This is a genomic window from Serratia sp. C2(1), from assembly GCF_036352655.1.
Lineage (GTDB): Bacteria > Pseudomonadota > Gammaproteobacteria > Enterobacterales > Enterobacteriaceae > Serratia > Serratia inhibens.
This window is the reverse complement of sequence record NZ_JAZFBA010000004.1, coordinates 172,536-287,878: the sequence shown is the minus strand read 5'-3', so window position 1 is coordinate 287,878 and position 115,343 is coordinate 172,536. Positions and strand designations below refer to the sequence as shown.

The 115,343-nt window shown below is 55.8% G+C and carries 95 protein-coding genes, 4 tRNA genes and 4 pseudogenes (2 of these 103 cut by a window edge); 39 read left to right on the top strand and 64 right to left on the bottom strand.

All coding sequences use genetic code 11. The features are described 5' to 3' along the window. The 3 genes from glnD to V2S86_RS21070 form a co-directional block, all read left to right on the top strand. On the top strand, window positions 1-844 hold the 3' end of the coding sequence (gene glnD, locus V2S86_RS21080) for a bifunctional uridylyltransferase/uridylyl-removing protein GlnD (protein WP_330764005.1). It extends 1,835 nt beyond the left edge of the window; 844 of the gene's 2,679 nt are visible here — the last part of the coding sequence; its start codon lies off the left edge, out of view; it ends in the stop codon at window positions 842-844. Window positions 845-890: 46 nt separating this feature from the next. Next, window positions 891-1,715, top strand: a complete 825-nt coding sequence (gene dapD / locus V2S86_RS21075) for a 2,3,4,5-tetrahydropyridine-2,6-dicarboxylate N-succinyltransferase (protein WP_004952232.1) — start codon at window positions 891-893, stop codon at window positions 1,713-1,715. A 128-nt stretch (window positions 1,716-1,843) separates the two neighbouring features. Next, the gene (locus tag V2S86_RS21070; RefSeq protein WP_006318690.1) at window positions 1,844-2,233 is read left to right on the top strand and encodes a DUF3461 family protein; all 390 of its coding nucleotides are present in this window, start codon (window positions 1,844-1,846) and stop codon (window positions 2,231-2,233) included. A gap of 101 nt (window positions 2,234-2,334) precedes the next feature. Here V2S86_RS21070 and V2S86_RS21065 read toward each other — a convergent pair whose 3' ends face one another. From V2S86_RS21065 to V2S86_RS21055, 3 genes are read right to left on the bottom strand one after another with little or no spacing between them, the layout of a single operon-like run. Continuing rightward, entirely contained in the window at window positions 2,335-2,784 is a 450-nt protein-coding gene (locus V2S86_RS21065) for a flavodoxin (protein ID WP_330764004.1), read from the bottom strand. A 30-nt stretch (window positions 2,785-2,814) separates the two neighbouring features. Then, the gene (gene truC / locus V2S86_RS21060; protein WP_330764003.1) at window positions 2,815-3,588 is read right to left on the bottom strand and encodes a tRNA pseudouridine(65) synthase TruC; all 774 of its coding nucleotides are present in this window, start codon (window positions 3,586-3,588) and stop codon (window positions 2,815-2,817) included. Next, entirely contained in the window at window positions 3,588-3,917 is a 330-nt protein-coding gene (locus V2S86_RS21055) for a YqcC family protein (protein ID WP_164713346.1), read from the bottom strand. Before V2S86_RS21055 ends, truC begins: the two co-directional genes overlap by 1 nt. A gap of 183 nt (window positions 3,918-4,100) precedes the next feature. Here V2S86_RS21055 and V2S86_RS21050 point away from each other — a divergent pair, with 183 nt between their 5' ends. Next, window positions 4,101-5,339 carry an MFS transporter gene (locus V2S86_RS21050; RefSeq protein ID WP_330764002.1) on the top strand — a complete coding sequence of 413 codons (1,239 nt, stop codon included), beginning with the start codon at window positions 4,101-4,103 and terminating at the stop codon, window positions 5,337-5,339. A 618-nt stretch (window positions 5,340-5,957) separates the two neighbouring features. Here the strand turns inward: V2S86_RS21050 and syd are convergent. Then, a complete protein-coding gene (syd, locus tag V2S86_RS21045) occupies window positions 5,958-6,509 on the bottom strand; it encodes a SecY-interacting protein (protein ID WP_330764001.1) in 552 nt (183 codons plus the stop codon). 63 nt (window positions 6,510-6,572) lie between these two features. Here syd and queF point away from each other — a divergent pair, with 63 nt between their 5' ends. The 3 genes from queF (at window position 6,573) to xni (ending at window position 9,944) form a co-directional block, all read left to right on the top strand. After that, on the top strand, window positions 6,573-7,418 hold the full coding sequence (queF, locus tag V2S86_RS21040; RefSeq protein WP_330764000.1) for an NADPH-dependent 7-cyano-7-deazaguanine reductase QueF: 846 nt from the start codon (window positions 6,573-6,575) through the stop codon (window positions 7,416-7,418). Between the two features lie 180 nt (window positions 7,419-7,598). After that, window positions 7,599-8,963 carry a nucleotide 5'-monophosphate nucleosidase PpnN gene (gene ppnN / locus V2S86_RS21035; RefSeq protein ID WP_126528656.1) on the top strand — a complete coding sequence of 455 codons (1,365 nt, stop codon included), beginning with the start codon at window positions 7,599-7,601 and terminating at the stop codon, window positions 8,961-8,963. A 222-nt stretch (window positions 8,964-9,185) separates the two neighbouring features. After that, a complete protein-coding gene (xni, locus tag V2S86_RS21030) occupies window positions 9,186-9,944 on the top strand; it encodes a flap endonuclease Xni (protein ID WP_330763999.1) in 759 nt (252 codons plus the stop codon). A 26-nt stretch (window positions 9,945-9,970) separates the two neighbouring features. Here xni and rlmM read toward each other — a convergent pair whose 3' ends face one another. From rlmM to V2S86_RS21010, 4 genes are all read right to left on the bottom strand, one after another. Continuing rightward, on the bottom strand, window positions 9,971-11,074 hold the full coding sequence (rlmM, locus tag V2S86_RS21025) for a 23S rRNA (cytidine(2498)-2'-O)-methyltransferase RlmM (protein ID WP_013814279.1): 1,104 nt from the start codon (window positions 11,072-11,074) through the stop codon (window positions 9,971-9,973). Continuing rightward, window positions 11,067-11,462 carry a DUF423 domain-containing protein gene (locus V2S86_RS21020; protein ID WP_212557528.1) on the bottom strand — a complete coding sequence of 132 codons (396 nt, stop codon included), beginning with the start codon at window positions 11,460-11,462 and terminating at the stop codon, window positions 11,067-11,069. Before V2S86_RS21020 ends, rlmM begins: the two co-directional genes overlap by 8 nt. Window positions 11,463-11,513: 51 nt before the next feature. Next, on the bottom strand, window positions 11,514-12,431 hold the full coding sequence (locus V2S86_RS21015) for a transcriptional regulator GcvA (protein ID WP_212557527.1): 918 nt from the start codon (window positions 12,429-12,431) through the stop codon (window positions 11,514-11,516). 392 nt (window positions 12,432-12,823) lie between these two features. Continuing rightward, complete coding sequence (locus tag V2S86_RS21010) at window positions 12,824-13,048, bottom strand: YgdI/YgdR family lipoprotein (protein WP_004952250.1); 225 nt, start codon at window positions 13,046-13,048, stop codon at window positions 12,824-12,826. 194 nt (window positions 13,049-13,242) lie between these two features. Here V2S86_RS21010 and csdA point away from each other — a divergent pair, with 194 nt between their 5' ends. Next, complete coding sequence (gene csdA / locus V2S86_RS21005) at window positions 13,243-14,448, top strand: cysteine desulfurase CsdA (protein ID WP_330763998.1); 1,206 nt, start codon at window positions 13,243-13,245, stop codon at window positions 14,446-14,448. Between the two features lie 18 nt (window positions 14,449-14,466). Further along, window positions 14,467-14,901 (top strand): cysteine desulfurase sulfur acceptor subunit CsdE, encoded by a 435-nt coding sequence (csdE, locus tag V2S86_RS21000; RefSeq protein WP_330763997.1) that lies wholly within the window; start codon window positions 14,467-14,469, stop codon window positions 14,899-14,901. Here csdE and tcdA read toward each other — a convergent pair. Further along, window positions 14,892-15,698, bottom strand: coding sequence for a tRNA cyclic N6-threonylcarbamoyladenosine(37) synthase TcdA (gene tcdA, locus V2S86_RS20995; protein ID WP_330763996.1), 807 nt, complete (start codon window positions 15,696-15,698; stop codon window positions 14,892-14,894). The genes csdE and tcdA overlap by 10 nt on opposite strands. 92 nt (window positions 15,699-15,790) lie before the next feature. Then, the gene (gene mltA, locus V2S86_RS20990) at window positions 15,791-16,933 is read right to left on the bottom strand and encodes a murein transglycosylase A (protein WP_330763995.1); all 1,143 of its coding nucleotides are present in this window, start codon (window positions 16,931-16,933) and stop codon (window positions 15,791-15,793) included. Between the two features lie 214 nt (window positions 16,934-17,147). Here mltA and V2S86_RS20985 point away from each other — a divergent pair. The 3 genes from V2S86_RS20985 to V2S86_RS20975 all read left to right on the top strand — a co-directional run bounded on the left by V2S86_RS20985 (window position 17,148) and on the right by V2S86_RS20975 (window position 17,505). After that, window positions 17,148-17,224 (top strand) — tRNA-Met (locus V2S86_RS20985). A gap of 63 nt (window positions 17,225-17,287) precedes the next feature. Continuing rightward, window positions 17,288-17,364: transfer RNA gene (locus V2S86_RS20980), tRNA-Met, on the top strand. A 64-nt stretch (window positions 17,365-17,428) separates the two neighbouring features. Further along, window positions 17,429-17,505, top strand: a tRNA-Met gene (locus V2S86_RS20975). A gap of 100 nt (window positions 17,506-17,605) precedes the next feature. Here V2S86_RS20975 and amiC read toward each other — a convergent pair. After that, window positions 17,606-18,856 (bottom strand): N-acetylmuramoyl-L-alanine amidase AmiC, encoded by a 1,251-nt coding sequence (amiC, locus tag V2S86_RS20970; RefSeq protein WP_006318964.1) that lies wholly within the window; start codon window positions 18,854-18,856, stop codon window positions 17,606-17,608. A 239-nt stretch (window positions 18,857-19,095) separates the two neighbouring features. Here amiC and argA point away from each other — a divergent pair, with 239 nt between their 5' ends. Beyond that, window positions 19,096-20,421 carry an amino-acid N-acetyltransferase gene (gene argA, locus V2S86_RS20965; protein ID WP_330763994.1) on the top strand — a complete coding sequence of 442 codons (1,326 nt, stop codon included), beginning with the start codon at window positions 19,096-19,098 and terminating at the stop codon, window positions 20,419-20,421. 95 nt (window positions 20,422-20,516) lie between these two features. Here argA and recD read toward each other — a convergent pair whose 3' ends face one another. The 12 genes from recD to rppH form a co-directional block, all read right to left on the bottom strand. Then, window positions 20,517-22,367, bottom strand: a complete 1,851-nt coding sequence (gene recD, locus V2S86_RS20960; RefSeq protein WP_330763993.1) for an exodeoxyribonuclease V subunit alpha — start codon at window positions 22,365-22,367, stop codon at window positions 20,517-20,519. Then, a complete protein-coding gene (gene recB, locus V2S86_RS20955) occupies window positions 22,364-25,915 on the bottom strand; it encodes an exodeoxyribonuclease V subunit beta (RefSeq protein ID WP_330763992.1) in 3,552 nt (1,183 codons plus the stop codon). The genes recD and recB overlap by 4 nt, the downstream gene beginning before the upstream one ends. Next, window positions 25,912-28,800 (bottom strand): pitrilysin, encoded by a 2,889-nt coding sequence (gene ptrA / locus V2S86_RS20950; RefSeq protein ID WP_330763991.1) that lies wholly within the window; start codon window positions 28,798-28,800, stop codon window positions 25,912-25,914. Before ptrA ends, recB begins: the two co-directional genes overlap by 4 nt. Before the next feature lie 206 nt (window positions 28,801-29,006). Beyond that, window positions 29,007-32,378, bottom strand: a complete 3,372-nt coding sequence (gene recC / locus V2S86_RS20945; RefSeq protein ID WP_330763990.1) for an exodeoxyribonuclease V subunit gamma — start codon at window positions 32,376-32,378, stop codon at window positions 29,007-29,009. A 10-nt stretch (window positions 32,379-32,388) separates the two neighbouring features. Further along, complete coding sequence (locus tag V2S86_RS20940; RefSeq protein WP_330763989.1) at window positions 32,389-32,784, bottom strand: prepilin-type N-terminal cleavage/methylation domain-containing protein; 396 nt, start codon at window positions 32,782-32,784, stop codon at window positions 32,389-32,391. Next, window positions 32,774-33,220, bottom strand: coding sequence for a YgdB family protein (locus V2S86_RS20935; protein WP_330763988.1), 447 nt, complete (start codon window positions 33,218-33,220; stop codon window positions 32,774-32,776). Before V2S86_RS20935 ends, V2S86_RS20940 begins: the two co-directional genes overlap by 11 nt. Further along, complete coding sequence (locus V2S86_RS20930; protein ID WP_330763987.1) at window positions 33,217-33,795, bottom strand: prepilin peptidase-dependent protein; 579 nt, start codon at window positions 33,793-33,795, stop codon at window positions 33,217-33,219. The genes V2S86_RS20935 and V2S86_RS20930 overlap by 4 nt, the downstream gene beginning before the upstream one ends. Further along, entirely contained in the window at window positions 33,783-34,289 is a 507-nt protein-coding gene (locus tag V2S86_RS20925) for a prepilin peptidase-dependent protein (protein ID WP_330763986.1), read from the bottom strand. The genes V2S86_RS20930 and V2S86_RS20925 overlap by 13 nt, the downstream gene beginning before the upstream one ends. 195 nt (window positions 34,290-34,484) lie before the next feature. Then, the gene (gene thyA, locus V2S86_RS20920; RefSeq protein ID WP_330763985.1) at window positions 34,485-35,279 is read right to left on the bottom strand and encodes a thymidylate synthase; all 795 of its coding nucleotides are present in this window, start codon (window positions 35,277-35,279) and stop codon (window positions 34,485-34,487) included. Window positions 35,280-35,286: 7 nt separating this feature from the next. Continuing rightward, window positions 35,287-36,159, bottom strand: coding sequence for a prolipoprotein diacylglyceryl transferase (lgt, locus tag V2S86_RS20915; RefSeq protein WP_004952282.1), 873 nt, complete (start codon window positions 36,157-36,159; stop codon window positions 35,287-35,289). A 181-nt stretch (window positions 36,160-36,340) separates the two neighbouring features. Continuing rightward, window positions 36,341-38,587 carry a phosphoenolpyruvate--protein phosphotransferase gene (gene ptsP / locus V2S86_RS20910; protein ID WP_330763984.1) on the bottom strand — a complete coding sequence of 749 codons (2,247 nt, stop codon included), beginning with the start codon at window positions 38,585-38,587 and terminating at the stop codon, window positions 36,341-36,343. 12 nt (window positions 38,588-38,599) lie between these two features. Then, window positions 38,600-39,130 carry an RNA pyrophosphohydrolase gene (gene rppH, locus V2S86_RS20905; RefSeq protein WP_006318949.1) on the bottom strand — a complete coding sequence of 177 codons (531 nt, stop codon included), beginning with the start codon at window positions 39,128-39,130 and terminating at the stop codon, window positions 38,600-38,602. A 696-nt stretch (window positions 39,131-39,826) separates the two neighbouring features. Here rppH and mutH point away from each other — a divergent pair. The 4 genes from mutH to V2S86_RS20885 all read left to right on the top strand — a co-directional run bounded on the left by mutH (window position 39,827) and on the right by V2S86_RS20885 (window position 43,168). Next, window positions 39,827-40,513 (top strand): DNA mismatch repair endonuclease MutH, encoded by a 687-nt coding sequence (gene mutH / locus V2S86_RS20900; protein WP_330763983.1) that lies wholly within the window; start codon window positions 39,827-39,829, stop codon window positions 40,511-40,513. Between the two features lie 95 nt (window positions 40,514-40,608). Next, window positions 40,609-41,325 carry a TerC family protein gene (locus V2S86_RS20895; protein WP_330763982.1) on the top strand — a complete coding sequence of 239 codons (717 nt, stop codon included), beginning with the start codon at window positions 40,609-40,611 and terminating at the stop codon, window positions 41,323-41,325. Between the two features lie 171 nt (window positions 41,326-41,496). Beyond that, entirely contained in the window at window positions 41,497-41,715 is a 219-nt protein-coding gene (locus V2S86_RS20890; RefSeq protein WP_004952287.1) for a YgdI/YgdR family lipoprotein, read from the top strand. A gap of 412 nt (window positions 41,716-42,127) precedes the next feature. Further along, on the top strand, window positions 42,128-43,168 hold the full coding sequence (locus tag V2S86_RS20885; RefSeq protein WP_330763981.1) for an NADP(H)-dependent aldo-keto reductase: 1,041 nt from the start codon (window positions 42,128-42,130) through the stop codon (window positions 43,166-43,168). 45 nt (window positions 43,169-43,213) lie between these two features. Here the strand turns inward: V2S86_RS20885 and lplT are convergent, their stop codons facing one another. From lplT to V2S86_RS20870, 3 genes are all read right to left on the bottom strand, one after another. Then, window positions 43,214-44,410, bottom strand: a complete 1,197-nt coding sequence (gene lplT, locus V2S86_RS20880; RefSeq protein ID WP_330763980.1) for a lysophospholipid transporter LplT — start codon at window positions 44,408-44,410, stop codon at window positions 43,214-43,216. Beyond that, window positions 44,407-46,563, bottom strand: a complete 2,157-nt coding sequence (aas, locus tag V2S86_RS20875; protein WP_330763979.1) for a bifunctional acyl-ACP--phospholipid O-acyltransferase/long-chain-fatty-acid--ACP ligase — start codon at window positions 46,561-46,563, stop codon at window positions 44,407-44,409. Before aas ends, lplT begins: the two co-directional genes overlap by 4 nt. A 643-nt stretch (window positions 46,564-47,206) precedes the next feature. Next, entirely contained in the window at window positions 47,207-49,465 is a 2,259-nt protein-coding gene (locus V2S86_RS20870) for a molybdopterin guanine dinucleotide-containing S/N-oxide reductase (RefSeq protein ID WP_330763978.1), read from the bottom strand. A 220-nt stretch (window positions 49,466-49,685) separates the two neighbouring features. Here V2S86_RS20870 and galR point away from each other — a divergent pair, with 220 nt between their 5' ends. Further along, window positions 49,686-50,705 (top strand): HTH-type transcriptional regulator GalR, encoded by a 1,020-nt coding sequence (gene galR, locus V2S86_RS20865; protein WP_006318942.1) that lies wholly within the window; start codon window positions 49,686-49,688, stop codon window positions 50,703-50,705. On the opposite strand, the gene V2S86_RS20860 is transcribed toward galR, so the two are convergent. Then, on the bottom strand, window positions 50,702-51,157 hold the full coding sequence (locus V2S86_RS20860; RefSeq protein ID WP_330763977.1) for a GNAT family N-acetyltransferase: 456 nt from the start codon (window positions 51,155-51,157) through the stop codon (window positions 50,702-50,704). The two genes, galR and V2S86_RS20860, sit on opposite strands and share 4 nt — an antisense overlap. Before the next feature lie 151 nt (window positions 51,158-51,308). On the opposite strand from V2S86_RS20860, the gene V2S86_RS20855 reads away from it, so the two are divergent. Beyond that, complete coding sequence (locus V2S86_RS20855) at window positions 51,309-52,319, top strand: LacI family DNA-binding transcriptional regulator (protein ID WP_330763976.1); 1,011 nt, start codon at window positions 51,309-51,311, stop codon at window positions 52,317-52,319. Window positions 52,320-52,374: 55 nt separating this feature from the next. Next, a complete protein-coding gene (locus V2S86_RS20850) occupies window positions 52,375-52,677 on the top strand; it encodes a helix-turn-helix domain-containing protein (RefSeq protein WP_330763975.1) in 303 nt (100 codons plus the stop codon). A 30-nt stretch (window positions 52,678-52,707) separates the two neighbouring features. Here V2S86_RS20850 and lysA read toward each other — a convergent pair whose 3' ends face one another. Then, window positions 52,708-53,970: a diaminopimelate decarboxylase gene (lysA, locus tag V2S86_RS20845; RefSeq protein WP_330763974.1), complete on the bottom strand. Its 1,263-nt coding sequence runs from the start codon at window positions 53,968-53,970 to the stop codon at window positions 52,708-52,710. Window positions 53,971-54,106: 136 nt separating this feature from the next. Here lysA and V2S86_RS20840 point away from each other — a divergent pair, with 136 nt between their 5' ends. After that, window positions 54,107-55,030: a LysR family transcriptional regulator gene (locus tag V2S86_RS20840; RefSeq protein WP_330763973.1), complete on the top strand. Its 924-nt coding sequence runs from the start codon at window positions 54,107-54,109 to the stop codon at window positions 55,028-55,030. Here the strand turns inward: V2S86_RS20840 and V2S86_RS20835 are convergent. Both V2S86_RS20835 and V2S86_RS20830 read right to left on the bottom strand, forming a co-directional pair. Continuing rightward, window positions 55,020-56,174, bottom strand: coding sequence for an MFS transporter (locus V2S86_RS20835; protein ID WP_330763972.1), 1,155 nt, complete (start codon window positions 56,172-56,174; stop codon window positions 55,020-55,022). The two genes, V2S86_RS20840 and V2S86_RS20835, sit on opposite strands and share 11 nt — an antisense overlap. Window positions 56,175-56,490: 316 nt before the next feature. Then, entirely contained in the window at window positions 56,491-57,399 is a 909-nt protein-coding gene (locus tag V2S86_RS20830) for a LysR family transcriptional regulator (protein WP_330763971.1), read from the bottom strand. A gap of 107 nt (window positions 57,400-57,506) precedes the next feature. On the opposite strand from V2S86_RS20830, the gene V2S86_RS20825 reads away from it, so the two are divergent. Together V2S86_RS20825 and V2S86_RS20820 are read left to right on the top strand one after the other, a co-directional pair. Continuing rightward, a complete protein-coding gene (locus tag V2S86_RS20825) occupies window positions 57,507-58,391 on the top strand; it encodes an MBL fold metallo-hydrolase (RefSeq protein WP_330763970.1) in 885 nt (294 codons plus the stop codon). Between the two features lie 84 nt (window positions 58,392-58,475). Further along, window positions 58,476-59,126: a DsbA family protein gene (locus V2S86_RS20820; protein WP_330763969.1), complete on the top strand. Its 651-nt coding sequence runs from the start codon at window positions 58,476-58,478 to the stop codon at window positions 59,124-59,126. A 30-nt stretch (window positions 59,127-59,156) separates the two neighbouring features. Here the strand turns inward: V2S86_RS20820 and V2S86_RS20815 are convergent, their stop codons facing one another. Continuing rightward, the gene (locus tag V2S86_RS20815; RefSeq protein WP_330763968.1) at window positions 59,157-59,864 is read right to left on the bottom strand and encodes a tetratricopeptide repeat protein; all 708 of its coding nucleotides are present in this window, start codon (window positions 59,862-59,864) and stop codon (window positions 59,157-59,159) included. A gap of 192 nt (window positions 59,865-60,056) precedes the next feature. On the opposite strand from V2S86_RS20815, the gene V2S86_RS20810 reads away from it, so the two are divergent. Both V2S86_RS20810 and V2S86_RS20805 read left to right on the top strand, forming a co-directional pair. Then, window positions 60,057-61,793, top strand: a complete 1,737-nt coding sequence (locus V2S86_RS20810; protein ID WP_330763967.1) for an ABC transporter ATP-binding protein/permease — start codon at window positions 60,057-60,059, stop codon at window positions 61,791-61,793. Window positions 61,794-62,013: 220 nt separating this feature from the next. After that, window positions 62,014-63,234 (top strand): annotated as a pseudogene (locus V2S86_RS20805) (CynX/NimT family MFS transporter). Here the strand turns inward: V2S86_RS20805 and V2S86_RS20800 are convergent. Further along, complete coding sequence (locus tag V2S86_RS20800) at window positions 63,224-63,397, bottom strand: hypothetical protein (RefSeq protein ID WP_330763966.1); 174 nt, start codon at window positions 63,395-63,397, stop codon at window positions 63,224-63,226. The pseudogene V2S86_RS20805 and the gene V2S86_RS20800 sit on opposite strands and share 11 nt — an antisense overlap. Before the next feature lie 526 nt (window positions 63,398-63,923). Beyond that, window positions 63,924-65,576, bottom strand: coding sequence for a multidrug ABC transporter permease/ATP-binding protein (locus tag V2S86_RS20795; protein ID WP_330763965.1), 1,653 nt, complete (start codon window positions 65,574-65,576; stop codon window positions 63,924-63,926). A gap of 399 nt (window positions 65,577-65,975) precedes the next feature. Between V2S86_RS20795 and V2S86_RS20790 the strand changes: the two genes are divergently transcribed. Beyond that, on the top strand, window positions 65,976-66,527 hold the full coding sequence (locus tag V2S86_RS20790; RefSeq protein WP_330763964.1) for a tyrosine-type DNA invertase: 552 nt from the start codon (window positions 65,976-65,978) through the stop codon (window positions 66,525-66,527). A 172-nt stretch (window positions 66,528-66,699) separates the two neighbouring features. Here the strand turns inward: V2S86_RS20790 and V2S86_RS20785 are convergent, their stop codons facing one another. From V2S86_RS20785 to V2S86_RS20705, 17 genes and pseudogenes are all read right to left on the bottom strand, one after another. Further along, on the bottom strand, window positions 66,700-67,389 hold the full coding sequence (locus tag V2S86_RS20785; protein WP_330763963.1) for a response regulator transcription factor: 690 nt from the start codon (window positions 67,387-67,389) through the stop codon (window positions 66,700-66,702). A 57-nt stretch (window positions 67,390-67,446) separates the two neighbouring features. Beyond that, window positions 67,447-68,151, bottom strand: a complete 705-nt coding sequence (locus V2S86_RS20780) for a response regulator transcription factor (protein WP_330763962.1) — start codon at window positions 68,149-68,151, stop codon at window positions 67,447-67,449. 122 nt (window positions 68,152-68,273) lie between these two features. Continuing rightward, complete coding sequence (locus tag V2S86_RS20775) at window positions 68,274-68,795, bottom strand: fimbrial protein (protein WP_330763961.1); 522 nt, start codon at window positions 68,793-68,795, stop codon at window positions 68,274-68,276. Between the two features lie 51 nt (window positions 68,796-68,846). Beyond that, a complete protein-coding gene (locus V2S86_RS20770) occupies window positions 68,847-69,899 on the bottom strand; it encodes a fimbrial protein (protein ID WP_330763960.1) in 1,053 nt (350 codons plus the stop codon). A gap of 10 nt (window positions 69,900-69,909) precedes the next feature. Then, a pseudogene (locus tag V2S86_RS20765) lies at window positions 69,910-72,448 on the bottom strand (fimbria/pilus outer membrane usher protein). A gap of 106 nt (window positions 72,449-72,554) precedes the next feature. Beyond that, window positions 72,555-73,232, bottom strand: a complete 678-nt coding sequence (locus V2S86_RS20760) for a fimbrial biogenesis chaperone (protein ID WP_330763959.1) — start codon at window positions 73,230-73,232, stop codon at window positions 72,555-72,557. 91 nt (window positions 73,233-73,323) lie between these two features. Further along, the gene (locus V2S86_RS20755) at window positions 73,324-73,845 is read right to left on the bottom strand and encodes a fimbrial protein (RefSeq protein WP_330763958.1); all 522 of its coding nucleotides are present in this window, start codon (window positions 73,843-73,845) and stop codon (window positions 73,324-73,326) included. Window positions 73,846-74,330: 485 nt separating this feature from the next. Beyond that, window positions 74,331-74,879: a tyrosine-type DNA invertase gene (locus tag V2S86_RS20750; protein WP_212557480.1), complete on the bottom strand. Its 549-nt coding sequence runs from the start codon at window positions 74,877-74,879 to the stop codon at window positions 74,331-74,333. Window positions 74,880-75,489: 610 nt separating this feature from the next. Then, on the bottom strand, window positions 75,490-75,732 hold the full coding sequence (locus V2S86_RS20745) for an acyl carrier protein (protein WP_330763957.1): 243 nt from the start codon (window positions 75,730-75,732) through the stop codon (window positions 75,490-75,492). Between the two features lie 2 nt (window positions 75,733-75,734). Further along, window positions 75,735-77,009, bottom strand: a complete 1,275-nt coding sequence (locus V2S86_RS20740) for a beta-ketoacyl-[acyl-carrier-protein] synthase family protein (protein WP_330763955.1) — start codon at window positions 77,007-77,009, stop codon at window positions 75,735-75,737. Further along, on the bottom strand, window positions 77,002-78,396 hold the full coding sequence (locus V2S86_RS20735) for an efflux transporter outer membrane subunit (RefSeq protein WP_330763954.1): 1,395 nt from the start codon (window positions 78,394-78,396) through the stop codon (window positions 77,002-77,004). Before V2S86_RS20735 ends, V2S86_RS20740 begins: the two co-directional genes overlap by 8 nt. Continuing rightward, window positions 78,393-80,348, bottom strand: a complete 1,956-nt coding sequence (locus V2S86_RS20730) for an ABC transporter permease (RefSeq protein ID WP_330763953.1) — start codon at window positions 80,346-80,348, stop codon at window positions 78,393-78,395. Before V2S86_RS20730 ends, V2S86_RS20735 begins: the two co-directional genes overlap by 4 nt. Further along, window positions 80,338-81,519 carry an efflux RND transporter periplasmic adaptor subunit gene (locus V2S86_RS20725; RefSeq protein WP_330763952.1) on the bottom strand — a complete coding sequence of 394 codons (1,182 nt, stop codon included), beginning with the start codon at window positions 81,517-81,519 and terminating at the stop codon, window positions 80,338-80,340. Before V2S86_RS20725 ends, V2S86_RS20730 begins: the two co-directional genes overlap by 11 nt. Next, complete coding sequence (locus V2S86_RS20720; RefSeq protein ID WP_330763951.1) at window positions 81,503-83,629, bottom strand: peptidase domain-containing ABC transporter; 2,127 nt, start codon at window positions 83,627-83,629, stop codon at window positions 81,503-81,505. The genes V2S86_RS20725 and V2S86_RS20720 overlap by 17 nt, the downstream gene beginning before the upstream one ends. 20 nt (window positions 83,630-83,649) lie before the next feature. Then, on the bottom strand, window positions 83,650-84,600 hold the full coding sequence (locus V2S86_RS20715) for an ABC transporter (protein WP_330763950.1): 951 nt from the start codon (window positions 84,598-84,600) through the stop codon (window positions 83,650-83,652). Further along, on the bottom strand, window positions 84,600-85,292 hold the full coding sequence (locus V2S86_RS20710) for a DsbA family protein (RefSeq protein ID WP_442996145.1): 693 nt from the start codon (window positions 85,290-85,292) through the stop codon (window positions 84,600-84,602). Before V2S86_RS20710 ends, V2S86_RS20715 begins: the two co-directional genes overlap by 1 nt. Window positions 85,293-85,449: 157 nt before the next feature. Continuing rightward, window positions 85,450-85,653 (bottom strand): DUF4762 family protein, encoded by a 204-nt coding sequence (locus tag V2S86_RS20705; RefSeq protein WP_330763949.1) that lies wholly within the window; start codon window positions 85,651-85,653, stop codon window positions 85,450-85,452. A 427-nt stretch (window positions 85,654-86,080) separates the two neighbouring features. On the opposite strand from V2S86_RS20705, the pseudogene V2S86_RS20700 reads away from it, so the two are divergent. Together V2S86_RS20700 and lldD are read left to right on the top strand one after the other, a co-directional pair. Next, a pseudogene (locus V2S86_RS20700) lies at window positions 86,081-86,990 on the top strand (LysR family transcriptional regulator). A 332-nt stretch (window positions 86,991-87,322) separates the two neighbouring features. Next, window positions 87,323-88,462, top strand: a complete 1,140-nt coding sequence (gene lldD / locus V2S86_RS20695) for an FMN-dependent L-lactate dehydrogenase LldD (RefSeq protein ID WP_330763948.1) — start codon at window positions 87,323-87,325, stop codon at window positions 88,460-88,462. Between the two features lie 70 nt (window positions 88,463-88,532). Here the strand turns inward: lldD and V2S86_RS20690 are convergent, their stop codons facing one another. After that, complete coding sequence (locus tag V2S86_RS20690; RefSeq protein ID WP_330763947.1) at window positions 88,533-90,077, bottom strand: BCCT family transporter; 1,545 nt, start codon at window positions 90,075-90,077, stop codon at window positions 88,533-88,535. 158 nt (window positions 90,078-90,235) lie between these two features. On the opposite strand from V2S86_RS20690, the gene betI reads away from it, so the two are divergent. Next, complete coding sequence (gene betI / locus V2S86_RS20685) at window positions 90,236-90,859, top strand: transcriptional regulator BetI (protein WP_330763946.1); 624 nt, start codon at window positions 90,236-90,238, stop codon at window positions 90,857-90,859. Here betI and V2S86_RS20680 read toward each other — a convergent pair. Further along, on the bottom strand, window positions 90,817-91,761 hold the full coding sequence (locus V2S86_RS20680; RefSeq protein WP_330763945.1) for a LysR family transcriptional regulator: 945 nt from the start codon (window positions 91,759-91,761) through the stop codon (window positions 90,817-90,819). The two genes, betI and V2S86_RS20680, sit on opposite strands and share 43 nt — an antisense overlap. Before the next feature lie 149 nt (window positions 91,762-91,910). Here V2S86_RS20680 and V2S86_RS20675 point away from each other — a divergent pair, with 149 nt between their 5' ends. After that, a complete protein-coding gene (locus tag V2S86_RS20675; RefSeq protein ID WP_330763944.1) occupies window positions 91,911-92,300 on the top strand; it encodes a tautomerase family protein in 390 nt (129 codons plus the stop codon). 50 nt (window positions 92,301-92,350) lie between these two features. Here V2S86_RS20675 and V2S86_RS20670 read toward each other — a convergent pair whose 3' ends face one another. Then, the gene (locus V2S86_RS20670) at window positions 92,351-94,111 is read right to left on the bottom strand and encodes an ABCB family ABC transporter ATP-binding protein/permease (RefSeq protein ID WP_330763943.1); all 1,761 of its coding nucleotides are present in this window, start codon (window positions 94,109-94,111) and stop codon (window positions 92,351-92,353) included. A gap of 368 nt (window positions 94,112-94,479) precedes the next feature. On the opposite strand from V2S86_RS20670, the gene V2S86_RS20665 reads away from it, so the two are divergent. The 3 genes from V2S86_RS20665 to V2S86_RS20655 are packed head-to-tail and all read left to right on the top strand — an operon-like array spanning window position 94,480 to window position 98,094. After that, window positions 94,480-95,043, top strand: a complete 564-nt coding sequence (locus V2S86_RS20665) for a sorbitol dehydrogenase family protein (protein WP_004952352.1) — start codon at window positions 94,480-94,482, stop codon at window positions 95,041-95,043. Between the two features lie 10 nt (window positions 95,044-95,053). Then, window positions 95,054-96,709 (top strand): GMC family oxidoreductase, encoded by a 1,656-nt coding sequence (locus V2S86_RS20660; protein ID WP_330763942.1) that lies wholly within the window; start codon window positions 95,054-95,056, stop codon window positions 96,707-96,709. Further along, a complete protein-coding gene (locus tag V2S86_RS20655) occupies window positions 96,706-98,094 on the top strand; it encodes a c-type cytochrome (RefSeq protein WP_330763941.1) in 1,389 nt (462 codons plus the stop codon). Before V2S86_RS20660 ends, V2S86_RS20655 begins: the two co-directional genes overlap by 4 nt. A 49-nt stretch (window positions 98,095-98,143) precedes the next feature. On the opposite strand, the gene actS is transcribed toward V2S86_RS20655, so the two are convergent. Next, window positions 98,144-98,899: an amidase activator ActS gene (actS, locus tag V2S86_RS20650; RefSeq protein WP_330763940.1), complete on the bottom strand. Its 756-nt coding sequence runs from the start codon at window positions 98,897-98,899 to the stop codon at window positions 98,144-98,146. 146 nt (window positions 98,900-99,045) lie between these two features. Here actS and V2S86_RS20645 point away from each other — a divergent pair, with 146 nt between their 5' ends. The 5 genes from V2S86_RS20645 (at window position 99,046) to V2S86_RS20625 (ending at window position 104,932) form a co-directional block, all read left to right on the top strand. Beyond that, window positions 99,046-99,615: an HdeD family acid-resistance protein gene (locus V2S86_RS20645; protein WP_330763939.1), complete on the top strand. Its 570-nt coding sequence runs from the start codon at window positions 99,046-99,048 to the stop codon at window positions 99,613-99,615. Window positions 99,616-99,746: 131 nt separating this feature from the next. Continuing rightward, window positions 99,747-100,673: a curved DNA-binding protein gene (gene cbpA / locus V2S86_RS20640; RefSeq protein WP_330763938.1), complete on the top strand. Its 927-nt coding sequence runs from the start codon at window positions 99,747-99,749 to the stop codon at window positions 100,671-100,673. Next, window positions 100,666-100,971 carry a chaperone modulator CbpM gene (cbpM, locus tag V2S86_RS20635; protein WP_330763937.1) on the top strand — a complete coding sequence of 102 codons (306 nt, stop codon included), beginning with the start codon at window positions 100,666-100,668 and terminating at the stop codon, window positions 100,969-100,971. The genes cbpA and cbpM overlap by 8 nt, the downstream gene beginning before the upstream one ends. A 1,220-nt stretch (window positions 100,972-102,191) precedes the next feature. Further along, complete coding sequence (gene cspE / locus V2S86_RS20630) at window positions 102,192-102,404, top strand: transcription antiterminator/RNA stability regulator CspE (protein WP_004952373.1); 213 nt, start codon at window positions 102,192-102,194, stop codon at window positions 102,402-102,404. A 728-nt stretch (window positions 102,405-103,132) separates the two neighbouring features. Continuing rightward, a complete protein-coding gene (locus V2S86_RS20625) occupies window positions 103,133-104,932 on the top strand; it encodes a glycoside hydrolase family 13 protein (protein ID WP_330763936.1) in 1,800 nt (599 codons plus the stop codon). A 73-nt stretch (window positions 104,933-105,005) separates the two neighbouring features. On the opposite strand, the pseudogene V2S86_RS20620 reads toward V2S86_RS20625, so the two are convergent. The 7 genes and pseudogenes from V2S86_RS20620 to xerD form a co-directional block, all read right to left on the bottom strand. Then, window positions 105,006-105,137 (bottom strand): annotated as a pseudogene (locus tag V2S86_RS20620) (IS3 family transposase); the annotation flags it as partial. 184 nt (window positions 105,138-105,321) lie between these two features. Continuing rightward, window positions 105,322-105,395: transfer RNA gene (locus V2S86_RS20615), tRNA-Gly, on the bottom strand. 169 nt (window positions 105,396-105,564) lie between these two features. Continuing rightward, a complete protein-coding gene (gene lysS / locus V2S86_RS20610) occupies window positions 105,565-107,082 on the bottom strand; it encodes a lysine--tRNA ligase (protein ID WP_330763934.1) in 1,518 nt (505 codons plus the stop codon). 9 nt (window positions 107,083-107,091) lie between these two features. Then, a protein-coding gene (gene prfB, locus V2S86_RS20605; protein WP_013814375.1) for a peptide chain release factor 2 occupies window positions 107,092-108,190 on the bottom strand; the annotation gives its coding sequence in 2 pieces (ribosomal slippage) (window positions 107,092-108,114 and window positions 108,116-108,190; 1,098 coding nt in all). Window positions 108,191-108,356: 166 nt separating this feature from the next. After that, on the bottom strand, window positions 108,357-110,090 hold the full coding sequence (gene recJ / locus V2S86_RS20600; protein WP_330763933.1) for a single-stranded-DNA-specific exonuclease RecJ: 1,734 nt from the start codon (window positions 110,088-110,090) through the stop codon (window positions 108,357-108,359). Window positions 110,091-110,096: 6 nt separating this feature from the next. Beyond that, window positions 110,097-110,813 carry a bifunctional protein-disulfide isomerase/oxidoreductase DsbC gene (gene dsbC, locus V2S86_RS20595; protein ID WP_330763932.1) on the bottom strand — a complete coding sequence of 239 codons (717 nt, stop codon included), beginning with the start codon at window positions 110,811-110,813 and terminating at the stop codon, window positions 110,097-110,099. 27 nt (window positions 110,814-110,840) lie between these two features. Next, window positions 110,841-111,740 carry a site-specific tyrosine recombinase XerD gene (gene xerD / locus V2S86_RS20590; protein ID WP_330763931.1) on the bottom strand — a complete coding sequence of 300 codons (900 nt, stop codon included), beginning with the start codon at window positions 111,738-111,740 and terminating at the stop codon, window positions 110,841-110,843. A gap of 106 nt (window positions 111,741-111,846) precedes the next feature. Here xerD and fldB point away from each other — a divergent pair, with 106 nt between their 5' ends. Continuing rightward, window positions 111,847-112,365 (top strand): flavodoxin FldB, encoded by a 519-nt coding sequence (gene fldB, locus V2S86_RS20585; RefSeq protein ID WP_330763930.1) that lies wholly within the window; start codon window positions 111,847-111,849, stop codon window positions 112,363-112,365. A gap of 37 nt (window positions 112,366-112,402) precedes the next feature. Here the strand turns inward: fldB and creD are convergent, their stop codons facing one another. The 3 genes from creD to creB all read right to left on the bottom strand — a co-directional run. Next, complete coding sequence (creD, locus tag V2S86_RS20580; protein WP_330763929.1) at window positions 112,403-113,767, bottom strand: cell envelope integrity protein CreD; 1,365 nt, start codon at window positions 113,765-113,767, stop codon at window positions 112,403-112,405. Window positions 113,768-113,851: 84 nt separating this feature from the next. Then, window positions 113,852-115,270 carry a two-component system sensor histidine kinase CreC gene (creC, locus tag V2S86_RS20575; RefSeq protein ID WP_330763928.1) on the bottom strand — a complete coding sequence of 473 codons (1,419 nt, stop codon included), beginning with the start codon at window positions 115,268-115,270 and terminating at the stop codon, window positions 113,852-113,854. After that, on the bottom strand, window positions 115,267-115,343 hold the end of the coding sequence (gene creB, locus V2S86_RS20570; protein WP_006319417.1) for a two-component system response regulator CreB. The gene runs 619 nt beyond the window's last position; 77 of the gene's 696 nt are visible here — the last part of the coding sequence; the start codon falls outside the window, past its right edge; it ends in the stop codon at window positions 115,267-115,269. The genes creC and creB overlap by 4 nt, the downstream gene beginning before the upstream one ends.

The window sequence follows — 115,343 nt, the reverse complement described above, 5'->3', positions numbered from 1 at the left end:
ACAGAGCCTGTTGCGTGAGCTGTACTTCGCAACGGAAAAGCAGTTGCGTCGCGGCATGCAAAACAGCCCCGACTTGCGCGAACGCGTACGCCACCACCGCCTGCAGGCGCTGGCGTTGCTGCGCATGGATAATATCGATGAAGAGGCGCTGCACCGCATCTGGAGCCGATGCCGGGCCGATTATTTCCTGCGCCACTCGCCCAATCAACTGGCCTGGCACGCCCGCCATCTGCTGGCCCATGACTCCACCAAACCGCTGGTCCTGGTCAGCCGTCAGGCGACGCGCGGCGGCACCGAAATCTTCATCTGGAGCCCGGACCGCCCTTACCTTTTTGCCGCCGTGGCCGGTGAGATGGATCGCCGTAACCTGAGCGTGCATGACGCGCAGATTTTCACTAACCGCGACGGCATGGCGATGGATACCTTCATCGTGCTCGAACCGGACGGCAGCCCGCTGGCTCAGGACCGCCACGCGGCGATCCGCCACGCGCTGGTTCAGACCATCACCCAGCGGGAATATCAGCCGCCGCGCGTGCGCCGGCCGTCCTCCAAGTTACGCCATTTCAGCGTGCCGACCGAAGTCAACTTCCTGCCGACGCATACCGATCGCCGCAGCTATCTGGAACTGACCGCACTTGACCAGCCCGGCCTGCTGGCGCGGGTGGGCGAAGTGTTCGCCGATCTCGGCCTGTCGCTGCACGGCGCGCGCATTTCCACCATTGGCGAGCGAGTTGAGGACTTATTTATTCTGGCCGACAGCGATCGGCGCGCCCTTAATCCGGAAACGCGCAGAAAGTTGGAACAACGGTTGACAGAGGCCCTCAATCCAAACGATAAAATGTGATACAAGTAACCTTTTCGTAGACAACAACATCAGGACAGAGAACAGCATGCAGCAATTACAAAACGTTATTGAAAGCGCCTTCGAACGCCGCGCGGATATCACCCCGGCGAACGTAGACACCGTAACGCGCGAAGCGGTAAACCAGGTGATCGGCCTGCTGGACAGCGGCGCCCTGCGCGTTGCCGAGAAGATTGACGGTCAGTGGGTAACGCATCAGTGGCTGAAAAAGGCCGTGCTGCTTTCTTTCCGCATCAACGACAACAAAGTGATGGACGGTGCCGAAACCCGTTATTACGACAAAGTGCCGATGAAGTTTGCTGATTACGACGAAGCGCGGTTCCAGAAAGAAGGTTTCCGCGTGGTGCCGCCGGCGACCGTTCGCCAGGGCGCATTCATCGCACGCAACACCGTATTGATGCCGTCCTACGTGAATATCGGCGCTTACGTTGACGAAGGCAGCATGGTCGATACCTGGGCTACAGTGGGTTCCTGCGCGCAGATCGGCAAAAACGTTCACCTGTCCGGCGGCGTCGGCATCGGTGGCGTACTGGAGCCGCTGCAGGCCAACCCGACCATCATTGAAGACAACTGCTTCATCGGCGCGCGTTCAGAAGTGGTTGAAGGCGTTATCGTCGAAGAAGGCTCCGTGATTTCCATGGGCGTTTACCTCGGCCAAAGCACTCGCATTTATGACCGTGAAACCGGCGAAGTGCATTACGGCCGCGTTCCAGCCGGCTCGGTAGTGGTTTCAGGCAACCTGCCGTCCAAAGACGGTTCTTACAGCCTGTACTGCGCGGTCATCGTCAAGAAAGTCGACGCCAAGACCCGCAGTAAAGTCGGCATTAATGAGTTATTGCGCACCATCGACTAAATTAAAATAGCGGGTGATTAACCCGCTATTTTTTTGTCTTCAGTACGCGAGCAGTCACAGTCTCTGGCACGGTTTTTCGCCATAATCCCAGACCGTGGAATAAAGTCTATTTATAAGGTGGCGCTATTATGTATGACAACCTGAAAAGCTTGGGAATCAATCAACCGGAAGATGTCGATCGCTATAGCCTGCGTCAGGAGGCCAATAACGACATTCTTAAGATTTACTTCCGCAAGGATAAGGGCGAATTCTTTGCCAAGAGCGTGAAGTTCAAATACCCGCGCCAACGCAAAACCGTAGTGGCGGATAACGCCGGCCAGGGTTACAAAGAAATTCACGAGATCAACCCGAACCTGCGTTACGTCATTGATGAACTGGATCAGCTATGCCAGCGCGATCAGGTTGAAGTGGATCTGAAACGCAAAATTCTTGATGACCTGCGTCATCTGGAAGGTGTGGTCTCCCACAAAATTGCCGAGATCGAATCCGATCTGGAAAAACTGACCCGCGGAAAATAAGCTCAGGGCCGGTTCACCCGGCCCACAAGCGTGACTCTTTTTTACCCGATGAATTTCAAGTTGCAACCAACAACGCTGCAGCTTGAAAGGCGACGGGGAAATTATTTCAGCAACGAGCCCCATTGCTCAACCCACGGGCAGGAAACCACTTCCGGCTCGGGCTGTTCCATCGCATCGATCTCCAACACCTCACCCACGCGGGTTGCCCCCTGCTCTTGCAACAGTGCGTCAAAAGCACGCCCGGCACCGCAGAAATTGTCGTAGCTGCTGTCACCGAGTGAAATCAACCCATAGCGCAGTTCCGGCTGGTAGCCGATTTGATCGCGGATGGCATGAAACAGAGGCGCAATGCTGTCCGGCAAATCGCCTTGGCCGGTGGTGGAGGTGACCACCAACACATGGTGCTGGCGGTAGAATTGCCAGGCCTCAAGCGTCCCCTCCTCAAACACTTTGACTTCATGTCCCTGCTCACTAAGGATATTTTCCGCCTCTTCCGCCACCAGCAATGAATTGCCGTAGACCGTTCCCACGAAGATTCCAACCTGAGCCATTGCCCCTACTCCCTCAATTACCTTTAAAAATTACCCGTTATCCTGACCGTTAGCCGCACTAAACTCAACCCCGGCGAGCTCGGAGAAACGCCCTGCCCAGCCAAACTGCGACATGACGCCCTGCCAGGGTTCGTCCCAGCGTGCAAAAAGAGATAATGGCTCACCGGTCACAGGGTGGTTCAACAGCAGGTGGCTGGCGTGCAGCATCAAGCGCGGGCAGCCGAAGTGCTGGGCCATGCCGCGGTTCTGGCGCAGGTCGCCGTGCTTACTGTCACCAATGATCGGATGACGAAGATGCACCATATGGCGACGCAACTGATGCTTACGGCCGTTTTCCGGCTTCAGCTCCAGCAGGCTGTAGCGCGCGCTGTCATAACGGCCAATGGCCACCGGCATCTCCACCTGTGCCAGCGGCCGGTAATGGGTGACCGCCGGCTGCGGGCCTTTATCGACGGCGGCATGCTTATCGGCGATTTTGTCCAGTTCTTCCGTCAACGGATAGTCGAGAGTTGCCCCTTCCTGCACGTAGCCACGCACCACCGCATGATAGGTTTTCTGCACTTGGTGTTGCTCGAACTGCTGCGACAGCAGGCGCGCCACTTCGCTGGACAGCGCCATCAACAGCACGCCGGAGGTCGGACGGTCGAGGCGATGCACGGTAAATACGTGCTGGCCTATCTGGTCACGCACCGTCTGCATCATAAACCGGGTTTCATGACGGTCCAGCCAACTGCGATGCACCAGCCAGCCCGACGGCTTGTTCACCGCCACCAAGTGCTCATCCTGGTAAAGGATCTCAATCATTATTGCGGTTCTTTATTCAACATAAGATCCAAACGTTCCAGCAGCACCAGCAGCGGCATGCAGTTCGGATCCTTATCTTTCAGCGCCTCTTCAAAGTAAGGCGTAATGGCGAAACGCGTCGGCAGTGGCGCATGGGCATCCAGTAGCGCGTACATCCGCGGCAGAAATACCCATTGCAGCCACTCTTCGGCCAGCATGCTGTCTACGCAGAAGGGTTCGGTGCTGGCGAAGGCTTCAGGCTCAGGCGGTGTGGCTTGCCACAGCGCCAGCTCTCGCATTGACTGTTCAATCGCCTGCAAACTAAGGCGAACCTGATTTTGTATACTCATCTGCATTCCCGATCTGTTTAAACCATGATATTCAGCGGCGCGGCTGAAAGGCGGCAAAGCATAGCATTTTACCCTTTATAGCCCAAATTCGGCTGGGTTGGTGATATCGACCGATTTGTTCTGGTGACGCCCGCCGCCACACGGCACAATGAGCTCACCGAATAAACCGCAAAGATTAGACACATGCCCGCAATCACACCAATAAGAAATCATGCTACGCCCGGCAAAGCCATGCTGGCTTCGGTCACCGGCTACGCGATGGACGGCTTTGATCTGCTGATCCTCGGCTTTATGCTGCCAGCCATCAGCATCGAACTGGGTCTAAGCTCTTCCGCAGCCGGCTCGCTGGTTACCTGGACGCTGATCGGCGCCGTATTGGGTGGCGTGATTTTCGGCCACCTCAGCGATCGCTTTGGTCGCATCCGGGTCCTGACCATCACCATCCTGATGTTCTCCCTGTTTACCGGCCTGTGCGCTCTGGCGCAGGGCTACTGGGATTTACTCGCCTATCGCACGCTGGCGGGGATCGGGTTGGGGGGTGAGTTCGGTATCGGCATGGCGCTGATTGCCGAAGCCTGGCCGGCGGAAAAACGCAACCGCGCCTCTGCTTATGTTGGCATGGGCTGGCAGCTTGGCGTACTGGCGGCAGCTTTCCTCACGCCACTGTTGTTGACGCATATCGGCTGGCGCGGCATGTTTCTGGTTGGGTTGCTGCCGGCAATGGCGTCATTCCTGATCCGCCGCACGCTGGGCGAACCGGAAGAGTTCGTGCGCCAGCAAAATAGTGGCCAGCAGCTCTCCTTTACCCAGCGTGTAAAGCTGCTGTTTAAAGACCGGGCCACCAGCAAAGCCAGCATCGGCATTTTTATTCTGTGCTCAGTACAGAACTTCGGCTATTACGGGCTGATGATTTGGATGCCGACCTATCTGGCAAAAAATTTCGGTTTTTCACTGACCAAGTCTGGCTTGTGGACCGCGGTAACGGTGCTCGGCATGACACTGGGCATCTGGCTGTTTGGCGTCTTGGCCGATCGCTTCGCCCGCTGGAAGATATTCGTTGTCTATCAGATCGGCGCAGTGGTAATGGTCGTGGTCTATGCGCAACTTAGCGACCCTATGTTGATGTTGTTCGCCGGCGCGCTAATGGGGTTATTCGTCAATGGCATGATTGGCGGCTACGGCGCGTTGATCTCCGATACTTATCCGGTCCAGGCACGCGCTACCGCACAAAATATTCTGTTTAATCTCGGGCGCGGCGTAGGCGGGCTGGGGCCATTGGTGATTGGGGCATTGGTTACGCAGGTTTCCTTCACTGCGGCAATCAGCCTGCTGGCGGCGATATATCTATTGGATATTTACGCCACGCTGTTCCTGCTGCCGAAAAAGCAGAGCAATGGCGATACGCTGGGAGCTATTGGTTAACAATGCCGAAGAGTTCGAGATGGGTTAAGTATCCTTGATACTTAAGGGACAAACTGCCATAAAAAGTTGGGGGCACTGTGTTAACAGTGCCCCCGGTTCGTTTTATAGCTGTCCCGCTACACAGTGTGCTCCCTGCTCAATCCTTGAAAACTTTTCCTGCGGCCATCCTGACCCAACCATCCTTGCTCTATCCTGCAGCATCATCCTGACGCGGTTCCTTAGTCTTCATGACCCGCCAACCATCCTGTGCCGGCTCTCAATCTCCATCCTGGAGGTGTCCCTGGTTTCAATCCTGAAACATCCTAGGCATCTCCTGACGCCGTCCTTCGCTCTTCACTGAGCGCGTCCATTTCTTCGTCCTGAAGCTGCATCATCCTGACGCTTTCCTGCTCCACCGTATCCGTTCCGGTAACCATAAGATCGCTTAATTATCCCGGCTTCACAAGGGTTGGCACAGGGATGACGGGAAATTAACGCTAAGAGTTATCCTAAAGCAAATCTAACCAATTGATCTGGATAACAATAAACCCAACTGAAGCCGTCAGCCGGGAAAAATTAAAAGCGATCTCTCACAGCCTGTGTGAGAGATCTCGCACACGGACAATGCCCGGTACGGCGTCAAACACTCAGCAGCGGGCGCAATGCATCGAGGAAATTCCCCAGCGAAGCCGCCAGCAAGGTGCGTTTATCGCTGCCGAATTGTTCCAGTACGACATTGCCGCTGACGTTGCACAGCGAGACCATAGTCATCTCTGATTCAGTAGTTGCCAGGAATAGCGTCGGCGACAGCTTAAGGCGTTTTTGCGTCACCAGATGGCCGATCAAATTCTCTTGCAAGCGAATAAAATCGTCTGCGCTCCACACCTGCAACAAGGTTATATCATGCTCACCAAATTGCGCTCTCATATCCCCCGCATACTGCTGGGTATAAAACAGGCCAATATCTGGCTGCAACCGCAACTCGAGCGCGGCTTCCACCTTTTCCAGCGTCGCCGCCGGGGTGAACGGCTGCGGCAACCACAACACTTCATCATCGCGGTTTTCTACAATGCAAGGTGAGGGTACAGCGTACAAATCCTGGCTCGCCGGCGCATGACCGCGCTCCTGCTGCCAAAGCTCGACATAGCGCTGGGTGAATTCACGCAGGGCGTGCGGTACATCATGGTCCATATTTCTTCTCGCATACGGTAAACTGGAGGCTATTGTACCTATCTATCACCGAGGTGACAGCAGATGTCCTCCTATCAAGACCATCACGCCCTGTCGGCACTGACGCTGGGAAAACCTACCGCGTACCGCGATCGCTACGACGCTCAGCTGCTGCAGGCGGTGCCGCGCAGCATGAACCGTGAACCGCTGGGTTTGTATCCGGACAGCCTGCCGTTCCACGGTGCCGATATCTGGACGCTGTATGAGCTTTCCTGGTTGAACGGCAACGGCTTGCCGCAGGTCGCGGTGGGCGAGATTAGCCTCAACGCCAACAGCATCAACCTGATTGAATCCAAAAGTTTCAAGCTTTACCTCAACAGCTTTAACCAGACCCCATTTACGGATTGGGAGACCGTGCGCAGCACGCTGCAACGCGATCTTTCCGCCTGTGCGCAGGGCGACGTCAGCGTCGCCTTGTTCAGCCTCGATCAGGTGGAAGGCAGCCCGATCGCCCGGTTGGACGGAGAGTGCATCGATCATCAAAACATCCGTATCGATAACTACGAGTTCAACGCCGATTACCTGCTGAACGCCACCGGCACCCGTCAGGTTGAAGAGCAGCTGGTCAGCCATCTGCTGAAGTCAAACTGCCTGATCACCAACCAACCCGACTGGGGATCGGTGCAAATCCAGTATCGTGGCGCGCAAATCGATCGTGAAGCGCTGCTGCGCTATCTGGTGTCCTTCCGTCATCACAATGAATTTCACGAACAGTGCGTCGAGCGCATCTTCAACGATCTGATGCGCTATTGCCGGCCAGAAAGCCTGTCGGTGTATGCCCGCTACACCCGTCGCGGCGGGCTGGACATCAATCCCTGGCGCAGTAACCTTGACTTTGTTCCGTCGCATGGCCGTCTGGCGCGCCAATAGTGCGAAGCATTGCTCAACAACTAAGCTAACGAGCGGTTTGTATTGGTAAAAATCAGGGGACGGCGGTAAGGTTAAGAAAGGCTGCGGCCAGTCATTGACCGCAGTGCGCTAACAATAACGAGATGCTGTTCTGCTGCGTATGGATTACTACTGCCCCGTTTCGGGTGCAAAGGAGTTACCTTGATTACACACATCAGCCCGCTTGGCTCTATGGATTTGCTGTCGCAGCTGGAAGTAGACATGCTGAAGCGCACCGCCAGCAGCGATCTGTACCGTTTGTTCCGCAACTGTTCGCTGGCCGTGTTGAATTCCGGCAGCCAAACCGACAACAGCAAGCAGCTGCTTTCGCGCTATGAAACCTTTGACATCAATGTCCTGCGCCGTGAGCGCGGGGTCAAACTCGAGTTGGTTAATCCGCCGGAAGACGCCTTTGTCGACGGCAGAATTATCCGCTCTCTGCAGGCCAACCTGTTTGCCGTGCTGCGCGATATCCTGTTCGTTCACGGCCAGATCGACAGCGCCGGTCGTTTCCAGCATCTGAACCTGGAAAATTCGGCGCACATCACCAACCTGGTATTCTCCATCCTGCGCAACGCCCGTGCACTGCATCTCGATGAAGATCCGAATTTGGTGGTGTGCTGGGGCGGCCACTCCATCAATGAAAACGAATACCTGTATGCCCGTAAGGTCGGCAGCCAGCTTGGCCTGCGCGAGCTGAATATCTGCACCGGCTGTGGGCCGGGAGCGATGGAAGCGCCGATGAAAGGCGCCGCTGTGGGCCATGCGCAACAGCGCTACCGCAACAGCCGTTTTATCGGCATGACCGAACCGTCGATCATCGCCGCCGAGCCGCCTAACCCGCTGGTCAATGAGCTGGTGATCATGCCGGACATCGAAAAACGTCTGGAAGCCTTTGTACGTATCGCCCATGGTATCATCATTTTCCCGGGTGGCGTCGGCACGGCTGAAGAGCTGCTGTACTTGCTGGGTATTTTGATGAATCCGGAAAACAGCGAACAGGTATTGCCGCTGATCCTCACCGGGCCGAAAGAGAGCGCAGATTACTTCCGCGTGCTGGACGAGTTCATTATGAATACCTTGGGTGATGAAGCGCGTCGTCATTACACCATCATCATCGACGATCCGGCCGAAGTGGCACGACAGATGAAAAAAGCCATGCCGCTGGTGAAAGAGAATCGTCGCAACACCGGTGATGCTTACAGTTTTAACTGGTCGATCCGCATCGCACCCGATCTGCAACTGCCGTTTGAGCCGAGTCACGAAAACATGGCGAATCTCAATCTGTATCCGAACCAGCCGGCCGAACAGCTGGCCGCTGCGCTGCGCCGCGCGTTCTCCGGCATTGTGGCCGGCAACGTGAAGGAAAATGGCATTCATGCCATCGAGCAATTCGGCCCGTACAAGCTGCACGGCGAACCGCAGATGATGAAACAAATGGACAGCCTGTTGCAGGGCTTTGTCGCTCAGCACCGCATGAAGCTACCGGGCAGCGCCTATGTTCCCTGCTATGAAATCGTAGCCTGATATCTCCGGGCGGCTAAAAGCCGCCCTTCTTTTATCTATCTGACTTTACTCCGCCTCTCCTCTCTGGATTTCAAGTTGCAGCCAGGCGGCAAACGTACTCAGGTGTTGCAGGGGCACTATATGCAGTGCCCGTATTGGTCGGGGCGAATATATTCGCCCCCTGCAGAAACTGAGGTGGATACGTGAAGTCAACAACGCTGCGGCTTGAAAGACGACGAATAAATGCCTATACACCTACTGATTGTTGACGCCCTGAACTTAATTCGCCGCATCCACGCCGTGCAGGGTTCTCCCTGCGTGAATGCCTGCCAGCATGCGCTGCAACAGTTGATCCAGCACAGCCGGCCAACCCACGCGGTGGCGGTGTTCGACGAAGATGACCGCAGTGAAAGCTGGCGTCACCAAATTCTGCCCGACTACAAAGCCGGACGCTCGCCGATGCCGGAAAACTTACAGCAGGAAATGCCACAGCTGCGGCAGGCATTCGAAGCGCTCGGCGTCGCCTGTTGGCATTCGCCAAGCAATGAGGCGGACGATCTGGCGGCAACGCTGACGGCCAAGGTCGCCGGCGGCGGCCATCAGGTGACGATAGTGTCTACCGACAAAGGCTATTGCCAACTGTTGGCGCCCAGCGTACAGATCCGCGATTACTTCCAGAAACGCTGGCTGGACATGCCCTTTGTGCAGCAGGAGTTCGGGGTAGCACCGCAGCAATTGGCGGATTACTGGGGGCTGGCAGGAATAAGCAGCAGTAAAATCCCTGGCGTGGCCGGTATCGGGCCGAAAACGGCGGTATTGTTGTTACAACAGGCAGGTACGTTGGATGGGCTGTATCAGGATCTGGAACAGGTGGCGGAAAAATGGCGCGGCAAGTTGCAACAACACCGCGACATGGCTTACGTCAGTAAAAAGGTCGCCACGCTGCGCACCGATTTGACGTTAACCGGTAACCTGCAGCAGCTGCGGTTACCGGTTAGCTAAAGGCACTGCAAGCAGCGCCCGGTCAATTATTCGCGCTCGTCGCGACGCCCCGGCACCGCCGACCACATACGGCGCACATGTACCGTGACTTCTTCACGATCGTGATACAGCTGTTTGGCATGAATTTCTGAACTGATGCCAACCGCGTCCAACGCTTCCTTGATGGTCTGCAGATTCTGCGAAACCTCTTCGTAACGTTTTTTCATCGGCAGCTTCAGGTTGAAAATCGCCTCACGGCACCAACCTTTGACCAACCACTGGATCATCAGGCTGGTCACCTTGGCCGGTTTCTCCACCATGTCGCACACCAGCCAGTAAATCTTGCTGCTGCTCGGTTCGTATTTGAAACCGTCGGCGCGGTGATGCGTAACCTGCCCGGTATCCATCAGGCTCTGCGCCATCAGCCCGTTATCCACCGCATGCACCATCATGCTGCGTTGCACCAGTTGATAGGTCCAACCGCCCGGACAAGCCCCCAGATCGACCGCATGCATACCACTGCTCAAACGTTCGTCCCACTCATCGGCAGGAATGAACACGTGGAACGCCTCTTCCAGTTTCAGCGTAGAGCGGCTCGGCGCGTCAGATGGGAACTTGAGGCGCGGAATACCCATATAGAACGGCGAATTGTTGTTGCTGAAGGAGTAGCCGACATAGCAGCAACCCGGTGCGATAAAGAACACGTGAACCACCGGACGGGTCGCGTTCTCGCGCGCCATCAGCACCTTTTGCTCACGCATTGCGGCACGCAGCGGCACGGTCAGTTTACGGCAGAACTTCATCAGCTCTTTGCTTTCGTTGGTGTCCGGCACTTCCACTCGCAGCTCGCCGCCGCGATCGACCACGCCAATCAGCATGCCGACAATCGGTGACACACGATCTTCCGGCGGGAGGTCGCGCAGCAGCTCGCCAACCACCAGCATCTGACGGGCAAAAATCAGTTCACGGAACGGGATTTCCCGCGCCAGGCGGTCGGCGTCATCCGGCTGATAGCACTCGAACAGCACGTAGCCGCTGTTATCTTTTACCCGGGCAAAACCAAAGACTTCCAGCTCGGCAGCCTTGGCGGTAATTTCCGCCGCACACTCTTTTTCAAAACCAGGACGGCAATACAACGCAAGCTTATTCATGGCGCTCGGCCTTTTTCCTCAGACGCAAAGCGCCAATCAACATCAATGCCCAACCGATCAGGAAGCACACGCCGCCAACCGGCGTGATATAGACCCAAACCTTCAGGTGCGACAGCGCCAGACAGTACAGACTGCCGCTGAACAGTACGGTGCCGAGCGCCAACAGCGCCCCGCTCCAATAAAACCACAGGCTGACGCGGCGTTGCATCGCCACCGCCAGCACCAGGATCGCCAGGGTATGGAACCCTTGATAATCCAGCCCGGTGCGGATCCAGGCCATCTCGTTAGCGCCCAGCGTGCCGCTTAATACATGTGCGCCAAACGCACCCAGGGCAACAAATACAAAGCCGCTGATAGCAGCAAAAATCAGCATTGAGCGACTGCTCATCGTTATTTACCTTATTGAAGAAAACCGGCTGCGGCAGAGCGGCGGCCAGCCTTATTGTTCATAGCGAAAGCGGAATTTCTCCTGCTCGCTGGCTGCCCGAGCCAGGATCCACTGACGAAAGGCGGCTATTTTACCCAGTTCTGCCTGGCTGTCATGGCATACCAGATAAAAAGCGTTTTTACTGACCAGCACATCGTTAAACGGGCAAACCAGCCGCCCGGCTTCGATTTCGGTCTGCGCCATAACGTTGTTCACCAGTGCGACTCCCTGACCATGAACCGCAGCCTGAACCACCATTGCGCTGTGGCTGAAAATCGGCCCCTGTTGCACATTAATGTGCTGCAATCCCAACTGACGCGTATAGGCCAGCCAATCGCGGCGTGAAGTATCGTGCAGTAGCGTGTGATAAGCCAGATCGTCCGTCACTTTTAACGCATGTTCCCCGGTCAGCAGGCTGGGTGAACACACCGGCAACAGATATTCCGCATATAAACGCTCGGCGCGCACGCCTGGCCAGTTGCCGCGGCCATAGAAAATCGCCACATCGACATCATCCGCCAGCTTATCTTCCTCGCGGTCCACAGCCTGGATACGCACGTCGATCCCCGGATAAGCTGAGTTAAAGCCAGAGAGCCGCGGCACCAACCACTGAATGGCGAAACTCGGGGGCAAACTGACGGTCAATGCCCCCTTGGCACTCCGCGCCTGCAACTTGCGGGTAGCCTCGGTGATCGAAGAGAAGATTTCCTTGATATCCAGGTAATAACTTTGCCCTTCTTCCGTCAACAGCAGCGAACGATTGCGCCGCCGAAACAGTTTCAGGCCGAGGAAGTCCTCCAGAGACTTGATCTGGTGGCTCACGGCGGCCTGGGTAACGAACAACTCTTCTGCCGCTTTGGTGAAACTCAGGTGGCGGGCAGCCGCGTCGAAGACCCGCAGCGCATTGAGAGGTGGTAAGCGTTTAGACATTTATTAGCTACTTTTGTGTAACAATATTCCGAATGATTCGGCATAAAAAATCAGGCGGCGTTGTGTACCAACTTACAGGTCCACGACAGCAAACCGCTATCATTAGTTTTTTTAATCCGAGCCATTATAAATTGTCCGTTGAGCATGCGCCAGCAAATACCTATAGTGGCGGCACTTCCCGGGCCGGAACGAAAAGGGAGTGGGTGTCGAGGACGCCGATGAACTTTTGGCTTGTGGTTGTGATGTTGTGTTTGCAAATTGTCTGGCAATCCAGACATGGTAGCTAAGCTACTGTTTTTTCACTTCCTGTACATTTACCCTGTCTGTCCATAGTGATTTTATGCAGCACCGCAATATTTGCGGTGCTTTTTTTTGCCCGTTTTTTGACGAGGTTACTGGTTGCTTTCAACCATCTCTTTCACGTCTGAACGGTTGATCTGCTGTTCAACGCCGTTGGCGTCTTTATAGCTGATCATGCCTGTGTCGTTATCCACCTTTGGTTTTCCGTCAGCGACAATGGTGCGTCCATCATTGGTATGCATTACGTAATTGCTGGAACATGCGGCCAGGGTAAACGTTAGCATCAGAGCAGAAATAACTGCGGCTGTTTTCTTCATTGCGGACTCCTTGTAGATAAAAATGCTGTAAAAAACCTTTTATGTTATTTAACGCCATTACTTGGTAGGCACTTAATAGCATAACAAACTTATGAGAGATTTCCAGGCGATAAGTCCGAATGGACGGGAGAACTTGTCTCCGACGAAAAAATAGGACAGGATCACCCATTGACTCAGCCAGTGACAATCAGGGTATGACACCTTTTAATCCCACCGATTTTCGTAATCAGTTTCCGGCCCTGCAGCAGGCGGGAAGTTATCTCGACAGCGCCGCCACCGCGTTGAAACCGCTGGCGGTTATCGCGGCGACGCAGCAGTTTTACCGTGACGACGCCGCCACTGTGCATCGCAGCCAACACCGCGCGGCGCAGGATTTGACCGCCCGCTTCGAACAGGCGCGCCGGCAGGTCGCTACGCTGATCAATGCCCCCACGGCCGATGACATTATTTGGGTACGCGGCACCACCGAGGCAATCAATCTGGTGGCGCAAAGCTATGCCCGCCCCCGGCTGCAACCGGGTGACGAAATTCTGGTGAGCGAAGCCGAACACCACGCCAACCTGATCCCCTGGTTGATGGTGGCGGAACAAACTGGCGCGCGGGTGGTTAAATTGCCGCTTGGTGCCGATCGCCTGCCGGACCTGGCACAGCTACCCAGGCTGCTCAACGATAAAACCCGGCTGTTGGCGCTGGGGCAAATGTCCAACGTCACCGGCGGTTGCCCGGATCTGGCACAAGCCATCACTCTGGCCCACGGCGTCGGCGCGCGCGTGATGATCGACGGAGCGCAGGGCATAGTGCACTGCCCGGCCGACGTTCAGCGGCTTGATATCGATTTTTACGCCTTCTCCGGTCACAAACTCTATGGCCCGACCGGCATCGGCGCGCTGTACGGGAAAAGCGAATTACTGGCACAGATGGTGCCGTGGCAAGGTGGCGGTAAAATGGTGACCCAGGCGTCATTCGAGGGCTTTACACCACAAAAACCGCCGCACTGCTTTGAGGCCGGCACACCCAATATCGCCGGCGTACTGGGGCTGGCCGCGGCACTGGAATGGCTTGGCACTCAGGATAGAGCAGGCGCCGAGCGCTACAGCCGCGATTTGGCCGATCTGGCCGAGCAACGGCTGGCGCAGTTACCGGGCTTTCGCAGCTTCCGCTGTTCAGGTTCCAGCCTGCTGGCGTTTGATATTGTCGGCATTCATCACAGCGATATCGTCACCCTATTGGCAGAGCAAGGTATCGCGCTGCGCGCCGGCCAGCACTGTGCCCAGCCGCTGATGGCGGCGTTGGGAGTCAGCGGTACACTGCGCGCGTCATTTGCGCCTTACAACAGTACGGAAGATGTTGAAACCCTGGTGACAGCGCTGATCAACGCCATCGATCTGCTGGCCGACTAAATTAATTTCGGAGACGCTATGCTTGCCCCACATCCCTTTGGCAACGAAATTACCGCCGAAGCGCTGATCGTAAAATTTACCGCGCTGAAGCAGTGGGAAGATCGCTATCGCCAACTGATTATGCTGGCGAAACAACTGCCGCCGCTGCCAGAGTCGTTACGCACGGCAGAAATGGAACTCAGTGGCTGTGAAAATCGCGTCTGGCTGGGGCATCAATTGTTGGCTGACGGCACGCTGCATTTTTATGGCGACAGCGAAGGCCGCATAGTACGCGGTCTGCTGGCGATAGTGCTGACGGCAGTGGAAGGTAAAACGCCGCAGCAAATAGCGGCAATGGATCCGCTGGCGCTGTTTGAGCAACTGGCGCTGCGTGCCCAGCTTAGCGCCACTCGCGCCAGCGGGTTGGAAGCGCTGGCCACCGGGGTGAAAACAATCGCTGCCCGTTATGCCTGACGCGCGGCTTTCGCTACCATTTTCTTCAAAGCGTGGGACACGGCAACAAAGCCGAAGGTAGCGGTAACCATGGTCGCCGCGCCAAATCCCGCGCTGCAATCCATTCTTTTCGGTCCTTCTGCGGTGCTGCGTGATGCGCAAACCGTACCGTCCGGTTGCGGGTACACCAGCGGTTCACTGGAAAACACGCAATCGATGCCAAGCTTGCCCTTACTGTTCTTCACCACGTTGAAATCATTCTTCAACCGCTCGCGCAGCTTGGCGGCCAGCGGATCCTGAATGGTCTTCGCCAAATCGGCCACCGCAATCTGCGTCGGATCTATTTGCCCGCCCGCGCCGCCGGTAGTGACCACCGGGATCTTGTAACGGCGGCAATAAGCCAGCAGCGCGGCCTTCGGTCGTACGCTGTCAATCGCGTCGATCACATAGCTGAAATTGTTGTTCAGCAGCTCAGCCACATTGTCCGCAGTAATAAAGTCGTCGACGCAGGTCACCCGGCATTCAGGGTTGATCGCCAGAATGCGCTCCGCCATCACCTCTGTCTTTGACTGGCCAACATGCTGACGCAATGCATGGATCTGGCGGTTGGTATTGGTGACGCAGACATCATCCATATCGATCAGCGTAATGGCGCCGATACCGGTGCGGGCCAGGGCCTCTGCCGCCCAGGAACCCACGCCGCCGATGCCAATCACGCACACATGCGCCTGGGCAAACAGCGCCAGCGCCTGCTGACCGTACAAACGTGCCGTGCCGCCAAAACGCTGCAGATAGGCTTCAGAATAGGCTGTGCTCATAACGCTTTACTTACCTTAACAATGCAAATGATAAGGGCCGGAAGATCCGGCCCTTGCGGGTCATTATCGGCGTACCCTATGACTTATTGTCGTCAGCGGGTGACCAACAACGAACCGCCGTTAGCGGAAGAGGTCTGGCTGGTGAACAATGGCGTGCCGGTGTTACCGCCTTTCAGCACCCAAACTCGGCCGTAATGGTTGTAATACCCCGCCGAGTGGCCGGCGTCCGGCCCGATGCCCTGGTACATATCGAAGTGCTGGCCTTTGATAGCGCCGCCCACGTCCAGAGCCACCATCAGGCGCATCTCATATTTTCCCGTGAATTTACCCTTGTTGTCCAGCAGAGGCACTTCTGCCAGCAGCGTGGTCCCTGCCGGGATCAGTGAACGGTCGGAAGCTACCGAGGCTTTGGCAATCAAAGGTACCGCACTGGCACCGCGCACCGGCGCAAAAGCCTCCGGACGGAAGAACACAAAGGAAGGGTTCTGCTCCAGCAGCTCACGCACTTCTGCAGCGCTGTGGGTATCGGCCCATTGGCGAATCGCCTGCATAGACATATCCGCTTTGGCCACTTCGCCGCGATCGATCAGCACTTTACCGATGCTACGGTAAGCGTGGCCGTTCTTGCCGCCGTAGCCGAAGAACACCAGCGGCTGGCCATTGCCGTAATCCACATACCCGCTGCCCTGGACTTCCATCATAAAGTTGTCCATCAGCGAGTTGGTGTAAGCGACGATATAACGGTCATCCAGCGCGCCCGAGTATATGCCCGCGCGATCCGGCAGGCGGCCTTTGCCTTTTGGCGGCATGCGGTACAACGGGTAGCGGAACTCCCCCTGCTGGGTATAACGCGCCTGCACGACCGGCGTATAGTAGCCGGTGAACTGCACGTTACCGTAGTTGTCCACGCCTTCCATTTGATAGGCGCTGAGACCGTATTGGTTCAGTTGACGGGTATCGGCACCCGCGGCCATCCAGCTTTGCACTGCCTGAAAGGTGGTGTTATTGCGATTAAACAGTGAAGGAGAAGCGTATTGAATCTCCATCAGCTGATTCGAGTAATCCTTGGCGTTCACCGGTACGCCTTTGGCATTGGGTTGATTCACCAACTCCAGCGACTGCTCCAGACGGCCATCTTTATACTGCTGTCCCCGGTCGGTCGGCTTTGACGAACAGCCAGCCAATACCGCTACCATCAACCCGCCCAGCAGGTATTTGCCCCAACGTCCTTTCATCGCGCACACTCTCAAACAGATATGATCTACCGGCGAACGATAACAAACACCCATAGATAAGGGAATCGCCGCAAATAAAAAAACCCGCACGGCTGATAATGATGAAAAAGAACGCAAATTGCGGACTAATTCAGCATAAAGATGGCTTTAACTCAATTAATTGCAAAAAGGGTTGCAACAAAATGCACGGAGAGTATAGTGCGCTTCCATCGGACGCGGGGTGGAGCAGCCTGGTAGCTCGTCGGGCTCATAACCCGAAGGTCGTCGGTTCAAATCCGGCCTCCGCAACCAACCGATACTGCATCAGCAGTATCACGTAAAGGTTGGGATTCGATGAAAAAAGTATTATACGGACGCGGGGTGGAGCAGCCTGGTAGCTCGTCGGGCTCATAACCCGAAGGTCGTCGGTTCAAATCCGGCCCCCGCAACCAACCGATACTGTACCAGCGGTATCACATGAATGTTGGGTTTCGATAATACAAGCATTAAGACGGACGCGGGGTGGAGCAGCCTGGTAGCTCGTCGGGCTCATAACCCGAAGGTCGTCGGTTCAAATCCGGCCTCCGCAACCAATCTTGATGACTACAAATAAGCACCTTAACGGGTGTTTTTTTGTATCTGAAATCTGCCAAAACCCGGCCGGGTGCCCGCCCAGCCGTCTCTGCGTAAACCTTATCCGCGTGCCGCCGCGCCGCCGTTGGCGAAATACGCCTTGATACCCGCCAGAATGGATTCCGCCACCTGCTGCTGGAAATGGCTGGTACGCAGCTTGCGCTCTTCTTCTATATTGCTGATAAACGCCGTCTCAACCAGGATCGAAGGAATGTCCGGCGCCTTTAACACTGCAAAACCGGCCTGATCGACACGATTCTTGTGCAAACGGTTAATTTTGCCCATCCGGTTCAGCACTTCCTTGCCGAATTTCAGGCTATCGTTAATGGTTGCGGTCTGTATCAGATCAAACATGGTGTGATCCAGATAGCGATCGCCACTTTTGCTTACGCCGCCGATTTGGTCCGATTCGTTCTGAGTTTGCGCCAGGAATTTCGCCGCCGAACTGGTGGCGCCCTTGGTCGACAGCGCAAAGACCGAAGATCCGCGTGCGGCCTGGCTGGTAAAGGCATCGGCATGGATAGAAACGAACAGATCGGCACGCTGCTTGCGCGCCTTCGCCACCCTCACCTTCAGCGGAATGAACACATCTTCATTGCGCGTCATAAACACTTTCATGTTCGGTTCGCGCTTGATTAACGCGCTCAGTTTGCGGGCAATCTGTAATACGATGTCCTTCTCGCGCGTTTTGAATTTGCCAATCGCCCCCGGATCCTCGCCGCCATGGCCGGGATCCAGCATGATGACAATAGGCCGATCGCGCCCCGCCTTGCCGGCCTGCGGCGCCTCCGCCGGCAAAGTGCGCTCGAGATCGCCCTTGTTGTAATCTTCCAGTAATGCCAAGAGCGGATCATAGTCTTCGCCGGTGCCGCCCTTGCTGGGATACAGATCCATCACCAGACGGTTGCGATATTCCGGTACCGGCGCCAGAGTAAACATATGGGGACTGACGCTCTGCTTAAGTTCCAGCACCAGCCGAACGGTGTTTTGATCAAACTGACCGACTCGCGCCTGTTTCAAATAGGGATCGTCAGCGCGAACCTGGCCGACAATGCCCTTCAATACGCTATTGAGATGGACCCCTTCGATATCCACCACCACGCGATCGGGATTGGTCAGCGCAAACTGTTTGTATTTCAGTTCGGTGTTTGATTCGAGCGTCACGCGGGTATAAGTAGAAGAAGGCCAAACGCGCACGGCAATCACATGCGATGATGCGGCGAAGCCTACGCGACTCACACTCAGCAACCAACTGGCGGCAACCCCCTGCAATATACGACGGCGGCCCAGATTGTGATTTGAGTTTGGCATGCGACTCCGGCAGTGATAACAGGTTAAAACAGATGAAAAAACGCCGATAAAACGGGAATGGCAAAAACTTTAACGAATCCTCCTGGCGCTGTCATCAGAAAATCTTTCCAAGGTTTTTCAATTTATTAACCGATTCCCCCCTTCCGCAAATAAATACAGACAATTTCCCGCTTGCCATCGGGGCAATAAAAGAATAAAAATACAAAAATATCGTATAAATATGCAAAAGAGGTTTTGCCGTGAAGGAACGTAGTACCGAGCTTGTTCAAGGATTCCGTCACTCAGTTCCCTATATCAACGCCCACCGCGGCAAGACGTTTGTCGTCATGCTTGGGGGAGAGGCCATAGAGCATGAGAATTTCTCCAACATCGTCAACGATATCGGGCTGCTGCATAGCCTGGGGATTCGTTTGGTGGTGGTCTATGGCGCACGGCCGCAGATCGACAGCAATCTGGCGCAGCATAACTACGAACCTATTTATCACAAACATACCCGGGTCACCGACGCCCACACGCTTGAGCTGGTTAAGCAAGCGGCGGGCCTGCTGCAACTGGACATCACCGCACGGCTGTCGATGAGCCTCAACAATACGCCACTACAGGGCGCGCACATCAACGTGGTCAGCGGCAACTTTATCATTGCCCAGCCGTTAGGGATTGATGACGGCGTGGATTACTGCCACAGCGGCCGTATTCGCCGTATAGATGAAGAAGCGATCCACCGTCAACTCGACAGTAATGCCATAGTGCTGATCGGCCCGGTCGCCGTTTCCGTTACCGGCGAAAGCTTTAACCTGACGTCAGAAGAAGTGGCGACCCAATTGGCCATCAAGCTGAAGGCGGAAAAAATGATCGGGTTCTGCTCGTCGCAGGGCGTCACCGATCAGGATGGCAATATCATTTCCGAGCTGTTCCCCAATGACGCGCAGAAACGCATCGAAGAACGCGAAGCCAGCGGCGATTACCATTCAGGCACCGTACGTTTCCTGCGCGGTGCGGTGAAGGCCTGTCGCAGCGGCGTGCGCCGCAGCCACCTGATCAGCTATCAGGAAGACGGCGCACTGGTGCAAGAGTTGTTCTCACGCGACGGTATCGGCACCCAGATCGTCATGGAGAGCGCCGAACAGGTGCGCCGGGCGACCATTAACGATATCGGCGGCATTCTGGAACTGATCCGCCCACTTGAGCAACAGGGTATTCTGGTGCGCCGCTCCCGTGAACAGCTGGAGATGGAGATCGACAAATTCACTATTATTGAGCGCGATAATCTAACCATCGCCTGTGCGGCGCTGTATCCGTTCCTGGAAGAGAAAATCGGCGAGATGGCCTGCGTAGCGGTACATCCGGACTACCGCAGTTCATCACGCGGTGAAATGCTGCTGCAACGGGTGGAAAGCCAGGCGCGCCAGATGGGTTTGCAAAAGCTGTTCGTGCTGACCACACGCAGCATCCACTGGTTCCAGGAGCGCGGTTTCACGCCGGCGGAAGTGGACGTGCTGCCGATGCAAAAACAGGCGCTGTACAACTACCAACGCCGCTCGAAGATTCTGCTGGCGGACTTGTAACCCTCTGCGGGTTCAGCCGATTCCCCTCGTCTTTCAAGCTGCAGCGCTGCTGGCTGCAATTTTAAGGCCCCAGGATAGGCTGTACCCGTTTCGCTTTATGTCGTTATCTGCAAGCGCTCCGCCAACCCGCTGCGGCGTTGGGTTGGCGTACGGATCGCCCGCATCAGCACGGCATCGGTGGCATACAGCGAAAGCTGCCTGCGAGCTCGGGTGATAGCGGTATACACCAATTCGCGGGTCAGTACCGGCAAGAAGTGATTGGGCAACACCAGCACCGTATGATCAAATTCCGACCCCTGAGACTTATGCACCGTCATCGCATAGGCGGTTTCATGCGCCGGTAAACGGCTTGGTTGCACCGACTTGATGCTACCGTCCGGCAACTGGAAGTGCACGCGCAGCTCACCGCTTTCATCGCGCAGGGCGATGCCGATATCGCCGTTAAACAACCCCAGTGCACTGTCGTTGCGGCCAATCATCACCGGGCGACCAGGATACCAACGCCCCAAGGCCCCTGGCGTACGCTGGATCAACCCGGCCCGTTGCAACCCCGCCTCGATACGCTCGTTCAGCCCGGCGATACCGAATGGCCCTTCGCGCAGCGCACAAAGCACCTGGAAACGGCCAAATTCCGCCAATACCTCTCCCGCATCCGCTCTGGCAGCAACCCGTTGCAAATAATCGCCATAGCCTGCTACACAGGCGTTCAACAGTGCCTGATAGTCTTCCGTTTCTGCCAAAGGGTAACCCGCAACGTCACTGAAGCTGCCACTGAGCGCCCAAGCCGCCCCCTTGCCGTCACCGGCATTCACCGCAAAGGCCAATTGACCGATGCCGGAATCGGCATCAAAACGATAGCTTTTGCGCAGCAGGCACAGACTGTCTCGCACCGCAGCCTCCGACTGCGCGCTTTGCCCTTGCACCAGACAGCCGGTCAGACGGGTGAGTTGTTCTGCACGCGCAGCGCTGTATCCCTGCTCGGCAAAACGGCAGATATCCCCCAGCACAGCCCCGGCCTCTACTGACGCCAGTTGATCCCTGTCGCCAAGGAAAATCACCCGCGCCTGCAGGGGCAATGCGGCAATCAGACGTGCCATCATCGGCAGATCGACCATTGAAGCCTCGTCCACCACCAGCACATCCAGATGCAGCGGATTGCCGCGATGATAACGCATGCGCTGGCTATTGGGCTGAGCGCCCAGCAGGCGGTGCAGCGTCGACGCATCTGTAGGGAACAGCGCGCGTTGCTCCGGGGTTAACGCCAACTGCCTGCCGGCGCTGCCTAGCGATTCGGTCAGACGCGCCGCCGCCTTGCCGGTGGGTGCCGCCAGTTGAATGCGCAAACGCCTGCCCTCGGCAAGCTGTACCAGCGCCGCCAGCAATTTGGCGACGGTGGTGGTTTTGCCGGTGCCCGGTCCACCTGAAATCACCGCAATACGCCGTGTCGCGGCCACTGCGGCGGCAATTTTCTGCCAGTCCGGCTCATTCGTCGCCTCGCCGAACAGCCGATCGAGGATGGCGCGCAGTTCAGGTTCATCAACCGCCTGATGGATACTGTCACTGCTGATAAACGCCGCCACCTCGCCTTCGTTCTGCCACATGCGCTGCAGGTACAAACGCTGCTGTTGCAACACCATGGGCATGGCACTGCTGCCGTCACCCACTGCCGTACTGGCCGCCAGACGCTGCTGCCAGCGGGCAATATCCGGTTGCCCGGCCGCCAGCCATACGGCCTGCGCCAGTTCCGGCTGACGCCCCTCAAACAGGTTTTCCGGCAGCAACTGCTCCAGCATCAGGCAAACATGGCCGGCGCCTGCCTCCGCGCTGAGACAAGCTGCGGCCAGCAGAATATCCGGCTCTTTCTCCCCGGCCACTATACGGGCGAACTGCAAGTCCAGCGGACGCAGCACGCCAAGTGCCTGCGCCTGCTCCAGTAGAGCGATCATGGTTCATCCTCCGCCGTAATGGCTTCGCCGCTGAACAGGCGGTCCATACCCTCTACCAACTGCGGATCTGGGCAACAGGCGAAAATACCGTTGCCCGGGTGCTGTGCGTCTACTCCGCGCAGGAACAAGTAAATCACTCCGCCGAAGTCGCGCCGATAGTCATAATCCGGCAACCGATGGCGCAAATAACGATGCAGTGCCAGCGTGTACAGCTGGTACTGCAGGTCATAGCGGTGTTCCGCCATCGCCTGCTCCATCGCCGCCCGGGTATAAGCGCTGCTGTCCTCGCCTAACCAGTTGGATTTGTAATCCAGCAGGTAGTACTTTCCCTGCCAGCAGAACACCAGGTCGATAAACCCCTTCAGCATTCCCTGCACCTGCTGGAAATCCAGCGCCGGACAGCGAGCTGAAAGCGGGTCGTATTTTTTCACCAACTTATCCAACTCACGTGCCTGCAATAGCCTTTCGATAGGTAAATAAAACTGCAGCTCAGCCTGTTTCTGCTGTGGTACCAAGGCTGACAATGTGACGCCGGCATCATTGAGCGGGACATTCAGCAACACCTGCATCCATGCCAGCAGTATCGGTTGCCAGTGATCGGCAAACCCTTGCTGTTGCAACTGTTCAAACAGCCATTGCTCATCAATAGGTTGGGTGAAATCCAGCGTTTCAAACAGGCTGTGCAGGAAGGTTCCCGGGGCCGCGCCGCGTGGGAAGGTATGCGGTGTGAGCGCTGGCTCACTATCCAGCGCCTGTTCGCCTGCAGCGTCGACATCCAGCCGTGGCAGCAGATCCTGCATCAGGCCAGAGCCGTGTTGCTGCAGGCCGGTGTAACTGGTCACCCGCCAGAAATCCTGCACCGGGCGCGTGAAGCTTTTTGCCGCCAGTTCGGTTAACACCGGCGCTTGGGGCAGCCAGGCCTGCTCATCCAGTTGCTCCACCAACGACAGCGCAATGCCCTCTCCAGCCAGCTGCTGCAGACGTTGTTGCAGCCAGGCGGCATCCCCGGCCTGGCCGGCCTGCACCAGGTAACCCAGCGCGCTGCGGTGCAAATCGGTATCACCCTGTTTCTTGCGCGTACCCTGAATCAACGGCGCTATGCCGATGCTGCAGTGGTATACCGAGCGGGTCAAGGCTACATACAGCAGGCGCAAATCCTCCGCCAACCTCTCTTCTTCCGCCCATTCGATACTTTCTTCATTGGCGTTGAGGTCAAGCAGCGCCTGGAAACTCTGCCGATCGTGGTACAGCACCTGCTGCTGCTGGCGGAAATTGCCGACAAACGGCAGCCAGACCAGATCGAACTCCAACCCTTTCGATTTATGGATGGTGATCACCTTCACCAGATGGCGATCGCTTTCCAGTCGCAGTTGCTGGTTGTCGGACTGACGATTTGGCTGGGCAATCTGCTGCGCCAGCCAGCGCACCAGCGCATGTTCGCTGTCGAGCTGCGCAGAGGCCTCTTGCAACAGCTCCCCCAAGTGCATTATGTCGGTCAACCGACGCTCGCCGCCGTGGCTGGCCAGCAGGTTTTCCGCCAGATGGCGCTGATTCATCACCTCACGCAGCATGGGCAACACGCCGCGGCGCAGCCAGAGCGTACGGTATTTATCGAACTCATTCACCAGCGAATCCCAGGCGCGTTCGTTGCGGTTCAAGCCATCCAACGCTTGCGCATCCAACCCCATCAAACCGGTCGCCATGGCGCTGCGCAACGTGCGCTCCTGCTCCGGCGCCAGCACCGCCTGCAACAGCCACAGCAAATCCTTGGCTTCCGGGGTATCAAACACGCTGTCGCGGTTGGACAAATAGACCGAAGGAATGGCCAGGGCGCTGAGCGCATCACGCACCAACGCCGCCTCATTACGACTACGCACCAGCACGGTAATATCGGAGGCCTGCACCGCCCGCCGCTTATCGCCGTCCACCAGCCAGGCATGTTCACTTTGCCCCGCACTGAGCCAGTCCCGGATTTGCGTGGCGCACAGGCGCGCCATCAATTGTTGGTACTCACTAACGCCAACACCTTCCCCCTGCTGCAACCAAAACTGCATCGCCGGCTGCGGCTGTTTATGCAGCTCAAAAGCCAACCCACGATTTTTCTCGGCAGCCGCCACCTCAATAAAGGGGATTTGACCGAACAGGAAGGGTTTTTCCACCTGAGTAAACAGATGGTTAACGCTACCTACCATTGCTGGGGACGAGCGCCAGTTAGTCTCAAGCGTGTAGTGGGCGCTTACCTCAGAACGGGCGCGCATATAGGTAAAAATATCGGCACCGCGGAAGGCGTAAATGGCCTGTTTTGGGTCGCCTATCAGCAACAGGCCGCATTCCGGCCGGCCGACGTAGAGCTTTTGGAAGATACGGTATTGCTGTGGATCGGTATCCTGGAACTCATCGATCATCGCCACCGGATAACGCTGGCGAATCGCCTGCGCCAACCGATCGCCGCCTTCACTTTGCAGCGCGCTGTCCAACCGGCTTAGCAGATCGTCAAAACCCAGCTCGGCGCGCTGGCGTTTCTCTTGTTGAATGGAGAGACGTATCTCACTCAGCGCCCGCGCCATAATCAAATCGCGCAGCGTCAGCGGTTCATCAAATAATTCATCTATCGCCACAAACAGTTCATGGCGGGGCGGCTCGCCCTTTTTGGTTTTATCCAGCAGCACTGACTGACGGAATTTATCCAGCTCTTTCGGCAGCAGGTAATCCTGGGTTTCCAACACCACCCATTCACTCACCTTATGCAACCAGTTAGGCAGGTGTTTGCTGCTGTAGCTGCGCTTATCAACGCCGGACTGGCTGATTAGCGCCTCCAGTTCCCCCGCAGCCGCCAGCCACTGAGCTTTAATGGCATCAATTCGCGCCACGATCTGCTCATGGCGCATCAATACCGTTTCTTCATCTTTCGGCGGCCGACGCAGCGTTGGCGCTTCGCCGCTCAGATAGCCGGAAAGATCCGCCAGCAACGCCTCCGGACCGCTCCACTCCTGGCTCACGGCCCGCGCGACACCCAATGGCAACGGATAACAATGGCGACGCCAGAAGTCTGCACAGGCCTGGCGACGCAGCGGCAGTTCATCCTGCACCAGCGTTTGCTCAAACAGAATGCCGGACTCGAAGGCGTTGTGGGCCAGCATACGCTGGCAAAAGCCGTGAATGGTGTAGATCGCCGCCTCGTCCATCTGCCGCTCGGCAGCCAATAGCTGCGCGGCGGCATCGGGCAAATCGTCAATCTCCGCCATCAACGCAGACAATAAAGGATCCTTGCTGAGGCCGCGGACGCAAGCAATGCGTAACGCATGGATATTGCTACGAATACGCCCACGCAGCTCCTCGGTGGCGGCCTCGGTAAAGGTCACCACCAGAATTTCCTCTACCGTCAGCGGCCGGGGAAAGGCCGCCCCCTGACCCAGGCCAAGCAACAGGCGTAGATACAGTGCGCTGAGGGTAAAGGTTTTGCCGGTCCCCGCCGACGCTTCTATCAGCCGTTCGCCAAACAGCGGCAGCGTCAGCGGATCAAGGCGCTGCGGGGCGGCCTCTGTCATGGTGTCGCCACCTTACGCGGCAGAGTTTGCTGCAGTGCGGAAGCGTTTGGATAGGAGACCCAATCCTGCTGCACGGCATAATCCGCTTTCTCTTGCCCGCTGCCGCTGACCTGCGACAGCACCGCCAGCCCCTGCGGCTGAATGACCGCCTGGTGGAAATAATCCGCCAGCTTGGTCGGCGTCAACTGCTTAACCTGCTCAATCAGCTTCTCGCGGGTATCGAAGGTAAAATTACCGCGATCGAAATCATTGGCAAAGCGGCTGGCTTCTTCGCTCAGGGTTTGCGGGCGCTGTTTCAGTTCGTTGATCATCGCCTGCTTGTACTGTTCAAAATCTGCCTCACTCATTTCACGCAGGCGCTTTTCGGTTTTCGGGTAGAAATCCTGGTAGCGTTGGTACAGATACGCCGGCTGCTTGCTGTTGCTTTGCAGCAGGAAGCCGATCCCCCACTGGCGGCCCACGGACATTGGGAAAGCAAAGACCGCATAACCCAACTGTTCCTGAGTACGCAGTTGGCTGTAGAACCAGGGCTGGATAATCTGCCCCAGCAGCGAGCTGTAAGCCATGCCGGTCACTTCGTCATACCCGGTCGGCACATAGACTGCCGCCAGCGCCGAATCGGTGCTGCTGCCCGCACGCTGCAGGTTAGCCAGCTGTTTTTTAGCCACTTCAACGTCTTCGCCGTGCCACCATTCAATACCGGTGCAGCCCAGGCGGTGTTTCAGCGTTGAGGCCAGGGTATCCACCTGCTGCTTGCTCATATTGCCCACCACCAGCAACTCCGGTGTGGCGTCGGCCAACAGGCTGTCGCGGTACGCCAGCACATCTTTCAGCGTCAGGGTTTTCAATACTTCGCGGCGCTCGCTACGTTCAGAGTAAGGCACACGGGAAACCATCTGCACCGGTTGGATCGCCAGCTCAAACGCTTTTCCTTTCTCAGCCGAATCCAGCTGTTCCAGATACCAGGATTTGGCCTGCGCCAGTTGATCTTCCGTCGGCGTGAAGTTGGAATACCCCTCAATCAGTGAGGTCAGCAACTGCGGCAAGCGCTGGGTAAAGCCGTTGGCATTGAACATCAGGCCATTGTTCGGCGAAGTCGAGAAGCTCAGCCCGCCAATCGAAGCCTGATAACTCAGTTGATCCAGAGAAATACCCGCCAGATAGTCGGTCAGCGAGAACAGCACCTGATTGCGCGCAGAGTCCATGGTTTTTGCATTGCGGAACGCCACTGTGACATCGGCTTTAGGCTCGTCGGCAAAGTAGCGGCTCGGCATATACAACACCCGCAGACCCGGCTGATCGACCACCATTTCCGGTTTCTTGAACTCGTGGGACGGTTTGTTCAGGGTAAAATCATCGGGAATATACGGGTTCAACGCAGGCAACGAGAGGCTGATCCCCTTGCCCAGCTGCTGCCACTGTTCGAAGCGCTGCGGCGCGATTTTATCAACCTGATAAGGTGCATTGACGAAATAGGCCATCTTGTTATGCGGCTCATTCGGGCTGACAAACCAGATGCGCGCATTTTGCGGCGTCATGGCATCCAGACGCTCGGCAATCGCCTTGGCGTCATAGCGATCGGCCAGGTAAGGCGCATCCAGCGTGTGTTCTACCGGCACGCGCAGCATGGTGTCCACCAGCCATTCGATGTAATCCATATCGCGGGTGATCGACGGGTAGCGGAAATCCAGGTTGAGAACGTGGGAGATCTCATCGAAATAGCTTTGCTTGATGCCTTCGCTGCGCAGCATTTTCAGGTAGTTAAAAATGGCTGCTATCACCTCGTCACGCTTGGCCAAGCCTTTATCGGTCAGGGAGACGCTGATGGAGAATACCCCGCCGTTGCGATCCACCATCGGATCGGCCCCGGCGTTGATTGCATCCGCCAACCCCTGCTTTTGCAGCCAGTCTGACAGGGTATTTTGGCTACGGTTGCCAATCAGATAACTGATATAGGTATCCGTCTTGCTTCGGAATTCTGCGCTGTTGTTATCAATGCGGAACTCGACTTTCAGCTGTTTGCGCGGCTGGGCCGGCACATAGTGGATAATGATCCCCTGCTGTTCAGGGGTGACCGCCGGGACGGTAATTGGCGGCACGCTGGCTTCGCGATTGGGTACTTTGCCAAACGTATTGGCCGCCAGTTTGGCCAATTCCGGCAATGGCTGGTTGCTGTACAACACGCCCATCATCAGGTTGGCAGAATAATAACGCTGGTAAAATGCCGTCAGCTCATCATGCAATTTGCTGCCCGGCTTGTCCTTCAGGGTATCGAGATTGCCGCCGGAGAAACGCGCGCTCGGGTGAGCCGGATTCAGCGTTTCCGCCCCGACCTGCGCCATGCGCATGCCGTCGCGTGAACGCGCCATCGTCAGCTCGGCATTGACCGCATTACGTTCACGATCGGCATTGCCGGGATCCAGCAGAGGCTCGGCAATGGCGTCCGCCATGCGGTCTACCGCCGGCGCTAACGCGTCGTTTTCCACTTCCAGGTAGAACGCGGTGCGATAAGACGCAGTGCTGGCGTTATGGCTACCCCCGTGTTTTTTCAGAAACTCCGCCAGGTTTTCCGGCTGCGGATAGCGTTTGGACCCCATCAGCACCATGTGTTCCAGGTAGTGCGCCAGCCCAAGCTGACTGTTCGGATCTTCCAGCGATCCCACCGGCAACGCCAGTGCCGCCAACGATTTTGGCGCCTGAGCATCGGATACCAACAACACGGTCATGCCGTTTGCCAGTTTGATCGCCTGATATTGACGTGGATCGTGATCGCTTTTATTGATCTTGTCCGCGAGCGGTTGCCATCCCTGTGCGGCCCAGCTCAACGGTGCCCAACACATGGCCAAGAATACTAACCCGGTAATGCGGGCCAACTGTCTGCGCATATCCAAAATAAACCCCTATTCTGACACCGCTACGCCAAATCCCTGACGTTGACGGTGTGCATCAAAACAACACAACAAAAGGCTATATACCTGTACGTTATGTAAGACCGGAGCTAACCCCGATAGTTGAATATAATCCTGCTTATTTTTACCACCTCAGGGCAATCAGTACCACCAGGGATGTGACCTAAGGTCATGCCAAGGGATCAGCCTAAATTATGCTTCACCACCGGCAACAGGTAACGTTCTGTTTCGGCCAGAATTTGCTCTAAACAGGCATTGTCCAACTGACGGAATACCCGTTGGACATAGGCGTCTTCGCCTTCTCCAGGAATGCGCTGATCGCCCTGCCAGGTTTGCAACAGCTTGGCCCGCGCTTTGATTTGCACCTCTTCATCCCAGTCAATGCTCTGGGTTTCCGGTTGATAGCACTGGCTCAGCCACGCCCAACCGCTTTTATTCAGCAAGAGCAACGGCTGGCATAAACCACGCTGATAACCCGCCACCAGCTCTGCCAACTGCTCACGGGCATCCTCTGCGGTTAACGCGGCAAAACGCCACGCGGCGCCTTTGCGCCCATAAATGCGGCTTTCCCCCGTGCCACCGGCGCAGCAGTACGCCAGATGTTCCAGCCACAACAGTATTCCATCAACCGCCGACAGAGTAGCCGGCCGCCAGCGCAACAGCCCGTCCTCCTGTACCTGATGCAGCCAGCCGCTGATATGCACCCCGGCGATGTCGATATCCAGCTCCAGACTGTGCCCCTCGCTGCGTTCGGCACGCACCTGTTCGGCCAGTTCACTCATCTCCTCTTGCTGCTTCTGCCAGTAAATCTCGCCGAAAGGGCCAAAAGGCAAGCCACCGGCGGCACGCACCCGCTGAAACAAACGGGTGGCATCCTCGCCGTCGATCAAGGTATTCAACAATTGGCTGTTGAACTGATAGCGGCTGAGATTATCCAGGATGAAGGGCTCTTCGTCCGGCAATTCGGTCTCTTCGAGGATAAAACTGACCCCCAGCCGCAGTTGGAAGAACGCGCGGATTGGGTGGCGATAGAACCGAAGCAAATCATCCAGCGAGATCTGGGTCTGCTCATCAGGCAATAACGGTTGATTAAACGGTGGATGCGCCACGCCGCGTCCAACGGCTGCGGGCAGCCATTCGGCGGCATAGCTTTGCGCTTCCGTGCCGGGCACAAAATTCTCGGCGGCGAACGGCATGCGGGCGTGCCAGTTAAGCAAGTGTTTACCGACCTTCTGTGCGCTGGCATCGGCGTCCAGCGCCTCATCGCCCGGCAGGCAATAACTTTGCTCCAGATACTCCAGCAGTTCGGTCACCAGCACCGAAGGGTAACGCAGACCGTTATCCTGAATGGAGCGACCAATAAAGCTGATATACAGCCGCTGCTGTGCCGACAGAATCGCCTCCAGGAACAGATAGCGATCGTCATCACGGCGGCTGCGATCGCCGCGCTTCACCTGCTGTGCCATCAGATCGAAACCCAGCGGCGGCAAAGTGCGCGGATAAACTCCGTCGTTCATGCCCAGCAGACAAACCACTTTGAACGGAATGGAACGCATCGGCATCAGCGTACAAAAATTGATTTGCCCGGCGAGGAAGCGTTGACTGATACGCTCCTGATCGAGGCGCGCAGCCAGTTCGTCACGCAGAATGGTCAGCGGTACCTCATCGGGGTAACGCGCCGCCAGCCCATATTCGAACACTTTGTTCCACTGCTGCTCAATCAGCGCCAGTGCCGCCTCGGTTTCGCCGTCCGGTTCAAAGAAGGTATCAAGCAGCTGGCGGCAAAGCGGCAGCCACTCCGGCAAAGAACGCGCCTCGGTCAAGCGTTGCCGCCAACGGCTGAGGGAGGCCAACAGTTCGGCCAACTGCCCCGCCAGCTCCGCGACCAGCCCGCTCGATTCATCATAAGGCAGCACGCCCTGCCAGTCCCCGGCATTGCTATCCATCGCGTAGCCCAACAGCATTCGGGTAATGCCGAACTGCCAGGTATGCTGGCCGGTGGCCGGAAGATCCAGTTCGCGTACGTTGTCGTCATCCAGCCCCCAGCGGACGCCGGACTCCCCCACCCAGTGGCGTAACAGGCGTAGCCCTTCTTCCTGGATCGAGAAACGCGCCGCCAGCGCCGGCACTTCCAGCAGCGCCAGCACCTGTTCCGAAGTAAAACGGCTCTGCGGCAGATCCAGCAACGAGATGAACGCCTGCAACGCCGGGTGCGCCTGGCTCGCCTTCCGGTCAGAAATCGCAAACGGCAGATAACGTTCTGGAGAGGCGTTGCCGAACACCGCCTGAATATAAGGCGTGTAGCTGTCGATATCCGCCACCATGACAATGATATCGCGCGGCGTCAGCGCAGGATCTTCCGCCAGCATGGTCAACAGTTGGTCGTGCAAAACCTCCACCTCGCGCTGCGGACTGTGGCAAGCGTGCAGGCTGATAGAACGGTCTTCAAGATTAAGCCGGCGCTTGGTCTTACTGCTCTCCAGCGTTTCCGGCGTGGTGCCGATGACGGCGCTATTTTTCAACTCCAGCATATCGTGCTGAATGGCGTGCAATAAGTTGTCCGCAGGGATATCTACAAACGCAAAAACCTCCTGCGCGGATTCTATCTGCGAGAGTAAAAAGTGATGGTCACGCCCCAACTTGCCCCATGAGGCCAACAGCGGATTGGGCAGGTCTTGTTCGCCTTCCGCATTAAACAGCGCAGCAGCGTTATCGGGATCTCTGAATAGCGCGTATTCCGTTTTATCCTGATAATGGCGCCGCTTGCGGCTCTGTAATTTCGCCAGGAATGATTGGCTCTGAATATCTCCCCAATAGTAGCGGCACGGATTGGTGAACATCAGGTGAATATCAATATGGCGGCCCAGCGCCTGCAAGGCCTCCAGATATACCGGCGGCAGCGCCGAGATACCGCAGATAAACACCCGCGGCGGTAACCCTTCCGGGCAATGATCCGTTTTTTCCAACGCGCTGATAAAGCGACGATACAGGTTTGCACGGTGCCATTCCGGCTGCCCCAACTCGTGGGTATATTCGACCAATCGCGCCCACAGCGGGGCCTGCCATTGCTGGGCCTCCGCCAGCCCATCAATGCTTTCGCCCTTTTGCCAGCTTTCCAGCCAGTGCGGGCGATACACCAGGTATTGGTCAAACAGGTCCGCCACCCGGCCGGCAAGCTGATGAATTTTACGCTTGTCGCCGTCGTCGGTGAGGTAATGTTGCAACGGGGCAAAGTCCGGCCGGGTGAGCAGATCCGGCAACAGCCACATCAGTTTCCAGGTCATGGCGTCTTTACTGAAGGCGCTCTCTTTCGGGATGCCGGGTAAAACCCGGGTGAACATCTCCCAGATGAAGGTTGCAGGCAGTGGGAAGGTGATATTGGCGGCGATGCCAAACTGTTCCGCGAGCTGCATCTGCAACCACTGCGCCATACCGGGGCTTTGCACCAGCACCACTTCCTGTTGAAAAGGGTCGGCCAATGGCTCTCTGGCTATCAACGTACTGGTCAGCGTTTTCAGCAAATCCAGCTGATTGGAATGATAAACCCTAAACATGGGTGCTCCCTTAAAACATGATATCTGCCGGATTACCGGCGATGCAGTACCAGCGGTTCAATTCAGCCCACTGCCGCTGAGGCGTTTGTATTCTCACCGTCAGCCTTTGGCAAGCGCCTTGCGGGGAGTTCAGCCGCATCTCGCGCTGCCACCCGGACGGCAACGACAGCAGTTCGGCATCCGTGCGACCGGTGGCGGCAAAGACTTCCAGTTGTTGGTGCGCCAACGACCAGGCTTGTCGATACTGCCACTGGCGCTGGAAAGAGTGCAACAGCACCTGATGATACTGTAACAATCCCAGCAGCGACACAGAGAACAGCAATGCGGCAATCAGCACTTCCGGCAGGCTGAACCCCTGTTGGCGCCATCGCTCTGCTGCGGGAGCCACCCGCGCGTTAATCCGCACAGTCCGTTTCTCGTTTTTCGGGGCAAAAATCCAGCCAACCGCCGATTTCCGCCCTTAGCTCAAAGGTACTGCCCGTGCCATCCGGTTTGGTCAATTGATATAACCGCAACGGCTCCCCTTCACTCATCGCCCCGTCACCCCGCACCAGCACAATCCCCGCCTGGGCGGACCATTTGGCGCAGGCGCGCAGCGCTTCGGTTTGCTGGCACCACCAGCCGTTGGCACCTAACCGCTTGCGGGGCCAGGACTGCGCCACGCCCCAACTGAGCGCCGAAGCAGCCTGGTTGTACGCCTTCAGATAGCGCTGTTGATCGGCGGCCAGCAGCAGAGCGCTATCCAGTTGGCGGTGCTGGGCATTCAACAACATCAACCCCATCACCAATAGCAGCATCACTGCCGCCAACGTGCTGCCGCCACGCTGCCCCACCGCACTCATGGTAACGAGGCCATGTTAATCGCCCAGTGCAGGCTGCGCCGTATAGCGTCATCCGCCTTCGAACGCCCGGCAAGTGACAGCATGACCCATGTTTTGCCATTGCTGCCCGCGAGCGATTTGACGCTGAAAGTTTCAATGCGCACTTCGTCATTATCAAGTAGGCGCTCCCAACCCGTGCCGTGACAGTGGGTTACGCCGCGTTGCCCTTCCAGCGCCCCCTGCCGAAGCCGATAACCAAAATATCCGGCGTCTGCGCCGAGCGTTTCCCAATGACCGTTACGGGTGATGTCGTACGCGATGATCACACAACTGCCCGCCGCCTCCCCGGGCGCATGGCCAATCAGCAATGCCCGCCCCCGGCACATGCCTGCGCAGAAACCGGCGCGGCGCAGATCTTTCTCAATGCCGAACGCCAACTGCCGAAGCACCGATTCCAGCCGATAGTGCCGGCCGACATCGACACTGTGCTGTCGCAACACCGGGTAGGTTTTCGCCGCCGCCAGCATAATCAGGCTGCCGAACGTCAACGCCAGCATCACCTCCGGCAGCGTGAAACCGCGCTCTAGGGCTGGCATGCCGTAATCCCCCGGATGTTGACATCCTCACTGCACAGGCGTAGCCGGCCTTTGGCGGACAGCACCAATCGAAGGCTACCTGCGGCATTGGCGAGCACAATATGCCCAGCCTGCGCGTTATTGCGTAATCCATAAAACCCCATCTCCTTTTGGGTATGCTCTGCCAGCCTTACATCCCGGTAATGCGGGCTGAATAGGTCATCGCTATGCCCCTCACACCCCGAAAGTGGCTGATTGCTCCCGATACACCAGGGATCGCCGCTTTTAAACCACAGCAGCGCCGTGCGGTTGCGCCAGTTGGCGTCCGCCTGCATCCGGGTGAGAAACGCCAGCAACTGCTGAGCGGTATGTTCCAGCCGCAAACTCTGCTGATAATAGCGCCACTGGCTGACGCCCCAGCCGGTAAGCATGCCCGCCAGGGTGATCACCACCAGCAATTCAATCAACGTCATGCCGCGCTGGTCTTCAGTATTGAAAGTCAGGTTATCGTTCATGGCGATCAGTGTAATCAAAGCGGTAAAACGGGGAAGTGCGGCTTATTCAGGCTGAAGCGCCCTGCGCAACCTTTCGATGCAACGGGCAGAAAACCAAAATAAAATGCGAAGCGGAGCGCAAACAGGGCCAGGGCGGAGGGAGAAAAAGTAAGGGCGCAACCCGTGCGCCCTTGGGGATAAATCATGCGGCCGATGTCAGATGGCAACCGGTGCCTTGATGGCTGGATGCGGATCGTAACCTTCGATTTCAAAGTCTTCAAAGCGATAATCGAACAGCGAAGCCGGTTTGCGCTTGATCACCAGCTTCGGCAACGCACGCGGTTCGCGGGTTAGCTGCAACCGAGTCTGCTCCATATGATTGCTGTACAAATGGGTATCGCCACCGGTCCAGACAAAATCGCCGACCTCGAGATCGCATTGCTGCGCCATCATATGCACCAGCAGCGCATAGCTGGCGATGTTGAACGGCAGGCCGAGGAACACGTCGCAGGAGCGCTGATACAGCTGGCAAGAGAGTTTGCCGTCCGCCACGTAGAACTGGAAGAACGCATGGCACGGTGCCAGCGCCATTTGATCCAGCTCGCCTACGTTCCAGGCCGAAACTATGATGCGGCGTGAATCCGGATCCTGTTTCAGTTGTTTCAGTACGTTGCTCAACTGGTCGATCTGGCGGCCGTCCGCAGCACCCCATGCGCGCCACTGCTTGCCGTACACCGGGCCAAGATCGCCATGCTCATCTGCCCATTCGTCCCAAATGCTGACGTTGTTTTCACGCAGATAAGCTACGTTGGTGTCGCCGTTCAGGAACCACAACAGCTCATGGATGATGGAACGCAGGTGACACTTCTTGGTGGTCACCAACGGGAAGCCTTCCTGCAAATTGAAACGCATCTGGTGGCCGAAAATCGACAGCGTGCCAGTGCCGGTACGGTCGGCTTTAGGGGTGCCCTCGACGAGCACTTTGTTCATCAAATCCAGATACTGTTTCATTTGTTCCTCACGATAGTTGCTGCTGCGGGCGACGACGATACGCCCAAATCATCATAATAATACCGGCCACCACCATCGGGACGGACAGAATCTGCCCCATGCTGACAACGCCGTCGAACAGGCCGAGCTGAGCATCCGGCTGGCGGAAGGCCTCGACGATAATGCGGAATGCGCCGTAGCCAATCAGGAACAGACCGGATACGGCCCCCATTGGCCGCGGTTTGCGGATAAACAGGTTCAGAATGATAAACAGCACCACGCCTTCCAACAGCAGTTCATACAGCTGGGACGGGTGACGCGGCAGCACGCCGTACTGATTCAGCAATGGCAACAGCTGCGGATCGGCGGCGGCAATGGCGACGTCTTCGCCGCGCGAGCCGGGGAACAACATCGCCCAAGGCGTATCGGTAGTCACGCGCCCCCACAGCTCGCCGTTGATAAAGTTGCCCAAGCGGCCGGCCCCCAGGCCAAACGGGATCAGCGGAGCGATAAAATCGGAAACCTGGAAGAAGGTGCGTTTGGTGCGGCGGGCGAACCAGAACATCACCAGGATCACCCCCAGCAGACCGCCGTGGAACGACATGCCACCGTCCCAGACTTTAAACAGGTAGAGCGGGTTATCCAGGAACAGCGGCAGGTTGTAGAACAGCACATAGCCAACGCGGCCACCGACGAACACACCGAGGAAACCGGCATACAGCAGGTTCTCAACTTCATCCTTGGTCCAGCCGCTGCCCGGCTTGTTGGCACGGCGCACCGCCAGCCACATGGCAAAAACAAAGCCAACCAGGTACATCAGACCGTACCAGTGCAAAGAAACCGGGCCGATAGAGAAAATCACCGGATCAAATTTAGGAAACGCCAGATAGCTATTGGTCATCTATCACCACAACATGTCTATTATTCTTCCCCAACCGGGGGCGGCAGGTGCCAAACGCGCTAAAACACTCTTTTTCGTTGCTTTCAACGCAGTCGAGGAGGCGGATAATAGCATAAGCTTAACCGCCTCCGGACTGACCGGCAGGGAAAAGTTCTGTAAAAAAATCAGTCAACAGCAGCCTTTACTTGCCGCCGCGGATCAAACCGCCCATACCGCGTCGTTCCATAAACGCCGCGACCTGGTGGCGCACTTCGGTGGTCATCTGAGCGCCCAGCACCCGCTGCGCCAGCACTTCGGCGTCGGATAGCTCAATATGCCGCAGCAAATATTTGATACGCGCCACGCTGCGCCCGTTCATGCTCAGGTTACGATAGCCCATGCCCACCAGCAGCAACGCGCCCATCGGATCCCCGGCCAGCTCACCGCACAGGCTCACCTGCAACCCGGCCGAGTTGGCCTGAACGACGATCAGCTTCAACACCTGCAGCATCGAAGGGTGCAGACTGTCGTACAACGCCGCCACGCGGGTATTGTTGCGGTCTACCGCCAACAGATATTGGGTCAGGTCATTGGTTCCGACCGAAATAAACTCAACCCGCCCCGCCAGATGAGGGATCAGGAAAATCATCGACGGCACTTCAAGCATGACGCCAAGTTTGGGTTTCGGGATTTCGTAACCCAGCACCTCTTCCACTTCACGCCCTGCGCGATCGATCAGACGCCGAGCCTCGTCGATCTCTTCCAGGCTGGTAATCATCGGCAGCAGGATACCCAGGTTACCGGTCCCGGCATTGGCGCGCAGCATCGCGCGCACCTGAATCAGGAATATTTCCGGCTGATCAAGGGTAATGCGGATACCGCGCCAGCCCAGGCAAGGGTTTTCTTCGCTGATTGGCATATAAGGCAGCTGTTTATCGGCGCCAATATCCAGCGTCCGCAGCGTGACCGGCTTGTTCGGGTAGAGCTGCAACATGCCCTGATACTGCGCAACCTGCTCTTCTTCCGAAGGGAAGCCGCTCTGCAACATAAAAGGGATTTCGGTTCGGTAAAGGCCGACGCCATCGACTCGCCCGCCCAGCAGCTGTTCGTGTTCCGGGCTGAGGCCGGCGTTAAGCATCACTTGGACACGCTCGCCACTTTTGAGCTGGGCCGGCTGCTCGACGTCGTCTTCCGCCAGTTTGCTTAACTCAAGTTCTTCGCTGATCAGCCGCTGGTATTCCTGAACCAGCACAGGTTCAGGGTCCACCAACAGTTCGCCGCGATAGCCGTCGACAATCAGCAGTCGCTGGCTGAGCAGTGCAGGCTGGATATCCGCGCCCATCACCGTCGGCACGCCCATCGCCCGCACTAAAATCGCCGCATGGGAGTTGGCGGCACCGTCGCGCACCACCACGCCGACCAGTCTGTCCTGCGGCATTTCGGCCAATAGCGTCGCGGTCAGTTCGTCCGCCACCAGCACAAAGCGCGCCGGCCACTGAGTAGCGCCTTGGGTGGTGTCGTCGAGGTGGAACAACAGACGCTGGCCGAGCGCACGCAGATCGCTGGCACGCTCGCGCATGTAAGTGTCTTGCAGGCTGGCAAATTGGGCGGCAAAGACCTCTATGACCTGTTTAACCGCCCATTCCGCCACCGAACCGGCGTCAATTTCGGCGAACAGTTCGCGCTTGAGGCGAGCGTCGTTCAACAGGTGGGAGTACAGATCGAAAATCGCCGCGCTCTCTTTTTGCGAGCTGGCGGCAAAGCGCTTGCTGAAGCGGCGGAATTCCGCGCCTGCTTCTTCCAGCGCCTGCGTCAGGCGTTCCCGCTCGCTCACGGTATCGAGCGTCGAGGCCTTGTAAACCTGATCGAGCGACGGCTGGCTGCTGTCTTGCCAACCTTCCGCCACCGCTACGCCGGGTGATGCCGCCAGCGCCCGGATACGCGTCTGGCGATATTGGCCAAAAATGGCGTTAAGCTGCGACTGCGAGAGGATCCCGGCCATTTGTGTGGCCAGGGTTACCATGAAAGACTCTTCGCCTTCGTCGAACTGGCGCAGTTCGCGCTGCTGCACGACCAACACCCCCAGCAGCTGGCGGCGATGGATAATCGGCACGCCAAGGAAGGATCGGAAACGATCCTCCTTTACCTGGGGTATGTATTTGAAGCTGGGGTGGCTCTGCGCATCCGCCAGGTTTATCGGCTCCGCACGGCGCCCGACTAACCCGACGATACCTTCATCAAATGCCAACGCGATAGCCCGCCCGCGCGGTTTTTTCAACCCGCGCGTCGCCATCAGGTAATAGCAGCGGCGATCGTTGTCCGCCAAATAAATGGAACAGACTTCCGTATCCATCGCCAGACAGGTTTCATTGACCAAAAGATCCAGCGCATCTGTCAGACTGGCCGCCGCGGCCACCTTCTCAACAATTTCTCGCAAGCGCGTGAGCATAGTCGGCTTAACTTAACCTCTCTTCCGGCGATAAGCGGGGGGCTGCTGCCGCTGTGTTGCCTGCTCCTGCATCGGCATCACGGTGACGGCGAATTCTTTCATCACCCGGCGGTAAACGTCGCGTTTGAACGACACCACCTGGCGCACCGGATACCAAAAGCTCACCCAGCGCCAGCCGTCGAACTCCGGCGTGCTGCTGCGTTGCATATTGATATCCGCGTCATTGCACATTAACTGCAACAAAAACCATTTCTGCTTTTGGCCGATACAAACCGGCTTTGTGTCCCAACGCACCAAACGTTTTGGCAATTTATAGCGCAACCAGTTGCGGGTAGAGGCCAGGATGCGCACATCCTTTTTGCTCAGCCCCACTTCTTCGAACAGCTCACGGTACATTGCCTGTTCTGCGGTTTCGCCAGGGTTAATCCCACCTTGGGGAAACTGCCAGGAGTGTTGACCGTAACGGCGAGCCCAAAGGACTTGCCCCTGACGATTACAGATTACGATACCAACATTCGGGCGGTAGCCATCATCATCGATCACCGGACTACCTCGATAAGCTTAAATTCGCATAGATGTCCTGATTGTTTCACACAAGCTACAGGCGGTAAACCACTGCTTTGCAGCACCCTAAACCGGATAACATTGGGATAACTCACAGATAATGGCAAAGTTATAAACAAGCAAGGCGATTTTACGGCGGTTTTATTCACTTTTTCTGTGGATAGGTGTGTGAAGAACTCAAGGGATAAGCCGGTAAAACTCTGGTGAACCCAAAAATGACGCTAAAAGCGATTTAATATTAATTAAATAAAAACAGTGGGATATATTATTATCAACAGGCATCGGTAAGGTAAAAATGTGATCTATGCACGTTAAGGATCTTACCCTGGCGAAAGATCCACCAACGACGTTTTTATCCACAGATTATCCGTATGAGTTACGCACAAAACGGACAATTTCGCAAAAAAGCGCCCGCGTCAAGGCTGTAAATCGAACCAGTGATCGGGAAAAATTTGGGTTATCCCACAAATCTGTGGATAAATAGGTGTAAGATCCTGTTTATTGTCGGTGGCTTCAGGTGCACAAGCACCGGACGAAATTTGTTTATTGCGTGACGGAAGAAAAAAAGTCATGGAAAATCATGCCGCTATTTGTTTATTCCCGCGTCTTTTCCGGTCGATGTTCGCTGTGCACAAATGCAGTACGTTTTTCAACCAAACCTGACGGGCTTGTAATATGGCGTTTTTATCCCCTCTCCCCACTCCGCCGGAAAACGAACAGCGGCTGTTTGAGCGAGCGCAGCAGCTTGCCGGTTTTAGCCTGGGTGAACTGGCTGCACGCGCCCAGTTGCCGATCCCGAAGGATCTGAAACGCGATAAGGGTTGGGTAGGCATGTTGCTGGAGCTTTACCTTGGCGCCATGGCGGGCAGCAAGCCGGAGCAGGATTTTCCCGAACTGGGCATTGAGTTGAAAACCATCCCGATTGACGCCGCCGGCAAGCCGCTGGAGACCACCTTCGTCTGCGTAGCACCGCTTACCGGCAACAGCGGCGTTACCTGGGCCAGCAGCCATGTGCGCCATAAGTTGGCGCGGGTACTGTGGATACCGGTAGAAGGAGAACGACAAATCCCGCTGGCGCAGCGGCGCATAGGATCACCGTTGCTGTGGAGCCCGAATGCCGCTGAAGAAGAGATGCTGCGCCGTGACTGGGAGGAACTGATGGACCTGATCGTGCTCGGCCACGTGGAGCGGATCACCGCACGCCACGGTGAGGTACTGCAATTGCGGCCCAAGGCGGCCAACAGCAAGGCACTGACCGAGGCCATCGGCGAACAGGGCCAGCCGATCCTCACGCTGCCGCGCGGTTTTTATCTGAAAAAAAGCTTCACCGCCGCGTTATTGGCAAGACATTTCTTAATATGATCCTCTTTGTTTAAGCCATGTTTAGCTAACGGTGTCGCCGCATCAATAATCGCGTATAATTCAGCCTTTGCATTTTATTAAGGTGTGGCTTGGCAATGTTCGATTGGATTATGGATCCCAATGCCTGGTTAGCGTTAGGTACGCTGACCATTCTTGAGATCATTCTGGGTATTGATAATATTATTTTCCTGTCTCTGGTGGTGGCCAAACTGCCGAAGGCGCAGCAGAACAAGGCACGCCGTATCGGTCTGGCCGGCGCAATGCTGATGCGTTTGGGGCTGCTGGCGTCTATCGCCTGGGTGATCCGTCTGACCCACCCGCTGTTTACCGTGATGGACCACAGTATCTCGGCACGCGATCTGATCCTGCTGCTCGGTGGGCTGTTCCTGATCTGGAAAGCCAGTAAAGAGATCCACGAAACCATCGAAGGGTCCGATGAAGAGCACCACACCAAAGTGAACGGCTTCTTCGGCGCCATCGTGCAGATAATGTTACTGGATATCATCTTCAGCCTGGACTCGGTGATTACGGCGGTAGGCCTGTCCGATCATCTGTTTATTATGATGGCAGCGGTGGTGATTGCGGTGGGGGTAATGATGTTTGCCGCCCGGCCGATCGGCGAGTTCGTCAACCGTCATCCTTCAGTGAAAATGCTGGCGCTGGCGTTCCTGATTCTGGTCGGTTTCACCCTGATGCTGGAAAGCTTCCAGGTGCATATCCCGAAAGGTTACATCTATTTTGCGATGTTCTTCTCGATGTCCGTCGAAGCACTCAACCTGATGCGTGGCAAGAAAAACCAGACAGTAGAGTAATCCCCACGGGAGCGAGCGAAAGCCGCTCCCGTTCGCATTTTTATCCTTCTTTCACTTCTTCTGCACACTTTCTCTTACCAAGATAAGGACTTATCCGAAACACGAGGTATCCAGAGTTTGCTAATCTTGGGAGAAGGCTCTTTTCTGCATACATAATTGAGGATCGGCAGGATGAAAAAGTGGGTAATGGCAGTTTCTGCGTTGGTAATCGCCGCCGGGCTGACGGGCTGCTCCAGCGATTACGTGATGGCGACCAAGGACGGCAATATGATCCTGACTCAGGGCAAACCCGAGATCGACCAGGATACCGGCTTGATCAGCTATAAAGATGAAAAAGGCAACAACCGCCAAATCAACGGCGATCAGGTTTCACAGGTCATCGAACGTTAATCCCCCTAACTGTGCCCTATGGCTTTCAATTTACGGCTGGGCGCCTAAATAACTGCGTGTAATACCGCTACACCCCAAGCTTGAGGCGGGTGGGCAGCATGCAGTTTAGCCGACCGTTGAGCGCATGGACGCGCGATACGCGCCTCCATGGATGGATTCACGGCGTGTCGGCGCTCTGCATGCTCCTCACCTGTAGCACTCTTAGGCGCAGCTATTTAGATGTAGCTTGAAAGACGACGGGTATATCGCCTCCTCTTCTGCGCGATAACCTTCTCCGCACGGAATCCACTTCCCCCATCTTCACGGCTTGGTTATAGTCGAGAAAGGCGATATCACCGCCTTGCAGGTTATTAGGCTCCTGTTTCACCGGGCGTAAAGGCCCGTAAGCGCTAACATGAAAGGAAGGCCGTTAATGCAATACCACCGAATTCCCCACAGTTCTTTAGAAGTGAGCGTGCTGGGACTGGGCACCATGACCTTTGGCGAACAAAACAGTGAAGCCGATGCCCATGCACAACTCGACTATGCATTAGCCGCTGGCGTCAATCTGATCGATACCGCAGAGATGTATCCGGTACCGCCCCGTCCTGAAACCCAGGGGCTGACCGAACAGTACATCGGCAGCTGGATCAAGGCGCGCGGCAACCGTGAAAAAATAGTGCTGGCCAGCAAGATCGCCGGACCGATACGCGGTACCGACAGCAGCATCCGCCCGCAACAGGCGTTGGACCGCAAAAATATCCGCGCCGCGCTGGACGCAAGTCTGAAACGGCTGAACACCGATTATCTCGATCTTTATCAGTTGCACTGGCCGCAGCGCCAAACCAACTACTTCGGCAAACTCAATTATCAATACACCGACGATAAAGCCACCGTTACCCTGCTGGAAACGCTGGAAGCGCTGACCGAGCAGGTACGCGCCGGTAAAATCCGTTATATCGGGGTATCCAATGAAACGCCGTGGGGCGTAATGCGCTATCTGCAATTGGCTGAAAAACACGAACTGCCGCGCATTGTCTCGATTCAAAACCCCTACAGCCTGCTGAACCGCAGCTTTGAGATCGCTCTGGCGGAGATCAGCCAGCACGAGGGCGTTGAACTGCTGGCCTATTCAAGCCTGGCGTTCGGCACCCTGAGCGGCAAGTATCTTAACGGTGCCAAGCCGGCCGGAGCGCGCAATACGCTGTTCACCCGCTTTAACCGTTATTCTGCGCCGCAAACGCAACGGGCGATTGCCGAATATGTCGCGTTAGCCAAAAAGCACGGGCTGGATCCATCACAGATGGCGCTGGCGTTCGTGCGGCAACAGCCGTTCGTGGCCAGCACCCTGCTGGGTGCCACCACGCTGGAACAGCTGAAAACCAATATCGACAGTTTTGACGTGGTGTTGGATGAAGACGTGTTGCAGGGATTGGAAGAGATCCATACCCGCTTTACCATTCCCGCGCCATAAATAAGTCGGGGCACGCTGGCTGTGCCCCGGCCGCGTTCACTGCCGTTATTTCGCGCCGCGCTGTGAAAACCACAGCGCGGTAATTGCCAGCGCAAACACCACGCCAAAACCAATCCCCACGCCGATCACCGGCACGCTCACTTTCACCGCCAGAGAGTACAGACCCAGCATGAGCAACATGGCGGTATTCTCCCCCAGGTTTTGTACCGCAATCGCATTGCCGGCGCCCACCGAACGTTTACCACGCTCCTGCAACAACGCGTTCAACGGCACAACAAAGAAGCCCCCCAGCACGCCGATCGTCAGCAGCAACGCATAGGCATTAAACAGAGTGGTTTGCAGCGCAAAGATTGCCACCGCCACACCAATCAGGATCCCGGCCGGCATACAGCGTTTCACCGTTTCCAGCGTGACGAAGCGCGCGGCCGCCCCGGCGCCAATCACAATCCCTACCGCCACCATGGCGTTCAGCAGCGTCGGTGTGGCGTTATCGGCGATGCCCAGCGCCACCGGCACCCACAGCACCAACAGAAACCGCAGCGTCACGCCGGCTCCCCAGAACAGGCTGGTGCCAATCAATGAGAAACGTGTCTGGCCGTCGCGCCACAGCACGACGCAAGCGTTGAAGAAGGCGCGGGTCATCGCGCGCGGCGTCCAGGCCGCTGCCGGGTGCGCCGCCGGCAGCCGTGGAATGTACAGGTTGGCGATCACCGCCGCCGCATACACCAGCGCACAGACCGCCAATGCCGCCACAATGTGCCAGTCGGCCAGCACGCCACCGGCAACCGAGCCAATCAGGATCGCGGCAATGGTTGAAGCCTCCATCAGGCCATTGGCCTTGACCAGCTTTTCGCCGCGGGTGATTTCACCCAAAATGCCGTATTTGGCCGGGGAATAAGCCGCCGCCCCCACGCCCACCAGGCTATAACCGAGGAACGGATTAAGCCCGAAACAGATGACCAGCGCGCCGGCCAGCTTCAGACCATTCGCCACCATCATCACCCGCCCCTTGGCGAAGCTGTCGGCGATTTGGCCGACAAAAGGCGCCAGAACGATATAGGTGGCGACAAACGCCATCTGCAAAATCGGTTGGCTCCAGTCGGGGTACAGCTGCTGCTTGATCAGGGCCAGCGTGGCGAACAGCAGCGCATTGTCACCGAAAGCGGACAAAAACTGCGCACAAATCACGGCAATCATGCTGCGCGAAAGCAAAGGTGAGTCGGTATTCAACGACGGGTTCATCGGGCATTCTCCGGTTGTTCGGCCATTTTACGCAGGGTTACAAAGTCCGGTTTACCACTGCCGAGTACCGGCAAGGTTTTAAGGAGACGAATATCACGCGGTACCGCCAGTTCGGGGCTACCCAACTCACGCGCCGCACGCAGCAAGGCTTCGCGGGTGATGCTTGCGTCGGTGGTAAACAGCACCAGCGCTTCCCCCTTGCTGCTGTCGCTTTTCACCGTGGCGGCATGCTGCCCTTCCGGCGCCACGCGCTGTGCCAGCAGCTCCACGCTCTCCAGCGAAACCATTTCGCCGGCCAGTTTGGCAAAGCGCTTTACCCGGCCACGAATGACGCAGTAACCCTGCTCGTCCAACGTGACGATATCGCCGGTGTCGTACCAGCCCGGTTGCAGATTGCCGTTTTCATCTTCCGCCGCCGGCGGTTCCAGTTCACCCGGGCGCTCCACGCGCAGATAGCCTTTCATGATATTCGGCCCCTTCAACTGCAGGCGGCCGCCGTTATCGATGCCCGGCACCTTCAGCAGACGCGCCTCCATCTTCGGCATAATACGGCCCACGGTACCCACCTTCGCCGCCAGCGGAACGTTGATCGACACCACCGGCGCGCATTCGGTTACACCATAGCCTTCCAGAATACGGATGCCGTATTTGTCCTGATAAATCTGTTTGGTGCTGTCCGCCAGCTTTTCCGCCCCGGCCACCACATAACGCAAGCGGGCAAAATCATACGGATGGGCGAAGCGCGCGTAGTTATTGAGGAAGGTGGCGGTGCCAAACAGCACGGTGCAGTTGCGGTCATACACCAGTTCGGGCACCACGCGGTAATGCAACGGACTGGGGTAAAGGAAAATGCGGCTGCCGGTCATCAGCGGGGTCAGCAGCCCAACGGTCAGGCCGAACGAATGGAACAGCGGCAGCGATGACATAAAACGGTCACGCGGGGTGAAATCGGCAATAGTGCGGATCTGTTCAACGTTAGCCAACAGGCTGGCGTGGGAATGCACCACGCCTTTGGGGCTACCTTCCGACCCCGAGGTGAACAGGATCAAGGCGGCATCGTCCGGCTGTTGCGGCAACATGGCATGCGCCGGCTGGAACAAGTGGCGCAGGATCCACAGTTTGTCCGCCAGGCTCAGGGTATCTTTAAGGTCTTCCAGATATACCCAGTTGGCTTCCGGTACCTGTTCCGGCAGGTGAGTCAACTTGCCCTTTTCCAGGAACTGGCGCGAGGTGACAATGGTTTTGATGGTCGCCGCAGTCATCGCGCTTTTCAAACCGTTGGAGCCGGCGGTGTAGTTGAGCATGGCCGGAATACGGTTGCGCAGCGATGCGCCGAAAATCGCCGCGGCGGTGATGGTAGCGTTCGGCAACAACATGCCGACATGTTCACCTTCGGCGGTAAAGCGCTGCAGGATGCGGCTGACGCCCAGCGATTTTTTGATCAACCGCCGGTAACTGTCCTCCTTGAAGGCGATGTCTTCAATGCATGGCTTGTTGCTGCCATAGCGGTGCTGAGCCGCCAGCAGGGCACGGAACAGCGTTTGCGGTTCGCGAGTGTCCATCCGCGCCTGCATCATAATTTGCATCAGCCGGTCACCGGCCAGTGCCCGGCGATCGCGGGCACGCGGCGCTTCCGGCATCGGCAGCGAAGTCGGCGGTAAAATACGGATGCTGATCTGCGGAAACCAGCGGATCTTGAACACGCCGGCCATGCGGCCAAAGGGGCTGAACTCGGCGCCGTCCAGCCGTACCGGTACCAGGGTCGCGCCCGATTTGGCGGCGATAAACGCAGCGCCGTCATAAACCTTCATCAGCGAACCGGTAACGGTGATGCGCCCTTCGGGAAACACCACGATCGGCCTGCCCTGCTCTACCATACGTACCAGGTGCTTGATGGCCATAGGTTTGGTCGGGTCGAGATAGACCAGATCGATATAGGGTTTAAGCCAGCGCATAAACCAGCGATCGCCGATGCTGGCGTAGACTGCAAACACCGGTTTGATCGGCAAAAACAGCGCCAGCAAAATGCCGTCGATAAAAGAGATATGATTAGGCGTAATCAATAGCTTTGGCTGTTCGAAGTGCCGGACATCACCCTCAACGCGAATTCGATACAGCAGGCGGAACAGCGTGCGCAGCACGGAAAGGATCATGCCTTCTCCCTTTAGCCAAGATGAGCGTAAACAGTTGTAGGGAAAAGAATACTATACGGCAGGCAAAAAAAAACCTACGCATCCGCGTAGGTTGGTGCAATTGAAAATGGCTTCAACATACAGAGTATGCTGATTTCTCACCAATCAATACCTCTGGGACCACCTACTCTAGAGAGATGGTGCGCAAGAAACTACCGACGAATCGCAAGAGTTCTGCTCTAAGTGAAACCAGCTGTAAATTTCCCGCAGTTTACGGTAATAACTCAATGAAACTTAAACAATCCTGGGAGGAGGCCGATACAAAATCGGATCTTGTGCAGGCGGGATGGGAAGGCATAAGGCAAAAAAAAACCTACGCATCTGCGTAGGTTGGTGCAAATTAATATGGGTTCAACACACGAGTTGTTGAGACTCACCAATCAATACCTCTGGGACGTACAATTTACCCCCTTGCGTCGAAAACCAGCCAGCGGGCAATCGCAACATTAGGGCGCAAAGTGTAACCAGCGGTGTATACCCGCCACCGTTGAAACTTCAGCATCCTTGGCTGCACTCGGTTGCGATAGGAGAGCGAATATGCGCTCCCCGATGAATGCGGGCGCAACATGCAGCGCCCCTACGCTGGCAGGAAAGGTGTCGATGTTTATCGCACGCTTACCTCAACCAGACAGCTCATGGCATTCGGCCCTTGCGTCAACGGCGAGGTGCCGATATCCAGCGTCAAAACGTTCGGGTTGCCGGACTGCTCCACCGCCAGGCGCTGCGCGCCAAAGCCCGGGTCGAACCAGGCTCCGGTGGCCATCAATACCACGCCGCGAGTGACGCCGTCGGTAATGGCAACGCCCGCCAGACAGCGACCGCGCACATTGCTGACTTCCACCTCGGCCCCCTCGGCAATACCGCGCGTTGCCGCATCCTCAGGGTGCATATACAGCGTCTCTCGGCCCGCCGTTTTATTGCCTTGCGCCAGTGGCGCCGGATCCATCTGGCTGTGCAGACGATCGCCCGGCTGGATGGAAATCAGGTGCAGCGGCCACTCTTTGGCCTGCGGCGCGCCCAGCCACTCGACCGGCGGCTGCCACTGCGGATGCGGTGCAAAATCCGCATAGCCGTAACCGGCGATTTTCTCGCTGAACAACTCAATTTTGCCGCTTGGCGTTTGCAACGGATTGGCCTGAGGATCGGCGCGGAAACCGTCGAAGAACACAAACTCCTTCGCCGGTACCGGCAACTCTACGTGGCCTTTACGCCAGAAATCCGCGAACTCCGGCCACTCGACGCCGGTACCCGCCTGCGCCTGCCCGCACTGCTGGTAGATAGATTCGATCCAGGCCTGTTCGTCGCGGTTTTCGGTGAATTGTTCACGGTAACCGAGCCGCTCCGCCAGATCGGCGAAAATATCAAAGTCGTTGCGCGCATGGTGTTGCGGCGCTATCGCCTGATGCATCGCCAGCACATAACGATCGCGCGATGAACCCCCGATGTCGTTGCGCTCCAGCGAGGTGGTGACCGGCAGCACGATGTCCGCCATCTTCGCCGCCGACGTCCACCAGATATCCTGCACAATTACCGTATCCGGCTTTTGCCACCCTTCCACCAGCCGGTTCAGCTGTTGATGGTGATGGAACGGGTTGCCGCCGGCCCAGTGAACCAGATGAATATCCGGATAGTGCAGCGTTTCCCCACGGAACGAGTAAGGTTCGCCGGGTTGCAACAGCATGTCGCAGATGCGCGCCACCGGGATCGCCAACCCGCAAGGATTGTGGCCCACCGGCATCATCGGCCCCGGCGTATCCACCCGCGGGTTGCCGACGCCGTTCATTGAACCGTGGCCAAACGAGAATCCGCCGCCCGGCAGGCCGACCTGGCCGAGCATCGCCGACAGGGCGATCATCATCCAGTACGGCTGTTCGCCGCGATGAGCGCGCTGAACCGAGTAGGAACAGGTAATAAAGCTGCGTACGCCGATCAATTGCTGCGCCAGCAGGCTGATGCGCGCCGCCGGGATGCCGGTGATGGCACTGGCCCATTCCGGCGTTTTCGCCACGCCGTCGTCCGTGCCGCGCAGATAATCCGCCAACTGCTCGTACCCCACACAATGGCTATAGAGGAAAGCCTCATCCTGCGCGCCCCGGCGCTGAATTTCATACGCCAACGCCAGCATCAGCGCCACGTCGGTATTGGGGCGGATCGGGATCCATTCGGCATTCACAAAGGCCGGGCAATCATCGCGCATCGGGCTGATGTTGATCACCGGGGTGCCTTTCTGCGCCAGCTTCTGCAGCCAGGGTTTGAGCGTATGTTCTGCTGCGCCGCCGGAGGCTATCTGGGCATTTTTCAACGCCAGCCCACCGAAGGCGACAAACAGCTCGCAATGTTCGACCACGCTCGGCCAACTGGTCACGCGCCCGGTCAGAGGGGTAAAGGTGCCGATCACGTACGGCAAGAAAAACTGCGCCGCGCCCCAGCTGTAATTGCCCAGTTGATCAACGCCACCACCGCCGCTGAAATAAAAACACCGCACCAGCGAGCGCGCGTGATGCAGGCGCCCGGCGGATGACCAACCATAGGAACCGGTAAACAGGCCGGAAGGGCCGTAGCGATCGCGCACGCGGCGGTTTTCTTCCGCCACCAGATCGAGAGCGAGATCCCAGTCCACTTCGACAAAATCTTCCCGGCCACGCAGCGTGCGGTCGCTGCCCTCGCGCTTCTGCAGCCAGGAACGGCGAACTGCCGGCTTGCGGATGCGCTTGTCGGAGTAGACCATGGGCGCAATGGAACCAAGCAGCGGGGAAGGATCCTGATCGTCGGCGAAAGGCTCACAGCGGATAAGCCTGCCGTCTTCAACCACGGCGGTATACGCCCCCCAGTGTGCAAGTTGCGGGTAACGTTTAATGGACATGAGGTTCTCGGGCAATCAATAGATGCACAAAAATAACATCAGCCGGCGCAGGGTTCCAAAGCACAAATTGCTCTATCACTGTACTCTGCGGGCCTAAGCGCACATTAAATCGCACATATCTGCAACGGCCACCACAAGTTGCGATCACCACCGCTTGCAGCCCCGGGCTTTTTCCGCAAAACTGGGGAATGTAAGCGATTACCCAGGATGTATTACAGATATGGCTACGATAAAGGATGTTGCCAGGCTGGCGGGTGTTTCCGTGGCCACGGTGTCTCGCGTAATAAACAACTCCCCGAAGGCCAGCGAAAGTTCGCGCTCTGCGGTGCTGGCGGCGATGGAACAACTGCAGTACCACCCTAACGCCAACGCCCGCGCGCTGGCGCAGCAATCAACCGAAACGCTTGGGCTGATCGTGTCCGACGTTTCCGACCCCTTCTTTGGCGCCATGGTCAAGGCAGTGGAACAGGTGGCCTACGCCACCCACAACTTCCTGCTGATTGGCAACGGTTATCACGAGGCTGAAAAAGAGCGTCAGGCGATTGAACAACTGGTACGGCACCGCTGTGCCGCGCTGGTGGTTCACGCCAAAAAGCTGACTGATAACGAACTGAGCGGCTGGATGCAGCAGATACCGGGCATGGTGCTGATAAACCGCACGCTGCCGGGTTTTGAGGCACGCTGCGTGGCGCTGGACGACCGTTATGGTGCCTGGCTGGCCACCCGCCATTTGATCCAGCAGGGGCATCAACGCATCGCCATTGTCTGCTCCACCCACCAGATTTCCGACGCGGCGGACCGTCTGCAGGGCTATCTCGATGCGTTGCAGGAGCATGGCATTGCGGTGGATGAAAAACTGATTGCCTACGGTGAGCCGGATGAGATTGGCGGTGAACAGGCGATGACCGAGTTGCTCGGGCGCGGCAAGCACTTCACCGCAGTGACCTGTTATAACGACTCAATGGCCGCCGGCGCGCTCTCGGTCTTGAGCGACAACAGTGTGGACGTGCCAGGTCAAATGTCATTGATCGGTTTTGATGACGTGCTGATTTCACGCTACCTGCGGCCACGCCTGACGACCATCCGCTATCCGGTGGTAGCGATGGCGACCCAGGCTGCCGAACTGGCGCTGGCGCTGGCCAACAACCAGCCGCTGCCGGAGATCACCAACATGTTCAGCCCGACGTTGGTACGGCGTCACTCCGTTGCCAGTATCAATAACGTTTACGAGCAGAATTAAACCAGCGCCCGGTGGTACAACCGCACCGGGCGGTCCGGATAATCCAGCGCGTCGCCGATGTAATGCCAGCCGTGGCGTTCGTAATATCCGCTGAAGTCGCTGTACAGATACAGTTCACTGAAGCCCGCGCGCCGGCTGTAGTCCTGCACGTGTTGTTGCAACCTCAGGCCCAGATCGCTGCCGCGCTGGCTTTCATCCACGTACAGCGCCGCCAGCCAGGGGGTCAGATCCTGGCGGCTAATCAGGTCGCAGCGCCACAGGCCGACGGTGCCCACCGGCTTATCTTCTTGCAAGGCAATAAAGGTGATCGGTAAATCCGCTCCCCGCAGGCCGCTTTCTACCACGCTGACGAAGAATGCCCGGCTGTTCTCGCAGCCAAACGCCCGCCACTGCCAGTCAACCACTTGTTGCAGGTACTGCGGGTAATCCGCCAAAGGCACAATGTTAATCATATTTCCGCATCCTCTCGTTGCCCGCCAGCAGTCTAGTGCCGTTCCGTCACCGCGTAAACCCGATGGCAAAAAGCCCCGCAGCCAAGGGCTAACCCTATGCTAAACTGAGCGTTATTTGCCGCAGCGGATGTTGAAAAGGGGTTAGCCACTGATGATCACCATGTTGGATGTTTCCCTTCGCGCTGGGGTATCCAAAGCCACGGTTTCACGCGTGTTAAATGGCACCGGCCAGGTGAAAAAAAGCACCCGCGACGCGGTGTTCAAAGCGATGGACGAACTGGGTTACCGCCCGAATTTCCTCGCCCAGTCACTGGCGAATAAAAGCTCCAACAGCATCGGGTTGGTGGTATCCAACTTCGACGGCCCCTATTTCGGGCGTCTGCTGCGCCGGGCCGCCAAGCTTATCGAGGCCAGCGGCAAGCACCTGATAGTCACCGATGGCCACGATACGCCGGAAGATGAACTGCAGGCGGTGCAGTTATTGGCCGATCGCCGCTGCGACGCGATCATTCTCTATACCCGTTTCATGTCCGAATCAGCGTTAATGGCCCTGCTGGACAGCCTGCCGATACCGATCATGGTGATCAACCGCGATCTGCCACAGGCACGTGCGCGCTGTGTTTTCTTCGAACAGCAGCAGGCCGCCTTCCAAGCGGTGGATTATCTGATTCAACAGGGGCACCGCGAGATCGCCTGCATCACCGGCCCTATCGCCACCCCCACAGCCCAGGCGCGGCTGGCGGGTTATCGCCAAGCACTTGAGCAGCACAAAATTGCCTTCGACGATGCCCGCGTGGCCTATGGCGACAGCAGCGTGCAAAGTGGCTATCAGGGCAGCCGCAGCCTGCTGGCCGGCGATGCCGGTTTCAGTGCGCTGTTCGCCTGCAACGACGATATGGCCGTCGGTGCGATGAAGGCGCTGCACGAAGCGGGCAAGCGCCTGCCGCAGGACGTCTCGTTATTCGGTTTTGACGACGAGCCGAGCGCCGCCTATTTACAACCCGCGCTATCCACCGTTTACCTGCCGATCGACGTGATGATTGAAGCGGCTATCAGCCAGGCTTTCCGCCTGATCAATGGCGAAAACCTTCCCCCGCTTTCCCCGTTCACCGGCGAACTTCGGCTGCGCGACTCCGTAGCTCCTGGCCCCTACGCCGATTGATATTCTCGGGCGCCAAACGCTGTTCACATCATCTGGCAACCCAGAGGTAACGCATATGGCCAAGCCTTTATCAAATCTGATCGATAAACTCGATCCCACCGTCGTTGCGGCAGCCCGGCAAAAGGCGGAGAAAGAAATTTTTGAACTGCGGCTGGCGATGCTGCGAGAAGAACTTGCGGTGTCTCAGGTAGAACTGGCGAAACGGCTTGGCATCAGCCAGCCGTCGGTCGCTAATCTGGAAAAACGCGGTAATGAAATAAAACTCTCTTCACTGAAACGCGACATTGAAGCCACGGGCGGCACGCTTTCGTTAGAGGTTGAGCTGCCCAACGGCCAGCATCGGCGGATGGCACTCTGAGATGGGCGCAGTGCGCTACGCCCATCGGCATCAGATCAGTTCCAGCGCAATCAACTCTTCAATGGTCTGCCGGCGACGGATCAGCCGTGGCTCACCCTTCTCGAACAACACTTCCGGCAGCAGCGGACGACTGTTGTAGTTTGAAGACATCGAAGCGCCATAGGCGCCGGTATCATGGAATACCAGATAGTCGCCTACCTGCACCGGCGGCAACTCGCGGGTTTCAATGCCGCCACCGGCCTGTTGGGTGAACACGTCGCCGGATTCGCACAGCGGCCCGGCAATCACGGTGTCGCGCAGCGGCTGATGCTCGGTATTGCGGCCATCGGCCGGCAGCAGGGAAATATGGTGATAGCTGCCGTACATCGCCGGACGCATTAAATCGTTGAAGCCGGCGTCCACCAGCACAAAGTGGCGGCTGCCCATGTCTTTCACCGCACGCACCTCGGCGACCAACACTCCGGCTTCCGCCATCAGGAAACGACCGGGCTCGATCTCCAGGCTCACCGGATGACCCAGATGGGCGGCAATGCGCTCGCGCGCGCTGTTCCACAGGCCAAAATAGTGTTCGGTATCAATCGCCTCTTCGCCGTATTGATAGGGAATCGACAGCCCGCCGCCGGCAGAAATCGCACTGATATCATGACCCAGCTCGATCACCTGCTGCACCATGGCGTCACACACGCGCTCCAGATGCTGGTAATCCACGCCCGAACCGATATGCATATGCACACCGATCAGCTTCAGGCCGTATTGCTGAATTTTTTCCACCGTCTGCGGCAAATCGGCATACCAAATCCCGTGCTTGCTGTTCTCGCCGCCGGTATTGGTTTTCTGGCTGTGGCCGTGACCAAAGCCCGGGTTGATACGCAACCACACCGGATGGTCAACGGAAACCTGGCCCAGTTGATCCAGCATGTCGATCGAACCGACATTGACCGGTATTTTCAATTCGCTGACGCGCGCCAGCGTCGCGTGGTCCAGTACATCGGCGGTGAACACGATGTCGCTTGGCTCACCGCCCGGCTGAAAACCGGCCTGCAGCGCACGTTCAATCTCGCCCAGCGAAACAGAATCCACCTTAACGCCCTGTTCGCGCATCAGGCGCAGAATATGAATATTCGAGCAGGCCTTTTGGGCAAAACGGATCACGTCAAAATGGCGCAACTGGCTGATACGCTCGCTGATGATAGCCGCGTCATAGACCCAGACCGGGCAGCCAAAACGCTCAGGCAAGGCCAGCAGGTTAGCGGCGTTGAGGGCGGTAGTCGTGTCGTGCAAAGCGCGTGGCATGGTGATGTTCCCGGATCAAAAATGTGAGTGAAGTCATGTCGTCAATAGTGCCGCACTCTTTCTCGCGTGGAAAATATCTATTTAGCCGAAGTCTATTCATTTATGATATGGACTTATCCGTTCATGGAGCGCGCCGATGCACGCAATTACCCTGCGCCAGATTGAAATTTTCCATGCGGTGATGACCACCGGCAATCTGACTGAGGCCGCAGCGCTGCTGCAAACCTCTCAGCCCACCGTCAGCCGTGAGCTTGCGCGTTTCGAAAAACAGCTCCAATTGCAGCTGTTCGATCGGCTGCGCGGGCGTTTATACCCGACGGTGCAGGGCTTGCGGCTGTTCGAAGAAGTGCAGCGCTCCTATTACGGCCTGGAACGCATCGTCAACGCCGCTTCAGGCATCCGCCAGTTCCAACAGGCGCAGCTTTCCATCGCCTGTCTGCCGGTATTTTCGCAGTCGCTGCTGCCGGCAGTGTGCAAACCCTTTATCGATCGCTACCCGGAAGTCAGCTTCAGCGTGATACCGCAGGAGTCGCCGCTGCTGGAAGAGTGGTTGTCGGCACAGCGCCACGATTTGGGCCTGACGGAAAACACCCTGACCCCGGCGGGCACCGAGCGGATGACGTTGATGACGCTGAACGAGGTGTGCGTCTTGCCGGCCGGGCATCCGCTGTTGGCGAAAGCGGCGCTGACGCCGCAAGACTTCGACGGGCAAAACTTTATCAGCCTGTCGAACACCGACAGCTACCGTCAGTTGCTCGACTCGCTGTTTAATGAGGAAGGCGTTAACCGCCGTCTGATCATGGAAACCCACAGCGCGGCATCGGTATGCGCCATGGTGAAAGAAGGTGTGGGGTTGTCGATAGTGAACCCGCTGACGGCGCTCGATTACGCCAACGGCGGCGTGCACGTACGGCCGTTCAGCGTTGAAGTGCCTTTTACCGTCAGCCTGATCCGGCCGCTGCACCGCCCGTCATCGGCGCTGGTCACGGCCTTCATTCAGCATATGCAGCAGCAGGCGGAGGCTCTTCCCGTCCGCCTGGCCGCAGTGATTAAGCGCTAGCCGGCCGCTTGGCGCGGCTGAAAGTCACCAGACACAGCACCAACCCCAGCAGCGCAATCGCCGCAGCGGCCAGCGGCACGCTGGTCAGCCCCATCCCCTGGGCGATCACCACGCCGCCTACCCAGGCACCGATGGCATTGCCCACGTTAAACGCGGCGATGTTCAGCGTGGAAACCAAGTTCGGCGCCTTTTTACCGTAGGTCACGACGTTGATCTGCAGCGCCGGCACGGCGGCAAATGCCGCGGCCGCCCACAGGAACAAGGTCATTTCCGCCGGCACCATAGAATGGCTGGTCCAGCTGAACAGCGCGGCAAAGAAGGCAATCACCAGGAACGTGCAGGTCAGCGTAACCGGCAAGCGCCAGTCCGCCAAACGGCCGCCGACGATATTGCCCAACGTCAAACCTACGCCCATCAGCAATAGCGTCCAGCTTACACCCTGCGATGAAATGCCGGTCACTTCAGTCAGCAACGGCGCGATATAGGTAAACAGCGCAAACATCGACGCGGCAAAAGCCACCGTCATCAGCAGCGAAAGCCAGATGCCGCCGCCGCGCAGGGCCGCCAGTTCTTTTTTCAGATCGGTTGGCGCCTCATCCTCCACCGCCGGCAGCTTGCTGTACAGCGCGAGCAGGGACAGCACGCCGATGACCGCCACCGCCCAGAAGGTCGAGCGCCAGCCCAATGCCTGCCCCAGCGCGGTGCCGAGCGGCACCCCCAGCACGTTGGCCAGCGTCAGGCCGGTGAACATCAGCGCCACAGCGGAAGCACGGCGATTCGGCGGCACCAGATTGGCGGCCACCACCGCACCTATGCCGAAGAACGCGCCGTGACACAACGCGGTGACAATGCGCGCCAGCATCAGGAAATCGTAGCTGTAACCCAGGGCGCACATGATATTGCCGAAGATAAAAATCACCATCAGCAACAACAGCGTATTCTTGCGCGGCAACTTCGCCGTCAGCAGCGCCATGATGGGGGCACCGATCGCCACGCCAAGGGCATAGCCACTGATCAGCCAACCGGCTGAAGGAATAGAGACCTGAAGATCCCCCGCCACCTCAGGCAGCAGCCCCATAATCACGAATTCGGTGGTGCCAATGGCAAATGCACTTAACGCCAGTGCAAGCAGAGAAACAGGCATGTGTAACGCTCCCAATCAACAAAGCCCCGGCATCAGGCGCACGGGGCCGGTAAAAACTCACGGAATTGCCGGACAGCCTGACAGACTGCCCATGAAAAGGGTCAGAAGGTGTTATTCAAAGCGCGGGGATATTTTCTTAACCCTATAATTATTAAGTCTTATTCGCTCTTTTCACGCTACAGAAATAGCACGGCAACCGGCCTTGAAACCAGTGACAAAGCCCCGTTGAGCACAAAAAGCCATCATCAACTCGCTAACCGTTTGAATGCGCTGACGATGAAAAATGTGTGCAAATGTTGCTGTCGTGTTAACGCTATCAGCGCAGCGTCGCCCGCCAGGCGGGATCGTTGGCAAACCACTCCACCAGAAAATCCAGCATGGTGCGCAAGGTCGCCGGCATTTGGCGACGCGAGGTATAAATGCCGTAAATCCCCATCGACTGCGGCCGATAATCCGGCATCAGTTCTATCAGTTCACCGCTTGCCAGCAATGGCGCCGCCGAATAATAAGGCTGCATGGAAATGCCGGCGCCCTGCACCGTCCCCGCCATCAATACCACCGACTCGTTGGCGCTGAGATTGCCGCTGACCGCCACCGCCGACTTCACGCCCCGAGAATCAAAATGCCACAGACTTTTACCGAAGTAGGAATAAGTCAGGCAGTTGTGCAACGCCAAATCCTGCGGATGGCGCGGCGTGCCATGCGCTGCCAGATAAGCCGGGGAAGCGCATACCACCGAAGCGCAAGAAGAAAGCGGTCGGGCGATCAGATTGGGATCCAGTTCATTGGTGATGCGCAGCGCCAGATCGATGCGCTCCTCCACCAGATTTACCGCCCGATTATTCATTTGCAAATCCACCGCCACCTGCGGATGGCGTTTGAGATATTGCGCCACCGCCCCCACCAGCGCGGTCTGGCCCAGCGACTGTGAACAGGTGATGCGCAGCAGACCGCGCAATTCATCGCTTTGCTCGCCTTCCACCAGATCGATCTCACCCGCCAGCGCCAGCATCTGCCGGCAACGTTCGAGAGTGCGCTCTCCAGCGTCAGTCAGACTAAGCTTACGGGTAGTGCGGTGCAATAAACGTGCACCGGCCCATTGCTCCATCTGCGCCAGATAGCGCGTCACCATCGCACGCGACATTTCCAACGTTTCCGCAGCGGCAATCATGCTGCCGCGATCAACGATGGTGATAAAAACCTCAGCTGCGGTAATGCGATCCATGATTCGTCCGATTTACGCAATGAATAATTGCTCATTATCCGGTTTTTCTAACGCTTTATGCAACCTAACATCTGTACAACAGCTGATACCCAAAAGGACCTCTGCCCATGTTTAAGAAATCATTATTGACCCTGGCTTTCGCCGGCATCGCCACAGTAAGCACCTACGCCGCCGCGGCTGACGCCCTGACCCTGGACGTGTACAACCCGGGTGAGAAAAGCGTGTTCCCGGTTTCTTCGGAAATCATCAGCGGTAAACACGAAGTGGCGCTGATCGACGCCCAGTTCCAACGCAACGACGCCGAAGAACTGGTGAAAAAGATCAAAGCGACCGGCAAGAAACTGACCACCATCTACATCAGCCATTCCGATCCGGATTTCTATTTTGGTTTGGACGTGATTAAAGCCGCGTTCCCGCAGGCAAAAATCATCGCGTCACCGGACACGATCAAAGAAATCAACGCCACCAAAGACGGCAAAATGGCGTACTGGGGCCCGATCTTGAAAGAGAACGCGCCTAAAGCGGTAGTGGTTCCTCAGGCACTGCAGGGCGATAGCTTCACCATCGACGGCCAGAAAGTGGAAGTGAAAGGCCTGACCGGCCCAACGCCGGAACGCACCTACGTGTGGATCCCTGAGCTGAAGGCGGTCGTGGGCGGCGTCCCGGTAGCCGGCGACAATATCCACCCGTGGATCGCCGATAACCAGAGCGTGGAATCCCGCGCTCACTGGCAGCAAACGCTGGAAAGCATCAAGGCACTGAAGCCGAAAGTCGTCGTCCCTGGCCACTTCCTGCCGGGCGCGCCGCAGACTCTGGAATCCGTGACCTTCACCCAGAACTACCTGACTACGCTGGAAGCCGAACTGCCGAAAGCCAAAGATTCTGCGGCGCTGATTGCGGCAATGAAAAAGCATTACCCGAACCTGAAAGATGAATCGAGCCTGGAACTGAGCGCCAAGGTGCTGAAGGGCGAGATGAAGTGGCCGCAATAAGCGCGTCGCCATTCAGACTACACGGCCTTTGACAGGCCCAATGTTCTGCGGCGTTCGGCCGCAGAACATCACAAGGAATTAAAGATGACCGGTACAACTCTGCATTACGTTTTCGATCCGCTGTGCGGCTGGTGCTATGGCGCAGCGCCGTTGGTGCAAGCGGCCAAGAGCATTCCAGGGCTGACTGTTGCCCTGCACGCCGGCGGCATGATGACCGGCAATAATCGCCGCCAGATCACGGATGAATGGCGTAACTATGTGATTCCGCATGACAAGCGCATTGCGGAGCTGACCGGCCAGACCTACGGTGAAGCCTATTTCAATGGTCTGCTGCGAGATATCACGGCGATCATGGACTCCGAGCCGCCGATTACTGCGATTCTGGCGGCTGAAGCGCTGGGGGGACGCGGGCTGGATATGCTGCACCGCATTCAGATAGCGCATTACCAGGAAGGCCGTCGCATCGCCGATACGCCGGTGCTGGAAGCCCTGGCGAAAGAGCTGGGCCTGCCCTCTGCCCCGTTCATTGCCGAGATGCACTTTAACGCCGGCGCGCCGACCGCACAACACATTGCGGAAAGCCGGGCATTCCTTGCCAAAGTCCAGGGCCAGGGGTTCCCGACCTTTGCGTTGCAAGACAGCGAAGGCCAGCTGCGCCAGATCCCGGTAGGCAACTATTTGGGCAACGCTGATGCCTGGAAAGCGTTGTTGAGCGGCGCGGTGAACTGGGCATAATCCTGTTTCGGCTGCGCACCCCGCAGCCGATTATTCGACCCGTATGAACGTCCCCTGCGCCTGTACGTTAAAACCAAATCCGCAGTCGCCCTTGGTACGCATATCCACCGCATCTGCCGTAAATTGCATCACCACGTCACAGGCCATCCCGTCCTGTGGCTCCCGCTGGCGGTATACCGCCTTGCCCCGTTCAATCGGCAATACCTCGGCGAACTCGCCCATATTCGGCCCGTAATACAGCCCCATTTGCGGCATATAATAGCCGGAATAATTAATCAGCCAGCGCCCGCCCTGAGGCTTGACCTCTACTTCGCTCCATACGCCGCGCCCGGCGTACTGCCAATAGACGCCAGCCAGCCCGCTCACCGGCGCTTGCTTCGCCAGACGTTGCTGCAGCAGCTTTAGATTATGCTGGGATTTCGCATCCTTCGGCGCCAGCGCCAGATAAGCGCGCGCCTTGAGCAGTTCGCCGGCATGCATCAGCGACAGCGCCACGTTGTTATAAGCAGTGGCGATCGCCTGCTCGTTCAGGCCGCAAAACTCGCTCCAGGCGGCCTGATCACGGAAAACATCGGCCGCCCGGCCATAATCGCCCCGCTGGTATGCGCTTTTCCCCAGTTCGGCATAGCCCGCCACTTTCTGGCAATCGGCATCAATATCCGGTTCATCAATATGTGCCATCGCCTGGCCGCTGGCGAGCGCGCCATAGATCAACAGCAGGGGAACCAACGCCTTCATGCCTTATCCTTTCCAGAGTGAGTAACCGGTAATTCGGCGCCAGTATAACCCTCATGTCCCCCGGCTTCACCTCTACGGATTCATCCACAATATTTCAAACGGTTAGCCACGTTAAAACTGCTTACATGTCACGGTTTGTTTGTTACCGGCCGGCGGCTCATGCTGATCGGAACGTAAAAACTCGAGAGCCTTATGAACAGCCCCCCAACGCAAAAACGCGCCGTCTGGCAGTTGATTAAACCTTTTTGGGTTTCGGAAGAGAAATGGCGAGCCTGGTCGATGCTGATCACCATCGTCGCCCTGTCGCTCGGGCTGGTGTATATCAGCGTGCAGATCAATCAGTGGAACCAGGTGTTCTATGACGCGCTGCAAAACAAAAACTACCCTGTGTTCAAGGCACAACTGTGGCGTTTCACCTATCTGGCGCTGATCTTCATCGTGCTGGCGGTGTATAAAATCTACCTGACCCAAGGCCTGCAAATGCGTTGGCGGCGCTGGATGACGGAAAAATTCATGGGTAAATGGCTGGCGCATCAGGCCTATTACCATACCGAGCAACAGCAGATCGTCGATAACCCGGACCAGCGTATCGCCGAGGATCTCAACGTCCTGACCCAGTACACGCTGTCACTGTCTCTCGGGCTGCTCTCCAGCCTGGTGACGCTGTTTTCCTTTATCACCATTCTGTGGCACGTCAGCGGACCCATGACCTTTATGATTAGCCGGCACACCATTACCGTGCCCGGTTATATGCTGTGGTTTGCGCTGTTGTACGCCGGACTGGGCTCACTGTTGATCTGGTGGGTCGGCAAGCCGCTGGTCCGGCTCGGCTTTAACCAGGAGCGCTATGAAGCGAACTTCCGGTTTGGCTTGATCCGCATCCGCGAAAACAACGATGCCATCGCGCTGTACCACGGCGAACCCCGTGAAGCGCAACAGCTGGGCGGCCGTTTTGAGACCCTTCGCGCCAACTGGTGGTCGATCATGCGGATCACCCGGCGGCTCAACATTGCCTCCAACTTTTACAGCCAGTTCGCCATCGTTTTCCCGCTGCTGGTGGCGGCGCCGCGCTACTTTTCCGGCGCCATCCAGATGGGCGGCATGATGCAGATTGCCTCCGCTTTTGGCGAGGTACAGGGGGCGCTGTCATGGTTTATCGACGCTTTCAGCGATCTCGCCACCTGGAAAGCCTGCGTGAACCGTCTGGCCGGTTTTAACGCCGCGGTAGATCAGGTACACCACCAGCAACGCGGCATTCAGTTGCGGCCGGAAAGCACCCAGCCGTTGATTCTTGATCACCTCAGCCTGCAACTGCCGAACGGCCAGAGCTTGCTGAATGCAAGCTCCATGACGCTGAAACGCGGCGAACGCGTGCTGGTCGTCGGCCCTTCGGGTTGCGGCAAATCGACGCTGCTGCGCGCTATCGCCGGCATCTGGCCGTACGGCTCCGGTGCCATTGGGCTGGACACCGCCTGCCGCGCATTATTCCTGCCGCAATGCAGCTATATTCCGATAGGCACGTTGCGGGAGGCACTCAGTTACCCTCACCTCGCCGCCGACTACAGCGATGAACAACTGCTGAAAGTGCTGGAAAATTGCCGCCTGAAGCATTTGCAGCGCTGGCTGGACACCGGTGCCAACTGGAGCCACCGCCTTTCACCGGGTGAACAGCAGCGGCTGGCCTTTGCCCGTGCCATTTTGACCCGCCCGGATATTTTGTTCCTCGACGAAGCCACCAGCGCGCTGGATGATGAAACCGAGCAACTGATGTATTGCCTGCTGGTTGATGAGTTGCCGCAGGTGACGTTGGTGAGCGTGGCACACCGCAACAGCGTGGCTAAATATCACCACAGTTGCTGGCGCTTTAGTCGCCCGGAAGAGAATGAACCGGCGCGCATGGCGCTTAGCCCGTTGCCTGTCGCCGGTTAACGAAGCGATTGCGGCCCGATGAGCGCTCTTACCCTTCATCGGGCCGCAATCGCTTAAGGGCAGAGCCCGTACGCGCCGGTTAAGCGCCCCTTGTCAGGCCGCCCGTTCTTCCCTACACTTGCGCGCAGATATCGGTACCCTGCCGGTACGTAAGCGTTAACGTCAATCAACGTATCATGTCTTGCAGCATTGATTGGCTGCATGCTGGTGCGAGGAATTCATGCCACACTCCGCGTTATCCCCAAAATCTGCCGCCACGAAGCGCAGCCGTTTACGTCACTCCTTATTGCTGATTGCCGGCATCATGCTGATCGCCGCTAACCTGCGCGCCGCGCTGACCAGCGTGGGCCCGTTACTGGAACAGATCCAGCAACAGCTGATGCTGTCCGCCACTGCTGCCGGCTTGCTCAACTCGCTGCCGTTGATCCTGTTTGCCGTCTTATCGCCGATGACGCCGGGCCTGGCCAAAAGAATCGGCATTGAACGCACGTTGGGCATGGCGCTGCTGCTGCTGATGGCGGGCATTGTACTGCGCTCCCTGCCGCAAAACGGCATGCTGTGGTTAGGCAGCGTCTTGATCGGCGCCGCCATCGCTTTTGCCAACGTGGTGTTGCCAACGCTGGTAAAACGCGACTTCCCGAGCCGTGCCGCCGCCATAATTGCCGGCTATGCGGCGGTGATGTCGCTGGCTGCCGCTACCGCCTCCGGCCTGGCGGTGCCGCTGGCGTCACTGAATAACCTCGGCTGGCGTTTCTCTCTGCTGTGCTGGAGCCTGCCCGCCCTGTTGGCGCTGATTGTCTGGCTGCCGCAGTTGCGCCGCCCGCCGGCTTTGACGGCCGGTGTGACACAACCAGTCTCTTTAACGCCGTCCCGTTCGCCATGGGGCAGCGCGCTCGGGTGGTAGGTAGCGCTGTTTATGGGCTTACAGTCCATCACCTTCTACACCATTATCGGTTGGTTCAGCGCCTTTGCCGCCAGCCACGGCACCTCGCCGCAACAGGCGGGTTTCGAACTGTTTATCTACCAGATGATGGCGATAGCCGCCAACTTTGTCATGGTATTTATTCTGCCGCGCGCGCGCGATCAACGCGCTATCGTGTTGTGCAGCTCGTTGCTGATTTTTATTGGCGTCACCGGCCTGCTGCTACTGCCGGAAAACTCGCTGATATGGTTAATCTTTGCCGGATTGGGGGCGGGAAGTTCTTTGGTGCTGGCGCTGTCATTCTTTGGCTTGCGCAGCGGGCATCAACACCAGGCCACGCAGCTGTCAGGCATGGCGCAATCGGTAGGCTATTTGCTGACGGCGCTAGGCCCAACCTTGTTCGGCGTGCTGCACGACCTGACTCAAGGTTGGCAATTGCCGCTGAGTATCCTGCTGGGCCTGACCCTGCTGCAAATGCTGTTTGGCGTTCTCGCCGGGCGTAATCGCATCATCCGCTAACCTCGTGGCGGGTGGGTAGCGCCGGCACAGAATCCGGGCCATCCACCAGCCAGAGATCGTCAATAAAATCGCGCTGTGCGGCGCTCAACTGCCAGCGAGGCGGTATCTTGGCAAGGCTGCGCTCTTTAGCGCTCTTACCATTTTTAACGCGTTTTTTGTCCATCGACATACTTCCTAAATCATCAGCAACCCATAAATCACGGTGGCAATACCCAGCCAAACACCCCGCAGCCGATAAACACGCACAACCAAGCCCTACGTTTGATGTCCCTCACATCCTTCCCTATCACGCCTCACCTAACCAATAGATTAATATGATTAAAAAATAGTAATTGATAAGATTAATAAATCAATGAAACAGGTTATTCGCATGGCGATTTCAAGAAAACACGCTGAATAGCGACCTTGCATTAAATAGTAAATAGTGCAAAAAACGACATCGCTGCACTTCATAGGGCACAGGCTAACAACAACTCAACTATCAGTATCCCGATAGTGTGACACGATAAAAACGATCAAAATCAAACCATCAGTAAATGAATTATTATTAAAACCGATGGCTGGATTTAACCTAAATCGGCGGGCGGTTTGGCGGTAAAAAGAAATGAAGAAGAGAACGTTAACTGCGGCTTGAGCGACTGAATCCTTAATTCAGGCCGCGTAAACCGGCCTGAAAGGGATGCAATAGATCAGCTAATTTGCGTAACTGAGTCCTTACTGGCATGATCACGCTCGCTGCCCGACAACTCCATCAGATGCCCATCGCGCATTTGCAACAGCCGATCGGCCTGTTCGAAATAGTAGTCGTCATGGCTGATGGCAAATACCGTTTTGCCCAATTCACGCAACTGCGGTAACAACTCTCGATAAAAGATGCGACGAAATTGCGGATCTTGATCCGCTGCCCATTCGTCCAGTAGCAAGATATCCCGCTGTTCTGCCACCGCCAGCAGCAAAGCCAGGCGTTTACGCTGCCCTTGCGACAGCTGCGGATTGGTCACTCTCAGGCCGTCAAATTCCAGTTTGTTTTTCATGTTCAACCGGTTAAGCCAATTTTCCACCAATTCGGCGTCAGGCTGCCGGCCATCCGGCCCCTGCAAATGGTGGAACGGATGAAAATCGGTAAAAATGGCGGAAAACAAACGGCGGTAGTCGTGCATATCCGATGCTTCCTGCGCAACGCCATCCAGCAGGATCTGCCCGCTGACCGGCTGATACAGACCGGTCAGCAACAACGCAAGCGTTGATTTTCCGCTGCCATTACCGCCAATCAGAAACACCAATTCCCCCCGGCGCAACGTCAGGGAGACGGGCCCAACGGCAAATCCGGCTTTCTGCTCCGTCGCACCGTGATGGAATATGATGTCGCGCAGTTCCAGCGTTTGCCAGGCTTTGGTGGCAACGGCTGGGAATGCCGGCTGATAATCGGCAAGCCGCAGGGATTTGATCTTGTTGAAGGCCACTTCTGCCCCTATCAGCGTCGGAAAAGCCCCTACCGCTTGCAGCAATGGCGTGCGCAAAAATAACAGCGTCAGTGAATAGGTCGCCGCAATGGCGGTATCTGCCCAGCTCAGGCTGTTGGCCATATAGAACACCAAACCAATGGCGCCCAGCATCATGATATTCGACCAGTTTACCGCGCTGAGATGGAAGGTATCGGCACGAATAATATGGTAACGGTAGCCTTCAGCATCCGGCAGGTAGGCCTGTTGATAGAGCGCCTTGGCACGGTCACGGTTTAGCACCAGTTCTTTGCGGCCGTCAATGGCAGACTGATAATGTTGGTAAAGGCGCTCTTCCGCCTCACGCACGCTGCTCAGATGACGATACACTCGCGATACCAGATACCCGCTGCCAAAAACCGTCACCGCCACCCAGACAGCGGTCACTGCCAGCATCTGCGGTGAAAGCCAGCCCAGATAGGCCGCAGACCCCAGCGTCAGTATCACCCCTTGCACCAGTTCCGGCAGCCGGACAAAAGCCAGAGTAATATTGCGTATGTCGCTGGCCAGGCTCGCCAATAGAGAAGCGCTGCCCAATTGCTCAATCCGTTCAATAGGGGTATCCAGGATCCGCTTCACCAGTTGGCCACGCAGCCGGAATACGAAATGATGGCCAAGCGTGGTCAGCGCCAGCTGCGATCCCAGCGTCACCGCCAGCAACAAAGCCAGTAGCCCAAGAAACTCCGGCAGCACAGTCAGTGGGTTGCCCGCCGCCGCCATCAGCCGCAGATTGATAAAGGCGATGATGCCGATACCCAGCGCCGCGCTAGCCATGGTCAACGCCATTACCGCCAGAAACGGCCAACGATACTGATGGTAAACCACCCGTAGCAACTCCATAAAAAACCCTTACTCTGAAATCTTGAGATGGCAGGCATTGTAAGCGGCGAGAGAATGATATCAATAATAATTCTCATATCACTGGCGGCACTGCGAGAAAACATCCCCATCCGGGGCAGCATGGTTATCAGAAATATTCCATACGGATATCGGGCCGCGGAGTACTAAATTGAATTAATGGAAATATAAATGCGCGCTACCACTCAAAAAGCCGCCTATTTATCAATGGAAAATATCAAAAAAACATTCACTAAAAAAATAAGAATAAAATAAATATATGAATTTACCATTAACACCTTGAAGTAATTTTATTTTCTTTGCCGTCACTCTGCGTTAAGTGCTTTAATAAAAAGCCGACTAATTAAAACCCCGTCAACGTTAATAGCCTAGGTAATTAAAATGAAGAAACGTAAATTTCTCAGCCAGGTTGAAATTGAGCAACTTATCTCAGCCGTTCCTGAGGGTAAAAACAGTGTTCGGGACCGTTGTTTGCTACTGATGTGTTTTATTCATGGTTTACGGGTCAGCGAACTCCGTTCATTACGTTTACAGGATATTGATCTTACAACTAATCGGGTACACATATTCCGGTTGAAAAATGGATTTTCCGTTCAGCACCCAATACAACCCCGGGAGCGCAATGCCTTATTGAAGTGGCTTGGCCTAAGGCCAGGCTATCTTGAAGCCGATAGCCAGTGGCTGTTTTTGTCACGCCACGGTGGGCAAATATCGCGACAACAGCTGTATCGGCTGATGCGAATGTACGGTGAAATGGCCGGCATTAGCGTTCAAGTGCATCCTCACATGCTTCGCCACTCCTGCGGCTATGCCTTGGCTGACCGAGGGATAGATACGCGCCTGATCCAGGATTATCTGGGGCATAAAAACATTCAGAACACCGTAATTTATACTGCCACTAACGTAGAACGATTCAGAATTATCAATATTTGATATAAAAAAAATGATAAATAGAGACTGAATGCCCCGAAGGAGAAACACCATGAAATAGATCTCTTAGGGGCATTTCATTTGAAAAATGCGGAGCGCAGCTTTTCCCGCAGTTTATCATTGCCGATGCGGTTCTTTCACTGCTGCCAGAAACTCGTCGGGACACCAACACGCCTTAACGTTGCGTACTTCTCTGCCACTCTCCCGCAAGCTGGCGGGTAATTTTGCTGTGCAGTGAAAACAGTTCACTGTCGTTCGACACCTTCAGCTTACGCATGGCGCTGCATTTGTGTGCGCTGATGGTTTTGATGCTGCGCCGCTGCAATTCGGCAATCTCCCGCAAACTCATGCCATTAAACAAAAAGGCCAGAACATCGCTTTCACAACGGGTCAGCTCACGCGTCACCGTCGTTTCTCTCGCGGAAGTACGCGCCAGACAGGCACCAATCTGTGGGCTTAATACTCGCTCTCCGTTCAGCACCCGGTTGAAAAACTCCGCTACCAGGGGTAACGCATCATCCCGCGCTACAATGCTGATATTAGGCTGGCTCAATAGCAGTGCCAGCTCTTCGACACTTTGGCTGCGGGTATAGGCCACCACCCGCAAGGCCGGTAACTGAGCGCACAGGTCAAGCAGTATCTCCCGGCCCTGTTCCGTACTCTCGCCCACGCCATTCAATTCGGCAATCAAGACGTCGGCCTGTTGGTAGATTGCCCCATCTGCCGCCTCTCTCATACTGGTTTCCCGTACCACGATCTTTCCCCGCGTCGAGAGCGTACTCATAAAACTTGCCAATCCATCAAGCGTCAATGGGCAACGATCCATTAACGCAATGTTCAACCGTTGGTGACGTGAAACCTGCATATCCTGCTCCTGTCTTCCTTCTATGCTGCCGCGTTAAAACGCTGCCAGTTTACGCCCTTAACGAACAAAGGACGGGCCATTCACCGCCATCCATTTCCCCTGAAGATATAGCTCGCCATCATTATGAAAACCCAGCTTTAACATGGCATTACGCTTGTGCGTGCTGACGGTGCGGATATCGCGGCACAGCGTCAAAGCAACATTGGTCACGCTTTTACCGGAAAATAGCTGGGCCAAGACATCCAACTCGCGTACCGTCAGGGGCTTCTCTGTTGCGGCTTCATGCAACCCACGTTGGCGGATGCGATGGCTAAAGTTACTGTTTCCCGCCAAAACCTGCCGTACACAATGTTCCAGCGCGACAGCAGGCTCCTGTTTCAACGTCATGCCTCGGATACCTGAAGCTATCAGCTGCCGCAACACTCTGGGCTCATCCAGCGCAGTGCACACGAGTAACGCGGTATTAGGCGACTGCTCATGTATATCGGCAATCAGTCTCAAGCCATCCAATACGGACTCCGACTTGCCGCACAGCTCCATAATTAACAGACGGGGCTGATGTCGGGTTAACGTGGCCTTCAGCTCGGCAAGGCTTCTCGCCAGCAGAAGATTGTCCTGCCGAAAACCACAAGACTCGATCAATAGGTTACTAATCCCTAACGCAGTGATGGAACAGGGCTCCATAATGACTAGGGTTCCGGTTTTTTTATCGTATGTATCCTTTGAATCTGGCATATTACTGTGTTGATAATTAATAGTCATATCATCACCTTAACTTTGCTATTACGATCCCTCGTCAACCATTCGTGCCTGGAAACATCACCGGGCAACACCGGTCTTCAGCATCGGCAGCCGGCAGTCAAGAATGCTGGCGCTATAAATGCCTATTCATAGACAAAGGCAATCTGCAGTACGCCATCAATACTGCCGGGCGTGGCGCCACCATTCACGCTGTACGCTCGGGCCCGAAGATTGAATATGGCCTCGTGCGTCAGTGGATTGACCGATTGCGCCATGCTTTTATTGTTACCCAGATTGCTGCCGCTTTGGCTTTGCAACTCGATTTGTACCCTGCGCGATGTGCCGACGCTTTTATATAAATCGGCCCCCTCTTCCGCTTCCGAACCGCTGAAAGTCGCCGTCGCCGAGGTGGTGGTGGTCGGGCAGTTTTTCAGCGTTAGCGGAAATTCGATCCATTCGCTGCCGGAGCCGGCTCTCCCCAGGATAGCGGCAGAAATATTGTCGCCGAGATTTACCTGAATGTTGCTGTTTGCGCCATCGACAACACAAGGCGCCGCTTTGATGGTGCCGGTTATCTGTAACTTTGCCGCCGCAACCGGAAACGCCACCTGAAAAATGCCGGCAATGACCAGCGCCCGGCTTATTCCACTCAAGCCATTAAACATAACGCTCTCCTTTTCTTTGAGGACACAATCCCCCCACGGTTAAAAATCCACTTATTGAATCTCTGCCTGAATGGTCGCCGTCGCATTGAATTTACCTACAGCGGGCATCTGCCCGGTGGTATTGACCGGATACGCGCTGAACCTAGTGCTGCCACTCTGGCTGGGATAGTTGAAATCAACGTCCAGACGCCCATTTTGCGGCGAAACAGAATGACCGGACCGATCCATAATCATTACCCCTATACTGCCGTTAGTGGTCTTCAGCGCCCCAGGCGTATTGCTGTCGGATTCCCCTCTGAATGACAGACTGATCTTGACCCCTGCGGAAATATTGCGACAGGCCAGAGTCAGTTCCTTCTGATACGGGGTAAAATTAGGCGGCATATTTCCTTTGGTCTGAAAATCGGTAGACAGAATGTCACCAAAATCAATCATCACCGTCTGTGGGCTGATTTCGCAATTTTGCGGCACGGTCACCACACCGCTCATCGTGACCGTGGATACCGGGGTAACGCTGCTCACGCCATTGACGACAGAGACATAATTCTCGACCAACCGGGTACTGGGGATGATGGTCTGGCCGACAAAAGGTCGGCGAAAATAGAGATGAACCCGGCCTCTGGCTCCGCTGCTATAAGGCGCGCTCGCACAGCTTTCACCGGGCTCCAGTTCCGTTTTTCGATTGGAAATATTGCTGAAAGGCGTCGGGATATACTGTTGCAGATTGCCGCCAACATACACCTCACTGGCCACAGCCAGGTATTCATTCAGCACGTAATAGGTTAAAGGGCCGTCTATATGATTTTGCACCGGCAGACTCGACCGAGCGGTGACATAAGACGCCGTGCGGTCAGTGCATTCGCACTGCACATCGTAGGTATCGCTCAGATTCCAGTTATTACCGGAGGCATTATTAATCACCATACCGGTGATGTTCTGTTCCGGCCTGCTCAGCGTAGGCGCAAACATAAATGAAAATTGATGAGTTCCTCCTATCGGCCTGCATTGGCCAAAGGCAGCCAGTGCCTGCGTTGTGCTGAACATAGCGGCGCAAAGCAGGCCATAATAAATCACAACTCTTTGATTTGATTTTACTGATTTCATCAAACGCACCTTATAAACACTGCCCGTTGACCAGGCGAATCCCACCGCTTTCGGGTTGATTAGCCAATTGATAGCTGACCTGACACTGCTGGGTTGCGTCATGGCCCCACTTAACCTGCAACTGGCCGCTTTCAGGCATACCTGCCAGATAAACCTGCCCGCCGTCACCGACGATACCCGCGTTGTTGGCAGCACCGACCGTAGCGCCGAAAGGCACCGGATTACCGCTGCGCGTCAGCAGCGTCATCAGTACGCGCTGGCCGACGTTAGGGTTGAAGCTGGCGCGTACCACCGCGCCACGGGTCGGGATCACCGTTTGGCTACTGAGCGTCATATCGACATTATCGGCGAACGAGTCCCCATCCAACCCAACGATATTGCGGCGATAAGGTGTCAGATAAGGCACTACCGCATAACCGTGCCAGTCGGTGCTCACCCCGGTCTGGTTCAGCACGTTGACGCCCGCTGCGCCTGGCGCTTGCACCAGCGCGACCGTATCGCCCAGCGGCTGGGACAGCGTGATACCGTTTTGATGCACCAGCACGCCGCCCTGAATGCCATAGTTCACCTGCCGGCGGTGACGGTCATAGCCATAGCCCAAATTCAGTTCCGCCAGAGAACCCTTGTAATCGGCCTGAATATTGCCGTTGGCCCCTACGCCTCGGCCGGTATAACCCTGGCTCAGGCTGTAGTTCAGGTTATTGCCCTCCAGCGCGCTGCCGCTCAAGCCAAGATTGTGGCTGGTGGCACCATTGCGGCTGCTGTTCATGTTATAGGTCGCATAACTTCCCGGTAGCCACTTGCTCAGTGGCACGCTGACGTTGAAGGCCACAATATGGTCACGCACATAGGTCCGATTTCCGTTGCTGTCATATCCGTTCTGGCTGAAGGTATAATTCAAGCCGTAACTCACGCTTTCCCAATTGTTGTTGTAGCTGACGCTTGCCGACTGGAAGCGGCGATTGTCGTTCCAGTAGTCTTCACTGAACACACTGAGCGATAACGATCCGCCCCTCTCCCACAGGCTTTGACTCAGCATCAGTTCGGCACGGCTTTTCTTGTGATCGTTATGGAACGCCCTGCCGCCATAGCTCTCAAGCGCCTCTTGCAGGGTATAAAAACCACGCGTGGAATAACGGTAACTGGCCAGGCTGAAGTTAGTGCCGGACTCGATAAAGTTTTTACCGTAGCGCAGCCGCCATGATTGCCCCTGATCTTTGGGTTGCGCTTCCTGCTTGGTCCAGGCCTGCGTGACGTCGGTGGACATGGCTCCAAGCGCCCCCAGATTTTGCCCCCAACCCAGCGCCCCCCCCCTGATACTTGCTGGCGGCTTGCATCCCGCCATAGATCGTCGCGCCCCAAGGAAGACCATAAATACCCGTAGCCTGGCTAAAGGGATGTTCATCGACACCGCCGCTGTAAGAACGGTACTTTCCGCTGGTCAGGCTGTACTTAAAGCGCCCCTCACGTTGCAATACCGGCACCACTGCATAAGGCACTACAAAATTTTGTTCCTGACCATCGGCTTCGCGAACGCTCACACTCAGATCGCCGCTACCGCCGGTAGGATAAAGATCGGTAATTTCAAACGCCCCGGGCGGCACATAACTTTGGTAAATGACATACCCGTTCTGGCGGATCACAATTTGAGCGTTGCTGCGCGCTATCCCACGCACCACCGGCGAATAACCTTTCATGCTGTCCGGCAGAATTTCACCCTCCGAGGCCAATTGCCCGCCGCGGAACTGCACGCTGTCGAATACATCGCTGGCTGTGGTGCTGTCACCCAAAGTCAAACGGCTCTGCAACGCAACGATGTCACGTTGCAGGTAGGTATTAATAGAACGCCATGAGGAAATTCCGCCGCTGTATTGGTTCCACACCGAATAGTTACGCAGACGCCATGCGCCCCAGTTGATACCTGAGCGTAGGTTGAGGTAATAGTTGTTATTGTTTTGCCCCTGGCTTTCACGTTCCTGACTATTGGCGCCGGTGAAGTTGTAATTGACCAGCAGCGCCAGTATGCCGGTATCCCACAGTTCAGGTGGTACATAGTCGCGCGCATTCCTATTCAGCGCGGCTTGGGGAATACTCAGATTAAGTCGCAATTGGTTGAACTGAAAAGTGGTGGAGGACTGAGGAATCGTCTGCGCCAGATTGACGCAACTTTCCGAGCTGTCAATAGCGGGAAAGGAGCTTACCTTTACACCCAGTTCAGTCAGCTTCGCGGCGCTCAGACAAGGCTGTAGGCTTTGCTTCCCTGTCGCATCACGCTGGAGACGAAACTCGATATCCAGAGTATCTATCTGCTGACCGTTAAGATAAAGATCGACCCGGTAGGTACCCGGTGCCTGGCTGCTGTTTTCTTCAAAAACAGAAAGATCTGCCCCACGCAGCGCCGGGTTGTCGATTTCCAGTAACGCCGGGTTAAAATAACGGCTCGCATAGGCCACGCTGGAAGAATTCAGCAACAGCAGCATTTGGCAAGATATCAGGTATGCCAAGACCGACTTCGGTTTTCGCAGACCAATACAACTCGGGTTATTCATCTTTTTAACTCCCTGTCCCGATCATTTCGCCTGTCCTAAACTCTGGCGACCCCTATCCCTGTGTCCCGTCGTCTGTACGGGGCTAAAAATGCGATAAAAGAAACGGCTATAACCTGTTGATGAACGTAGTCCCGGTACCGCCGTAGTCATTGATGATTTGCCAGCTCAGGTTACCGCCGCTTCCGCTGGCGGCCGGCAATGGAAAACTGGCGGTGGCCTGTGGGGCTACCATTGTGCTGCCGGGGATCTCATGACCATTGAGCTTCAAATTGAAAAACGTGAGGTAATAAGGTGAAGGATTATTGACCTGCAAACGGTTATCGCTGCGCACCCATGTCAGTTTCCCGGCCGCCTCTTCCAGATTGCCGGATAACCCCTGCGGACGATAAATCAGCTTGATACGGGTCTTGATCGCAATTTGCAGCGTGTTGTCTTTTTTCTCTACCGATGGGATGGCTTTCACATTCAGCCAATACAGAGATTCTTTGTCCGAGGGTAAATTGCCGCCCGCCCGCACTACGCGCAGCAAGTTATTTTGCCCCCCATCCAGCCGGAACAAAGGAGGCGTAATGATAAAAGGGGCTTTGGTGCTGTCGCCTTCCTGCGCGTCGACCCAGGATTGGATCAGATAAGGTACCGCGTCCGGGTTATTGATATTCAGAGCGGACTCTTTTTTGGCACCGTCATAAATCAGGCGAGTCCCCCCCACGATCACCCCCGCCTGCGCCGGCATCAAAAACATCGCCAACAACGCTACAATCAGCGCGAAATAACCTGCTCTCATTTTCTTTTTGCTCCGTTCGTCCATGAATAAAGAGCCAGAGAACACGTCCTCCGGCCCATATCTTTAGCCGCCAAATATCGGCTGCGCTAGCTTATGGATAGACGATCGTAAAGTTGGTGGTGGCGTCAGCTTTACCGACGGAAACGGTGCCGAAGGCATAGTAACGGGCAAAGAATTTCAGAGTGTTAGCGCCGGTTGAAACCAGAGCGTATTCACGGGAATCATTGCCCAGGTTAATCGCATTATTGCTGTCGTCCAGCAATTGAACCCCTACGCCATTCGCCTTATCGGCGACATCGGTCAGCGCCAGCAGACCGACCGGGCCAGGAACCCGGGTCCCGTCAAAACGCACGGTGGCCTTGGTCACGGTATTTGGGCAATCCTTCAGTACCAGACTGAACTCTTTGCCGCCCGCAGAGCTGCCGGCACCTGTGGCAAATGCAGTTTTAGAGATCGCGCCCAGAATTACGTCCTGGTTTTGAGAAGCCGTATCGACGGTGCAAGATTTATCGGTAATCGAGCCTTTGAAATTCACGGTGCCATCGGCAGCGAATGCAAATGCGGTAAATGCAGATGCGGTCAAAACGGCTACGGCCAGTAAATTCTTTTTCATCCTACTTTCCTTAAAAGGTATGCAAAATATGCATTGATTTATTTCCGACATAACCCTATGTCACTCCTTTTATTTAGCTCAGCAGTCAAGATGTACTCCTCGACAGAAACTATTAATTGTCGTGAGCCTATTCATCCAAACGATTCATTTTGAACTAAAGTGACTCCTTTGGTTTTTAAAACTTATTTTTGATATGTTTTTGGATTTTAATTCTTAGGCGTGTGGTTTTTTAGATAACTTAAAGGTTTAAAAACCAACTTTTCGACAAGAGTTCTCTTTCTGGCTTAAAAATGGATAGGGTGACACTTAGAGAGGCAGCATGGGGAATATAAGAATTTTCTTTCCATAGCATTGATTTAAATGAAAAATAGCAATCTATTAAGAAAGTGCCGATGGGAGTATTGACTTTGGATTTACTCATCTTTACAGTATGTTTCACTTTTTAGTTCAAAGTGACTCCTTAGTCATATAAACCTAAGCGCTACCTACCAAATCTCCTTAAATCTCTGCGCGTTACTGGCCGTATATATAACGGTGTTTTGAATGTTTTTGTGCCCCAGATAATCCTGAATTAAGCGGGTATCGATTCCCCTGTCCGCCAATGCAAAACCGCATCCGTGACGCAGCATATGCGGATGAGCATTTACCTCCAGCCTGGCCGCCTTGCTGTAATTACGAATCAACCAATAAATACGTTGCCGTGACAGGCGACCACCTCGATTGGAAAGAAATAACCATTCCCCCTCAGCCCCACGGTGTTCTTTGCGCTTTTCCAGCCACCGCCGCAGGCATTGCCTTTCACGCAAATATAATGGGTGAACGGTGGAAAAACCGTTTTTCAAACGGTGAACATAAATATTCCCTCCCTCCAGATCGATATCCGACAAACGCCAGCCACCAATTTCGCTCGCGCGACAACCATGAATAAAACACATATAAATCAAACAATAATCGCGTTCTGGATTCTTCCCTTGCAGCGTAACTTCAAGCATTCTTTCCACTTCGGAAGGGGTCAGATGTTTACGATTGGACATGCTACCTCTATAACTTGATCAGAAAAATGTGGCTGTCATTTTCCTTTTACATCACCACAATGGACACCCGGAGCGCACTCCGGTTTACGGATAGGTTCTTGCATCCTGTGCGGAGTATAACGGATTTAATTGTTGTGAACAGCCCTGATCCAGACTGACCGACGAAGCATTCTCAGCATGAAACCGAGACGATAACCAAAAAAGAAAATAGCGAAAAACCAATGTTTTAAACCTATAAAAACGACTAAAAACATCGGAAAAACCAATGTAATAACTCTATTTAATCATTTTTAATTGTATAGAAAATGGTTATTTAAATAAAAACAAAGAGTACTCACAAACACAAATCGCTTCAAAATTGAAGTTCCACAAATTTATTATGGCACGAACTTTGCTTATCTTGCTTTATTATATTCTTTTCAATGGAGCAGTAAAAAATGGCATTGGGGGAGTTGTCGCCCAGGGTGTTCAGTCAGGCCCTGCGATAATGCGCAAGAGCCAGATATCAATATACCCGTCATACTTGAAGCTGCATCTGTGTTGGCTCCGTTATTCGGCCCATCCTACTGCCTTGCCGCCTTGATGCAACTCCAATTATTTTGGGTATAACCTATTGCATGGACATATAACGGCACAATTCCCCTAATGTCATATCCGGCTGCTCGATAAACATTTCTGCACTTAGCGAAATACCGAACTCTCGCCTCGCCAAGAGCATCAGCTCCACATAATCCAGGCTGTCCAGGCCCAACTGCTGGAGCGGCACATCCGCTGACAGAGAGGTTAGCCTCAACTCCCTGGCTTCATACAGCATCGCGCAAATCCTTTCATACAGAATTTGATACTTTTCCATCATCACTCCTTGTCCTCAATATCGTGCTTGCCGAATACCAGTACCGCGTTCGCCCCACCAAAGCCAAAGCTGAGGTTCATGACATTCTTCAAACGCCCATGGCGGTGGCCTTCACGGATATAGTCGAGATCGCAGGCCGGATCGGCTTCATTCAAATGGCAGGTAGCCGGCATTATCTGCTGCTGCAGTGCCAGCAGGCAGATAATGGACTCAAAGCTGCCGGAGGCGGCAATCAAATGGCCGGTATAAGATTTGGTGCTCGACAGCGGGGTATGGTAGGCATCCTGCCCCAAAGCCAGTTTAATCGTTTTCGTTTCGTTCAGATCATTGAGCAGCGTTGAGGTGCCATGCGCGTTGATATAATCGACCTCGTGATTGCGCAGGCCCGCCTGCTCCAGTGCCTGGCATATGCTTTTCACCCTCGCCTGTTTATCTTCCGCCGGTACGGTAAGATCGAAGGCATCCGAGCAATTACCGTAGCCTTTGATTTCTCCCAATATCGCCGCACCGCGCGCCAAAGCGGCATCACGCTCTTCCAGGCAGAGCACCGCCGCTCCCTCCGCCAGTACAAAGCCATTGCGATCACGACTGAACGGACAGCTGGCTTTGGTGATGTCATGCTGTTCCTGGGTCAACACGCGCAACACATCGATATTCCAGAGGGTGCCATTACCGCTCAGCGATTCCGCTGCGCCGGCCAACATCACTGAGGCCCGGCCGCTGCGGATAACCTCAAACGCGTCGCCAATGGCGATACTGCCGGTAGCGCAGGCCGCTGCAGGTGAATTCTGGTACCCCCTCAAAAGCCAACGCTGGCTGCAGATTGCCGTCGCAATGTTGGGCATCGAGTGGAAAGCACCGAACAGTCGCCCCAATCCTGAACGCAAATAATCCTCATTATTAAGTAATATTTCGTCCTGCCCACCCCATCCGCTGCCGATAATAACGCCGCAGTCCAGCGAAGGGTAAAAATGAGCCGGCCCAACCGAGGCCGAGGAAAACGCCATTTCGACCGCCTCCGTCGCCGCTGCCAACGCTAACCGGGCAAAACGCGGCAACCGGCGGCGAATGGAGTGCGAGATCCCATCCAGAGGGGGATCCTGGCCCATCAATGCAAAAAAACGCGAGCGTATTCCCGCCGCCGATTTATCGTGATAACGATACGCCAGACGATATTCCATGATGGCCTGCCAGTTTTGCTGCACATTCATGCCCAGGGCAGTCACTGCGCCATAGCCGGTGACCACCACCCGTTTCGGGTGTATTTCCTTATCCATGCTTCTCCCCTTTTTCTTTATCATCGCCCGATGCAACGCCGCCCAGCGCCAGCCAAAGCTGCATGGTGGCGTTCAAATAACGGTACTGCAGCTCCGACAACGCATTTTCACCGGACAGCAGCGCGTCCTGAGCATCCAGCAGTGTCTGCAGCGACACGGCACCAGACCGATACTGATGCTGCGCTAAAAGCACACCTTGCCGGCTCATCGCCAGCAGCTTTTGCTGATTGCCGATTTGCCGCTGCGCATCCAGACGCTGCTCCATGGCATTATCCACATCTGCCAGGGCACGATAGGCGGCATCACGAAACTGGATCTCCGCCTGCTGTGCCTGCAGCAACGCTTTTTCACTGGTCAGCCGCATCTTGCGCCACTCGATAAACGGCAGCGTCAACACGCCGCCCACCGTCCCCGTCGGGTCGCTGAACCATTGCCTGAATACCTGGCTACCGGCATCGAGAGCGGCAGACAGACTCAGTGCCGGATAGAAACTCAGCCTGGCCAGTTCCGCTCCCGCCAAGGCTGCCCGCAATCGACGCTCTGCCGCCTGCACGTCAGGCCGCTGTGCAATCACCGCCACCGGCTGACGTTGAACAATCGCCACGCTTTCGATTGCCAGCGACTGGCGCTCCCAACGCCGCATCAACGGCGATTGGCCAAACAGCAGCGCCAGCGAATTGCGCGCTTCCTCCCGCTGCCGGCGTAGGTCGATCAGTTGATTTCCCCGCTCCAGTACCCTTTGCCCGGCCTGCAGCAGCTCAAACTGCCCTATGTCACCCGCGGCATGGCGCGCCTTCACCAACTGCAAGGTGCCTTGGGCGATCGTTAACGCAGCCTGTTGATTGCTGTTTTGACGGTTTAGATTGGCTATCTGCCAATACAAACGGGCGCTGGTGCCGATCAGTACCAGCGCAGTGTTTTGCCGATCCAGTTCAGAGGCATTGGCCAGCCATTCAGCCTGTTCGCGAGCCCGCGCCAGTTTCCCCCATAAATCCAGTTCATAGCTCAGGGACAAGGTGCCCCGGTAACTCTCCTGCCGCAAGGTGTTGCGTAACGTCTTGCTGTTGCTGCCACTCAGACTCGCCGTAACGTCCGGCGTCAGGTTGCCGCTCACCAGCCCGGCATCCAACAGAGCCATGCGCAATTGCAGCCCGGCCAGCGCCAGATCCTGATTGCTTGCCAGCACGCTGCCAATCAGCGCCGACAACTGGGGATCGTTAAAATTATCCCACCATGTCGCCTCTCCACGCACTGCGCCGGCACCGTTGTCGTCAACACGCCATTGTTGCGGTAGCGTAATCTGTGATTGTGCTACCGTACCCGACGAGCGCTGGCCACAGCCACCATTCAGCAGCATAACCAGTGCCAAAATTAAAAATCTGTTCATTCGCGTGCCAGCGCCTCTACAGGCTGCAAGCGCGCTGCGGTACGCGCAGGGAAGAAGCCAAACCCAACGCCGATCAACGCTGAAAAACCGCAGGCGAGCAGCAATGGCGGCCAGGTAAATACCATCACCATCTGGGGTGCCAGCCAGGCGAGCGCCAGGCCGACCAATGCAGAACAGGCAATGCCCAGCACGCCACCCAGGCTGCAAATCACGACAGCTTCAACCAGAAACTGGCGCTGGATGTCCTTTTCCCTGGCACCGACCGCCAGTCTGATGCCTATTTCATGGGTTCGTTCGGTAACCGATACCAGCATAATGTTCATCACGCCTACGCCCCCCACCAGCAGTGAAATGCCGGCAATAGCGGTAATCAACCAGGTCATGGAGTCAGAAGCACTCTGTATGGTCTTTGTCATCTGGTCGTCGGTAAGCGTGAAGAAATCCCGTCGGCCGTGTTCCAACATCAGACGCTGCGTCATGTCGCGCTGAGCATGTGTCAAGGACGCCCCTTCTCTCACCCGCAGCACGATCGATTCCAGCGGCGTATCACCCGCAATACGCCCTTTCAGGGAGGTATAAGGCAGCCAGGCAAGCGGCTGGGCGCCGGCATAGTTGGCGCCCTTACGCTCAGCCACGCCGATCACCCGATGGGGGATACCCGCCAGCTGAACGACCTCGCCTGAGGGATCCTGTCGGGAGGAAAACAGCGCCTGTCTGAGCTGTGTATCAATAACCGTCACCGGCTCGCGCTCGTCCAGATCCTGCGGGGTAAAGATGCTGCCGGAAATCAGACGAATACCTTGCGTACGGAAATAACCGCTGCCGACGCCCATCACGGGAAGCTGCACCTGTTTCCCCTCCCGGACGGCCAACACCTGGACGCTGGCAACCGGAGATACACTGTCAACATAAGGCAATGCCGACAACAGCGTGACATCCCGCAGGCTCAGTGAGCGCTCGAAATCCGGCCGGGGTTTCTCCCATCCCAAGCCAGGCCGGATTTCCAGGGTACTGGTGCCAAGCCGGCTGATTTCATCAAGAATATTTCGCCTGGCCCCCTCACCGATGGCGATCGAGGAAACTACCGCAGCGATACCGATGATAATACCCAGCATCGACAGTAGCGCCCGCACCCGATGCCCCAGCAAGGAACGCCACGCCATACGGAATGCCCCGCTCAATGCCGGCCCCAAATGTGCCCTGCCAAGCGGTGCAAGCAGAACCGGTGGCGATTTACCGGCCAAGACCGGCCACACGCCCTTTCGATGATCGCCGACGATCTCACCGTCGCCAATCTCAATGATCCGTTGCGCCTGTTCGGCAATCTGACGATCGTGCGTTACCACGACAATGGTATGACCGGCGGCGTGCAACTCATGCAGGATACCCATCAATTCCTGGCCGCTGGCGCTGTCCAAAGCGCCGGTGGGCTCATCCGCTAGGATGATCTCCGCGCCGTTCATCAGTGCGCGGGCAATGCTCACCCGCTGTTGCTGCCCGCCGGAAAGCTGGGCCGGGCGATGTTCAGTTCGCGCAGACAGCCCCAGGCGGGCCAGCAGATGCCGCGCCCGTCGCCGACGCTCAGCGGCCGGCATGGCGGTATACAATGCAGGGATCGCCACGTTTTCGCTGGCCGTCAGATAGGGCACCAGATGGTAACGCTGGAAAATAAAGCCGACATGGCGGCTGCGTAATTGCGCCAACCGATCGCCGTCGACTTGCTGAATCTCCACATCGTTGATATGCACCGAACCCTGAGTGGGCTTGTCCAGGCAGCCGATAATGTTCATCAGCGTCGATTTTCCGGAACCTGAGGCACCGACGATCGCCACCATTTCGCCGCGCTCGATGCGCAGCGAAACCTGATTCAATACCCTTATCCTTTGCTCGCCGGCAATAAAATCACGGGAAACATTCTCCAGAACAATGACTGCGGCCGCGTTAGTGCTCATGGTTATCCCCCGCATCTGCCTGCGGTGCCGGCAGCACCCACTCCCCTTCGCTCAGGCCCTGCACCACTTCGGCGTAGCGACGATCGTGAATACCGATGTGCACCCGGCGTGCCAGAACCTGTTTCCCCTGTCGTACCTGCACCAAATACCGATCGTTTCCCTGCGGTTCGCCAAGCGCCGCCATCGGCACACGCACGACGCCCGTTGCACGGTCGGTAATAATAAACACCTGCGCGGTCATGGCGGTACGTAGCCGACGCTCAGCGTTGGCGATGGCAAAAACGCCGTTGTAATACACTGCCGATGCCTGTTGGCCCAGGTTTCTGCCCATAGGATCCGCCTCCAGCGCTTCGGCCGGCGCCTGTTGTATAACCCCCATGGCGCTGTCAAAGCGTCTCTGGGGATCGGCCGCAACATAGAACCACAGCGGTTGCCCGGTACGCACTTTAAGGATGTCGGTTTCCGATATCCGCGTATGCACCATCATGGTATCTACGTTGGCCAGTACCAAAATGGTCGGCGCACTCTGCGAGGACACGATGGTTTGCCCTGCCTGGATAACGATGCCCAGCACTTCTCCGTCAATCGGTGCCAGGATGCGAGTGAAGGCCAGGTTGGCCTTGGCGGTTTCCAGCGCCATTTCCGCCTGGATGATTTGCGCCTCATTCACCTTGAGTTGGGCCAGTTGAGCATCCCGCTGCGCCCTGGCCTTTTCCAAATCGCTGGGCACCCCGGCGCGATCGCGCTGCAGCGCGGTCTGGCGTGTCAGTTCCAGCCGATACTGCGTCAGTTGCGCCTCGCTCGCCAGTTTCTGCGCCTGCGCGCTTTGCAGCTCAGCTTGTGATTTACGCAATTCGTTATGCTGCAAGGTCGGATCTATTTCAGCCAGCAGTTGCCCCTGAACAACACGATCGCCTTGTTTGACATACAGTTTTTTCAACTGCCCGTTAACCTGTGCACCAACGTTGACCTGCTGAGCCGGTTTCAGAATGCCGGTGGCCAGTACGTTTTTCTCTATATCGCCGCGATCGATGCGCACCGCAGTCGGCAGCTCGACCACGGCCGGCCGGCTGAACAACGTCAAACCTCCGGCAATCAGCACCAGAATGGCTAGCGCAAGAACCAGGCGCACAAGCGTTTTTTTCCTCGGCATCTTACTCAACCGCCGCATGATGCTTCAACGCCGCCTCAGCCAAAGTAACGGTTTCCAACCGACCGTCCGCCATGTGTAAAACCCGATCAAACAAAGGGAGCAGCCGCCGATTATGGGTCACGGTGATCAGCGTCTTGCCCTGCTGCCGGCAATGCGCCAGCAGGGCAGCCACCACCAGGCCGGCGGTATCTTCGTCCAGATTCGCCGTCGGTTCATCCAGCACCAGTACCGGGTTATTGCTGTACATCGCCCGCGCCAGCAACAGACGCTGCCGCTGTCCCAGCGACAGACCGGCATGGCTCTCGCGCACCAGCGCATTCACGCCTCCCGGCAGCTTCGCTACCGCCGCAGCCAAACCCAGCCCGCGCAGCACCTGCTCTACTCGTACCAACTGGCCCGGCACCGATGGCGCAAACAACGTAATGTTCTGCAGCACCGAGGCGTTGAATAAAATATCCTCCTGGCTCTGCAGGAAAAACAGTCCCTGCGCCGCACTGCCCTCTATCGGCTGACCATCCAGCTCCAACCTGCCCTGCTGCGGTGTCAGCAAGCAGGAGATAACTTTCAACAAAGTGCTCTTGCCGGCACCGGAACCGCCGGTAATGGCGACACACTCCCCCCGCGTCAACGCCAACGACATATCGCGCAGAACCGGCTGGCCGGCATCATAGGCGAAGGTTAGCGAGCTGTAGCGCAGCCGGGCGTTAAAATCCTTTGCCTGGCAGGTACTGCGTCCTTCGCTGGTGGGGATCGCCGGGAACAGATCGCGCGCACGCTCATCGATCACATGCAGTTGATTTTTGTGCAGGACGGAAAAAAATATCTTACTGGTATAGGAAGTGAAAATCTCACGGATAAAGCTGTAGGCAAAAAACGCCCCCAGGCTAAGCGCACCGCTTTTCAGCAGCGGCAGTGCCAACAGCATGAAAAGCACCATCTCCAGGCTGCCGATCAGTTGGTAAATACTGCCTTTCACCTGTTCATAGACCTTTTGCTGCTGCAGACAGGTAAACAGTGAAAGGGCGTGAGCGGCGAACCCTTCTTGCCGCTGGCCGGCAAGCCCGGCGGATTTGATGGTTGAAAACCCCTGGATGGTCTCCAGAATAAAGTCATTTTGTGCAGCGCCTTTCCCCTGTAACTGCTGGGTATAGTGACGATCGCGGTAAACGGCCCAGATGCTGACCATGCCCATTAGCAACATGCCGGCCACCGGCACCAGTGCCAACATCGGGCTCAGATAACACATCACAGCCAGCGCGATCGCGCCGATAATCCAGTCGGTGCGCAGACTGTTATCCAACTCTATCTTTTGCCCAGCGGCCATTTGCCAACTGATAAAACGGCTGAAAATTTCACCCGGGGCGCGTTTATTAAAGAAATTCAATGAATTATCAAGTAAACGGGAGAAGCCGGCCGCACTGTGCAACAGCACGAAATTCTTGATGAAGCGCTCGATAACCATACGGGCCGCCAGCGCGAGAACGGTAGAAACCAGGAACGCCAACAGATAATAGAAATAAGGGAAGTTCGTTTCTCCCGCAGTGGAAAAAACCTGATTAACCGCGTTGCCCACCATCACCGGCATGATGAATAACGTCAGCGAGATAAAGAACGTCATTGCCGCCAGGCGATAAATGCCGGCAATAGCGGCGGTATCTTTCATGCTCAGACTGGAAAATGCGTGCCAACGCCCGCTCCGCTTGACGTTGGTAGTGGCAACCGGCGCGCTATCGCGATCCAACACCAGCGCGTATCCGCTGATTTCCGCTTTCAAGGCATTGAACGGCAAAAGTTGCTGGCCCAGCGCCGGATTCATTACGCAAACATAGTCACCCTGCCGATAAGCCAGCAGCACATAGTGACCGGCACCGTAATGCAGGATCGCCGGTAAAGGCAATGCCGCCAGATCCTGATGCTCAAACGCGACCGGATAGGTGGGCACGGCCAACTCCGACAGGATTTCGCACAACGCCGCCAGCGAAGTTCCGTGCTGAGAAGCCGGATAACGATCCCGCAACTCCGTTAGCGGCGCGCTGATCCCTTGGGTTTCCGCCAACATAGCGATGCAGGCCAATCCGCACTCGTTGATTTCACTCTGAAAGACCGGCGTTGGAATAATATTTCCCATGCTTTTTCTACATCCCTGACTTATTCATTAATAAAAAACAATGAATGTGAATGCCATAACAACCAGTCGTCCGCGTGGCGAACCATTGCGCGTTCAACTATCCCTGGCAAAACCTGACTGACATTTTCCGCAGAGACCGATTCATCGATATGAATGTGGACCCCGTGGTCGTAATAAAGCGAATAAAACACCACCTGCGCCCGCAACGCATGCGACAGGCGGACAATGCCACTGTGCAACTTCGCCGGACGATTGAACAAACGGCACGCCTGTTTGGCTGACGGATCCTTATTGCTGTTCAGGGTGTAATCCGGTGTGATATCCGGGAACAGAATGATATTGCGCTCGTGATCCGCCGCCTCCAGCATGGCCTGCGTCAGTTTGCCGGCAATCAGCCGCCGATCGTCGTGAATCGAGCAATAGTCGAGGTGCTGTTGCCATTGATGCGCCGGTGCCTGCCGCACATACTCTTGCGCATCCCCCGACACAATTACCGTGGCCCGCCCCGGATAGACGCCTGCGCCGACCAGCGTGGCAAGCACGTCGGAAACCGTATGCATAGGTGCCAACAGTACTGGTTCGCCGGCACGATGCAGTGGCTCCACCACCCGGTTGAGCTGTGCGGAGCATTGGGCGAGCTGGCCCAAAAGTTGGGCGTTATGCGCATAAACCGCGGCCAGATCCAGTAACCGTCGTCGTTGCATCAACCAGGTAAAATCCTGTGGGTTGCGGCTTCCCAGCAAGCTGTAGCGATTCGCTGCGGCCACTGCGCTCCGGTTGCGCAAACCGCGCGGCAATAGCCAACGGCAGTGCAGCCGACGCCGAAAACCTAACCAGAGACGGTAGTCGATATGTTGCAGCAGGAAGCACGACAGCCTGTCGCCCAGCCCGGTAATGGCCAGGGTAAAGCGGGCCATACCGTCGAGAGCGTTCTTCCACGCCAGATACACCCAGACCGAAAACAGGCGCATCAGGGCTCCAGTGGCTTGTCGTGCTGCAACAGGGACAGCAGTTGCTTGTTAAAAGCCGGGAACTCACGATCCTGCACCGCCAGCCACTTCCTGTTGACGATAAAGCTGGGGGTGGCGTTAACCTGGTAATAGCGACTCACCGAGGTCAGGTACGCCAACAGCGCCTTTACCTGTTCTGAATCATGGGCTTTATCATATTCAGCCTGATCGATGCCATTGGCCTTCAGCCAGTGCTTGAGCTGGTTTTTATCAGCCAGATTATTGTTTTCTTCGATGATTGCCTGATAGGCGGCGGAACGGTGACGCGCCTCAATCCCCATGACCGTCAGAGTGGCAAACAAGGGGGCAAATGCCGCCAGACCGGCTTGCTCCTCATTATTAATATGCAACTGTATCAGCTTAGCACCGGCGGGTAGTTTTTTTCCCAACCCGGCAATATTCGCCTCGTTCATCTCGTAATAATGGCAACCATAAGAAAAGATTTCGACAATGACATTGTCGTCCTTCAGTGGGCTACCGGCTACTTTTTCAGGCGAGATAAAGCTCAGAACTTTCTCTTCAGATTGAGGGATGACGTAATGATAAAAATATACCGAGGTACAAAAACAAGCCGCAACGATAATAAAAAATGTATAGCTGATAAATAATAATGGGCGTTTATACATGAGCGCATCCTGCGAACGGACCAACATTCTCACCTGTCAGACGAACACGATTACCGGGGAGTTAATGTCGGGAGGGACGACAAGGGTGTAGGGGAGATGAAGTTCCATCGGATTCAAGACGGGGTGGCGACAAGCACCGCCCCGCTTGATAACTGTTAACCTAAAAACGGGTGTTTAGCCCATCTCAGTTAGGGGTCACAGTTAATGGAGTGCAGCTGCCGACAGGTGCTGAACGGTAGGTTTTTTTCACATGACCGAATTTATCTGCACAGACTGTGACCAGATTACAGGCTTTGCTGCTGCCAGTGCCAACCCACTCAAAATTATTAGAGCAAGCAAAAGTACCACCGATAATTTTTCCTGCTTCAGACAGATTGATCTTTTTCATTACAATATCCTTATATACATTAAAATTAAAATCACAGTACGTACTCTGAATTAAAAAACAGAGCAACTCTAAAAGCGGAAGTTATGACAGTAAATATTAACAACAATGAGAACGTATAAAAATAATAGCCATCTAAAAAAAATAGATCAATACAATTATTTACATTAAGCCATGACGTTAGTTAATCCAGTCATTCGAAAAGGTAAGATTATTCCATTAAATACTCAATTAAAATTAAGAATTAAAATATAACCCAGTAAATACTCGCCTTATGCGAAAGGAAATATCTCAGTTGTATCGTTTCAAAAGTCAGAAAAAATCAGATCTGACCAGTTGCCACCTTGGTGCCAACGGATGAAAAGATTGCTTCCTGACCAACTGGATTTACACTAAAGGGCTTAACCGGCCTTTGCACTACAGGACGCTGATGCTAGCCACACATGAATACGCCAATGACCTGCTGCTCTTTGTCCTGATTGTTGACTGCGGCTCATTCAGCAAAGCCGCCGAAACCGCCGGCGTGACCAGCTCAGTGGTCAGCAAACGCATCGGGCGTTTGGAAAAGTCCCTAGGTGCGCGCTTGCTGTACCGCACCACCCGAAGTCTGACACTCACGGAAAGCGGCCAGGCACTCTACCTGCAGGCCAAAGACATCAGCGTCAAAGTGCAGGATGCGCTATACGCCGTCAGTGAAAAAAGTGAAGAGCTCACCGGCACCATCCGCATGTCGGTGCCGACCATTTCGGGCGAACTGTTGCTAAGCGAGAGCGTGGCGGAGTTCTGTGCGCGGCACCCAGGCCTGAAGGTGGAAATGCGGTTGGAAAACCGCTTTGTCGATTTGGTCGAGGAAGGCGTGGATCTGGCAATCCGTACCGGTACTCTGCCGAACTCCAGTCTGATAGCCCGGCCGATCCTCGATTCTCGCTGGGTGCTCGTCTGCTCGCCAGGTTATCTTGAGCGACATTCGAAGCCAGATACCGCGGCAGCGTTACTCAATCATAATTGCCTGACCTATACCTACCAGGAAAGCGGTACCGATAACTGGCTAATGAAACAGCCGGGTAGCGGCAAGATCTATGAACTGCAGGTCAAGGGCAACCTGTCCGCCAATAACGCCCGTGCAATCCGCAAATCGGTCATCGGCGGCCATGGTGCCGCGCTGCATGGTGTACGAAGATTTGCAGGAGGGTAAGCTGACGGAAATTTTGGCCGGCCACTGCGGCAAGGTATTGGGGGTTTACGCCGTCTACCCTTATACCCGCAATTTACCCTTGAAAACCCGACGGCTGATCGAACATATCATCGGCTCCTACCAAAATATTAGTCATTATTTTTGAACCCGGTCACATTATTTTGACGGGCCACGACAGCGATTAAGTCATATTCGGAAATAATCCATGGTCTGTTTTCACCTAATGAGTTTCCTCATCTTCCCCATCGGCGAAAAAAAACAATCAATTGATTTAAATAGATAAAAAAATAAAACCTCTTATGAGAAGCAAGTATTAAACAGCTATATCGATAAAAACCATAAAAAAGCAGCGTGGTATAGCGTCGCCTATTATGCCTAGAATGCCTCACTCTGGTTATTCACCTTTTCGCTACATTTATAATCGGTATCGGCGCCCACTGCGCCCCGATCTCCGGCGACCATTATAGAGAGCAAAAAATGATTATTTCCGCTTCAACCGATTACCGGGCCGCAGCGCAGGCCAAGCTTCCGCCTTTTCTGTTCCATTATATTGACGGCGGAGCCTACGCGGAACATACGTTGCGGCGCAATACCGAGGATCTGGCCAACATCGCCCTGCGCCAGCGCGTGCTGCGCAATATGTCGGATCTCAGTCTGGAAACCAGCCTGTTCGGCGAAAAGCTGGCGATGCCGGTAATACTAGGGCCCGTCGGGTTAACCGGTATGTATGCCCGGCGCGGTGAGGTACAGGCCGCCCGCGCTGCGGCGCGGAAGGGCATTCCTTTTACCCTTTCCACCGTCTCGGTTTGCCCGATCGAAGAAGTGGCACCGGCGATCGATCGGCCGATGTGGTTCCAGCTATACGTGTTGAAAGACCGGGGTTTTATGCGCAACGCACTGGAGCGCGCCAAAGCGGCCGGCGTGAAAACGCTGGTGTTCACCGTCGACATGCCGGTGCCAGGCGCGCGCTACCGTGACGCTCATTCCGGCATGAGCGGCCCTAACGCCGCCCTGCGCCGTATGCTGCAGGCATTTACTCATCCGCAATGGGCCTGGGATGTCGGTCTGCGCGGCAAACCGCACGATCTGGGTAACGTATCGGCCTATCGCGGCCAGCCCACCAGCCTGGAGGATTACATCGGCTGGTTGGGGACGAACGTCGATCCCTCCATCTCCTGGAAGGATTTGGAATGGATCCGCGAATTCTGGGAGGGGCCGATGATCATCAAAGGCATTCTCGATCCGGAGGATGCCAAGGATGCGGTGCGTTTCGGCGCCGACGGCATTATCGTTTCCAACCACGGCGGCCGCCAGTTGGACGGCGTGCTGTCGACCGCCCGCGCCCTGCCGGCGATCGCCGATGCGGTGAAAGGGGAGATTACCCTGCTGGCCGATTCCGGGATCCGCAGCGGCCTGGACGTCGTGCGCATGATAGCTCTCGGTGCCGACAGCGTGCTGCTGGGACGTGCCTTCGTCTATGCGCTGGCCGCCGCCGACGGTGCCGGCGTCAGTAATCTTCTGGAACTGATCGACAAGGAAATGCGCGTCGCCATGACGCTCACCGGCGCGAAAACCATTGCGGAGATCGGTGCCGGATCGCTGGTAGCCGGGCGCTGAATCACGGTGGTTGCCTCCCTTAGGCTCGATCGGCACCAAAGCTCATCTTGTGAATGAAAGCTACGCATGATCAAGACGTCACCGGCTTCATGGCGTAGCGATGCAAATCCTTATGCAGGCTGACCATATACAGCACGATCACCGCAGAGAACGGCAGGCCGCACAGCACTACGGCGGTCTGCATCGCGCTGAAACTGCCTGCATACAGCAGGCCGATGCACACTACTGTGGTCACCGCGGCCCAAAAAATACGCAGCCAGGCCGGTGCGTCATCCTGCGCAGAACCGCCCTGGCAGGACAGGTTGGCGATCATCAACGTGCCGGAATCGACCGGCGTCAGGAACAACACAAAGCTGAGCACTACGGTGAATCCGGCGGTGAGTTGGGTATAGGGCAGGTATTCGAACAGCTTGAACACCGCCATCGGTGGATCGCTCACCGCCACCTGGCCGAGGGTCGCCTGCCCGCTTTCCAGCACCAGACTGATGGCAGTGTTACCGAAGATCGACAGCCACGCCAAAGTGAAGCCCAGCGGGATCAGCAGCACGCCGAAGATCAGTTCTCGGATGGTGCGCCCTTTCGAGATGCGCGCGATAAACAGACCGACAAAGGGTGCCCAAGCCACCCACCAGGCCCAATAGAACAGTGTCCATGCTCCCTGCCACTGGCGTGCCTTGCCATATAAATACATGTCGAAGCTTCTGCTGACGATCGAGGTCAGGTAGTCCCCGACGTTCTGCAACAGGCCGTTGACCAGGTTCAACGTCGGGCCGGCCAGAAACACGAACAGCAGCAGCAGACACAGGAAGCCGACGTTGATATTGGACAGCATCGCGATACCCTTCTCTACGCCGGTCACCGCAGCCAGCGTGGCCACCACCATCATCACCACGATCAAAGCCAACAGCACGCCGGTGCTTTGCGGAATATCGAACAGGTAAAACAACCCGGAGTTAATCAGCAAGGCACCGATCCCCAGATTGGTCACCATCGAAATCACCGTGACCAAAATGCCGAAGCTGTCCACCAGATGGCCGATGCCGCCATGAATACGTTCGCCGAAGATCGGATACAGCGCCGAGCGCAATGCCAGCGGCTGGCCGCGACAGTAGGCAAAATACGCCAGCGCGGTGGCGATCAGCGCATACAGCGCCCAGCCGTGCAGCCCCCAATGCAGGAAAGTAAGCGCCATCGCCTGACGCGCGGCCTGCACGCTGCCGCCGCTGCCTTCCGGCGGTGACAGGAAATGGTCCAACGGCTCGTAGGCACCGTAATAAACCAGCGCAATGCCGATGCCCGACGAGAACAACATCGCCACCCAGGAGGGATAACTGAACTGCGGCGGCTCTTCGTCCGACCCAAGGCGGATATGGCCGAAGCGCGACAGCGCCAGCCAAAAAACAAACGCCATACAGGCGACCATCAATAACATGTAGTACCAGCCGAATACGTCGGCTACCCAGCTTTGGGCCTGGTTAAGCCACTGTTTGCTGCCGGCCGGGAACAGCACGATCAAAACGCCCAGCAGCAAGATCACCGCCGCCGAGCTGAAAAATACCGGTGCATTTAACCTAATCGGTTGTTCACCATGCGAGGGGAGACTTTTCACTGTCATTGGCAGGATTCCATGATGCAAAAGACAGACGATTTAAATGCAACCTTTAGTTAACATTGTATCGCCATTTATTTGACATTTTTGCAGCATATAGAGTATTGATTGACCGTTCAATCAATCAAATTAAAACTGTGATTTACCTATCAGTCGGGGAAAAAATGGACCGCAAAGACATTCCGGAGCAACGTAAGGAGCAGCTGATTAACGCGGCCTTCGAGGCCATTAACGTCGTCGGCCTTGCCGGTATCACTCTGTCGCAGGTGGCAAAAGAAGCCGGGCTGTCGACCGGTATCGTCAGCCACTACTTTGGCGATAAAGAAGGGTTGCTGAGCGCCACCATGCGCAAGATCTTGCGCGATCTGCGCGACGCGGTCGCCGAATGCCGCAGTCAGGCGGCCGACGATAGCCAATCACAGCTATTTGCCATTATTCAGGGCAACTTTCACCCCAGCCAGACCAATGCGATCTCGATGCGTGCCTGGCTCGATTTCTGGGCGGCCAGCATGCACCAGCCGGCACTGCGCCGCTTGCAGCGAGCCAACGATCGCCGACTCTATTCCAATATCTGCAGCCAGTTCCACCGTGAGTTACCGCAACAGCAGGCTCGCGATGCCGCACGCGGACTGGCTGCGATGATCGATGGATTGTGGCTGCGCGGCAGCCTGTCCGGCGGTGAGGCGGACCTCCAGCAGGACTGCCGTATCGCCTGTGACTATGTGGTACGAATCCTGAGTGCTACTCAACCGGCGGCAAATCCTTCGGCAAAAACGCCGCGCAAATAGCTGCTGAACTCCGTCACCGCACGCGATACCTGCGGCGCATAGGGCCGCACCACATAAAGGCTGTCGGCAAAAGCGCCAATCGGGCGCCAGGCCGGCAGCACCTCAATCAGCCGCCCGTCCGCCAGCGCCTGCTGCGCGCTGAAATCCGGCAGCAGGGCAATGCCCAGCCCTTCCGCCGCCGCATCGCGTATCGATTCACTGTTGTTGGTGGCAAAGGGGCCGCTGACCGGCACGCGGATCTTGTCCGTCTTTCCCTCCGGCGAGTGCCTGGCGACAAAGCTCCAGCCCGGCTGCTCGCTCCCCCGCGGATAGTAAAGGCACCGATGCCGTTGCAGATCGGCGGGAGATGCCGGCATGCCGTGCCGTTTAACATAGTCTGCCGATGCCACCGCCAAGGTTTCGGTCGGGCACAGCCGCCAGGCGACATGGGTATCAGGCAGGTTATCGCTATGGCGGATCGCCAGATCGAACCCCTCGGTGGCTAAGGATACCAACCGGTCCGACACCTCGAGCTGTACCCGCACCTCAGGATTAGCGCGCAGAAAGCCGGTGATCCGAGGTACCAACTGCTGGCGGGCAAACGCCACCGGTGCCGTCACCCGCACCGAACCGCGTAACGGCCCGGTGGAATCGCAGATGCCGGAGAAACTCTGTTTAATCTGCGCGAAAGGCTGACGCAATTCCTCCACCAACCTCAGCCCGGCATCGGTTAGCCGGACACTGCGGGTTGTACGCTGCACCAGCGGTACCCCGGCCAGCATTTCGATCTCTTTGATTTTCTGACTCATGGCCGCTTTACTCACGTCCAGCCGCTCCGCCGCACGGGTAAAACTGCCCTGTTCGGCCAGCACGGTGAGCCAGTGCAAATGGGTCCACAAGGTTTCAATTTTTGGGTTTTTCATCGTCAACTGTTCATTTATATAAACAATGAGTTCAAGTATAGCGCTTCTTCCCGCACCGTGGCTTGTCTAAGATGGTGTCTCGGAAGCGATAAAAAAACGCTGCCCTGCACACCTGAAAATTCCATTAACCCACTGACAGGATTATACAAATGCCATTACTTATCTTCGAAGTCATTGAGGGCCGCAGCGAAGCCGAACTGAAAACCCTGCTCGATGCCGCCCACCGTGCCGTGCTCAGTGCCTTTGAAGTGCCGCAGCGCGATCGCTACCAGATTGTTCATGAAAACAGAGCTCACCATATGGTGATCGAAGACACCGGCCTTAACCTGATGCGCACCCGCGATCTGGTGGTGGTACGAGTGATCACCAGCCCGCGCGCCGAAGAGCAGAAACAGCGGTTTTACGCCGATCTCAGCCGCGAGCTGAAAGAAAGTTGTGGAATTGAAAGCAGTGATCTGATGGTGTCTATCACCACCAACAGCAAGGGCGACTGGAGTTTTGGCAACGGCGTGGCGCAGTATTTGACCGGTGAATTGTAATGCCCGCGGCTAACGTCCAGTTCGCTCGTAACGGACGTTAGCCGGCAAGATTATGACTCCTCGCTGTACTGGTTTTGCCACATCGCAGCGTAACGGCCATCGCTTTGCAGCAGTTCCTCGTGGCGCCCACGTTCGACGATTTCCCCCGCCTCCAGCACGATGATTTCGTCGGCGTCCACCACCGTCGACAAACGGTGGGCAATCACCAGCGTGGTATGGTCGCGGCTCACCTCGCGCAGATGCGCCTGGATCTCGCGTTCGGTTTGGGTATCCAATGCGCTGGTGGCTTCGTCGAACACCAGGATCGCCGGGTTTTTCAGGATGGTACGGGCGATCGCCACCCGCTGCTTCTCCCCCCCGGACAGCTTGAGCCCACGCTCGCCCACCCGGGTTTCATAGCCGTCAGGCAGGCCGACGATAAACTCGTGGATATGCGCCAGTTTCGCCGCCCGTTCGATCTCTTCGTTGCTGGATCCGGTTTTGCCGTAGCCGATGTTGTAGCGCAGGGTATCGTTAAACAGCACGGTATCTTGCGGCACAATGCCGATCGCCGCGCGCAGGCTAGCCTGTTTCAGATTGCGGATATCCTGGCCGTCAATAAGTACCGCCCCCCCGTTCACGTCATAGAAGCGAAACAGCAGCCGGGACAACGTAGATTTGCCGGCACCGGAAGCGCCGACCACCGCTACGGTGTTACCGGCCGGAATGGTGAAACTGACGTCGTTCAAAATCGGCCGACGTGCATCATAGCCAAAGCTGACCGCCTCAAAGCGCACTTCGCCACGAGACAACCGAAGGGCCGCGGCGTCTGGACTATCGACGATTTCCTGCTCTTCCTGCAGCAAATCGAACAGGTTCTCCATGTCGATCAGCGCTTGTCTGACTTCGGCATAAATAAAACCGAAGAAATTCAGCGGTTGATACAGCTGAAGCAAATAAGCATTCACCAGCACAAAGTCACCGACCGTCATCCGCCCCTGCACAATGCCCTGCGCCGCCATCGCCATCATCACTATCAACCCGATGGAGATAATGGCGGTTTGCCCGAGGTTGATGGCGGTAAAACTGAACTGATTTTTAATGGCGGCATATTCGTACAGCCGGCGCGACATATTGAAACGCTCGGCCTCGAACTCTTCATTGCCGAAGTACTTTACGGTTTCATAGTTCAGCAGGCTGTCGATGGACTTACTATTGGCATCGGCATTGGCCTTGTTGAGCTCACGCCGGAAACGGGTGCGCCAACTGACCGCGATCACGGTAAACAGAATATAACTGCCGACGGTGGCCAGGATCGCCAGCGCGAACCAACCGTTCAGCATATGCCACATGATCACCGCGACCAGGGTGAGTTCGAACAAGATAGGGAAAATAGAGAACAGCAACCGTGAAAGCACCGTCGCCACCGCTTGGGTGCCGCGTTCGATCGACAACGACAGCCCGCCAGTCTGACGTTCCAGGTGAAAGCGCAGACTCAGCGCATGCAATTGCCTGAACACCCGCAGCCCCAGCAGGCGGGTGGCATTCTGGCTGAGATGAATGAACATCACGTTGCGCAGTTCTTCAAACAGCGTGGCGCCGACCCGCGCAACGCCGTAGGCGACGATCAGCCCCAGCGGAATGGCCAGCATTTTCGCAGTATCCGCGCTCAGTGCGTCGACCATTGCCTTATACGCCAGCGGCACCAGCGAAGTACTCACCTTGGCGACCACCATGAAAATGCAGGCGATGACCAGATACCACCGCAGTTTGGGGTTGTTTTTCGGCCATAGGTAAGGCAGCAGGAAGGTTAATAAACGGGAGCGATCCATAAGGTAATATTTATCTTCTCAGTCAAAGTGGCGACGTCGGCTAGTGATCCATTTTGGCACGTATGACGGCGAAACCCTTATGAAATCCGCTATCGCCGCCTTTTTTGATCGCTGGAGCAAGCCTCCATAGCTCAGCAACTTTGCCGCTTTCCTTCCCCCATTTATTCTTAAAGTGCGATCTTTCAGGCTCGCCGTTAAAATTTGTTGTTGAGAAGTTACCGTCAAGTTAATATCCGAAAAAATTATTATAAAATGAATTATTGGCTATCGAACAATAATCAAAAGTATCTTTATTTCATCATCTTGCATTCAGTATCTGCCCTACCTTCGCCTAACCAGGCTTTAACACCCGTTGCGAGAAATTCACCATGAGCACTGCATTACCCAGCGAAAATTTGCTTTCGGACAATAATGGAACCGGTTTCAGAAGAAGGGATGTGTTGTTCGGCATGGCTTCCGTCCTTGTCGCCACCTCCCTGCTTGGCTATCCATTTCTGACTCAGGCTGAACAGCAAACCGCAGCAGCCAACCCGCTTGTCTTTGCACGTTTCTTCACTCTGTCCCGGACTATTACCGAACATCAGGACATCGATCAGGGCATGTCGGCGCGAATATTCACCGCCTTGAGCGACAGCATCCCCAATTTCTCTGCTCAGATTAAGCAGCTAAGCGCCTTGTTGCAGCCGGAGCAAAGTGCCAAACAACTGCAAACGCTGGCAATCCAGGCCGGCTTGCAGGATCTGCTTACCGCCATTATCAGCGCCTGGTATACCGGCACCGTCGGGCATGGCCAGCAAGCTGTGCTGATCGCCTACAAGGATGCGCTGATGTACCGCCCCGCCAGCGATGCGCTGATCGTACCGACCTATTGCGGCAACGGCCCGCTGTGGTGGACCGCCGCTCCGCCGATGACCATGACACCCGTTCGCTGAGATTATCCTGATGAAAAAACCTGAATTTACCGCCAATGGCGACGCATCGGCCGACATCGTGATCGTCGGCTCCGGCATTGTCGGCGGCATCATGGCCGACCAACTGGTCAGCCTCGGCTATTCCGTCCTGGTGTTGGAGGCTGGCCTGCGCATCGATCGTGCCCAAGCGGTGGAAAACTGGCGCAACATGCCGTTCGATAACCGGGCGGGCTCAGATTTCCAGGGGCTGTATCCGCAATCTGAATACGCCACCGCACCACTCTACTTCCCGGAAAACAACTACGTAGCCCTGAGTGGCCCCAGCGCCGGCAGCTTCAAACAGGGCTATCTGCGCACCGTCGGCGGTACCACCTGGCACTGGGCAGCATCTTGCTGGCGCCATTTGCCGAGCGATTTCCAGATGAAGACCCTGTACGGCGTCGGCCGCGACTGGCCAATTTCGTATAACGATCTCGAACCCTACTACTGCCGTGCGGAAGAGGAAATCGGTGTCGCAGGCCCCAACGATCCGGCGCAGCAATCGCCGGTGGAGCGCAGCAAACCTTATCCGATGGACATGGTGCCCTGGGCCTATGGCGACACCCGCTTCGCTGAAGTGGTCAACCCGCACGGCTACCGATCGGTGCCAATCCCGCAGGGACGCAGCATCCGCCCGTGGAAAGGCCGCCCGACCTGCTGCGGCAACAACAACTGCCAGCCGATTTGCCCCATTGGCGCCATGTATAACGGCATCCATCATGTCGAACGCGCGGAAATGAAAGGCGCAGTGGTGCTGGCAGAGTCGGTAGTCTACAAAATTGATACCGACGACCAGAATCGCGTTACCGCCGTGCACTGGTTGGATAATCAAAAACGCTCGCATAAAGCCAGCGCCAACGCCTTCGCGCTGGCCTGTAACGGTATCGAAACGCCGCGCTTGCTGCTGCTTGCCGCCAATAAACAGAACCCCAACGGCATCGCCAACTCTTCCGATCAGGTTGGGCGCAATATGATGGATCACTCCGGCTTTCACTGCACCTTCCTGGCAAAGGAGCCACTGTGGCTCGGCCGTGGCCCGGCGCAGAGCAGCTGCCTGGTGGGACCGCGCGACGGCGAGTTCCGTAAGGACTATTCTGCCAACAAGATGATACTTAATAATATCAATCAGATAGTTCCCGCAACGCAAAAAGCGCTGGAGCAGGGCCTGGTAGGTAAAGTGCTGGATGAAGAGATCCGCCGGCGCGCGGCCTATGGCGTTGATTTATCGATTAGTCTGGAACCGTTACCAGACCCGAACAACCGCCTGACGCTGAGCGCCAACCGCAAGGACGCTCACGGTCTGCCGTGTCCCGATATTCATTACGACGTCGGCGATTACGTGCGCAAGGGCGCCGAAGCCGCGCATAAACAATTGGAGCATATTGGACGCCTATTCGACGCCGATGAGTTCAAAATCACCACCAGCCTGAACGCCAATAATCACATCATGGGCGGCACCATTATGGGCAGCGATCCGCATGACTCGGTGGTGGACGGCAACTGCCGCACCCACGACCATGCCAACCTCTGGCTGCCGGGTGGCGGTGCCATTCCTTCAGCCAGCGTAGTTAACAGCACGCTAACCATGGCGGCGTTGGGCATCAAGGCCGCCGACGACATCGCCCAATCGCTGGCGGTAAAATCATGAAGATACAACTTGGATTTGCCCTGTTGCTGGGGCTGAGCGGCGCCGCCCTGGCGACCGACGATGGCGCTGCGTTACTTAAACAGGGTGAGCAGCTTGCCGTAGCTTCGGACTGCCAGGCTTGCCACACCCAACCGGGCGGCGGCAAGCCCTTTGCCGGCGGTTACGGCATCAACTCGCCGATGGGCGTAATTTACTCCACCAATATCACCCCTTCGGCGCATGACGGCATAGGTGGCTACACGGAACAACAGTTCGTTCGTGCACTACGCGATGGGGTACGCGCCGATGGCAACTATCTCTACCCGGCAATGCCCTATACCTCCTACAGCAAATTGAGTGATGCGGACATCCACGCGCTCTACACCTACTTTATGCAGGGGGTGAAGCCGGTAGAGCAGAAGAATACGCCAACCACACTGCCCTTCCCGTTCAATATGCGCTTCAGTATGGCCGGCTGGAACTTGCTGTTTCTGGATAAGGACCGCTTTCAACCCAATGCCGAGAAAAGCGAACAGTGGAACCGCGGCGCCTATCTGGTCAACGGCCCTGAGCATTGCGATACCTGCCATACACCACGCAACCTGCTGATGGCGGAAAGCGCCGATAAACCGCTGGCGGGAGGCATGGTAGGCAGTTGGTATGCACCGAACATTACGTCGGACGCCGTCAGCGGCATCGGCGGTTGGAGCAATGAAGAACTGGTGCAATATCTCAAAACCGGGCGGGTAGCCGGGAAAAATCAAGCCGCTGGCGGCATGGCAGAGGCGGTGGAAAACAGCCTGCAATATCTGCCTGAATCGGATCTGATGGCCATTGCCGTCTACCTGAAAAGTACCGTACCGATCCGCGATGCTCAGGATAAGCAGGCGGCGGACCGCTTTGGCCAACCGCTGAACGTCGAACCGACGCTACGCGGTCTGCATCCGTCCAATGCCAATAATACCGTCAGCGACGGTGCGGCCTTATTCAGCGGCAACTGCGCCAGTTGCCATCAACCGGACGGCAGCGGCAGCAAAAACCAGGCCTATCCTTCGCTGTTCAACAATACTGCCACCGGTTCCGGCAACCCGGCCAACCTGATCTCCGCCATTGTGTTCGGCGTGCAGCGCAAAGCAGGCAACGAGGACGTGCTGATGCCGAACTTTGGCCCGCAATCCTACGTCAATCCGTTAACCGATCGGCAAATCGCCGCCATCAGCAATTATGTGCTGAAAAACTACGGCAACCCGGCGGTGACGGTAAGCGAGGAGGACGTGGCGATGCTGCGCACCGGCGGCCCGGTACCGCTTTTGGCGAAGCTGCAGCCTTATATGGCTCCGGCCATCGGAGTTGCGGTGGTGATGCTGTTGGCGTTGATCTGGCTATGTGGAAGGAAGCGGAAATAGCCCGTGATAGGGGCCCGCTCCCTGACGGAACGGGCCGTTATCTCCACGCTCAACAGGCGGGCGAAGCGCCTTGCGGCGGCAGATAACGCTGCGGATCGAGCGCGGTGGCGCGATAGCGGATCTGGAAATGCAGGAACACGGAGTCGGTGCCGGTACTGCCCATGGTACCAATCTTTTGCCCTGCCTTTACATCCTGGCCGTTGCGGACCAGCGTGGTATCGTTATGCGCATAGGCGGTGATGAAGTCTTCGCCGTGCTTAATCATGATCAGGTTGCCGTAGCCGCGCAGTTGATTGCCGACGTACACCACCTTGCCCTTGGCGGAAGCGAAGATCGGCTGGCCGCGTGTACCGGCGATATCGATGCCCTTATTGCCGCCGTCTGCGGTGGAATATTTCTGCGCTATCTTGCCGCTGGCCGGCCAGCGCCAGCAGCGTGAAGCGCCAGGCGGCGGTGTCGATTTAGCCAACACCGCGCCGGACGAGGTATTTTTACGCCGGTTTGATGCCGTTTTGGTCGGGGCGCTGCCGCTCAGCCGCAGTTTTTGCCCGACTTCCAGCCCGTAGGGCGGACGTATCTTGTTGATTCGGGCCAGTTCGCTGACTTCGCTGTCAGTGATCCAGGCGATGTAATACAGCGTATCGCCACGTTTGACGGTATAGGATTTGCCGCTGTAACTGCCCTTCGGCAGTTTGTCGTAGTCGCGGTTATAGCTGTTTTTGCCCGAACAACCGGCCAACAGCAGGCTCAATGCCAGACATACCGCGGCGCGGCGCCACCACGCAAGTTTGCTTCCTGTGCTCAAATCCTGTCCTCAATCATATTTCCGGGGCGCTGATACGCGTCAGGCGTCAATAGTAACATTTGCACCGGGGCAGTCAAAAAGCGCCAAAAGGACTATGCTAAACAAGCAGGGATTATCGAGTACCACACGACAAATGGAGAACTGTCATGTTAAATTTTGACCATAAAAATCTGCCCCTCCTGAGTGAAGAACGCCTCAAAAAGCAACGCACTGTCCTGCTGATTATTGCCTTCCTGCTCTCGGTGGGCGGCATTTCGTGCCTGATTAACCCGCTGGCATCCGGCACAGTGCTGAGCATTCTGATCGGCGTATTATTGTTGCTGAGCGGCGCGGCGTTGGTGACGGGCATGGTAGCCAATCGGGCACAAAACACCTGGCCGATGGTGGGCGGCATATTACTGGGCGTGGCATATCTGATTATCGGCTACCTGTTCATCACCAGTCCATTAGCCGGCATTCTGACGCTGGCGATATACCTCGCCATCTTGTTTGCGCTCGGCGGTATTGTGCGGCTGGTTGCCGGTTATAAGCTGCGTGAAGTCAGCGGCAGTTGGCTGCAGTTCGTCATTGGCTTTTTGGATCTGGCGATTGCCTGGATGCTGTTTAGCGCCGATCCGATGACATCGGTCATACTGGTGACCACCCTTATCGGTATTGAAATGTTGTTCAGCGCTTTTAGCCTATTTAGGGTCGCCAGACAGCTAAAATGCGGTTAAACGCATACATATAGAGGACCGCACAATTATGTCGATGTCTCGGTGGCAAGTGCCCTACCATGAGTAAGGTTACATGCAATGCAGGCTCAGCCATTCCCTCAGATGAAAGATTGAAATGAGATGATTACGCTATGGAATTCAAGGACTATTATGCCATTTTAGGGGTTAAGCCATCGGACGATCTCAAGGCTATCAAAACGGCCTATCGTCGTCTGGCGCGAAAATATCACCCCGACGTCAGCACCGAATCGAATGCCGAAGCGCAGTTCAAGGAAGTCGCGGAAGCCTATGAGGTGTTAAAAGACGATGAACGCCGCGCCGAATACGATCAATTGGTGCAACACCGCAACGACCCCAATTATGGCCGCCAGGCACAGCACGGCAACGCCAATAACGCTGAAGATTTTTCCGATATCTTTTCCTCCATGTTTGGCGAACGTGCGCGTTCGCAACACCGCCGCCAAAGCCGCGCTATGCGCGGGCAAGACATCGAGATGGAAGTGGCGGTTTTCCTTGAGGAAACGCTGGCCGAACAAACCCGGACCATTCGCTATAGCCTGCCGGTTTATAACGCTTTCGGCATAGTGGATCAGGAAATACCCAAAACCCTTAATGTGAAGATCCCCGTCGGCGTGGGCGATGGCGAACGCATTCGCCTGAAAGGCCAGGGTGCGCCTGGCACTGACGGCGGCGCGAATGGCGACCTCTATCTGATCATCCGCATCGCGCCACACCCGCTGTTCGACATCGTCGGCCATAATCTGGAGATCGTCCTGCCGGTAGCCCCATGGGAAGCGGCGCTCGGCGCCAAGGTACCGGTTCCGACCCTGAAAGACGCTATTCTGCTGACTATCCCAGCCGGTAGCCAGACCGGCCAGCGGCTGCGTATCAAGGGGAAAGGCCTGGTCGGCAAGAAAGAAACCGGGGATTTATATGCGGTGATCAAGGTCGTGATGCCACCGAAGCCGGACGAAAAAAATGCGGCGCTGTGGCAACAATTGGCGGAGGCTCAACCCGCTTTTGACCCACGCAAAGAGTGGAGTAAGCAAAATGGCTAACGTAAAAGTAACTTTAACCATTACCGAATTTTGCCTGCATACCGGCGTTTCAGAGGACGAATTAACGGAAATCGTCGGACTTGGGGTGATTGAACCACGTAACCCGTCGGCTGCGGACTGGGTATTTGACGATCAGGCGTTGACCATTTTTCACCGCGCTCAACAATTGCATCGCGAATTGGCTCTGGACTGGCCCGGTATCGCGGTCACCTTGACGCTACTGGAAGAAATTGAGCATCTGCGTAAAGAAAACAGTCAATTGCACCAGAGGCTGGCGCGGTTCGTCACCAAATCCTGATGTCTTGCTTGAATACGGCCCGTTGCGTCAGCAACGGGCTACAACGACCACTGGGTCAGTGTTTATCAGACACCGTAAATCGACAGTCGGGCTTTTTACCGTCAAGGTCATATTTTGATTTTTGGGTTAGCTAATACAAGGGTAATATTACGCAATCTTCCGCCCTGCCCCTCTCAAAAACGCCGACATCTCTCCCAAAGAAGGTAAGCCGATGAAAATAGGTGCTCAGCGAGGTTTGAAAGCGTGCATATATAAACACTGTTTTTAAAAACATGTCATTAAAAACATGTCATTAAAAACAGTATTGACACTCCGTTAAAACCCCGTAGATTAGTAACCAGCAGCAGCGAAATGGTAGCTGACTGTTATTAGCTAAAGTGTTAATCAAGTAGATTTAGTTTTATTTTGCGATAAAGGCCACGAAGTGTTTTTTGTATGGGCATCGATGCTGAGAAAAAGTGACAACCTCGCTTGATGACGCTTTAAGGCCACGTAGTCAGTATCTACAATCGCAGGGTGTGGACCAAAACGCGATGATGTAACGCCATGATTTAATTGTTTTTTGTTTGCGATTAATTTTCGAGATAGTGCAGGAGAATAGTGCAACAAAATCGCAACTGAAGTGAGGCTACGCATCAAGAGTCTATATCGCGAGGGGAGATGTACTTGTTTAAGATGCCATACCTTGGAATATTCATTCAGGTTGGCGGATAATGTGAACCGGTAAATATAGGGGAGGTTTTAGTTAGTATTAGCACCCAATATTATCTGTGATAAACGTGTACATTTAAAGCAGTACCTTAGCAGTAAGAAATTATTAAGTTCATTAATGTTAAATCTGAAGTCAGCAGTACCATAAAAGCCCTGGCTGCAACGGTCAGGGCTTTTATCTTTCATATATCCACTACATTTCGATGAAAAACGCCTTCCCCAGCCAATCACGATAAAATCATCATACCGCGTTTGGGAGATATTGGTCTGCCAATGACATTAATAAAATTAATCCTTGCTTAATAAATCAAACCAAGCCTACTATGGCGTCATCGGTTTGGAACACAGACCTTATGAAAGCAGTTTTAGTAAAGCAGTCCTCAGTTCAAGCGTTATCTCTAGATACCCCTTCTTCATGAGCCTCCTCCTAAGTGCCCCATAAGTAAAATTCTGCAAAACAGGCCATGTTCGCCACGATGAGTGGCTCAAAAATGAAAAAGGATGTATCTATGTCTACTAAAATGACTGGTTTAGTAAAATGGTTTAACGCAGATAAAGGCTTCGGTTTTATCACTCCGCAAGATGGCAGCAAAGATGTATTCGTACATTTCTCCGCTATCCAGAGCAGCGATTTTAAAACCTTAGACGAAGGTCAGAAAGTGGAGTTCTCTGTTGAGAGCGGCGCTAAAGGCCCGTCTGCTGTAAACGTTATCGCGCTTTAATCGCCGATAACCTCGCTAAAACTTGCAATAGCGATGAAGGCAACGGCCTGAGCAGTTAAGTATTAGTGATCAAAAACCCGCTTATGGTGGGTTTTTGCGTTTCTTAATCAGCATCCATACATCATCAGGGAAATAGTAACATACCCAATATTTTCTGTGATAAACGTGTACATTTAAAATCAGTACCTAAGCAGTAATAAATTATTAAGTTCATTAATGTTAAATCTGAAGCAGTAGTACCATAAAAGCCTTGGCTGTAACAGCCTGGTATTTTATATTCAAGCTTCAATCAAAAATCATTTTCATTAGAGAATAAAATCACTCAGTGATTTACATCCTATGAGAAAAAAGATTAAACCCTATAATTATTAATCAGGTAGTCATTTCTTGTATAAACTATATTATTCAAAATAAATACACATACCAAAGGGATATTTACCGATAAAAATTAACAGCATTTGTAAGAAAAAAAACCATTAAAACCAACTAGATTCAGCCAAAAACGCTATATAAGTCGTTATTTTCTTAAATTACTTCGTTATAACTCAACCACCGCGCTTCCAATCTTTACCATACGACTGCTAACAGACATAATAATCCAGCTTCTTATCCCACTCTCTGGAATAATAAATTGCCGTAATTATTTCAGAGAGAACCCATATACCATTGATATTAATGGCCTACGAGGGATTTTAGTTTTTCAAAATTAAAACCTGGAGAATAATGTAATGTCCCGTTATGGATTGAGCACAGCTATAGCCATTTTTCTTGCAACCTCTTTTTCAGCTAAATGTTATCAGGCCTACGGTGCCACACAAGCCAAGGCTCCCGAAGAGATTGTTCAACAATCGGACACTCTCCCCACATGGTGGAAGCAGGCCGTTTTTTATCAGGTATATCCGCGCTCGTTCAAAGACACCAATGGAGATGGTATCGGTGATATTAACGGTATCATTGAGAAGTTAGACTATCTAAAAACATTGGGGATTGATGCCATCTGGATAAATCCGCATTACGACTCGCCGAATGTAGATAACGGTTACGACATTCGTGATTACCGCAATATCATGAAAGAATACGGCACAATGGAAGATTTCGATCGTCTGATTGCCGAAATGAAAAAACGCAACATGCGTTTGATGATTGACGTCGTTATCAACCATACCAGTGATCAACACCCTTGGTTTGTTCAGAGTAAAAGCAGTAAGGACAGCCCTTACCGCAACTATTATTTCTGGCGTGATGGCAAAGACGGCCAGGCTCCCAATAATTACCCCTCCTTCTTTGGCGGCTCAGCTTGGCAAAAAGATGACAAGACCAACCAATACTACCTTCACTATTTTTCCAGGCAACAGCCAGATCTCAATTGGGATAACCCAAAAGTTCGCCAGGAACTGTATGACATGCTGCGCTTCTGGCTAGATAAAGGGGTTTCTGGTCTGCGTTTCGATACCGTTGCCACCTATTCGAAAATTCCGGGTTTCCCGGACCTTCCTCAGCAGCGGGTAGCGAACTTTGCGGAAGAATACACTAAGGGCCCTAACATTCATCGTTACGTCAATGAAATGAATAGAGAGGTTTTGTCTCATTACGACGTTGCTACCGCAGGGGAAATTTTTGGCGTCCCTCTGGAGCAATCGATTAATTTCGTCGATAGCCGACGCAATGAACTCAATATTGCCTTTACGTTTGATCTGCTCAGGCTCGATCGTTACGTTGATGAAAGATGGCGCCGAAAAGACTGGAACCTCGCGCAATTCCGCCAAACGATCGACAAGGTTGACCACACCGCCGGTAAATATGGCTGGAATGCCTTCTTCCTGGATAACCACGACTATCCCCGAGCTTTATCTCACTTTGGTGATGATCGCCCGCAATGGCGTGTAGCCTCAGCTAAAGCGCTTGCAACCCTGATCCTGACCCAACGGGCCACTCCTTTCATTTACCAAGGCTCAGAGCTGGGTATGACCAACTATCCATTTAAAAAAATGGATGATTTTGAGGATATTGAAGTGAAAGGTTTTTGGCATGACTACGTTAAGACAGGCAAGGTGACGGCCGATGAGTTCTTGCACAACGTGCGCCAGACCAGTCGAGATAACAACCGGACGCCATTCCAATGGGATGCCGGCAAAAATGCAGGCTTCACGGCCGGAACGCCATGGTTCAAGATCAACCCTAACTACACGGCAATCAATGCAGCAAGCCAGGTCAACGATCCGAACTCGATATTTAATTATTACCGTCAATTGATCAAGATTCGTCATGATATACCTACCCTGACCTATGGAACCTACAGGGATCTGGATCCTGAAAATGAATCTGTCTACGCCTACACCCGAACTCTTGGCACGGAAAAATATCTCGTGATCATTAATTTTAAAGAAAAAACAATTCGCTATTCGCTGCCCAAAAACCTTTCTATTGATACGGCCATTATAGAAAGCAGCAGCCAACACACAACAAGAAAAAATGACACCATGATCGTTCTAACACCATGGCATGCCGGGATTTATAAAGTTAACTGATACCATAAAATAACAGGGTGACATTTATTTGTTACCCTGCCTTACTTTTATAATTAATGAGTATCACGATATAAACCCCACCGTATTTCTTACGCCATTCGTAAAGGTAGCATCGGAGATAGCCAGCTTCCGGTACCGGTGTACCCAGCCCGGCCTGCTTCAGGGCAAAGGCAATCTGTTCTTCGGTGAGTTGCGCCTTTTTCATCGGCACAACTTCAGTTCGGGGAAGTATTTGTCATGCCGGGATTCTGTTTCTGAATGGAGCAGGATTTTGGGTCAGGGCCAGGTTTGGATGGGTAATTCCTTGTGATACCTTTGTAGGTATCTGAACACTCAACCGATTATTAGTGTTTTCTGATTTATTAAGAGAAGATACTAATAGGAAGGATTGGAGCGGGTGAAGGGAATCGAACCCTCGTATGCAGCTTGGGAAGCTGCCGTTCTACCATTGAACTACACCCGCATCGGTGTGCGACTGGCATTATAACCGGTTATCCACGTCGGGCAAGCGGAGATAGCGCGTAACTGCCGATGTTTTAAGCAGTTAGCCGCATCGGCCCCCTTTTCCCTCCAACAAGCGAAAAAAAACCGGCGCAGTCGCCCACACCGGTTGATGTTCACTTCACAAAAGATTATTTCTGCGGGCGCATCGCCGGGAACAGAATCACATCGCGAATAGTATGGCTGTTGGTGAACAGCATGACCATGCGATCGATACCGATCCCCAAACCTGCCGTCGGCGGCAGGCCGTGCTCGAGCGCAGTGACGTAGTCTTCGTCATAGAACATCGCTTCGTCATCGCCTGCGTCTTTCGCATTCACCTGGTCAGCAAAGCGCTGCGCCTGATCTTCCGCGTCGTTCAGCTCGGAGAAGCCATTACCGATTTCACGGCCGCCAATGAAGAACTCGAAACGGTCGGTGATTTCCGGGTTCTCATCATTACGGCGCGCCAGCGGGGACACTTCCGCCGGGTATTCGGTGATGAAGGTCGGCTGAATCAGATGGCTTTCCGCCACTTCTTCGAAAATCTCGGTCACAACGCGACCCAGGCCCCAGCTCTTCTCAATCTTGATACCGAGAGATTCAGCGATAGCCACCGCCTTGCTCATATCGGCCAAATCGGCCAAATCGGTTTCCGGACGGTATTTTTTGATCGCCTCGGTCATGGTCAGCTTTTCGAACGGCTTGCCGAAGTCGAACACTTCATCACCGTACTGCACCTGAGTTTTGCCCAGCACGTCCTGAGTCAGGGTGCGGAACAGCGATTCGGTCAGCTCGATGAGGTCTTTGTAATCCGCGTAGGCCATATAGAGTTCCATCATGGTGAACTCTGGATTATGACGCGGAGAAACGCCTTCGTTACGGAAGTTACGGTTGATTTCGAATACCCGCTCGAAGCCGCCTACGACCAGACGCTTCAGGTACAGCTCCGGGGCAATACGCAGGTACATATCGATGTCCAGCGCATTGTGATGAGTAACAAACGGACGCGCAGAAGCGCCGCCCGGGATCACCTGCATCATTGGGGTTTCGACTTCCATGAAGCCGCGTTCCACCATGAAGTTGCGGATCCCCGCCATCACCTGAGAGCGCACCTTGAAGGTGTTGCGCGATTCATCGTTGGCGATCAGGTCCAGATAACGCTGGCGATAACGGGTTTCCTGATCGGCCAGACCGTGGAACTTGTCCGGCAACGGGCGCAGGGCCTTGGTCAGCAGGCGCAGTTCGGTACAGTGAATAGACAGCTCGCCGGTCTTGGTTTTGAACAGCTTGCCGCGAGCGCCAAGGATATCGCCCAGGTCCCACTTCTTGAACTGCTCGTTATAAATGCCTTCCGCCAGATCGTCGCGCGCAACGTACAGCTGGATACGGCCACCGACGTCCTGCAGCGTCACGAATGACGCTTTACCCATAATACGGCGGGTCATCATGCGGCCGGCAACGGTAACTTCTACGCCCAACGCTTCCAGCTCTTCGTTATCTTTTTCGCCGTACGCAGCGTGCAGTTTATCGGACGTGGTGTCGCGACGAAAATCATTCGGGAACGCAATGCCGTTCTCGCGCAGCCCGGCCAGTTTCTCACGGCGTGACTGCAACTCATTATTGAGTTCCAACGCCTGATCGGCGCCCTGTGGTTGTTGCTCAGACATTTCTGTTCCTCATAACCCGGCTTTCAAACTTGCCTCAATGAATTTATCCAGGTCGCCATCTAATACGGCCTGCGTGTTACGCGTTTCAACGTTGGTGCGCAAATCCTTGATGCGGGAATCATCCAGCACGTAAGAACGGATTTGGCTGCCCCAGCCGATGTCGGACTTGTTGTCTTCCATCTGCTGTTTATCAGCATTTTTCTTTTGCATCTCAAACTCGTACAGCTTGGCTCGCAGCTGTTTAAACGCTTGATCCTTGTTCTTATGCTGAGAACGGTCGTTCTGGCACTGCACCACAATGTTGGTCGGCAAGTGGGTAATACGTACCGCCGACTCGGTTTTGTTTACGTGCTGACCGCCCGCACCGGAGGCGCGGTAAACGTCAATACGCAGATCTGCCGGGTTGATGTCGATATCGATATCGTCATCCACTTCCGGATAGATAAACACCGAGCTAAACGAGGTATGACGGCGGCCGCCGGAGTCGAACGGGCTCTTGCGCACCAGGCGATGCACGCCGGTTTCAGTGCGCAACCAGCCGAACGCATAGTCGCCGATAATCTTGATGGTGGCGGATTTCAGCCCCGCGACGTCGCCGTCGGACTCTTCGATCACTTCCGTTTTGAAGCCCTTGGATTCAGCCCAGCGCAGGTACATGCGCAACAGCATGCTGGCCCAGTCCTGTGCTTCGGTGCCGCCGGAGCCTGCCTGGATGTCCAGATAGCAATCCGCGCTGTCATATTCACCGGAGAACATGCGGCGGAACTCTAATTGTTCCAGCTTGGCAGACAGTTGATCGAGTTCGGCTACGGCTTCGTTAAAGGTTTCTTCATCGTCGGCTTCAACCGCCAGCTCCAGCAAGCCGGTGACGTCTTCGCCGCCCTGTTCCAGCTGATCGATGGTTTCCACGATGGCTTCAAGCGCCGCACGCTCTTTACCCAGCGCCTGTGCGCGCTCGGGGTCGTTCCACACGTCAGGCTGTTCCAGCTCGGCGTTGACTTCTTCTAGGCGTTCTTTCTTGGCATCATAGTCAAAGATACCCCCTAAGAACGGCAGTCCGCTCGGACAGGTCCTGAATTCGGTTTTTTACCGGATTAATTTCAAACATGGTTTTTAGCGTTCTTTTTCGTTGATGTCGTCGATGGCGAAATGCCATTAGAACCGGCAATTCTATCGGATCCGGGCGTCAGTTTATAGCGAGTTGGTCAGTTTTTGTGGGGGGAGGGATGTGTATCCGAATCGGGCGCGGCATCACCGCACCCGTTCAGGAAAAATCAACGCGGCCAGAGGTGCTGAATCAATAACTGTACGTTGCGATTACCGCGGAACTCATTGACGTCGAGCTTATAAGCCAACTCAACTTCACGTACGCTGCTGTCGGGCCACAGGGTGGTGTCCACATTGAAGGCGATGCCGTCGAGCAGTGGGCCGCCAGTGAGGGGTTCCACCATCAACTTCAGGTGTTTCTCGCCCACCAGTCGCTGTTGCAGGATGCGGAACTTACCGTCGAAAGTCGGTTCAGGGAACGCTTGTCCCCACGGCCCGCCCTCGCGCAACAGCTCCGCCGTTTCCAGCGAAAGCTCTTGCATCGCCAGTTCTCCGTCGGACCAAATCACCCCTTCCAGCATCGCCGGATCGAGCCATTCCCCCACCAAATCGCCAAAACGCTGACGGAATTCGTCGAATTTGGCCTCTTCCAGCGACAACCCGGCCGCCATTGCGTGGCCGCCGAACTTCATCATCAAGCCCGGATTCAGCGTATCCAACCGCTCCAGCGCATCACGCATGTGCAAGCCGGCCACCGAACGCCCGGAGCCTTTCAGAATGCCCTCGCCCGCCGGCGCAAATGCAATCACCGGGCGGTGGAAACGTTCTTTGATGCGCGAAGCCAAAATGCCCACCACGCCCTGATGCCATTCAGGGTGATACATCGCCAGCCCATACGGCAAAGCGGTGCTGCTGCGTTCGAGCTGCTCGCACAGCTGCAGGGCTTCAACCTGCATACCCTGCTCAATTTCACGCCGTGTCAGGTTAAGCGCATCGAGATCGTTAGCCAACATGCGCGCCTGCGCAATGTCATCGCTGAGCAACAGCGCCACGCCAATCGACATGTCGTCCAGCCGCCCGGCGGCATTGAGCCGCGGCCCCAGCGCAAAGCCAAGATCGTTGGCCGCCAGCTGACGTGCATCGCGATTGGCCACTTCCAACAATGCACGAATGCCTGGCCGACATTTGCCGGCGCGAATGCGATTCAGACCCTGGTACACCATAATGCGGTTGTTGGCGTCGAGCGGCACCACATCGGCAACCGTACCCAGTGCCACCAGATCCAACAGTTCAGCCAGATTCGGCATCGCCAACGCACGTTGTTCAAACCAGCCACTGTCACGCAGCCGGGCACGCAACGCCAGCATCAGATAGAAAGCCACGCCAACGCCGGCCAGGGATTTTGACGGGAACTCGCAGCCGCGCAGGTTCGGGTTGACGATCGCCTCCGCCGCCGGCAAGGTTTCCCCCGGCAGGTGGTGGTCGGTAACCAGTACCTGCATGCCCTTGGCGTGCGCCACGTCAACGCCCGCGTGAGAAGAGATGCCGTTATCCACGGTCAGAATCAATTCCGCACCGCGCGCCGCCGCCTGCTCGACCACTTCCGGACTCAGGCCATAGCCGTCCTCGAAACGGTTCGGCACCAGATAATCGACCGCACTGCCACCCATGCTGCGCAGCGCCAGCACCGTCAACGCGGTACTGGTGGCACCGTCGGCGTCAAAATCCCCCACCACCATGATACGGCGATGTTCGGCCAGCGCCTGTTGCAGAATGCCCACAGCGGTATCGATGCCATCCAACTGCTGCCAGGGCAGCAAACCTTTGACGCTGCGCTCCAGTTCCCTCTCGGCCTTAACGCCGCGCAGCGCGTATAAACGGCGCAGCAGCGGATGCAGGCTGGCGGGCAGATGGCTGTCGTCCGTCGCCGCTCGGCGGCGTAATTGCGTTTTGATGCTCACCGGCGATTAACCACCGGTTTGGGTTGCGGTCTGATGCGCATCCAGCATGGCGGCCATCTCTTTCGGCCCCTGATAACCCGGGATCATCATACCGTTTTGCAGAATGATGGCCGGAGTGCCCTGAATGCCGAACTGCACGCCGAGCGCATAGTGTTTGCTGATGTCGGTTTTACAGGTCGCCGGGGACACCGCATCGCCTTTCAACGCGGAATCGAATGCCTTGGCTTTATCGGCGGTACACCAGATTGACTGCATGTCTTTCTCGGCCTGGGAATTCAACCCCTGGCGCGGGAACGCCAGATAGCGGACGGTAATGCCCAGATCGTTATACTCTTTCATCTGCTGGTGCAGCTTGTGGCAATAGCCGCAGGTGATGTCGGTAAACACGGTGATCACGTGTTTTTCTTTTGGCGCCTTGTAGACGATCATCTGATCTTTCAGCGCTTCGAGTTTGGTGTTCAGCAGTTGGTTGGTGACGTTCACCGGCTCTTTGCCGCTGACGTCGTACAGCGGGCCTTGCAGAATGTGTTTGCCGTCTTCGGTGACATACAGCGCGCCGTTATCGGTCAGCACGGTTTTCAGGCCGCTAACCGGTGAGGGCTGTACTTCCGCCTGCTGAATGCCCAGGCTACCGAGCGCTTTTTTGATTGCTGCATCGTCGGCCTGGGCCGTACCGGTCACCGAAGCCACCAGCAGAGAGAGCAGCATTAAACCTTTTTTCATTCTTCCAATCCTTTTGAACCCGGCGTGTCAGGCACGCGGGTGATGCTGTTGATGTAGCTGTTTAAGTCGTTCGGTCGCTACATGCGTGTAAATTTGTGTGGTAGAGAGGTCGCTGTGCCCCAATAACATCTGTACGACACGGAGATCGGCCCCATGGTTCAGCAAATGGGTGGCAAACGCGTGGCGCAACACGTGCGGTGACAGCCTCTCGCTATCAATACCCGCTAGGATCGCATAGTGTTTGATGCGATGCCAGAACGTCTGTCGGGTCATCTGCTGGCAGCGGTTGCTTGGAAACAGCACATCCAGCGCCTGCCCATCGACCATCCACGGGCGGCCGTGCTCCAGATAATTTTCGATCCAGTACACCGCCTCCTCGCCCAGCGGCACCAGCCGTTCCTTGTTGCCTTTACCGATCACCCGCACCACGCCCTGGCGCAGACTGACGTCGCTAATGGTCAACCCGACCAGTTCGGATACTCGCAGGCCGGTGGCGTACAGCACCTCCAGCATCGCCTTGTCTCGCAGTTCCAGCGGCTGATCGACGCACGGTGCCTGCAACAAGGCATCGACCTGCGCTTCGCTCAAATCTTTTGGCAGCCGCTGCGGCAACTTCGGCGAGGCGAGCAGCGCGGTGGGATCGTCTTCCCGCAGCTTTTCACGGTACAGATACTGGAACAGGCGGCGCATGGCGCTCAGCAAACGCGCAGAGCTGGTCGCTTTGTAGCCCCCCTCCACCCGTTCGGCGAGAAACGCCTGCAGATCCAGCGCCTGCGCCTGTAACAGCGAGGTATTTTGATGGTTCAGCCAGGCGTTCAGCGCCTGCAGATCCAGCCGGTAAGAGGCCAGCGTATTTTCTGCCAGATTGCGTTCGAGCCACAGCGCATCCAGGAATTGCTCAATCAGCGCACTCTCTTGCTGTTGCACGCGGTCCTCTCTTTGTTAGCTTTCCACCTGCGCCATTATGCCTTAAGCCGACGCAAATCTGGTACACTCGATGCCATTCCACGAACGGTAACATAACGGTTTAAAAATGAAGATTGGTCTGTTTTACGGCTCCAGCACCTGCTACACCGAGATGGCGGCAGAAAAAATCCGTGAGATTCTGGGCGAAGACCTGGTCGACCTGCACAACCTGAAAGACGTCTCCCCGCAACTGATGGAAGAATATTCCATCCTGATCCTCGGCATTCCTACCTGGGATTTCGGCGAATTGCAGGAAGACTGGGAAGCGATTTGGCCGCAACTGGCGACGCTGGATCTGAAGGGGAAAATTGTCGCCATGTACGGCATGGGCGATCAGCTCGGCTACGGCGAATGGTTCCTCGATGCGCTCGGCATGTTGCACGATCACATCGCCCCGCTCGGCGTACAGTTTATCGGCTTCTGGCCCATTGAAGGCTTTGAATTCACCAGCCCGAAACCGCTGAGTGCCGATGGCAAACACTTCGTCGGTCTGGCGCTGGATGAAGTGAACCAATACGACATGAGCGAAGACCGTCTGCAACAATGGTGCGAACAGATCCTGTTGGAGATGGAACCGCTGCTGTAATGCCAATGGGCGCGATTGCCGCGCCCAACGCCTCTGCTTATTTCCACAACCGGAAGCGGTTTTCGCCGTCACCGGTCGGCGTTTCGCCGCTCAACCGCGCCGGGTCGGCCACCTGATACCAGTCCAGCTTGCGCGTCAACAGCATTATCCCCGCCAGAATGGCGAACAACAGCCCTGCCCCCAGCACCAGCGCATTGTCTTCGGACTGCAACAACAGGTACAACACGCCATAAAGCATCAGCAGGCTGCCGGCGAACATCGCCCCGCGCCGCTTGCCGCGCAGCACCGCGCTGAGATAAAAGGCGATCAGGCCGCTGCAGGCCACGCTGGCCAACAGGTAGGCGGTGGCGAAACCGAAATGTTCGGAGAACGCCAGCAGGATCAGGTAGAACAGCACCAGCGCGGCACCGACCAGCAGATACTGGATCGGATGTACCCGCAAGCCTGTCAGGGTTTCGAACAGGAAGAACGCCATAAATGTCAGTCCGATAAACAGCACCGCATATTTCACCGCACGTTCGGTCAGTTGATAGTGATCTACAGGTTCAATCAGGCTGGCGCTGAAGGCCGGCAGCTTGTCTTCGTCAATGATCCCATCGTCATAATGAAACGCACTGTTAATGTTATTGGCGAACCAGGTGCTGCGCCAGCGGGCGCTAAAGCCTTTCTCCGTCACCTTGCGCTCATCCGGCAGGAAGTTACCGAGGAAATTAGGGTGCGGCCAGTTGCTTTGCAGCGTCAATTCGCTGCTGCGGCCAAGCGGCACCAGGGACAAGCTGCTGGTGCCCGCCAACGTCAGGGTAAAATCGGCATCCAGTCCCTCTTTTTGCAACGCGGCAAGCTGTAGCGGCGCATGAATGCCTTGCGGCAGTGCATCCACTCGCGTACCCGGTTCAAAGGTGGTTGGCGGCTGGGCGCTGGCAAGCGGCGAAATACTCTTGATGCCACGCGAATCGCTGAGCGCAACCAGCAGGTAAGGCTGCTCAAGGGTCACGTTGCTGCGCTGCAAATCAGCCAAATCCGGCTGACCGAATTTCACCTGGAACTTTAACGGCCCCTGATATACCTGGGTTTGATAGATACCCAGCTTGCGCACCTCTACGTTCGGCTTGCCGCTAACCTGTAAACTCTCCGGCAGCAGATAACGATAATGCCTCACTCTCTGCACTACCGGTTGCCCCTTGTCGTCCTTCTTCTCTTCCCGCTCGATATAAGGGATGACAATCAACGGCCCCAAAATGCGCTGCGCCCGGCTGGTGCTTTCGCTTACCTGCCCAACCACGCTCTGGCGATAGCCGCTGCGCTCCTCAATCACGTTCATCAATTGCGTCACCGGGATAATCATTAAAATCATCAATCCCAGCAGAGTGGTTATTTTCCAAAACAGTACCGATTTCATCATCGCTGCGCGCTCCTTGTAGGTAGTGGCGCCACAATAAAACCGGCAAGTGAAAACAGGATGTGGTGATGTGAAGGGACTGTGAAGTCAGAGCGATAAAGTGAAAACGGCTACCACACCGCACGGTTGGCGGTTGTACAACTGAATGCCGCCCCGGTGCAATCGCGCCACTTCCTGCACAAAGTTCAGGCCCAGTCCGCTGCTTTTGGGTTTATCGGCCCGCGCCAGCGAATAGAAACGCTCAAACACTTTGTCCAGCGCGTAATGCGGGATACCGCTGCCGTTGTCGCTGACGGTGATGAGGTAATGACTCTCCCGGCGTTCGCCGCACACGCTGACGGCACCGCCCGGCGGGGTGAAATCCAGCGCGTTGTCGAGCAGATTGGTCAAGGCCTGGCTAATCAGCAGTCCATCGCCGGTCAGCGTGATCGCTTCCAGCTCATCCACCTGCAACACAACGCCGCGCTGCGCCGCCTGAGCCTCTTTGCCCGCCACCGCCTGGCGCACCAACGTCGCCACTGCCAGCGATGCCAATTCAAGGCCGGGCCGGCTCTCGAGGCGCGCCTGCACCAGCAGCTTGTCCACCAGTTGCTGAATACGGGCGCTTTGTTGTTCGATATTGGTCAAAAATCGCCGTGCCGTCGCCGGTGGCGGCAGTTCCTGCAGCAGCTCGGCCGCACCGCGGATCGCCGCCAGCGGGCTTTTCAGTTCGTGGGTCAAGGTATGCACGTACTGTTCGATATAAGCTTTACCTTCCAACTTCATCCGCATGCTTTCCAACGCTTGCGCCAATTGCGTCAGCTCGTGACTGCCCATTGTTGGCAACGGCACGCTTTCACCCTGCGAGACGCCGTCGGCATAGCGCACCAGCCGGCCAATCGAGCGGTTGATCCACCAGACAAAGCCCAGCCCGATCAGCAATGCAATACCCAGCAGCAACGCACCCGCCCACAGGATCCGCCGCTCGCTGCGCTTGATCACTGGCACCATGGCGCTGTTCGGTTTGCCTGCGCTGAGCACGCCAATAATCTTGCCCTGTTCCAGCACCGGCGCGGCGACGTACATCACCGAGCTGTTTTCATCCTGCGGATTGCTGCGCGTACTGCGCGCGCCATATTGACCGCGCAGCGTCAGATAAACGTCATTCCAGCGTGAGTAGTTCTGCCCGACCGCCTGGCCCGCGGAGTCAAAAATAACCGTACCGCGCGCATCGGTGAGATACACGTGATATTCGCTGCGATCCTTGCGGATACCGGCAATATTGGCACCAATCGGCCGTTGATTAAGCTGGGTGAATGCTTGTGCGAGCTGCCCGTGCGCCACGTCGTCGCGCTGCATGTCCAGACGCGCTATTTGCGCCAGCAGATTGGCGGTGTCGACCAGCATGCCTTCGGTCGCACGCCGCACGCCGGGTTTCACTTCTTGTACGAAAATGCTCAGCACGAAATAGCCCGCCACCGCCACAATCAGGAAATACCCCAGCAACAGGCGCAGGCCGATTCTCATGACTGGCGGCTCACGCTGTACCCCATACCGCGATGGGTGTGAATAGGCGGTTCAGCGGGATCGATCGCACGCA

Coding starts and splice junctions, on each gene's coding strand:
- dapD (WP_004952232.1), top strand. CDS start 891: ATGCAGCAATTACAAAACGTTATTGAAAGCGCCTTCGAACGCCGCGCG.
- V2S86_RS21070 (WP_006318690.1), top strand. CDS start 1,844: ATGTATGACAACCTGAAAAGCTTGGGAATCAATCAACCGGAAGATGTC.
- V2S86_RS21065 (WP_330764004.1), bottom strand. CDS start 2,784: ATGGCTCAGGTTGGAATCTTCGTGGGAACGGTCTACGGCAATTCATTG.
- truC (WP_330764003.1), bottom strand. CDS start 3,588: ATGATTGAGATCCTTTACCAGGATGAGCACTTGGTGGCGGTGAACAAG.
- V2S86_RS21055 (WP_164713346.1), bottom strand. CDS start 3,917: ATGAGTATACAAAATCAGGTTCGCCTTAGTTTGCAGGCGATTGAACAG.
- V2S86_RS21050 (WP_330764002.1), top strand. CDS start 4,101: ATGCCCGCAATCACACCAATAAGAAATCATGCTACGCCCGGCAAAGCC.
- syd (WP_330764001.1), bottom strand. CDS start 6,509: ATGGACCATGATGTACCGCACGCCCTGCGTGAATTCACCCAGCGCTAT.
- queF (WP_330764000.1), top strand. CDS start 6,573: ATGTCCTCCTATCAAGACCATCACGCCCTGTCGGCACTGACGCTGGGA.
- xni (WP_330763999.1), top strand. CDS start 9,186: ATGCCTATACACCTACTGATTGTTGACGCCCTGAACTTAATTCGCCGC.
- rlmM (WP_013814279.1), bottom strand. CDS start 11,074: ATGAATAAGCTTGCGTTGTATTGCCGTCCTGGTTTTGAAAAAGAGTGT.
- V2S86_RS21020 (WP_212557528.1), bottom strand. CDS start 11,462: ATGAGCAGTCGCTCAATGCTGATTTTTGCTGCTATCAGCGGCTTTGTA.
- V2S86_RS21015 (WP_212557527.1), bottom strand. CDS start 12,431: ATGTCTAAACGCTTACCACCTCTCAATGCGCTGCGGGTCTTCGACGCG.
- V2S86_RS21010 (WP_004952250.1), bottom strand. CDS start 13,048: ATGAAGAAAACAGCCGCAGTTATTTCTGCTCTGATGCTAACGTTTACC.
- csdA (WP_330763998.1), top strand. CDS start 13,243: ATGACACCTTTTAATCCCACCGATTTTCGTAATCAGTTTCCGGCCCTG.
- csdE (WP_330763997.1), top strand. CDS start 14,467: ATGCTTGCCCCACATCCCTTTGGCAACGAAATTACCGCCGAAGCGCTG.
- tcdA (WP_330763996.1), bottom strand. CDS start 15,698: ATGAGCACAGCCTATTCTGAAGCCTATCTGCAGCGTTTTGGCGGCACG.
- mltA (WP_330763995.1), bottom strand. CDS start 16,933: ATGAAAGGACGTTGGGGCAAATACCTGCTGGGCGGGTTGATGGTAGCG.
- amiC (WP_006318964.1), bottom strand. CDS start 18,856: ATGCCAAACTCAAATCACAATCTGGGCCGCCGTCGTATATTGCAGGGG.
- recD (WP_330763993.1), bottom strand. CDS start 22,367: ATGATCGCTCTACTGGAGCAGGCGCAGGCACTTGGCGTGCTGCGTCCG.
- recB (WP_330763992.1), bottom strand. CDS start 25,915: ATGACAGAGGCCGCCCCGCAGCGCCTTGATCCGCTGACGCTGCCGCTG.
- ptrA (WP_330763991.1), bottom strand. CDS start 28,800: ATGCGCAGACAGTTGGCCCGCATTACCGGGTTAGTATTCTTGGCCATG.
- recC (WP_330763990.1), bottom strand. CDS start 32,378: ATGTTTAGGGTTTATCATTCCAATCAGCTGGATTTGCTGAAAACGCTG.
- V2S86_RS20935 (WP_330763988.1), bottom strand. CDS start 33,220: ATGAGTGCGGTGGGGCAGCGTGGCGGCAGCACGTTGGCGGCAGTGATG.
- V2S86_RS20930 (WP_330763987.1), bottom strand. CDS start 33,795: ATGCCAGCCCTAGAGCGCGGTTTCACGCTGCCGGAGGTGATGCTGGCG.
- V2S86_RS20925 (WP_330763986.1), bottom strand. CDS start 34,289: ATGAACGATAACCTGACTTTCAATACTGAAGACCAGCGCGGCATGACG.
- thyA (WP_330763985.1), bottom strand. CDS start 35,279: ATGAAACAGTATCTGGATTTGATGAACAAAGTGCTCGTCGAGGGCACC.
- lgt (WP_004952282.1), bottom strand. CDS start 36,159: ATGACCAATAGCTATCTGGCGTTTCCTAAATTTGATCCGGTGATTTTC.
- ptsP (WP_330763984.1), bottom strand. CDS start 38,587: ATGCTCACGCGCTTGCGAGAAATTGTTGAGAAGGTGGCCGCGGCGGCC.
- mutH (WP_330763983.1), top strand. CDS start 39,827: ATGGCGTTTTTATCCCCTCTCCCCACTCCGCCGGAAAACGAACAGCGG.
- V2S86_RS20895 (WP_330763982.1), top strand. CDS start 40,609: ATGTTCGATTGGATTATGGATCCCAATGCCTGGTTAGCGTTAGGTACG.
- V2S86_RS20890 (WP_004952287.1), top strand. CDS start 41,497: ATGAAAAAGTGGGTAATGGCAGTTTCTGCGTTGGTAATCGCCGCCGGG.
- V2S86_RS20885 (WP_330763981.1), top strand. CDS start 42,128: ATGCAATACCACCGAATTCCCCACAGTTCTTTAGAAGTGAGCGTGCTG.
- lplT (WP_330763980.1), bottom strand. CDS start 44,410: ATGAACCCGTCGTTGAATACCGACTCACCTTTGCTTTCGCGCAGCATG.
- aas (WP_330763979.1), bottom strand. CDS start 46,563: ATGATCCTTTCCGTGCTGCGCACGCTGTTCCGCCTGCTGTATCGAATT.
- V2S86_RS20870 (WP_330763978.1), bottom strand. CDS start 49,465: ATGTCCATTAAACGTTACCCGCAACTTGCACACTGGGGGGCGTATACC.
- galR (WP_006318942.1), top strand. CDS start 49,686: ATGGCTACGATAAAGGATGTTGCCAGGCTGGCGGGTGTTTCCGTGGCC.
- V2S86_RS20860 (WP_330763977.1), bottom strand. CDS start 51,157: ATGATTAACATTGTGCCTTTGGCGGATTACCCGCAGTACCTGCAACAA.
- V2S86_RS20855 (WP_330763976.1), top strand. CDS start 51,309: ATGATCACCATGTTGGATGTTTCCCTTCGCGCTGGGGTATCCAAAGCC.
- V2S86_RS20850 (WP_330763975.1), top strand. CDS start 52,375: ATGGCCAAGCCTTTATCAAATCTGATCGATAAACTCGATCCCACCGTC.
- lysA (WP_330763974.1), bottom strand. CDS start 53,970: ATGCCACGCGCTTTGCACGACACGACTACCGCCCTCAACGCCGCTAAC.
- V2S86_RS20840 (WP_330763973.1), top strand. CDS start 54,107: ATGCACGCAATTACCCTGCGCCAGATTGAAATTTTCCATGCGGTGATG.
- V2S86_RS20835 (WP_330763972.1), bottom strand. CDS start 56,174: ATGCCTGTTTCTCTGCTTGCACTGGCGTTAAGTGCATTTGCCATTGGC.
- V2S86_RS20830 (WP_330763971.1), bottom strand. CDS start 57,399: ATGGATCGCATTACCGCAGCTGAGGTTTTTATCACCATCGTTGATCGC.
- V2S86_RS20825 (WP_330763970.1), top strand. CDS start 57,507: ATGTTTAAGAAATCATTATTGACCCTGGCTTTCGCCGGCATCGCCACA.
- V2S86_RS20820 (WP_330763969.1), top strand. CDS start 58,476: ATGACCGGTACAACTCTGCATTACGTTTTCGATCCGCTGTGCGGCTGG.
- V2S86_RS20815 (WP_330763968.1), bottom strand. CDS start 59,864: ATGAAGGCGTTGGTTCCCCTGCTGTTGATCTATGGCGCGCTCGCCAGC.
- V2S86_RS20810 (WP_330763967.1), top strand. CDS start 60,057: ATGAACAGCCCCCCAACGCAAAAACGCGCCGTCTGGCAGTTGATTAAA.
- V2S86_RS20800 (WP_330763966.1), bottom strand. CDS start 63,397: ATGGACAAAAAACGCGTTAAAAATGGTAAGAGCGCTAAAGAGCGCAGC.
- V2S86_RS20795 (WP_330763965.1), bottom strand. CDS start 65,576: ATGGAGTTGCTACGGGTGGTTTACCATCAGTATCGTTGGCCGTTTCTG.
- V2S86_RS20790 (WP_330763964.1), top strand. CDS start 65,976: ATGAAGAAACGTAAATTTCTCAGCCAGGTTGAAATTGAGCAACTTATC.
- V2S86_RS20785 (WP_330763963.1), bottom strand. CDS start 67,389: ATGCAGGTTTCACGTCACCAACGGTTGAACATTGCGTTAATGGATCGT.
- V2S86_RS20780 (WP_330763962.1), bottom strand. CDS start 68,151: ATGACTATTAATTATCAACACAGTAATATGCCAGATTCAAAGGATACA.
- V2S86_RS20775 (WP_330763961.1), bottom strand. CDS start 68,795: ATGTTTAATGGCTTGAGTGGAATAAGCCGGGCGCTGGTCATTGCCGGC.
- V2S86_RS20770 (WP_330763960.1), bottom strand. CDS start 69,899: ATGAAATCAGTAAAATCAAATCAAAGAGTTGTGATTTATTATGGCCTG.
- V2S86_RS20760 (WP_330763959.1), bottom strand. CDS start 73,232: ATGAGAGCAGGTTATTTCGCGCTGATTGTAGCGTTGTTGGCGATGTTT.
- V2S86_RS20755 (WP_330763958.1), bottom strand. CDS start 73,845: ATGAAAAAGAATTTACTGGCCGTAGCCGTTTTGACCGCATCTGCATTT.
- V2S86_RS20750 (WP_212557480.1), bottom strand. CDS start 74,879: ATGTCCAATCGTAAACATCTGACCCCTTCCGAAGTGGAAAGAATGCTT.
- V2S86_RS20745 (WP_330763957.1), bottom strand. CDS start 75,732: ATGGAAAAGTATCAAATTCTGTATGAAAGGATTTGCGCGATGCTGTAT.
- V2S86_RS20740 (WP_330763955.1), bottom strand. CDS start 77,009: ATGGATAAGGAAATACACCCGAAACGGGTGGTGGTCACCGGCTATGGC.
- V2S86_RS20735 (WP_330763954.1), bottom strand. CDS start 78,396: ATGAACAGATTTTTAATTTTGGCACTGGTTATGCTGCTGAATGGTGGC.
- V2S86_RS20730 (WP_330763953.1), bottom strand. CDS start 80,348: ATGAGCACTAACGCGGCCGCAGTCATTGTTCTGGAGAATGTTTCCCGT.
- V2S86_RS20725 (WP_330763952.1), bottom strand. CDS start 81,519: ATGCGGCGGTTGAGTAAGATGCCGAGGAAAAAAACGCTTGTGCGCCTG.
- V2S86_RS20720 (WP_330763951.1), bottom strand. CDS start 83,629: ATGGGAAATATTATTCCAACGCCGGTCTTTCAGAGTGAAATCAACGAG.
- V2S86_RS20715 (WP_330763950.1), bottom strand. CDS start 84,600: ATGCGCCTGTTTTCGGTCTGGGTGTATCTGGCGTGGAAGAACGCTCTC.
- V2S86_RS20710 (WP_442996145.1), bottom strand. CDS start 85,292: ATGTTGGTCCGTTCGCAGGATGCGCTCATGTATAAACGCCCATTATTA.
- V2S86_RS20705 (WP_330763949.1), bottom strand. CDS start 85,653: ATGAAAAAGATCAATCTGTCTGAAGCAGGAAAAATTATCGGTGGTACT.
- lldD (WP_330763948.1), top strand. CDS start 87,323: ATGATTATTTCCGCTTCAACCGATTACCGGGCCGCAGCGCAGGCCAAG.
- V2S86_RS20690 (WP_330763947.1), bottom strand. CDS start 90,077: ATGACAGTGAAAAGTCTCCCCTCGCATGGTGAACAACCGATTAGGTTA.
- betI (WP_330763946.1), top strand. CDS start 90,236: ATGGACCGCAAAGACATTCCGGAGCAACGTAAGGAGCAGCTGATTAAC.
- V2S86_RS20680 (WP_330763945.1), bottom strand. CDS start 91,761: ATGAAAAACCCAAAAATTGAAACCTTGTGGACCCATTTGCACTGGCTC.
- V2S86_RS20675 (WP_330763944.1), top strand. CDS start 91,911: ATGCCATTACTTATCTTCGAAGTCATTGAGGGCCGCAGCGAAGCCGAA.
- V2S86_RS20670 (WP_330763943.1), bottom strand. CDS start 94,111: ATGGATCGCTCCCGTTTATTAACCTTCCTGCTGCCTTACCTATGGCCG.
- V2S86_RS20665 (WP_004952352.1), top strand. CDS start 94,480: ATGAGCACTGCATTACCCAGCGAAAATTTGCTTTCGGACAATAATGGA.
- V2S86_RS20660 (WP_330763942.1), top strand. CDS start 95,054: ATGAAAAAACCTGAATTTACCGCCAATGGCGACGCATCGGCCGACATC.
- V2S86_RS20655 (WP_330763941.1), top strand. CDS start 96,706: ATGAAGATACAACTTGGATTTGCCCTGTTGCTGGGGCTGAGCGGCGCC.
- V2S86_RS20645 (WP_330763939.1), top strand. CDS start 99,046: ATGTTAAATTTTGACCATAAAAATCTGCCCCTCCTGAGTGAAGAACGC.
- cbpA (WP_330763938.1), top strand. CDS start 99,747: ATGGAATTCAAGGACTATTATGCCATTTTAGGGGTTAAGCCATCGGAC.
- cbpM (WP_330763937.1), top strand. CDS start 100,666: ATGGCTAACGTAAAAGTAACTTTAACCATTACCGAATTTTGCCTGCAT.
- cspE (WP_004952373.1), top strand. CDS start 102,192: ATGTCTACTAAAATGACTGGTTTAGTAAAATGGTTTAACGCAGATAAA.
- V2S86_RS20625 (WP_330763936.1), top strand. CDS start 103,133: ATGTCCCGTTATGGATTGAGCACAGCTATAGCCATTTTTCTTGCAACC.
- lysS (WP_330763934.1), bottom strand. CDS start 107,082: ATGTCTGAGCAACAACCACAGGGCGCCGATCAGGCGTTGGAACTCAAT.
- dsbC (WP_330763932.1), bottom strand. CDS start 110,813: ATGAAAAAAGGTTTAATGCTGCTCTCTCTGCTGGTGGCTTCGGTGACC.
- fldB (WP_330763930.1), top strand. CDS start 111,847: ATGAAGATTGGTCTGTTTTACGGCTCCAGCACCTGCTACACCGAGATG.
- creD (WP_330763929.1), bottom strand. CDS start 113,767: ATGATGAAATCGGTACTGTTTTGGAAAATAACCACTCTGCTGGGATTG.
- creC (WP_330763928.1), bottom strand. CDS start 115,270: ATGAGAATCGGCCTGCGCCTGTTGCTGGGGTATTTCCTGATTGTGGCG.